The sequence below is a fragment of the Acinetobacter sp. YH12063 genome, assembly GCF_013419715.1.
Taxonomy (GTDB): domain Bacteria; phylum Pseudomonadota; class Gammaproteobacteria; order Pseudomonadales; family Moraxellaceae; genus Acinetobacter; species Acinetobacter amyesii.
The window spans coordinates 1-115343 of record NZ_VOZO01000009.1; the positions used below are offsets into that span (position 1 = coordinate 1).

109 protein-coding genes, 2 tRNA genes, 1 rRNA gene and 1 pseudogene (1 of these 113 running past the window's edge) are annotated in these 115343 nt (G+C 40.6%); 38 read left to right on the forward strand and 75 right to left on the reverse strand.

What is annotated here, in order from left to right; translation table 11 throughout:
* The 4 genes from FTU12_RS16355 to FTU12_RS10945 form a co-directional block, all read right to left on the reverse strand.
* Window positions 1-72, reverse strand: a 16S ribosomal RNA gene (locus FTU12_RS16355); the annotation flags it as partial.
* Window positions 73-526: 454 nt separating this feature from the next.
* A complete protein-coding gene (locus FTU12_RS10935; protein ID WP_180114356.1) occupies window positions 527-1789 on the reverse strand; it encodes a hypothetical protein in 1263 nt (420 codons plus the stop codon).
* A complete protein-coding gene (locus FTU12_RS10940; protein WP_180114357.1) occupies window positions 1786-2427 on the reverse strand; it encodes an ABC transporter ATP-binding protein in 642 nt (213 codons plus the stop codon). Before FTU12_RS10940 ends, FTU12_RS10935 begins: the two co-directional genes overlap by 4 nt.
* A gap of 111 nt (window positions 2428-2538) precedes the next feature.
* On the reverse strand, window positions 2539-3135 hold the full coding sequence (locus FTU12_RS10945) for a TetR/AcrR family transcriptional regulator (RefSeq protein ID WP_180114358.1): 597 nt from the start codon (window positions 3133-3135) through the stop codon (window positions 2539-2541).
* 95 nt (window positions 3136-3230) lie between these two features.
* On the opposite strand from FTU12_RS10945, the gene FTU12_RS10950 reads away from it, so the two are divergent.
* Window positions 3231-4436 carry an oxygenase MpaB family protein gene (locus FTU12_RS10950; protein WP_180114359.1) on the forward strand — a complete coding sequence of 402 codons (1206 nt, stop codon included), beginning with the start codon at window positions 3231-3233 and terminating at the stop codon, window positions 4434-4436.
* Window positions 4437-4483: 47 nt separating this feature from the next.
* Here the strand turns inward: FTU12_RS10950 and FTU12_RS10955 are convergent, their stop codons facing one another.
* The 3 genes from FTU12_RS10955 to def all read right to left on the reverse strand — a co-directional run bounded on the left by FTU12_RS10955 (window position 4484) and on the right by def (window position 7667).
* Window positions 4484-6553 (reverse strand): TonB-dependent copper receptor, encoded by a 2070-nt coding sequence (locus FTU12_RS10955; RefSeq protein WP_180114360.1) that lies wholly within the window; start codon window positions 6551-6553, stop codon window positions 4484-4486.
* Between the two features lie 73 nt (window positions 6554-6626).
* Window positions 6627-7046 carry a DUF2946 family protein gene (locus tag FTU12_RS10960; protein WP_180026133.1) on the reverse strand — a complete coding sequence of 140 codons (420 nt, stop codon included), beginning with the start codon at window positions 7044-7046 and terminating at the stop codon, window positions 6627-6629.
* 90 nt (window positions 7047-7136) lie between these two features.
* Window positions 7137-7667: a peptide deformylase gene (gene def, locus FTU12_RS10965; RefSeq protein ID WP_078191459.1), complete on the reverse strand. Its 531-nt coding sequence runs from the start codon at window positions 7665-7667 to the stop codon at window positions 7137-7139.
* Window positions 7668-7786: 119 nt separating this feature from the next.
* On the opposite strand from def, the gene FTU12_RS10970 reads away from it, so the two are divergent.
* The 3 genes from FTU12_RS10970 (at window position 7787) to FTU12_RS10980 (ending at window position 10835) form a co-directional block, all read left to right on the forward strand.
* Window positions 7787-8941, forward strand: a complete 1155-nt coding sequence (locus FTU12_RS10970) for a LysM peptidoglycan-binding domain-containing protein (RefSeq protein WP_078191460.1) — start codon at window positions 7787-7789, stop codon at window positions 8939-8941.
* 111 nt (window positions 8942-9052) lie between these two features.
* Window positions 9053-10234 carry a DNA-processing protein DprA gene (gene dprA / locus FTU12_RS10975; RefSeq protein ID WP_180114361.1) on the forward strand — a complete coding sequence of 394 codons (1182 nt, stop codon included), beginning with the start codon at window positions 9053-9055 and terminating at the stop codon, window positions 10232-10234.
* A 31-nt stretch (window positions 10235-10265) separates the two neighbouring features.
* On the forward strand, window positions 10266-10835 hold the full coding sequence (locus FTU12_RS10980; protein WP_111885874.1) for an L-threonylcarbamoyladenylate synthase: 570 nt from the start codon (window positions 10266-10268) through the stop codon (window positions 10833-10835).
* Window positions 10836-11272: 437 nt separating this feature from the next.
* Here the strand turns inward: FTU12_RS10980 and FTU12_RS10985 are convergent, their stop codons facing one another.
* Window positions 11273-12154, reverse strand: a complete 882-nt coding sequence (locus FTU12_RS10985; protein ID WP_180114362.1) for a DMT family transporter — start codon at window positions 12152-12154, stop codon at window positions 11273-11275.
* Between the two features lie 122 nt (window positions 12155-12276).
* Between FTU12_RS10985 and FTU12_RS10990 the strand changes: the two genes are divergently transcribed.
* The 4 genes and pseudogenes from FTU12_RS10990 (at window position 12277) to FTU12_RS11005 (ending at window position 14814) form a co-directional block, all read left to right on the forward strand.
* The gene (locus FTU12_RS10990; protein ID WP_180114363.1) at window positions 12277-13035 is read left to right on the forward strand and encodes a helix-turn-helix transcriptional regulator; all 759 of its coding nucleotides are present in this window, start codon (window positions 12277-12279) and stop codon (window positions 13033-13035) included.
* A gap of 144 nt (window positions 13036-13179) precedes the next feature.
* The gene (locus tag FTU12_RS10995; RefSeq protein WP_180026136.1) at window positions 13180-13725 is read left to right on the forward strand and encodes a glutathione peroxidase; all 546 of its coding nucleotides are present in this window, start codon (window positions 13180-13182) and stop codon (window positions 13723-13725) included.
* 175 nt (window positions 13726-13900) lie between these two features.
* Window positions 13901-14056 (forward strand): annotated as a pseudogene (locus FTU12_RS11000) (RcnB family protein); the annotation flags it as partial.
* A 143-nt stretch (window positions 14057-14199) separates the two neighbouring features.
* Window positions 14200-14814 (forward strand): hypothetical protein, encoded by a 615-nt coding sequence (locus tag FTU12_RS11005; protein ID WP_180022166.1) that lies wholly within the window; start codon window positions 14200-14202, stop codon window positions 14812-14814.
* A 99-nt stretch (window positions 14815-14913) separates the two neighbouring features.
* Here the strand turns inward: FTU12_RS11005 and adhP are convergent, their stop codons facing one another.
* Both adhP and FTU12_RS11015 read right to left on the reverse strand, forming a co-directional pair.
* Window positions 14914-15942: an alcohol dehydrogenase AdhP gene (gene adhP, locus FTU12_RS11010; RefSeq protein ID WP_180022167.1), complete on the reverse strand. Its 1029-nt coding sequence runs from the start codon at window positions 15940-15942 to the stop codon at window positions 14914-14916.
* A gap of 317 nt (window positions 15943-16259) precedes the next feature.
* Entirely contained in the window at window positions 16260-16724 is a 465-nt protein-coding gene (locus FTU12_RS11015; protein ID WP_180114364.1) for a hypothetical protein, read from the reverse strand.
* Between the two features lie 105 nt (window positions 16725-16829).
* On the opposite strand from FTU12_RS11015, the gene FTU12_RS11020 reads away from it, so the two are divergent.
* Window positions 16830-17273, forward strand: a complete 444-nt coding sequence (locus tag FTU12_RS11020) for an AAA family ATPase (protein WP_180010757.1) — start codon at window positions 16830-16832, stop codon at window positions 17271-17273.
* A gap of 6 nt (window positions 17274-17279) precedes the next feature.
* On the opposite strand, the gene FTU12_RS11025 is transcribed toward FTU12_RS11020, so the two are convergent.
* From FTU12_RS11025 to FTU12_RS11075, 11 genes are all read right to left on the reverse strand, one after another.
* On the reverse strand, window positions 17280-17585 hold the full coding sequence (locus FTU12_RS11025; protein WP_168378803.1) for a hypothetical protein: 306 nt from the start codon (window positions 17583-17585) through the stop codon (window positions 17280-17282).
* A 145-nt stretch (window positions 17586-17730) separates the two neighbouring features.
* On the reverse strand, window positions 17731-18150 hold the full coding sequence (locus FTU12_RS11030; protein ID WP_078191472.1) for a F0F1 ATP synthase subunit epsilon: 420 nt from the start codon (window positions 18148-18150) through the stop codon (window positions 17731-17733).
* Between the two features lie 26 nt (window positions 18151-18176).
* Entirely contained in the window at window positions 18177-19571 is a 1395-nt protein-coding gene (gene atpD / locus FTU12_RS11035) for a F0F1 ATP synthase subunit beta (protein ID WP_078191473.1), read from the reverse strand.
* A gap of 29 nt (window positions 19572-19600) precedes the next feature.
* The gene (atpG, locus tag FTU12_RS11040) at window positions 19601-20470 is read right to left on the reverse strand and encodes a F0F1 ATP synthase subunit gamma (protein WP_078191474.1); all 870 of its coding nucleotides are present in this window, start codon (window positions 20468-20470) and stop codon (window positions 19601-19603) included.
* Window positions 20471-20558: 88 nt separating this feature from the next.
* Window positions 20559-22103, reverse strand: coding sequence for a F0F1 ATP synthase subunit alpha (gene atpA, locus FTU12_RS11045; RefSeq protein WP_078191475.1), 1545 nt, complete (start codon window positions 22101-22103; stop codon window positions 20559-20561).
* 42 nt (window positions 22104-22145) lie between these two features.
* Window positions 22146-22682, reverse strand: coding sequence for a F0F1 ATP synthase subunit delta (locus FTU12_RS11050; RefSeq protein WP_078191476.1), 537 nt, complete (start codon window positions 22680-22682; stop codon window positions 22146-22148).
* A gap of 12 nt (window positions 22683-22694) precedes the next feature.
* Entirely contained in the window at window positions 22695-23165 is a 471-nt protein-coding gene (locus FTU12_RS11055) for a F0F1 ATP synthase subunit B (RefSeq protein WP_078191477.1), read from the reverse strand.
* Between the two features lie 38 nt (window positions 23166-23203).
* On the reverse strand, window positions 23204-23449 hold the full coding sequence (gene atpE / locus FTU12_RS11060; protein ID WP_000424060.1) for a F0F1 ATP synthase subunit C: 246 nt from the start codon (window positions 23447-23449) through the stop codon (window positions 23204-23206).
* Between the two features lie 84 nt (window positions 23450-23533).
* Window positions 23534-24409 (reverse strand): F0F1 ATP synthase subunit A, encoded by an 876-nt coding sequence (gene atpB, locus FTU12_RS11065; RefSeq protein ID WP_078191478.1) that lies wholly within the window; start codon window positions 24407-24409, stop codon window positions 23534-23536.
* Between the two features lie 102 nt (window positions 24410-24511).
* A complete protein-coding gene (locus tag FTU12_RS11070; protein ID WP_078194025.1) occupies window positions 24512-24910 on the reverse strand; it encodes an ATP synthase subunit I in 399 nt (132 codons plus the stop codon).
* 170 nt (window positions 24911-25080) lie between these two features.
* Window positions 25081-25920 carry a metal ABC transporter solute-binding protein, Zn/Mn family gene (locus tag FTU12_RS11075; protein ID WP_180114365.1) on the reverse strand — a complete coding sequence of 280 codons (840 nt, stop codon included), beginning with the start codon at window positions 25918-25920 and terminating at the stop codon, window positions 25081-25083.
* Between the two features lie 139 nt (window positions 25921-26059).
* On the opposite strand from FTU12_RS11075, the gene FTU12_RS11080 reads away from it, so the two are divergent.
* From FTU12_RS11080 to znuB, 3 genes are read left to right on the forward strand one after another with little or no spacing between them, the layout of a single operon-like run.
* Window positions 26060-26557: a transcriptional repressor gene (locus FTU12_RS11080; protein WP_180114366.1), complete on the forward strand. Its 498-nt coding sequence runs from the start codon at window positions 26060-26062 to the stop codon at window positions 26555-26557.
* A 2-nt stretch (window positions 26558-26559) separates the two neighbouring features.
* Entirely contained in the window at window positions 26560-27321 is a 762-nt protein-coding gene (gene znuC, locus FTU12_RS11085; protein ID WP_373684161.1) for a zinc ABC transporter ATP-binding protein ZnuC, read from the forward strand.
* A gap of 3 nt (window positions 27322-27324) precedes the next feature.
* On the forward strand, window positions 27325-28125 hold the full coding sequence (znuB, locus tag FTU12_RS11090; protein WP_180009577.1) for a zinc ABC transporter permease subunit ZnuB: 801 nt from the start codon (window positions 27325-27327) through the stop codon (window positions 28123-28125).
* A 105-nt stretch (window positions 28126-28230) separates the two neighbouring features.
* Here znuB and FTU12_RS11095 read toward each other — a convergent pair whose 3' ends face one another.
* Entirely contained in the window at window positions 28231-28851 is a 621-nt protein-coding gene (locus FTU12_RS11095; RefSeq protein ID WP_180005346.1) for a LysE family transporter, read from the reverse strand.
* A 159-nt stretch (window positions 28852-29010) separates the two neighbouring features.
* Between FTU12_RS11095 and FTU12_RS11100 the strand changes: the two genes are divergently transcribed.
* The gene (locus tag FTU12_RS11100; RefSeq protein WP_180114367.1) at window positions 29011-29931 is read left to right on the forward strand and encodes a Dyp-type peroxidase; all 921 of its coding nucleotides are present in this window, start codon (window positions 29011-29013) and stop codon (window positions 29929-29931) included.
* A gap of 25 nt (window positions 29932-29956) precedes the next feature.
* On the opposite strand, the gene FTU12_RS11105 is transcribed toward FTU12_RS11100, so the two are convergent.
* The 4 genes from FTU12_RS11105 to FTU12_RS11120 are packed head-to-tail and all read right to left on the reverse strand — an operon-like array spanning window position 29957 to window position 36266.
* Window positions 29957-30304, reverse strand: coding sequence for a hypothetical protein (locus FTU12_RS11105; protein WP_180024706.1), 348 nt, complete (start codon window positions 30302-30304; stop codon window positions 29957-29959).
* Window positions 30305-30314: 10 nt separating this feature from the next.
* A complete protein-coding gene (locus tag FTU12_RS11110; RefSeq protein WP_180114368.1) occupies window positions 30315-31037 on the reverse strand; it encodes a toxin-antitoxin system YwqK family antitoxin in 723 nt (240 codons plus the stop codon).
* Between the two features lie 2 nt (window positions 31038-31039).
* Window positions 31040-32893: a TIGR02594 family protein gene (locus tag FTU12_RS11115; protein WP_180114369.1), complete on the reverse strand. Its 1854-nt coding sequence runs from the start codon at window positions 32891-32893 to the stop codon at window positions 31040-31042.
* Window position 32894: 1 nt separating this feature from the next.
* A complete protein-coding gene (locus tag FTU12_RS11120; protein WP_180114370.1) occupies window positions 32895-36266 on the reverse strand; it encodes a type VI secretion system Vgr family protein in 3372 nt (1123 codons plus the stop codon).
* Window positions 36267-36497: 231 nt separating this feature from the next.
* Here FTU12_RS11120 and FTU12_RS11125 point away from each other — a divergent pair, with 231 nt between their 5' ends.
* The 4 genes from FTU12_RS11125 (at window position 36498) to FTU12_RS11140 (ending at window position 42445) form a co-directional block, all read left to right on the forward strand.
* Window positions 36498-37652, forward strand: a complete 1155-nt coding sequence (locus FTU12_RS11125; RefSeq protein ID WP_180114371.1) for a methionine aminotransferase — start codon at window positions 36498-36500, stop codon at window positions 37650-37652.
* A 146-nt stretch (window positions 37653-37798) separates the two neighbouring features.
* The gene (locus FTU12_RS11130; RefSeq protein WP_180035133.1) at window positions 37799-39166 is read left to right on the forward strand and encodes an MATE family efflux transporter; all 1368 of its coding nucleotides are present in this window, start codon (window positions 37799-37801) and stop codon (window positions 39164-39166) included.
* Window positions 39167-39419: 253 nt separating this feature from the next.
* On the forward strand, window positions 39420-40781 hold the full coding sequence (locus FTU12_RS11135; protein WP_180114372.1) for an LLM class flavin-dependent oxidoreductase: 1362 nt from the start codon (window positions 39420-39422) through the stop codon (window positions 40779-40781).
* Between the two features lie 296 nt (window positions 40782-41077).
* Window positions 41078-42445, forward strand: a complete 1368-nt coding sequence (locus tag FTU12_RS11140; protein ID WP_180114373.1) for an LLM class flavin-dependent oxidoreductase — start codon at window positions 41078-41080, stop codon at window positions 42443-42445.
* A gap of 163 nt (window positions 42446-42608) precedes the next feature.
* On the opposite strand, the gene FTU12_RS11145 is transcribed toward FTU12_RS11140, so the two are convergent.
* Entirely contained in the window at window positions 42609-43433 is an 825-nt protein-coding gene (locus FTU12_RS11145; protein ID WP_078191493.1) for an ABC transporter ATP-binding protein, read from the reverse strand.
* Window positions 43434-43478: 45 nt separating this feature from the next.
* Window positions 43479-43694 carry a molybdopterin-binding protein gene (locus FTU12_RS11150; protein ID WP_067765474.1) on the reverse strand — a complete coding sequence of 72 codons (216 nt, stop codon included), beginning with the start codon at window positions 43692-43694 and terminating at the stop codon, window positions 43479-43481.
* 230 nt (window positions 43695-43924) lie between these two features.
* On the opposite strand from FTU12_RS11150, the gene FTU12_RS11155 reads away from it, so the two are divergent.
* Window positions 43925-45019 carry a sigma-54-dependent Fis family transcriptional regulator gene (locus FTU12_RS11155; protein ID WP_180114374.1) on the forward strand — a complete coding sequence of 365 codons (1095 nt, stop codon included), beginning with the start codon at window positions 43925-43927 and terminating at the stop codon, window positions 45017-45019.
* 170 nt (window positions 45020-45189) lie between these two features.
* On the opposite strand, the gene FTU12_RS11160 is transcribed toward FTU12_RS11155, so the two are convergent.
* The 9 genes from FTU12_RS11160 to FTU12_RS11200 all read right to left on the reverse strand — a co-directional run bounded on the left by FTU12_RS11160 (window position 45190) and on the right by FTU12_RS11200 (window position 54783).
* Window positions 45190-46020 carry an ABC transporter permease gene (locus FTU12_RS11160; RefSeq protein WP_180114375.1) on the reverse strand — a complete coding sequence of 277 codons (831 nt, stop codon included), beginning with the start codon at window positions 46018-46020 and terminating at the stop codon, window positions 45190-45192.
* Between the two features lie 20 nt (window positions 46021-46040).
* A complete protein-coding gene (locus FTU12_RS11165) occupies window positions 46041-46874 on the reverse strand; it encodes an ABC transporter ATP-binding protein (RefSeq protein WP_078191496.1) in 834 nt (277 codons plus the stop codon).
* Window positions 46875-46876: 2 nt separating this feature from the next.
* On the reverse strand, window positions 46877-47932 hold the full coding sequence (locus FTU12_RS11170; protein ID WP_257227313.1) for an ABC transporter substrate-binding protein: 1056 nt from the start codon (window positions 47930-47932) through the stop codon (window positions 46877-46879).
* A gap of 12 nt (window positions 47933-47944) precedes the next feature.
* On the reverse strand, window positions 47945-48739 hold the full coding sequence (locus FTU12_RS11175; RefSeq protein WP_180114376.1) for an ABC transporter permease: 795 nt from the start codon (window positions 48737-48739) through the stop codon (window positions 47945-47947).
* A complete protein-coding gene (locus tag FTU12_RS11180; protein ID WP_180010791.1) occupies window positions 48736-49584 on the reverse strand; it encodes an ABC transporter permease in 849 nt (282 codons plus the stop codon). Before FTU12_RS11180 ends, FTU12_RS11175 begins: the two co-directional genes overlap by 4 nt.
* The gene (locus FTU12_RS11185; RefSeq protein ID WP_180039784.1) at window positions 49581-50834 is read right to left on the reverse strand and encodes an MFS transporter; all 1254 of its coding nucleotides are present in this window, start codon (window positions 50832-50834) and stop codon (window positions 49581-49583) included. Before FTU12_RS11185 ends, FTU12_RS11180 begins: the two co-directional genes overlap by 4 nt.
* 9 nt (window positions 50835-50843) lie before the next feature.
* Window positions 50844-51899 carry an ABC transporter substrate-binding protein gene (locus FTU12_RS11190; protein WP_180114377.1) on the reverse strand — a complete coding sequence of 352 codons (1056 nt, stop codon included), beginning with the start codon at window positions 51897-51899 and terminating at the stop codon, window positions 50844-50846.
* Between the two features lie 33 nt (window positions 51900-51932).
* The gene (locus tag FTU12_RS11195; protein WP_180114378.1) at window positions 51933-53414 is read right to left on the reverse strand and encodes a carbohydrate porin; all 1482 of its coding nucleotides are present in this window, start codon (window positions 53412-53414) and stop codon (window positions 51933-51935) included.
* 538 nt (window positions 53415-53952) lie between these two features.
* Entirely contained in the window at window positions 53953-54783 is an 831-nt protein-coding gene (locus FTU12_RS11200; RefSeq protein WP_180010800.1) for an SDR family oxidoreductase, read from the reverse strand.
* A 224-nt stretch (window positions 54784-55007) separates the two neighbouring features.
* Between FTU12_RS11200 and FTU12_RS11205 the strand changes: the two genes are divergently transcribed.
* From FTU12_RS11205 to phoR, 3 genes are all read left to right on the forward strand, one after another.
* Complete coding sequence (locus tag FTU12_RS11205; RefSeq protein ID WP_180089706.1) at window positions 55008-55691, forward strand: TetR/AcrR family transcriptional regulator; 684 nt, start codon at window positions 55008-55010, stop codon at window positions 55689-55691.
* A gap of 228 nt (window positions 55692-55919) precedes the next feature.
* On the forward strand, window positions 55920-56630 hold the full coding sequence (gene phoB, locus FTU12_RS11210) for a phosphate regulon transcriptional regulator PhoB (protein ID WP_078191504.1): 711 nt from the start codon (window positions 55920-55922) through the stop codon (window positions 56628-56630).
* A gap of 23 nt (window positions 56631-56653) precedes the next feature.
* Window positions 56654-58012 (forward strand): phosphate regulon sensor histidine kinase PhoR, encoded by a 1359-nt coding sequence (phoR, locus tag FTU12_RS11215; protein WP_078191505.1) that lies wholly within the window; start codon window positions 56654-56656, stop codon window positions 58010-58012.
* On the opposite strand, the gene FTU12_RS11220 is transcribed toward phoR, so the two are convergent.
* Together FTU12_RS11220 and FTU12_RS11225 are read right to left on the reverse strand one after the other, a co-directional pair.
* The gene (locus tag FTU12_RS11220) at window positions 58009-58686 is read right to left on the reverse strand and encodes a glutathione S-transferase family protein (RefSeq protein WP_180114423.1); all 678 of its coding nucleotides are present in this window, start codon (window positions 58684-58686) and stop codon (window positions 58009-58011) included. The two genes, phoR and FTU12_RS11220, sit on opposite strands and share 4 nt — an antisense overlap.
* A gap of 119 nt (window positions 58687-58805) precedes the next feature.
* Window positions 58806-59753, reverse strand: a complete 948-nt coding sequence (locus FTU12_RS11225) for a pirin family protein (RefSeq protein ID WP_078194052.1) — start codon at window positions 59751-59753, stop codon at window positions 58806-58808.
* 392 nt (window positions 59754-60145) lie between these two features.
* On the opposite strand from FTU12_RS11225, the gene FTU12_RS11230 reads away from it, so the two are divergent.
* Window positions 60146-61321, forward strand: a complete 1176-nt coding sequence (locus tag FTU12_RS11230) for a GGDEF domain-containing protein (protein ID WP_180114379.1) — start codon at window positions 60146-60148, stop codon at window positions 61319-61321.
* Window positions 61322-61465: 144 nt separating this feature from the next.
* Window positions 61466-62800 (forward strand): GGDEF domain-containing protein, encoded by a 1335-nt coding sequence (locus FTU12_RS11235; RefSeq protein ID WP_180114424.1) that lies wholly within the window; start codon window positions 61466-61468, stop codon window positions 62798-62800.
* 47 nt (window positions 62801-62847) lie between these two features.
* Here the strand turns inward: FTU12_RS11235 and FTU12_RS11240 are convergent, their stop codons facing one another.
* From FTU12_RS11240 to FTU12_RS11250, 3 genes are all read right to left on the reverse strand, one after another.
* On the reverse strand, window positions 62848-63783 hold the full coding sequence (locus tag FTU12_RS11240; protein ID WP_180114380.1) for a restriction endonuclease: 936 nt from the start codon (window positions 63781-63783) through the stop codon (window positions 62848-62850).
* A gap of 225 nt (window positions 63784-64008) precedes the next feature.
* Entirely contained in the window at window positions 64009-65577 is a 1569-nt protein-coding gene (gene guaA / locus FTU12_RS11245; protein ID WP_078194056.1) for a glutamine-hydrolyzing GMP synthase, read from the reverse strand.
* Window positions 65578-65789: 212 nt separating this feature from the next.
* The gene (locus FTU12_RS11250; RefSeq protein ID WP_180022191.1) at window positions 65790-66212 is read right to left on the reverse strand and encodes a DoxX family protein; all 423 of its coding nucleotides are present in this window, start codon (window positions 66210-66212) and stop codon (window positions 65790-65792) included.
* Window positions 66213-66406: 194 nt separating this feature from the next.
* On the opposite strand from FTU12_RS11250, the gene FTU12_RS11255 reads away from it, so the two are divergent.
* Window positions 66407-67033: a DedA family protein gene (locus FTU12_RS11255; protein ID WP_180003550.1), complete on the forward strand. Its 627-nt coding sequence runs from the start codon at window positions 66407-66409 to the stop codon at window positions 67031-67033.
* Between the two features lie 19 nt (window positions 67034-67052).
* Here the strand turns inward: FTU12_RS11255 and FTU12_RS11260 are convergent, their stop codons facing one another.
* The 5 genes from FTU12_RS11260 to FTU12_RS11280 all read right to left on the reverse strand — a co-directional run bounded on the left by FTU12_RS11260 (window position 67053) and on the right by FTU12_RS11280 (window position 69984).
* Window positions 67053-67646: a LysE family translocator gene (locus FTU12_RS11260; protein WP_168378830.1), complete on the reverse strand. Its 594-nt coding sequence runs from the start codon at window positions 67644-67646 to the stop codon at window positions 67053-67055.
* Between the two features lie 307 nt (window positions 67647-67953).
* The gene (locus FTU12_RS11265; RefSeq protein ID WP_078191516.1) at window positions 67954-68358 is read right to left on the reverse strand and encodes a hypothetical protein; all 405 of its coding nucleotides are present in this window, start codon (window positions 68356-68358) and stop codon (window positions 67954-67956) included.
* A gap of 13 nt (window positions 68359-68371) precedes the next feature.
* On the reverse strand, window positions 68372-69208 hold the full coding sequence (locus FTU12_RS11270; RefSeq protein ID WP_180003554.1) for a ParA family protein: 837 nt from the start codon (window positions 69206-69208) through the stop codon (window positions 68372-68374).
* Between the two features lie 63 nt (window positions 69209-69271).
* The gene (locus tag FTU12_RS11275; protein ID WP_180085642.1) at window positions 69272-69664 is read right to left on the reverse strand and encodes a SirB2 family protein; all 393 of its coding nucleotides are present in this window, start codon (window positions 69662-69664) and stop codon (window positions 69272-69274) included.
* A gap of 8 nt (window positions 69665-69672) precedes the next feature.
* Window positions 69673-69984, reverse strand: coding sequence for a BolA family transcriptional regulator (locus tag FTU12_RS11280; protein WP_078191519.1), 312 nt, complete (start codon window positions 69982-69984; stop codon window positions 69673-69675).
* A 242-nt stretch (window positions 69985-70226) separates the two neighbouring features.
* On the opposite strand from FTU12_RS11280, the gene FTU12_RS11285 reads away from it, so the two are divergent.
* Both FTU12_RS11285 and FTU12_RS11290 read left to right on the forward strand, forming a co-directional pair.
* A tRNA-Gly gene (locus FTU12_RS11285) sits at window positions 70227-70299 on the forward strand.
* Between the two features lie 47 nt (window positions 70300-70346).
* Window positions 70347-70422, forward strand: a tRNA-Gly gene (locus tag FTU12_RS11290).
* Window positions 70423-70560: 138 nt separating this feature from the next.
* On the opposite strand, the gene FTU12_RS11295 is transcribed toward FTU12_RS11290, so the two are convergent.
* Window positions 70561-72261 (reverse strand): NAD-dependent malic enzyme, encoded by a 1701-nt coding sequence (locus FTU12_RS11295; RefSeq protein WP_180114381.1) that lies wholly within the window; start codon window positions 72259-72261, stop codon window positions 70561-70563.
* 400 nt (window positions 72262-72661) lie between these two features.
* On the opposite strand from FTU12_RS11295, the gene FTU12_RS11300 reads away from it, so the two are divergent.
* Both FTU12_RS11300 and FTU12_RS11305 read left to right on the forward strand, forming a co-directional pair.
* The gene (locus FTU12_RS11300; RefSeq protein WP_180041636.1) at window positions 72662-73873 is read left to right on the forward strand and encodes an iron-containing alcohol dehydrogenase; all 1212 of its coding nucleotides are present in this window, start codon (window positions 72662-72664) and stop codon (window positions 73871-73873) included.
* 246 nt (window positions 73874-74119) lie between these two features.
* Window positions 74120-75082 (forward strand): alpha/beta hydrolase, encoded by a 963-nt coding sequence (locus FTU12_RS11305; protein WP_180114382.1) that lies wholly within the window; start codon window positions 74120-74122, stop codon window positions 75080-75082.
* Between the two features lie 21 nt (window positions 75083-75103).
* Here FTU12_RS11305 and FTU12_RS11310 read toward each other — a convergent pair whose 3' ends face one another.
* On the reverse strand, window positions 75104-76285 hold the full coding sequence (locus FTU12_RS11310) for a transcriptional regulator (protein ID WP_180114383.1): 1182 nt from the start codon (window positions 76283-76285) through the stop codon (window positions 75104-75106).
* 221 nt (window positions 76286-76506) lie between these two features.
* On the opposite strand from FTU12_RS11310, the gene FTU12_RS11315 reads away from it, so the two are divergent.
* Both FTU12_RS11315 and FTU12_RS11320 read left to right on the forward strand, forming a co-directional pair.
* Window positions 76507-78018 (forward strand): aldehyde dehydrogenase family protein, encoded by a 1512-nt coding sequence (locus FTU12_RS11315; RefSeq protein ID WP_180114384.1) that lies wholly within the window; start codon window positions 76507-76509, stop codon window positions 78016-78018.
* Window positions 78019-78171: 153 nt separating this feature from the next.
* On the forward strand, window positions 78172-78747 hold the full coding sequence (locus FTU12_RS11320) for a hypothetical protein (protein WP_180022197.1): 576 nt from the start codon (window positions 78172-78174) through the stop codon (window positions 78745-78747).
* A 191-nt stretch (window positions 78748-78938) separates the two neighbouring features.
* Here FTU12_RS11320 and FTU12_RS11325 read toward each other — a convergent pair whose 3' ends face one another.
* Window positions 78939-79544: a 2-hydroxychromene-2-carboxylate isomerase gene (locus tag FTU12_RS11325; RefSeq protein ID WP_180114385.1), complete on the reverse strand. Its 606-nt coding sequence runs from the start codon at window positions 79542-79544 to the stop codon at window positions 78939-78941.
* Between the two features lie 314 nt (window positions 79545-79858).
* Entirely contained in the window at window positions 79859-80608 is a 750-nt protein-coding gene (locus FTU12_RS11330) for an SDR family oxidoreductase (RefSeq protein WP_180114386.1), read from the reverse strand.
* A gap of 131 nt (window positions 80609-80739) precedes the next feature.
* Here FTU12_RS11330 and FTU12_RS11335 point away from each other — a divergent pair, with 131 nt between their 5' ends.
* The 8 genes from FTU12_RS11335 (at window position 80740) to glmS (ending at window position 88358) form a co-directional block, all read left to right on the forward strand.
* On the forward strand, window positions 80740-81312 hold the full coding sequence (locus FTU12_RS11335; protein ID WP_180003563.1) for a TetR/AcrR family transcriptional regulator: 573 nt from the start codon (window positions 80740-80742) through the stop codon (window positions 81310-81312).
* Window positions 81313-81626: 314 nt separating this feature from the next.
* Window positions 81627-82748, forward strand: a complete 1122-nt coding sequence (gene ribBA / locus FTU12_RS11340) for a bifunctional 3,4-dihydroxy-2-butanone-4-phosphate synthase/GTP cyclohydrolase II (RefSeq protein WP_078191533.1) — start codon at window positions 81627-81629, stop codon at window positions 82746-82748.
* Window positions 82749-82759: 11 nt separating this feature from the next.
* Window positions 82760-83230: a 6,7-dimethyl-8-ribityllumazine synthase gene (gene ribE, locus FTU12_RS11345; protein WP_180073534.1), complete on the forward strand. Its 471-nt coding sequence runs from the start codon at window positions 82760-82762 to the stop codon at window positions 83228-83230.
* A 4-nt stretch (window positions 83231-83234) separates the two neighbouring features.
* On the forward strand, window positions 83235-83684 hold the full coding sequence (gene nusB, locus FTU12_RS11350) for a transcription antitermination factor NusB (protein WP_078191534.1): 450 nt from the start codon (window positions 83235-83237) through the stop codon (window positions 83682-83684).
* A 20-nt stretch (window positions 83685-83704) separates the two neighbouring features.
* The gene (gene thiL, locus FTU12_RS11355; protein ID WP_180022202.1) at window positions 83705-84622 is read left to right on the forward strand and encodes a thiamine-phosphate kinase; all 918 of its coding nucleotides are present in this window, start codon (window positions 83705-83707) and stop codon (window positions 84620-84622) included.
* A gap of 22 nt (window positions 84623-84644) precedes the next feature.
* Window positions 84645-85121 (forward strand): phosphatidylglycerophosphatase A, encoded by a 477-nt coding sequence (locus FTU12_RS11360; RefSeq protein WP_180003656.1) that lies wholly within the window; start codon window positions 84645-84647, stop codon window positions 85119-85121.
* A gap of 21 nt (window positions 85122-85142) precedes the next feature.
* Complete coding sequence (gene glmU / locus FTU12_RS11365) at window positions 85143-86507, forward strand: bifunctional UDP-N-acetylglucosamine diphosphorylase/glucosamine-1-phosphate N-acetyltransferase GlmU (protein ID WP_180073532.1); 1365 nt, start codon at window positions 85143-85145, stop codon at window positions 86505-86507.
* Window positions 86508-86519: 12 nt separating this feature from the next.
* Window positions 86520-88358, forward strand: coding sequence for a glutamine--fructose-6-phosphate transaminase (isomerizing) (gene glmS, locus FTU12_RS11370; RefSeq protein ID WP_180114387.1), 1839 nt, complete (start codon window positions 86520-86522; stop codon window positions 88356-88358).
* 122 nt (window positions 88359-88480) lie between these two features.
* Here the strand turns inward: glmS and FTU12_RS11375 are convergent, their stop codons facing one another.
* The 24 genes from FTU12_RS11375 to FTU12_RS11490 all read right to left on the reverse strand — a co-directional run.
* Entirely contained in the window at window positions 88481-89938 is a 1458-nt protein-coding gene (locus FTU12_RS11375; protein ID WP_180114388.1) for a capsule assembly Wzi family protein, read from the reverse strand.
* 197 nt (window positions 89939-90135) lie between these two features.
* A complete protein-coding gene (gene galE, locus FTU12_RS11380) occupies window positions 90136-91158 on the reverse strand; it encodes a UDP-glucose 4-epimerase GalE (RefSeq protein ID WP_180114389.1) in 1023 nt (340 codons plus the stop codon).
* Between the two features lie 46 nt (window positions 91159-91204).
* Entirely contained in the window at window positions 91205-91813 is a 609-nt protein-coding gene (locus tag FTU12_RS11385; RefSeq protein WP_180114390.1) for a sugar transferase, read from the reverse strand.
* Between the two features lie 123 nt (window positions 91814-91936).
* Window positions 91937-93055 carry a glycosyltransferase gene (locus FTU12_RS11390; RefSeq protein WP_180114391.1) on the reverse strand — a complete coding sequence of 373 codons (1119 nt, stop codon included), beginning with the start codon at window positions 93053-93055 and terminating at the stop codon, window positions 91937-91939.
* On the reverse strand, window positions 93048-94688 hold the full coding sequence (locus FTU12_RS11395) for a heparinase II/III family protein (RefSeq protein ID WP_180114392.1): 1641 nt from the start codon (window positions 94686-94688) through the stop codon (window positions 93048-93050). The genes FTU12_RS11390 and FTU12_RS11395 overlap by 8 nt, the downstream gene beginning before the upstream one ends.
* A gap of 8 nt (window positions 94689-94696) precedes the next feature.
* Window positions 94697-96838, reverse strand: a complete 2142-nt coding sequence (locus FTU12_RS11400; protein WP_180114393.1) for a bi-domain-containing oxidoreductase — start codon at window positions 96836-96838, stop codon at window positions 94697-94699.
* On the reverse strand, window positions 96835-98133 hold the full coding sequence (locus FTU12_RS11405) for an O-antigen polymerase (protein ID WP_180114394.1): 1299 nt from the start codon (window positions 98131-98133) through the stop codon (window positions 96835-96837). The genes FTU12_RS11400 and FTU12_RS11405 overlap by 4 nt, the downstream gene beginning before the upstream one ends.
* On the reverse strand, window positions 98130-98639 hold the full coding sequence (locus FTU12_RS11410) for an acyltransferase (protein WP_086200076.1): 510 nt from the start codon (window positions 98637-98639) through the stop codon (window positions 98130-98132). The genes FTU12_RS11405 and FTU12_RS11410 overlap by 4 nt, the downstream gene beginning before the upstream one ends.
* A gap of 2 nt (window positions 98640-98641) precedes the next feature.
* Entirely contained in the window at window positions 98642-99742 is a 1101-nt protein-coding gene (locus FTU12_RS11415) for a glycosyltransferase (RefSeq protein WP_180114395.1), read from the reverse strand.
* Window positions 99735-100904, reverse strand: coding sequence for a hypothetical protein (locus FTU12_RS11420; RefSeq protein ID WP_180114396.1), 1170 nt, complete (start codon window positions 100902-100904; stop codon window positions 99735-99737). Before FTU12_RS11420 ends, FTU12_RS11415 begins: the two co-directional genes overlap by 8 nt.
* Complete coding sequence (gene wecC, locus FTU12_RS11425; protein WP_180114397.1) at window positions 100904-102166, reverse strand: UDP-N-acetyl-D-mannosamine dehydrogenase; 1263 nt, start codon at window positions 102164-102166, stop codon at window positions 100904-100906. Before wecC ends, FTU12_RS11420 begins: the two co-directional genes overlap by 1 nt.
* 18 nt (window positions 102167-102184) lie before the next feature.
* Complete coding sequence (wecB, locus tag FTU12_RS11430; RefSeq protein WP_180114398.1) at window positions 102185-103309, reverse strand: non-hydrolyzing UDP-N-acetylglucosamine 2-epimerase; 1125 nt, start codon at window positions 103307-103309, stop codon at window positions 102185-102187.
* A 103-nt stretch (window positions 103310-103412) separates the two neighbouring features.
* Window positions 103413-105269 (reverse strand): nucleoside-diphosphate sugar epimerase/dehydratase, encoded by a 1857-nt coding sequence (locus FTU12_RS11435; protein WP_180114399.1) that lies wholly within the window; start codon window positions 105267-105269, stop codon window positions 103413-103415.
* 60 nt (window positions 105270-105329) lie between these two features.
* Window positions 105330-106499, reverse strand: a complete 1170-nt coding sequence (locus FTU12_RS11440) for a DegT/DnrJ/EryC1/StrS aminotransferase family protein (protein WP_180114400.1) — start codon at window positions 106497-106499, stop codon at window positions 105330-105332.
* Window positions 106500-106534: 35 nt separating this feature from the next.
* The gene (locus tag FTU12_RS11445; RefSeq protein WP_218955942.1) at window positions 106535-107191 is read right to left on the reverse strand and encodes a NeuD/PglB/VioB family sugar acetyltransferase; all 657 of its coding nucleotides are present in this window, start codon (window positions 107189-107191) and stop codon (window positions 106535-106537) included.
* Window positions 107191-107793, reverse strand: a complete 603-nt coding sequence (locus FTU12_RS11450) for a sugar transferase (RefSeq protein WP_180114401.1) — start codon at window positions 107791-107793, stop codon at window positions 107191-107193. The genes FTU12_RS11445 and FTU12_RS11450 overlap by 1 nt, the downstream gene beginning before the upstream one ends.
* Before the next feature lie 154 nt (window positions 107794-107947).
* Window positions 107948-108487 (reverse strand): serine O-acetyltransferase, encoded by a 540-nt coding sequence (locus FTU12_RS11455; protein WP_180114402.1) that lies wholly within the window; start codon window positions 108485-108487, stop codon window positions 107948-107950.
* A gap of 32 nt (window positions 108488-108519) precedes the next feature.
* A complete protein-coding gene (locus tag FTU12_RS11460; protein WP_180114403.1) occupies window positions 108520-109659 on the reverse strand; it encodes a glycosyltransferase family 4 protein in 1140 nt (379 codons plus the stop codon).
* Window positions 109656-110750, reverse strand: coding sequence for a glycosyltransferase (locus FTU12_RS11465; protein ID WP_180114404.1), 1095 nt, complete (start codon window positions 110748-110750; stop codon window positions 109656-109658). Before FTU12_RS11465 ends, FTU12_RS11460 begins: the two co-directional genes overlap by 4 nt.
* Window positions 110747-111865 (reverse strand): glycosyltransferase, encoded by a 1119-nt coding sequence (locus FTU12_RS11470; RefSeq protein WP_180114405.1) that lies wholly within the window; start codon window positions 111863-111865, stop codon window positions 110747-110749. Before FTU12_RS11470 ends, FTU12_RS11465 begins: the two co-directional genes overlap by 4 nt.
* A 31-nt stretch (window positions 111866-111896) precedes the next feature.
* On the reverse strand, window positions 111897-112445 hold the full coding sequence (locus tag FTU12_RS11475; RefSeq protein ID WP_180114406.1) for an acyltransferase: 549 nt from the start codon (window positions 112443-112445) through the stop codon (window positions 111897-111899).
* 117 nt (window positions 112446-112562) lie between these two features.
* Window positions 112563-113156, reverse strand: a complete 594-nt coding sequence (locus FTU12_RS11480) for a DapH/DapD/GlmU-related protein (protein WP_180114407.1) — start codon at window positions 113154-113156, stop codon at window positions 112563-112565.
* Window positions 113156-114328, reverse strand: coding sequence for an oligosaccharide flippase family protein (locus tag FTU12_RS11485; protein WP_180114408.1), 1173 nt, complete (start codon window positions 114326-114328; stop codon window positions 113156-113158). The genes FTU12_RS11480 and FTU12_RS11485 overlap by 1 nt, the downstream gene beginning before the upstream one ends.
* Before the next feature lie 10 nt (window positions 114329-114338).
* Window positions 114339-115343 carry the 3' portion of an NAD-dependent epimerase/dehydratase family protein gene (locus FTU12_RS11490; RefSeq protein ID WP_180114409.1) on the reverse strand. Its footprint extends 18 nt past the window's final position, so 1005 of the gene's 1023 nt are visible here — the last part of the coding sequence; its start codon lies beyond the right edge, outside the window; its stop codon occupies window positions 114339-114341.

Below are 115343 nucleotides of genomic sequence, written 5' to 3' on the forward strand. Positions count from 1 at the left end.
CCCCCGCTCGACTTGCATGTGTTAAGCCTGCCGCCAGCGTTCAATCTGAGCCATGATCAAACTCTTCAGTTTAAAATCAATAGTACATATAGTGTACCAATCTTGGCTCATCAATTACTGACAAAAATTTGCTCAAATAAACTTCGAGTAATTTCTACCATCAATCAATGAAAATAATTTCGATCAATCAACCAGTAAAAATCCACACAAGTTGTTCTTCATAATCTCTTAATGATCTTCTTGCTACTTCGTCAGTAGCAAGCTAGGTCGGCTATATTACTCTCTATCTCTAGAAAGTCAACCAGTAATGAAAATTATTTTTAAACTTCCTTTCTAAAACCTAACTCAAGCATTTCATGCTAAGTTACTGTTTTATCAGAAGTTTTAATCTTCATCACCGCCGATGGATGTGCATTCTACAGCATTTCAGGACCGTTGCAACACCCTTTTCCATTTATTTTTAATTTTTCATTACGTTTGTTTATTTATTCTACTAAATCAGCGTTTTTTACTTAAAAAAGTGTTTTTAGCGTACAGAAAGCATGCAATATGCCAGAGGCACCCATAAGATAAACATTAAAACTGGCATAACACCGTGCACTTCTTCAGGTTTTCTATACAACCACTGAATAAATGGAATGGCGATACCAAATAATGTCGCCATCAATAGCACATCAACGAATCCACCTTTCAGCAGTAGCCAGACCAAAACTGGAACACTCATCAACAAGCCAATTATCAATAAAACACAGTATTCGTATTTCCTGAGCTGCCAAAGTGTGAACCCTTGAATGATCCAGAATCGCTCTGCAGATTCAAAATTTGATTTTAGGTCCATTTTGATCACGCCTAGATTGAATAAACTCAGTGCAATATAGACAGCACACATCAATTGGAATAATTGTGAAGCGGTGAAATCAAGGCTCATGATGTTCCAAGTATCCGCCTGTGTGGCGAACCAATACAAAATCACGACCGCTGTAACCGAAATACCGATACTGACAATACGGTGGGTTAGAAATCTTTTATGAAATGCCTGACGAATAATTAATTTATTCTGATTGAGCCAGAGTGGGCTATATTTCTGTATCACAAATACGTTAGGTACTTGCAGCTTTATTGGTTTTGATTTCCTACCGAGCAGCCAGAATTTTATTGCCGCTATACAGATGAATGTAGATAACAACACCGCAACGAGTTGAGCGTCCAATATCGCAAGGCTCAAAATGGGCGAATATGTCAAAAGACACACTAAAACCCAATATTGATTCTGTTGTAAAAACAGCATTTGTATAATTAATAAATTAAAGATCCAAAGTAGCATCAATACACTGATGCCAAGGGAAGCCAAGAGTTCATACTCAACCCAAACATATAGAAGCGCCAAAACAAATGGCAATAACATCAAAAAGCTTAAACTCCCTAAAAATTTGATTTCCACTGCAAAACGACTTTTAAGCGTGATGGGCAATAGCGCTAGATAGCGATACCCTTCCCCACCGCTCAAAGCTTTACGTTGTATCGCACACCAAAATACATTTAAGGCAAGAAAGCCTGTCCAAAGAAACAAATTCGTGATTAATGATTTGCAATAAACCAAATCAATAATAGGCTGCACTAATGATAAGAGCAGTCCGAATAACATTGGCCCGAGAATTAATGTGACTAAAATAAGTAAATGCTTTTGCCGTGCAACTGCGTCTGCTGTGGTCTTGACATAGTATGTCCATCGGTATTTCAAAAGCGTTTTTATAATTGTTCGCTGCCCAACATGTCTTTGTTTATTCATGCCGTCTGCTCATTGGACTTTAGCCGATCCAGCTCGATGATTTTTGCTGCAAGACTGTCTCTAAATACAGGATCATGGCAAGACAATAGAATCAATTTTGATTGGCTCTGCTGTAAAAGTATACTTGTTAATTCAGCCAAGGCATTTTGATCTAAGCCATTGCTCGGTTCATCCAAAATCAGTAAAGGTGCCGAAGTCATTAAGGCTGCAACCAATAAAAACTTTTTGGTTGTGCCAAAAGACATGTCAGCAAACGGCGTGGCTAAATAGTGTTCTAATTTAAATTTTTCAATGAAGATTTGATACTGCTCATGCGCTATCCCTCGAATATCACACATTAAATTCAGAAACTCCTGCCCTTGTAAAAAATCATAAATAGGGCTTTTATCTGGCACATAGGCCACAAGTTTCTTGTATTCATTGTTGTGAGGGGCATTTTGTTGATCATTAATCAAAATATTGCCTGCATCAAAATCCAACATCCCAGCAATCATCGCAAGTAAGGTGGACTTCCCTGCTCCATTCTCAGCAACAACAGCGACAATTCCGAATTCGCTTAACTCTAAATTTAAATTTGAAAATATACGTTTTCCCGCAAAAGATTTGGACAGTTGCTGCAAACTCAAAGAAACCATCATGATGTTCCTGATTTATTATCTTAAGTTATTGATTTATTATTAATCTATCTTCACATATCTTAGATCTGAATTAAATAGATTCTTTAATCGACAACTTTAATTTTTTCAGTGTTATTCACTATCTAAATACGCCAAAATCATCTTCGGCAATTCCACTTTAAGCTGCTGTTCTGTAATTAAAAAACTATTATTGCTCACATAGCGCATCATGGTAAATAAAGTACTGTTAATAATCACAAAAGAGCGATGTTTCAGCGTTTCAAAGTTCCAATGTGAATAATAACGATTAAATAAATACATCCCAACTTCAAAAAAATGCTTTTCCAAAACCTGAGAGGCATCTGAATGACTGTATTGATGCCAATGTTTTAAGATCTCAATGAAGAAGCCACGATCAGCTTTCAACATATCAAAGCCAAACTGAATACAAAGTGGGATCACCTCATAAATACTGTGCTGTTCTTGCTCCACGACTATATTTTTTAGTGCCAACCCCAATTGTTCTGATTTTCTGAGCAGTAATTCTTCTACGATTTGTTCTTTATTTTCAAAATATTGATAAATCGACCCAACGCTCACGCCAGATTTTTCCGCAATTTTGGGCGTCGTCAACTCCAGTAAGCCTTGTTCTGCAATACACAACTGCGCAGCTTGCAAAATGCTTTCCATAATCATTTTCGCGCGTTGTTGTTGTGGTCTTTTTCTCATTCTATTGCTCTCCAATGCGATAGTGTTATGCGAATTGAATGCGAATAAATATTCATATTAGTGTGGTATGCAACAATAACATTGAAGATCAAAACATGACCACTCACTTCAATACCCGACTGACTTCATTTCAGGCCACGCAGCAATCTAATCTGCTGAGTTTTCTGCTGTCTCATTTGACGGGTCAGGCTGCACAGCCGAATTACGCTCAATATCTTGCCCTCAATAAAGCTTTGCAATGTGGTGACCCACAGATGGAAAAAGTGCTCACGTGGATGATGCAGAACCCTAAGCAGCATCGTGAATATTTTGAAATCGCTTTATTTAAAGGCGTCGAGCAGCTTCCCTTTTCTATTCCCGAACTCGAACATTTTTTTAAGCATGTTGAACAAATACCGCCCTGGCTAGAGCCAGAAAAAATACAGCAAGCCCTTGAGTTCACCCATCGGCTAGGGATTAATAATGGCTTTATTTTGCGCGATCTTTCACTTATGGTCGGTTATCTCTTCCCCGGTTTCAATCAGCCGCTCATGCTGACCGGTGCTTTAAATAAACAAGCAGGTACACGTCTGGCTGAAACCACAAAATGGTGGGTAGATATCACTGAAGAACGCGGACTCGAACGTTTGTATGCGGGATTTACATCGACGATTTATGTGCGTTTTATTCATGCTGTGGTACGGCATCAACTCCAAAAAGGTAAAGACTGGGATTTTGCAACGTGGGGGGTGCCGATTAATCAATTTGACTTGGCGATGACCAATCTTGCCTTTAGCAGTGTGGTGCTTTTGGGCATTCGCGCTTTAGGGATTTTTCCATCAAAACAAGAGACTGAAAGCTTTTTGCACTTTTGGCGTTATGTGGGTTGGTTGATGAGTATTGATGACAAATGGTTAATTGAAAAAGAATCTGATGGTTGGAAACTGTTGTATTGGATGCAATTTGTACATCCTCAATCTGATGCAAGCAGTATGGCTCTCGGCGCCAGTCTCTCTAAAGAACCTTTTGAACGACAGTACAAATACCTCCGAGCACTTCAGCAAAAACTGGCTTATCGACAACATCTGGAGCTGACACAATTTTTTATTGGCAAAAAACGTATGCACAAATTAGGGCTCAAACCACAGTCCGCCGCATGGTTTGCCTATTATTTATTGGCTAGAAATCTTGTCCTGTATTCAGGCGCTAAGCATGCCCCAAGTTTAAATCAAAAATTACAGCAAAAAGGCCGTGCGATTCAAAAACTCGGTTTAGCACTGTATCAAAGTAAGGCCAAACAACTGGCCAGTATGCACCAATAAAAAAAGCAGAGCGATCACTCTGCTTTTTGGATGACAAATGTCCGGACTTAGAATTTCATCGAAATACGTGCCCAATAATTGCGACCGATATTATTAAACTGTTGATCAGTCGCTAAACCTGTCCCTGCATCACCCAGTTTATTTAGATGTTCGGTATAAGTTTTATTCAAGAGATTATCCACACCCACAGATACATCTACACCCTCATCAATATGATAAGTACCATTTAAAGACAGTGTGCCAAATCCTGCACTTTCTTTCAGGTCATAACCCACGATATTGCCTTGGTGCGCACTGATACGATTTTGCCCATCAACCACACGCCAGAATGCTCCCAAAGTATAATTATCTTGGATATAACGTAAGTTGATACGTGCTTCTAACGGTGAGATTTGTGGTAATGGCTTGCCATCTGTGGTGTTTTTACCCCACGCATACATTGCGCTGACATCGGCTTGAATATGATCGCTAAATTGATAGCCAATCCCTGCTTCAGCTCCCGCAATGGTGGCATCCACATTTCGGCTATGTGCTTCCATACCCTTCATCATTCCTGATCCAGACTTATAACTTGTTAAAATATAATCTCTCACTAAACCTGCATAAGCCGATACCCAGGAATTCAAAGCGCTATGTTCATGTTGATAACCCATATCTAACTGAAGCGTTTTTTCTGTATCAATATGATTGAATGTATTGTTATGACCATTTCCTGATTTTGGGCTGAATAATTCCCAATAATCTGGCATGCGCTCTACATAGCCTAGACCGATATAGGTTTTACCATTGTCATGTTCAGGGTGCTTATTTTCAAAACGAATAAAAGCACTTGGTAATGTTTCATTCAGCTCCGTGTTATAGCCACTCGCTTTCGAAGCGGCGCGCTCATCTTTCACTTGCACTTGATCGAGACGAAGTCCCGAAACCAACTTATTGTTGTCACTCAATTGATAACTGACTTCTCCAAAACCACCATATGACTGAAACTTCATATCGGGTTCACGTGCTTTGTCTTTATAGCTATTGCGCATCCCTTTGCGAATGCTATGTTCATTGTTCTGTGTGTCAATGCCTGTGACAAAGTCAATCTTATCCCATTCATGTGTCACAGCCATACGTGCATTTAATGTTCTGCGAGCAACATTCGATGCCATTGGCATATTCATCATGCCACTTGGTTGAAACTCACGTAAGCTGAAGTTATCCATGATATGATCATTAAAACTATAGTTGACCTGTGCTTCGATTTTTTTAATCACCTCTGTGACATTTTTTTTCTCGACACGAAGGCCTAAGCTTTCACGGGCAAATTGCGAACCATCCATTGAACGGCCTGCGTATACCGCCTCACCATCGGCTTTACCTCCAGTAAGTTCTACCCATGTATCTTCGTTTGGCGTCCAACCAAGAGCCAAATCTGTATTCCACCGCTCCCAGTCTGACGGCACAGTATTGCCATCTCCATCTTGGTAACTGTCTGCAACTGAACGGCTGGCATTTAGACGGACATATTTATGTTCATCGCCCACAGCCACCTCGACATTGTGATCTAAACGACCATAAGAACCGATCATCACACTGGCTTGACCACGGTAGTTTTTATCAGCATCGAACTGTTCAGGTTTGCGTTCAAACAAGACTGTTGCAGCAGAACCTGTATTGGCATATTGAACCGTTTGAGGTCCTTTAATCACTGAAATTCGGTCATAACTTTCAGGGGAAATATAAGACGTTGGTGCATCCATACGACTCGGACACGCCCCTAGATTTTCTGTGCCATCGGTCAAAATTTTAATGCGTGAACCAAACATGCCACGGAAGGTTGGATCTGCATTGGTTCCCCCATTTTTAATAGCACTAAAACCTACAATACTTTTTAAATAATCGGCCCCATCACTGGCAGGTATCGGTTGAATCGGCTGTTTGGGATTGGCACGAACAATCAGGCCATTGGCATCATTCCCCTGATGTGATGTCACCACAATCGGTGCCAAAGTCTGTACCGCATTGGTTTCCGTCATCTCTACGGACATCTCGTCAGCCATCACAGAAGTTGAATAGCAGGCAACACAAATTGCAGCCGCAAGAGGCTGTAGAAAAAATTTAGGCTGAGCCATGTTTATCTCACAAAATACATAAATAAAGGCGTACCTGAGTCCTCAACGACCCAAGTTAAAAAAAACGTCGGATTTATGCAGCGAGTGGTGGGGCTCGACCTTGCGGAAGTAAAAAGAGTTGTTGAAGAACAAACCAGACATGCTTGAAAGCTTTTTGAAAAGCAATTAAACGAACTTGAATTCGATCAAGCACTTCTTTTACATCAAGTTCAGGAGGCAAAACCAAATTGCCATAGACCGTACAATACTGACATTGATGACTGGCATCATGTTCATGGGCAGTATGATCGACTTGAACCTGCTCTGCGTGAGCGGAAGAGGAATGGTGTGAATGTGCGGTATGTTCAGCATGAACATTGGGAAGTAAAAGTGCACGCGTAATGGTTTCGCAGACCGGAGCAACTTGATATTGCTTGGGCAACAATGGCTGTAAAAAAACAGCAATCTGCAAAAAAACGGCTGCAAAGGACAGCAGCACTCCACTACGAAACAATACAAGCAAACCCTAACATTTGTCTGACCCAAGTATAACAAAGCCCAATCGAAATTGGGCTTGTCTCAGGTATTTTTTAACCGCGATCAATTAACGTTTAACTGCGACTTTATCTTTTTGACGTTGGCGAACCAATTTTTCCACTTTGTCACGTGCACGTTGACGTTTCAAAGGCGATAGATAGTCGACGAATAACTTACCATTTAAGTGATCCATTTCATGTTGGATACAAACTGCGAGAAGTCCGTCCGCTTCCACTTCAAATGATTGACCTTCAAGGTTAATTGCCTGAATTTTTACACGTGACGGGCGCTCAACTTTATCGTATATTTGAGGCACTGATAAACAGCCTTCTTCATAGGGCTGCGTCTCTTGCGTCAATGGCGTAATTTTGGGGTTAATAAACACCATGGGTTGATCTTTTTCTTCAGATAAATCCATGACTATCAGCTGAATATGGTGATCTACCTGTGTTGCTGCCAGGCCAATTCCCGGTGCTTCATACATAGTTTCAAACATGTCGGCTGCTAACTGACGAATTTCATCAGTAACTTCTTCGACTGGTTTTGCAATGGTACGAAGACGGGGATCGGGGAAACTTAAAATAGGTAATAAGGCCATACGACGTCCTCACTTATGCCATTGATCAAAAAACAAAATGAAGGAATGCTTCATCAAAAAATTGTGTGTAATATCGTTATTATAACGCAGTTACATACATAATTTTAGGAATTATGATAATGAAAAAGGTTTTGAAGGGCATGCCAACTTTTAGTGCCTTGGGGTTTAAAAAACAATTATTGGCGCTTACAGTCTGTGTAAGTGTGGGGATGGGAATGGTCAGTGTTGCAGAAGCTGCCCCTGCTCGTAACGTCAATCCACCATCATTGAAGGCAGGTGCGCCTCAAGTTTATGTGGTGAAAAAAGGCGATACGTTGTGGGATATTTCCAAGCGCTTCTTAAAAAATCCTGTGCGCTGGCCTGAAATCTGGGCGAGCAATAAACACGTGAAAAATCCGCACTGGATTTTCCCAGGTGACCGCCTACTCATGTGTACCTACAATGGCCGCCCAATCATCGGTAAAGATGAGGGTGATGGCTGTGAAGGTATTATTCGTCGCTATACAGGTGGCACTAAACTTCAACCACAAGTTCGTGTTGAATCCCTCAACAGTGCGATTCCGGTTATTCCATTGGAATATATTAAGCAATGGCTTGAGCGCAGCATGATTGTTGCCGCTGATTCTGTTGAAGGCACACCTTACATTTTAGGTACAGCTGATCAACGTGTATTGGCAGCCAAAGGCCAAACAGTTTATGCACGCGGCCAAGGCATGCAAGTCGGTCAACGATATGCTGTTTACCGTGAAGGCGAACCGTACATCTTTACCGATGCAAACGGCAAAAAATACAACGCAGGTTTAGAACTGACTCAAGTCGCTTCAGGTGTTGCCGTTCGTGGTGAAAATGACATTACCACTTTAGAACTGACCGATACTTATAATGCCGAAGTTCGTCGTGGCGATCGTGTTCTTCCTGAATATGACCCAATGCTGCCAACGCTGTTCTATCCAACCAATGCTGAAAATGTCACTGCTGGCGGTAGTATTGTTCGTGTCATGGGCTCGATTGGTACTGCAGCGGTTCACAGTGTTGTGACGATCGACCGTGGTAGCTTGCAAGGCGTTCAATCTGGTCAAGTCTTTAGCGTGAACCAAAAAGGTGAAATCGTGACTGATCCGAAAACCAAAGAACGTGTTCAACTTCCAGGACAACGTATTGGCAACATCATGGTATTCAAAACGTTTGATAACTTAAGCTATGCTTATGTACTTGAGAGCGAATTACCAATCAAAGTGGGTGCAACGATTCAGCCACCACTGATGGATGACTAAGACCAAATCCATAAAAATGAGGCTGTATTTCAGCCTCATTTTTTATTATCCAACAACGATATCACTGATCATTTTAAACCATAAAAAGAAGACATATTCAAAGGTCTCATTATGCTCAACTCATTGACTGACTTGCATTTAGATTACATTCGCCTATGGTTTGTGGTGCAACACTCACTTCGTAGTTTCTATAAAATTCAGCAGCACTATCCTGCCCTACACCACGCCCTTAAGCCTGATCAAATCACCATATGGCAAAAATTAGGACTGCATAAAAATCATTTACAGCGCTTTGAAGAATTTCATAGCCCAAGTGGACAGCTTAGTTTTGAAAAATGTCTCAAGGATATTGAACAATACAGTGACTTTGTACTGATTCCTGAAGACCTAAACTATCCACAACAGCTTTTACCTTATAGCGACAAGCCGCCCATTCTATTTGGACAAGGCAATGCCCAAGCCTTGATGCAACCACAGATTGCGATTGTAGGTAGTCGCAAACCCAGTCCCCAAGGTCGGCAAATTGCCTATGATTTTGCTTATTATCTAAGTGAGCAAGGGTTCTACATCAATAGCGGTTTAGCACAAGGAATTGATGAAGCGGCACATCGCGCTGCCATACAACACCACAGAACCATTGCCGTGATGGGTACAGGTTTAGATCAAACTTATCCGACCGCACATCAGCGTTTAAGACAAGAAATCATCCAACATGGGGGAACCGTAATCAGTGAGTTTCTTCCACACACTCCCCCCCTGCAACACCATTTTCCACATCGAAATCGTATCGTCAGTGGGCTCAGCCTTGGTGTCATCGTGGCGGAGGCGGCATTAAAAAGTGGTTCACTGATCACAGCTCAACGCGCTGCCGAACAAGGCAAATCTATTTTTGCCATCCCAGGCCATATTTATAGTGAGTCACATCAAGGTTGCCATCAACTCATACGCGAAGGTGCAATTTTGATTGATCATCCACAACAGGTCATTGAAGACTTGGCATTGGCTACACAATGGCAATCGCAGGCTGCCGAAACCTTAACAACCACCGAAATAGAGACACCCAAAACAGCAACACCAGACACCCCTCCACCCGAACCTATACCAGAACATTTAATTGCGCTGTATCGGCAGCTTGATTGGGTCGGCCAAAGCCTTGATCAATTGTCCATTCAACTCAAAATTGATACCGCGACATTGACCAGTCAACTGATGGAATTAGAGTTAATCGGCTATGCCACACAACAAGCCGGACACTACTTACGTTGTCGAATGGGTAAATTAGGTTCACAATAGTCCTTTGTCGAATCAGATAAGGTCTATAGAAATGATTACCACCTCTGTTGCAGAAGCAGCTTCCTGTCTTAAAAAAGGTCAGGTTCTCGCATATCCTACAGAGGCTGTTTGGGGATTGGGCTGTGATCCCTACAATGAGCAAGCCTTTCTCGAAATTTTGCGCTTAAAACAACGTCCCATTGAAAAAGGGGTGATTTTATTGGCTGCCAATGTCGCTCAAGTTGAACACCTGCTCCAAGGATTAACAGAAGATATGCGTCAGCAAGTCATTGCGACATGGACCAACCGTAAACCCAATGAGCGTGCAACCACATGGTTATTACCAGCTGGTGACCATATTCCAACATGGATTAAAGGCAATCATCCAAAAGTCGCAGTCCGTGTGACTACCCACTCTTTATGTGTGGCTTTATGCCAAGCTTTTAATGGCTTTATTGTGTCTACCAGTGCCAATCCTGCGGGATTAACCCCTGCACGTTCCTTACAAGAAGCCAATCAGTATTTTGCTAATGAACTAAATTACTTAAATGGTGATCTCGGCCTAAGCCAAGAACCAAGCAAAATTATTGATGCTGAAACAGGTGAAATCATCCGCGCATAAGCTCGGATGCCTGTCTATACCTGCCTTTTAGAAAATACAAACAAAAAAAAGCTCAGCCATATAGGGATGGCTGAGCATAAAAAAGGATGTGTATAAAATCACATCCAGAGGGTCTTGCAATCTCTGGGTAAATATCAAGTAATTATTTAGAACTACTTCATCATCTACGATGAAAGTATTATGTAATATTTTTTTAAATTTAACAAATATATTTTTTATATAAATAAAACTACTGATAAGCACTTTATTTCTGATTTTATAACTACTTAGTCAAAATATGTATCTATTTTTGATTGATTTTTAAGACGAGAATTTATTTTTTTAATTCAGTTTTACACTCAAAAAACCATTTTCAAAAGATTTGCTCTATAAAAAATAAGTTTGTTTGCCTGTTTTTTAATCAAAAATTCTCATAAATTTTCAACTTTTTACTAGATTTACTTACGCTGTGCCAAGATCACCCCAGTAATCGCCATCACTGTGCCAACGGTATGATAAATCATCCACTGCTCAGCCAACCAGAAATAGGCAATAATCGCGGTAAATACCGGCATCAAATTCATAAAAATACTGGTGCGATTCGGGCCGAGATGTTGTACAGCCAACATCCATACCAACGGTGCAATCAATGATGGAAAAATTGCCGCATAAAATACACTTGGCGCATTGGCAGGATTAATCGCGTCTATGCCTAAATACAATACGAATGGCAAGTGATATAAAACGGCAAAGAAAATTTGTACATATAAGCTCAACAGTAGCGGAAGTTTCAATTGCCATTTTTTTAAAAACACCCCATAAAAGGCATAAAAGAACACTGCGAAAATCATGAGGATATCGCCGAAATGTCCGCCCATATTCAGTAATTGACTGAAATCTCCTTGCGCAATGACAAACAATAGCCCCGTAAATGAAATCGCACAGCCTAGGATGGCATAGCGGTTGGGCACATCTTTAATTAAGAAAAATGCAACGGCAATCGTAAACACAGGGATAAAGGCATTGATGATGCCCATATTGGTCGCAGTCGTATAATGCGCAGCGGTATAGCCCAAGCCTTGATATAACACCATGCCAAAAGCACTCAGCACAGCCAATTGCTGCCAATGCTGCCCGATAAGCTGTCTTTGCTGCCAAACGGTTTTGAGCATAAATGGGGTCAGGATCAAAAATGCAATAAACCATCGATAAAAACTGATACTGACTGGTGAAATATAATCAGTCACATAGCGGGTGACGGTAATATTTAACGACCATATAAATACTGCGATTAGAGGCAAACAAATTGCAAATTTCGCCCAACGCGTTTGAAGCAACATGTCTGACTCCTCAAGATATTGTGCAAATATTGGTCTAGGTATTTTGAGTGATGTCTGTTTTAATTGAAATACATGATTTCAGACATTTATATTGTAGTTCAGACATCGACTCTTAGGCTTATATGGCATCAGCACCGATTGAACAACAGATCGAGCTTTTTGAAGCGCACTACACCACATTAGATGCGGTCTATCCGCACAGTTGTCTTTGGGGTGATTTTAATTTTTGTCTCGATGGTATTTTCGAGTATGAGATACAAGGACAACACCATCTCTCACCTGCCAGTTATGGGGTGTGGATTCCCCCACATACAGAACATTGCTCGGTCGCGATTGATGAGCAACCTATTCATTATGTGGCAGTCCGACTGGCAGCAGATCTCTGCATAGATTTCCCCAAGCAGACTGAAGTGTTTAGCATCCAGCCTTTCTTTCGTTTGTTGGTGCAAGAAATTTTGACCTTTTCTACAGAGCAACATACCACACCACCCTATCGACACCTGCTACAGGTCTTATTCGACCAGTTAAAAGCAGCGCCCAAACATCAACATTATTTACCGCAAAGCCATGATGCAGTGTTAAAGCCGATCTTGGTGCAGCTTGCAGATGTAGATCATTTTAGCTTGAGCCTACAGCGATGCTTAGCCAATGTGGGTTTGAGTGAGCGTCAGTTACTGCGGCTGAGTCAGCACGAACTACAAATGAGCCTTTCTGAATGGCGAAACCGTGCCAAAATTATTTATGCCATTCAACAACTCCGCGCTGGTCAGTCTATTAAAGCTCTCAGCTATGAATTGGGTTATCAACACAGCTCAAGCTTTATTGAGTTTTTTAAACGCTATACAGGAAAAACCCCAAACCAACACCGTGCCACTAGTTAAATGCCAAGCACTCAAGCAAGCCTCAGCTCGAATTCTGCAAACTACTACAAAAATTATGCGAAAAGCCTATCGATAAAAGCTTGCTGTTCACCAGATTTCCCTTTAAAACAAGGATGAAAGGCACAACTTCAATTAGGAACGAATATGTCAGCTTCAGTTTACGATATCCCGGTAAAAACCATCCAAGGTGATGACACCACACTCAATCAATACCAAGGCAAGGTTTTATTATTGGTCAATGTGGCCTCTAAATGTGGGCTAACACCGCAATATGAAGGCCTAGAAAAACTCTATACAGAGAAGAAATCACAAGGTTTTGAAGTCTTAGGTTTTCCTGCCAATAACTTTTTAGAACAAGAACCTGGTTCTGAAGCTGAAATTCAAGAATTTTGCTCAATCAACTACAAGGTTGATTTCCCACTTTTTGCAAAAATTTCTGTGGCAGGCGCGGATAAACACCCACTTTATCAAACCTTAACCCAAGCCATCCCTGAACGCATTGGTGAAGGCCCATGGTGGGATGATTTAGTTGAATACGGTTTAACTCCAAATCCTAAGCCTGAAGTTTTATGGAATTTTGAAAAATTCCTCGTGAATAAACAAGGCGACGTTGTGGCACGATTTGCACCTGACATCAAGGCAGATGATGCACGTATTGTCGATGCTATCAACGCTGAATTAGCCAAATAATTCGACAATGTTTCAATCTCTCAGTTAAGATTATTATGATTTTAACTGAGATTTATCATTTTAAAATACGAAAGCTCAACAGCACAGTAAACAAAACACACCGTTAAAAAACCAAATCCTGAACAAGAAAAAAGTCGTAAATCCTTCACATGATTGACGTTCTGGACAAAAAGTACCTTCTAAATACCGTGGTCATAGCTACAAGGTAGACCACAACAAATACAAAAACCTGTCTAAACCAGGTAAAAACCAACAATGGATTAAAGTGAGTGGCGACTACATTTTAATGAATGCCGTCAGCCACGCCATTATCAAAATCATTGCGGGTTAAACCCACCAAAACATCAAAAGAGGGCAAATGCCCTCTTTTTTTTGTTCAAGCGATTATTTTGTTATTGCTTTGCAACAATCTATTTTTAATCCACATTCTGCCCCTATATTCAAAGCATAGACTTAACACATAGTGATGATTGAATGAAAAAGCTCGTGCAGAATGCCCTTCTCCCTTTTGCCATTTTTAGTGGTGTTTTGGTGCTGATCGGTTGTGACCCTGCAACAGCACCTGAGCAAGACATTCAAACTACCACTGAAGAAGTTGAATTATCCAATACGGCTTCCTCTGAGCATCATGAAGCAACTGAAACAGAATCAGCGGCTCAGCAACAAAATCTAAAAAGCGGCAATATGTTTTACATTGTCCGTGATGTCGCCGACATGCAATTGAAAGCGGGCAGCTATGTTGAGCAATTGAAACAAACCCAAAGCGATATTGAAACGGCAGTCAATAGCCAAGACCCGATTCAACTACAAAAAGCAGCCGATCAGCTGCAACAACAATTGAAAGGTTTTAATCAGGCACTCAGTGGACTGAACCTAAAAAGTACTGAAATCAATGATATTCGCAGCAATTTACAAGCTGCCAATCAGCAAGTTTTGGCTTCACCCTTTTTAAATGGTCAAATGGATTTAACTCAAGTCGATATTCAGAAAATTAAAAATCAAATGGGTAATATCCAACTGGAGATGGTTAAACTTGCCAGCATGATCATTTCAGATCATTCAGCTCAAGAAAAAACATCAGAAAGCTAATTTTCTCTTAGCTCTAAACATGCAAGACAGACCTTTCAATCATACTGAATCGGTCTGTCTTGATTTTGCTCTATGTTATGTTGCCTGTGGGATTTTGCATTAAAGCCGCATATCAATCACGATACGGCCATCAATTTTACCTTTTTCCATACGATCAAAAATATCGTTGATATTTTCGAGCGGTTCAACATGAATATGTGCTCTGACTTTACCGCGCGCAGCGATATCTAGTGCTTCTTTTAAATCCAGACGTGTCCCAACAATTGAACCACGTACCGTAATTCCCTCCAGCACCATATTAAAGATCGACAAGTCAAAAGTTCCGGGTGGCAAACCATTTAAGACCATGGTACCTCCACGACGGACAATGGCAACAGCCTGCTCAAAGGCCTTCGGAGAAACCGCCGTCACCAAGACACCATGACAGCCTTCACCCGTTGCCTGCAACACTGCTTCTTTTACATCGGTTTTTAAGGCATTAATGCCGACATCGGCACCGAGATTTTTGGCCAATTCAAGTTTTGAGTCATCAACATCAATCGCTACGACATTAAAGCCCATTGTTTTGGCATATTGCACTGCCACATGACCTAGACCACCAATACCGGAAATGGCGACCCAATCCCCAGTTTTGGCCTCGGTCATTTTCAATCCTTTATAAACAGTGACACCAGCACATAGAATAGGTGAGATTTCTAATAGATCGACACCTTCAGGAATCACACCGACGTAATCACCATCTGCTAAGCAATATTCTGCAAAGCTGCCGTTGACTGAATAGCCTGAGTTCTGTTGTTGTTTACATAAGGTTTCCCAGCCCGCATAGCAATGATCACAATGCCCACACGCTGAATATAACCAAGGAATCCCGACGATATCACCAACTTTTAAATGTTCAATTCCTTCACCAATTTCAACTACTTCACCGACACCTTCATGTCCAGGGATAAAAGGTAAGGTTGGCTGAACAGGCCAATCGCCATGCATGGCATGTAAGTCGGTATGACAGACACCTGTCGCGATAATTTTGACCAAGACTTTGCCCGGCGTGACTTTAGGAATTTCGACTTGTTGTATTTGTAGTGGTTGATTAAATGCAGTCACTACGGCTGCTTTCATTGTTGCCATATTTATTCTCTCCATCTTATAAGTGTTGAGATTATTTTTTAAACAACCTAGCTCTACTATAGAGGAAGAATAAATTGGTCGGCGTGATGAATTTGTAAGCAATTCTCTCGGTTTGCTACTTCTTGTGATTCAGTACCTGATGATCGGTTGATCGACCACACATCACAAAGTGCCATGCTGTAAATTCACAATATTTTTTAATCTAAAACTTCCCACATAGTGTTAAGAACCGATATTCAAACATTTGAAACGCATAGAATTTTTAAGCATAGAAAATCTCCCAACCAGAAAATAAACAACTGCCTCTTTTTCCTATTTTAAGATTGAGCAAATTCAAAGGTATTACAGTTTTTATCTTGTCCAAGTGCGCGCTGAACATCTTGTTTAAAGCGTGCTTGGGCAAAGGTATATTGCTTCGGCAAAAATAAGGTAATACGTGTCGTCTGTGGATCTAAACTTTCGACCAACATTTTATGCAAATACGCCCCATGTTCAGTCCGTGCCATCAATGTCCCCTGCTCCAAATGCTCTTCTAAACGATTGTCGGTATAGACGTAGCGATTGTTCGCAGTAAACGCAACACAGTGATTATAGGCTTGTCGCAGATTTCGAAAGGCGGTCAAATATGGGATCTCAAGCTCCGTACTGATGCCATTATCAACCGATTCAGCGACTAGTGCAGCTTCAGTCGGAAGATTGGGTGTCGTGACGTATTGGCTTTGGCATGCAGCGAGCAAACCACAACAGAGACACAGCGATAAACTGGTAAAAAATTTGAGCATACAGACCTATGTAAATTGTTCTTATTCATTTTGCAGCGATTGTAGCAAAACTGCGTTGCTGATTTAATACTCTATTATTCATTCCATGCTTTCATTGCAGACACCATGCAGCTGATTATTTTTACAGGCGTTCAAGCCTCTGGCAAATCCACCTTTTACATGTTGAATTTATATCATAGCCATTTACGTATTAATTTGGATATGTTGAAAACCCGACATCGGGAAAATATGATCTTTGAAGCTGGTTTGGCATCCAAAACGAAAATGGTGATTGATAATACCAACCCAGATCGGGAAGCTCGTGCTCGCTATATCCAACGTGCAATTGATGCAGGTTTTGAGGTGATTGCTTATTATTTTGAAACCGATTTGGACAGTACCTTAAAACGCAACAGTTTTCGTGAAGGCAAAGCCCATATTCCAGAAGTTGGCGTGCGTGCTACTTATCGCAAACTTCAAGTTCCATCACAGGATGAAGGCTTTGATCTAATTTTTAAAATTAAAATTATCAGTCACGGCGAGTTTTCAATTTTACCCATGCATGAATAACAACCATTAACCTGCTTTTTGGCTATCTTGCCATTTTTTAAAAGCCGATTGCATGGCCTGACGTTCATATGGTTTCACTAAACGACTTTCTAATGAAGCAAAATCACCTTTATAGGCAGCAGCAACCATCGATTTTGCCAGTTCTTGAATACTCACGCGCCCACGGTGTTCATATTGTTGAACTTCTTCATGGGTGAGTTCAACATCCCAACATGACACTACAGAACTGAGATCAACCGCAATGCTCAAGTAATATTGATCAAAGTCTTGATAAAGTTCCCAAAAATGCGGCTCATAGGCGATAAGGTTCATGGTGCAATGCTAGCTGATTGAATTTAATCACTATAAAGATTGTATTGAATAAAATATATTCAACTTTAGATTGATCAGTTTTTCAAAGAATTTAGGGATAAAAAAACCACCCTTTCGGGTGGCTCTTTCAATCTCAAACTGCGTCTTATTGAGCGCGGTTTTTGATTTTGCGGATGGTTTCCAACTGAGCAGCAGTTTCTGCAAGAGCAGCCAAAGCAGCAGCTGAGTCCAAGTCGCTCTTTTGATTTGCTAACAACTGTTCAGCTTGTTTACGAGCTTCAATAATTGCTGCTTCATCAAGGTTGTCAGCACGTACTGCAGTATCTGCAAGTACAGTAACAACGTGCGGTTGAACTTCTAGTACACCACCTGATACATAGATTAATTCTTCTGTACCATTTTCAAGCAGAACGCGGATTGCGCCCGGCTTGAGCAAAGTTACTAGTGGCGCATGGCCAGGCATAATACCCAACTCACCACCAGCACCTTTAGCAATTAGCATAGTTACAGTGCCAGAGTACAAAGACTCTTTAACACTTACAACGTCACATTGCATAGTTGACATGAGAATCTCCTAAATTAGGTAACTAATTAAAGTTTCTCAGCTTTAGCAATAACTTCGTCAATACCACCAACCATGTAGAACGCTTGTTCTGGAATGTGGTCGTATTCACCAGCTAGAAGACCTTTAAAGCCACGAATTGTTTCTTTAAGCGGTACAAGTTTACCAGGAGCACCAGTAAACACTTCAGCTACGTGGAACGGTTGAGAGAAGAAACGTTGGATCTTACGTGCACGGTATACAGTAAGTTTGTCTTCTTCAGCCAATTCGTCCATACCAAGAATCGCGATGATGTCTTTCAATTCTTTGTAACGTTGAAGAACGTTTTGAACTGAACGAGCGATTTCGTAATGCTCAGTACCCACTACAAGTGGATCTAACTGACGTGAAGTAGAGTCAAGTGGATCGATCGCTGGGTAAATACCAGAAGATGCGATGTCACGGCTCAATACAACAGTCGCGTCCAAGTGAGCGAAGGTAGTAGCAGGCGATGGATCTGTTAAGTCATCGGCAGGTACGTATACCGCTTGGATTGACGTAATAGAACCAGACTTAGTAGACGTAATACGTTCTTGAAGAACACCCATCTCTTCTGCAAGAGTCGGTTGGTAACCTACTGCAGATGGCATACGACCTAGAAGTGCTGATACTTCAGTACCCGCTAGTGTATAACGATAGATGTTGTCGACGAACAATAGAACGTCACGGCCTTTACCGTTTTCGTCTTTTTCGTCACGGAAGTACTCAGCCATAGTCAAACCAGTCAACGCTACGCGTAAACGGTTACCTGGTGGCTCATTCATCTGACCGTAGACCATTGCTACTTTGTCTAGAACGTTAGAGTCTTTCATTTCGTGATAGAAGTCGTTACCTTCACGAGTACGTTCACCAACACCAGCAAACACAGATAAACCTGAGTGAGCTTTCGCGATGTTGTTGATCAACTCCATCATGTTTACAGTTTTACCAACACCGGCACCACCGAACAGACCAACTTTACCACCTTTAGCGAACGGGCAAAGTAAGTCAATGACTTTAATACCAGTTTCTAAAAGGTCAGTAGAAGCCGCTTGTTCTGCATAAGAAGGCGCTTGACGGTGAATTGGTAAACGAGCTTCAGTACCAACAGGACCAGCTTCATCGATCGGGCGACCAAGAACGTCCATGATACGACCTAAACATGCAGTACCTACAGGTACAGAGATAGGCGCGCCAGTGTTAGTTACAGTAAGACCACGCTTAAGGCCTTCAGTAGAACCCATTGCAATAGTACGAACTACGCCATCACCAAGTTGCTGCTGAACTTCTAATGTAGTTTCAGTACCATCAACATGGAGAGCGTCATAGATCTTAGGAACGCTGTTACGTTCAAACTCGACGTCGATAACCGCGCCGATGATCTGAATGATACGACCGCTACTCATTGCTGTCTCCTCAATTCAAACTAATAATGTTAAACGGCAGCGGCACCACCAACGATCTCAGAGATTTCCTGAGTAATCGCGGCTTGACGCAGCTTGTTATAAATAAGTTGTAGGCTCTTGATCAATTCACCCGCGTTATCAGTTGCAGCTTTCATTGCAACCATACGAGCAGACTGTTCACATGCGATGTTTTCAATCACACCTTGATAAACCATAGACTCAATGTAACGAACCAATAAACCATTTAAAAGCTCTTCAGCTTCTGGTTCATAGATATAGTCCCAACCGTATTGACGGTTTAGACCTTCGCTTTCCTCAGCAGCTGCTAAAGGAACAAGCTGTTCGATTTTTTGGTTTTGAGTCATGGCGTTGACAAAGCCGTTTGACACTAGATAAATACGATCTAACTCGCCTTTATCAAACGCGTCTAACATCACCTGTACAGAACCAGTTAACTGTTCAAGACTCGGAGCATCACCTACGTTTGTAGTTGCACCAAGAACTTTACCGCCGTAGTTTTTAAAAAACGAAACCGCTTTTTGACCAATTAAAGCAAATTGAACTTCAATTGACTGCTCTTGTTGCTGTTGTACGTGTTTTACCACTTTTTTGAACAAGTTAATGTTCAAACCACCAGCAAGGCCACGATCTGAAGAAACAATGATATAGCCAACGCGCTTTACAGGACGTTCAACCATATAACGGTGTTTGTATTCAGGGTTCGCTTGTACCAAATGAGCAATTACACGGTGCATATTTTCGGCATACGGACGGCCTTGAGCCATGCGCTCTTGCGCACGACGCATCTTAGAAGCTGCTACCATCTGCATCGCGCGAGTAATTTTCTGCGTGCTTTTGATACTAGCTACTTTGGCGCGAATTTCTTTTAAATTTGCCATACGCTTAACCTAGTATTCGAAAGCCCTTTCGAGCTTCCGAAGGTTGATCCGTGAACCAAACCAAAACCAGATTCAACACAGTTGAATCTTAGTAAGTTTGAGTCGCTTTAAAGCTTTCAATACCTGCTTTGATTGCTGCTTCGATTTCTTTATCGTAAGCACCAGTCTCGTCAATTTTTTGCATTAACGCAGCATTTTCTGAACGGAAGTAAGAGATCAACGCAGCATCAAATGCAACGATTTTCTTCACTTCTACGTCAGCCATGTAGCCTTCGTTAGATGCATAAATTGAAACAGCTTGGTCAGCAATTGAGTATGGAGCATATTGTTTTTGCTTCATAAGCTCAGTTACACGTTGACCATGTTCAAGCTGTTTACGAGTTGCTTCGTCAAGGTCAGAAGCGAACTGAGCAAACGCAGCTAATTCACGGTATTGCGCAAGAGCGGTACGGATACCACCTGACAATTTTTTGATGATCTTAGTTTGAGCAGAACCACCAACACGTGATACAGAGATACCCGCGTTCACAGCAGGACGAATACCTGCGTTGAATAATGATGTTTCTAAGAAGATCTGACCGTCAGTAATCGAAATTACGTTTGTAGGTACGAATGCAGATACGTCACCGGCTTGAGTTTCAATAATCGGTAATGCAGTTAATGAACCAGTTTGGCCTTTAACTTCACCGTTAGTGAATTTCTCAACGTAGTCAGCAGATACACGTGAAGCACGTTCAAGTAAACGTGAGTGTAGATAGAATACGTCACCAGGATATGCTTCACGACCTGGTGGACGACGTAGAAGCAATGAAATTTGACGGTAAGCAACAGCTTGTTTAGACAAGTCATCATAAATGATAAGCGCGTCTTCACCGCGGTCACGGAAGTACTCACCCATTGTACAACCAGCATACGGAGCAAGATACTGCATCGCTGCAGGATCAGCTGCAGCAGCTGCTACAACAGTTGTGTACGCCATAGCGCCAGTTTCTTCTAGCTTGCGCACAACGTTAGCGATAGTCGATTGTTTTTGACCAATTGCTACGTATACACATTTAATGCCAGAATTTTTCTGAGCGATGATCGCATCGATCGCCATAGCTGTTTTACCAGTTTGACGGTCACCGATGATCAACTCACGTTGACCACGACCAACAGGGATCATTGTATCTACTGATTTATAACCAGTTTGTACAGGTTGATCCACTGATTGACGCCAAATTACGCCTGGTGCTACTTTTTCAACAGCATCAGTAAGTTTTGCGTCAATAGGGCCTTTACCATCAATTGGGTTACCAAGAGCATCTACTACACGGCCTAAAAGTTCTGGACCAACCGGAACTTCTAATACACGACCTGTGCAACGAGCTTTTTGACCTTCTTGAAGGCTTAAGTAGTTACCTAAGACAACGGCACCCACTGAATCCTGTTCTAGGTTCAGTGCCATACCAAATAAGCCGCCGTCGAATTCGATCATTTCACCGTACATTGCATCAGCAAGGCCGTGAATGCGCACAATACCGTCGGAAACCATAACAATGGTCCCTTCGTTCTTAGCGGTCGCGCTGGTGTCCAGATCGCCGATACGCTGTTTAATGAGCGCACTGATCTCGGATGGATTCAGTTGTTGCATTGCGCTATACCTCAATCTTTTTAAAGTTCAGTCTTCGAGCTGTTAAGCAAGAAGACGAGTCCGCATTTTTTCAAGCTTGTTAAGCGCAGAATCATCTATCACTTGGTCGCCTGCACGAATAACTACACCCGCGATTAACGCTGGGTTAACTTCTACAGAAACATTTACGGCAGCTTCGAATTTTTTCTCTAATGCATGCGCAAGTAATTGTTCTTGTACAGAAGTCAATGGGAATGCAGATTCAATCACTACATCCACAGTATTGTTATTCTGTGATTTGAGCTGTTCGTATTCTTCTGAAATTTCAGGAAGAAGTGCCAGACGGTCATTATCGGCAAGCAATGTCAAAAAGTTTGACACTGCTGCTGTCTGGTCTTCACCTAAAACTTTTGCGAAAACACTTACCTGCTCAGCAGGAGTAAGCTCAGGGCGATTTAGATAAGCTGAAAATGCTTCGTCTTGCACCGCAGCACTGAGCAAATTCAATGCATTTGACCAAGCGTCAGTTGCATTTTGCTCAGAAGCGTAAGCAAATGCTGCTTTAGCGTATGGGCGTGCCAACGTCAAGAGTTCAGCCATAATCCGCCTCTCTTAAAGTTTAGCAGCCAGCTGAGTCAGCATGGCATTGTGAGCTTCTGCGTCAACTTGCTGGTTCAGAATTTTTTCTGCGCCAGTAACTGCAAGAGCAGCAACTTGTTGACGTAATTCTTCGCGAGCAGCATTGATTTCAGTATCAACAGCTTCTTTAGCTTGTTGACGAATACGCTCACCTTCAGCCGCAGCTTGAGTACGCGCTTCTTCTACCAATTGCGCACCACGACGGTTCGCTTGTTCGATCAATTGAGCCGCTTGTGCTTTAGCCGCGTCTAATTCAGCTTTCACTTGTGCTTGCGCATCCGCAAGGTCAGCTTTTGCTTTTTCAGCAGCGTTTAAGCCATCAGCGATTTTACGCTGACGCTCACTAATCGCATTGATTAGTGGTGGCCATACAAACTTCATGCAGAATGCGACAAAAATCGCAAATGCAATCGCTTGGCCAATCAATGTGAGGTTGATATTCATTGCTATTCCTCAATAGTTTAATTTAGGAATTAAGCTGATTAACCTACAAATGGATTAGCGAAGATGAAGAACAAGCCAATACCAACACCGATCATAGGCACAGCATCAAGAAGACCTGCGATTAAGAACATACGAGTTTGAAGTTGTGGAGCCAATTCTGGTTGACGAGCAACAGCTTCTAAGAAACGGCCGCCTAGAAGACCAAAACCAATCGCAGTACCTAAAGCACCAAAAGCGATCAAGATAGCAGATGCAATTGCAACTAGACCTAAAGTGAGTTCCATGATAATTCCTCAGAGGTTAGGTTTATACCAAATTAAGTTAAAAAATTGTGTGCCCAACCACCCTTTGACAGTTGAGCAATACCATTAATGCTTTTCGCTAGCCATACTCATATATACGATAGTCAACATCATGAAAATGAATGCTTGTAACGTAATAACAAGAATATGGAAGATCGCCCAAGGCACAGACAACGCCCACTGGATCCAGAACGGTAGTAATGCGATCAAGATGAAGATCAACTCACCCGCATACATGTTACCGAACAGTCGAAGAGCCAATGAGATTGGACGTGCAATAAAAGTTACTAATTCAAGAATAATGTTTACTGGAATAAGTAATGCTTTTAAAACTGGGTTACTTGGGTTAAATGGGTTAAGTGCAAATTCTGCACCGAATCCGACAAGACCTTTCTCACGGATACTATAGAAAATAGTTAACGCAAATACTGATAATGCCATACCCAAGGTAATGTTAGGATCAGTAGATGGAACGATTTTGAAGTAAACGTGGTGAGGATCCATACCAAACACGTTAGCACCGATCAATTGAGCTGTATAAGGAATCCAGTCAACAGGGATCAAGTCCATCAAGTTCATGAGGAAAATCCACACGAAGATGGTCAATGCTAACGGCGCGATTAAGCGCGATTTGCCATGGAAAGTGTCACGGACACTTGAGTCAACGAACTCGATAATCATTTCGATTGCAGACTGGAACTTGGTCGGAACACCAGAGTTTGCAGCTTTCGCTACAACCCAGAACAACAAACAGAAAACTATACCAAGGCCAATAGACCAACCCATTGAATCCAAGTGAATAGCAGTGAACCCCATCTCTTGAGCTTCTTTAGCAGTCTCAGCTAACTTCCAAGTACCATCTGGCATTTTGCCATAGGTCAAGTTAGTCAAGTGATGCTGAATGTACTCGGTCGAAGTAAGGGCATGTTCTTCAGCAGCCATAAATCACACCTGGTCAATGTCAAAACTAATAGAGAAAACGAATATCGCGTGCTGCCTGATATCTCGTTACTCTCCAAAAAACTTTTCAATTTTTTGTTGTGTTTATACTCGTTTTTTTAAGCGTGTTGCCCAAAAAGGAGCGACCCACGACATACTTTGTACGAGCATAAAACCACAAAACAATGCCACCGCTGACAACGGTTTGACATTGATCAAAATCAAAATGAATCCAACAATCACGATTGCAAACTTGCCCATTAAGCCACGATACATGTTTGACAGCACCTGTTTAGAGGCGCGGGCACCAGCCGCACGAAACGACTGCCATGAAAAGTAGCTACTTGCTAGCCAGCATACCAACGCACCCAAAGCTGCACTATATGCTGTGATTGTGTCTTTAAGGACCCAACCAATCAGGGCTGAAACAGGAATCATTACTGCTTGTAAGATGACTAAAGCTTTCGCTAATCGTCGATCAATCATGCGACTAGTTCGACTCATTTTTGTTCACTCACAGCAATTCTGCTTGACAAGTTTAACTGATGATTATTTTTAATCGCAGGCATTATAGAGTTACACCCCTTAACTTGCAATCTTTTCCCGACCTTAGTCGTGTTTTTTTAAATTGGTAAACTGCTTTCAAACTAATCAATAGTTGTTTGTTTTTTACATTACTTTCGCGCATTTAGTGTGCATTTCAGGGTTTTATCAGCCAACATCTTCCATGCTGTTACAAAATCCCCTGCCCCACTCATGGTTTCGTCCACCGGCTGAAAGACGATGCCACCGAGCTTTTGATACTGATTTTGGCTGGCATGAGCTTCTGCAAGTAAGCATACTTTTGGCTGCGCGCGATGGTCTTTCAGGTATTTGATTTGTGCCAATGTCGGTGCGACATGTGGATCATCGGTCAACGCACCGGTAAATTTCAAATTCAGTGAGCGCTCAAGATATTGATAGGCATCGTGGTAGGACCAGTAAGGCTGAGCACGGCTCGACACATCAGTTTTTTGTGCTGTGACCAAGAGTTTCTGCGCAAATGCACGCGCATTGGCCCAATATTTTTCACGATGTTCTGGAAACTGTTGTGAACGTAAAGCAGCAATAAAAAAGCCGATTCGAACCGCATTGTTTGGTTCAAGCCAGACATGGGTATCGATTGTGCCTTTTAATGCATTGCCACGGACATCCCGTAATGGCAAAGCACTGATAATGCCTGAGTCTAAAATAGCGATACTTTTGCCACTTTCACCTAACATTTTTGCCAATGGCGCTTCGTGCGCTTGGCCTAGCCATAAAACGAGATTGGCATCTTGCACGGTTTTACGGTGCGCAGGCGTCAAACTCACATCATGTCCAGATTGATGGTCAAGCAATAGTTTTGGCTGCTCTACACCCTTGAGTACATCCTTCGCGATTAGATAAATCGGTTGTGTAGAAACAACGAGGCCTTGCGCCCAGCTCATCACACTGAATAAAGCCAAACTACAAAAAAGAAATACACGGGACATGGGGAGAGAGCACCATAAAATGAATAGTGTTATAATATAACAAAATCGTAAAAAAACCTACGTCTGTTCGTAAGTCCTTACGCTTCATGTTAAGATTTAAAGTCTTTTTCTTTATACAGTTTCGTACTCGAGGTTGGCTATGAGCGCATGTTCACACGAACATCATAATGCTTTGCATGGTGTACACGATCATCATAATGTCGAACAGCGCCTTGCTGAAGCTGAGAGTCTCTGTAGTGCGACGGGTGCTCGACTTACGCCCTTGCGTAAAGAAGTATTGGAACTGATCTTGAACGCAACGAGACCAATGGGTGCTTATGACCTTTTGGCTAAAATCAAAAGTGAGTCTGACCGACCTGCAGCGCCACCGACGGTATACCGTACGCTGGATTTTCTGCTTGAAAAAGGTTTGATTCACCGTCTAACGTCGATTAATGCTTACATCCCGTGTTGTCATCCGCGCGAAGGACATCAAGCCGCATTCCTGATTTGCACCGATTGTAAAATAGTCAAAGAAGCATCTGCTCAAGGCTTGATGGCGCAACTCGATGAATTGTCTGCATCCGATGGCTTTTCTGCACATCACAGTATTATTGAAATTTCAGGGATCTGTCAGCAGTGCCGCAGCAAACACTAAATATGAAGCCCATTGTGGCTTTAGAGCATGTTCATGTCCGAATCGATGAACGTGACATTTTAAAAAATGTAGATTTCGCCTTACACGAAAAAGAAATTGTCACCTTGATTGGTCCTAACGGTGCAGGCAAATCCACGCTCATCAAAGTGTTATTGGGTATTGTAAAACCTGTATCTGGTAAAGTGATCAGCATACAAAAATTAAAATTCTCATATGTGCCACAAAAATTTAATCCATCACACAGCTTACCGCTACGTGTGTGTGATTTATTGGCCCTAGAAAAATGTGATGCCAATATCAAGCAAGAAATTATTCGTGATACAGGCATTGCCAAGTTACAACAATCTAAAGTTCAGCAATTGTCGGGCGGCGAACGTCAACGCGTTCTGATTGCACGGGCTTTATTGCGTCAACCGAATGTATTGGTTCTGGATGAACCTATGCAAGGTCTGGATATCCAGTCTGAAGCGGAACTGTATGACTACGTGCGTAGCTTGCCAGAAAAATATGGCTGTGCAGTTTTGATGGTTTCTCATGATTTACAATGGGTCATGCAAGGCACGCACCGTGTGGTTTGCCTGAACAAACATATTTGTTGCAGTGGCTTGCCTGAAAATGTACAGCAACATCCTGAATATCAAGCGATCTTTGGAACAAATCGTGTGTTCTATCAACACCATCATGATCACTGTGCGCATGGCGATAGTGCAACGCCTTGCCAGCACGACTCTCGTCCCCATATTCACCCTGAACCGGAAGCATAATCCATGATGGAATGGCTACAACTCCTTTTGCCAGCATGGATCATGGGCACTTTGCTGGTGTTCCTGACTGCGCCGCTTGGCTGTTTAATGTTATGGCGTCGCATGTCATTTTTTGCGGACACCATGGCACATGGCACTTTACTCGGTGTCGCCATTGCCGGTGCGATGAGTCTACCGCTTTGGACAGGCGTTACATTGATTGCGCTCTTATTGGTTGCAATCTTATGGGTGTTACACGACCCTCGCTTGCCCAATGACGCCTTGCTCGCGCTATGTTCAGCAACACTCCTGTGCTCTGGCTTACTCTTCATACAACATTTGCCCAGCTTAAGACCTGAATTACTCAGCTATTTATTTGGTGATTTACTCACCATTTCTTGGTCAGATTTGCCTGTCTTTGCAATGGTGATCATTGTGGCACTGACCGTGCTGTATAAAAGTTGGCAATCGCAGATTCAGATTGCCATTGACCCCGATATTGCGGTCAGTGAAGGTGTCAGCGCTAAATGGCAACGTCTAATTTTTATGTTATTACTGGCATTATTTACCGTATTGGCTTTACGTGCTGTCGGCTCATTGCTGATGGGTGCATTGTTAGTGATTCCTGCATTAACCGCTCGTTTATTGGCGAATTCACCGAAGCAAATGGTGCTGTGGTCTTTCATCATTGCCCAAGTCGGTGTGACCGTGGGGTTATGGTCAAGTGCTGGTTTAAACACCTCTACAGGACTGACCATTGTATTAACTATGGCGCTGCTCTTTGCCCTAATTTTTATTATGCAAAAATTTAAGAAAGTGGCTTAAGTAGCAACGTTCATTGTTCAATTCGCGACATATCAAAAAAAAGCCATGCAGTTGCATGGCTTTTTTTGCACGTCAAATACGATACTCAGAATCATCTCACTGGATTTATTGATGCACCAAACTCAATAAGCTCGCCGCACAAGCAAATAATACCGCAAAAGCTCGATTCAAATATTTTTGTTGTTTGGGTGATTTTAACAACCGCAGCACTTTTGCAGCGAGACCGGTATACCCCGCCATGACAATCAAATCGATGCTAATCATTGTTGCAGCCATGATGACATATTGAATCCATTGGGGTTTGGATAAATCTAAAAACTGCGGCAAAACCGCCAACAAAAATACAATCGCTTTAGGGTTGCTCATATTGACCAAAAAGCCATGTACAACTAATTTTAAACGTGATTTATTTGGTAAATCTTGTTGGATTTCAATTGACTCTGTTGGCGCTGTCCACTGTAAATAAGCCAAATACAATAAATAGCCCACACCAAACCATTTCACGATCAGAAAAGCCCATGGTGTCGTCGCAAATAAGAACCCTGCCCCAGCTGCAACAATGACTATCTGAACCAAAAGTGCCAATTGCAGGCCGATGGCATTCCAATACCCATGCTTAAACCCATAATTCAAACCACTCGACATAGACGCAATTGCACCTGCACCTGGGGAAACACTAATCACCCAACATGCCAACATATATGCAATCCAGATTTGATAGGACATCATTAGCTCAAGTTTGAAATGGGTCTGTATTATATGACATTTACTCTATTTTCATGACAATAATGCACGCTAAAAGGCCAAATGAAGGCTACACTCTCAGCGCTGCTTAAGGCACAATACACACAGCCACTCAGAAATTATAATTTTTAGGAGCCATGAATGTCTGCTCAATCTGTAATTTTGCCATTACCCTCAGATCATGCTCGTTTTATTGTTTTACGTTTAAAAGATTTAACGATTAGCGAATTAAAAGAACAACTTGAAGACTTACTTAATACTCGTGATCGTCTGATTACCCAACATCCAAATGCACAGATTAAAACGGCTGTGGCTTTTGGACCAGAACTTTGGGCACAACTTTACAGTCAATCCCCGGCAGGCTTTAAACAACTTGATCCAATTCAAGGTTCATTTAACATGCCTGTAGCCCCAGCAGATGTATTTATCCATATTGCAGCACAGCGTACAGATATTTGCTTTGCGCTGAGCCAAGCATTCTTTGATGGTATTCAAGATAAAGTTGACGTACTGGATGAACGTGTGTGCTTCCGCAATTTTGATGGCCGTGATTTAACCGGCTTTATTGACGGAACTGAAAATCCGCAATTTCCAGATGATCGTGCTGAAACAGCTTTACTTTCTGAAGAAGCAGGCATTTTTGCAGATGGTTCTTTTGTGTTTGCGCAGCGATATGCACACAACTTAGATAAATGGAAAAAGTTAAAGGTAGATGCTCAGGAACACGTCATTGGGCGTACCAAACTTGAATCGATTGAGTTGGATGAAGACGAACAACCTGAAAACTCACATGTATCACGTACAGTTGTTGAAGATGACGAAGGTGAAGAACTCGCAATTCTGCGTCATTCGTTGCCTTATGGTGATGGCCGCGGTGACCAAGGTTTGTTTTTTATTGCTTATACCCATGACCTCAGCATTATCGACAGCATGCTAGTACGTATGTTTGGCACCAGTGGTGACGGCATTCACGACCGCTTACTTCACTTTGTTACGCCAATGGACGGAGCGTATTACTTTGCACCGAGTGAAGAGTTGCTGGAAGAAGTTTTGGAAGGTTAAATAAATAAAGCCGACGAGAGTCGGCTTATTTATACTTAATCTTCCCAACAATACATATGACATCAGTAAAATGATACATGGAATCAGCTGAATAAACATTTTTACAATAAACAGTGGCAGGCTTGTCATATTTAATTTTTAATTTATTTCCCATGTAATTTAATTGTATTTTATTTACATTATGAAAACTCTCATCTTCACTATAAATATAAACATTCTCAGGCTTACTTAAGCTGATAATATCATATTTATATCTTTTATTATTTTCATCGACGCTGCTAGTTAATTTAATTTCCCCATGAAATTCATATTTTGATGCCGCATTAGCTTGAAAACTAAACAATAACATAATGAACAAAATTAATTTTATCATAAGATACTTCTCAATTAAATTCCTCAGAATTTATTAAATTTCCCGTTGAATCCCACTCATTCCACAAACCAATTTTTTGACCGTTTTTGTATTGACCATCATAAATAAAAATATCAGGATTAATTGTATATTTTTCATAACATCGACCATTTTCTTCCCCTAAAACATAGAAACATTCCCCTACTAATATTCCATCGCCGTTCCAATTTTTGACGAACCCATCCAACTCACCATTTTTGTATATCATTTGCTCTTTCAAAATACCATTTTCATACCATGATTCCCATAAGCCATTTTCAATATTATTTCTATAATTAGTAACAGCCATTTTGCTACCTGATTCATACCATAAGGTACGCTCACCTTCTCTAGGATAATAACCATTATGCTTACTTTCATTGAACACATAATCTTTTTGACCATTAACAAGCCAATAAGGGCTTGATAGTTTATGCCCTGATATATAAAAATCTTGAACTAAATAGCGTTTATCAGATTCATTTTTTAAAATTTTTCTAAAATATTTTGCATTTTTCTTATCTACGGTAACCTGTCCGCTATCCTCAGCATCTGCCATATAAAGACTAATTTTACTATCTTTATAAGTACTATCTTTTTTGCTTTGTATCAGACGTTTATCATCATTTGTATCATTGGATTCCGCTGAGCAAGCCAGAACAAATATTACAAGACCAATAACTAAAATTCTGATTTTAGAAATTATAAATATCATACTTATCTTGTCCCGCTTCCGGTCTTAACAGTTTTTAAGCCTAGTAACATATATACTTCATCTACAGTTATTTTTTTCTCCAATTTTTGTGTCTTTGCATATTCATGATAGGCTTTTGGCACATAGAATCGAAAAGATGAAATTTTTCTATCAACAATAGTAATCTGATCATCTTGATTACCCCCTATCATAAGAAATCTACCATCTGTTTTATCTAAACTATAAACAAAAGCAACATGCCCAGTACCACTAGTAGCCTCCGATGAAGCACCTTCAAAGGTAGGTATCGTTGCTAATGCACCAAAAATAGGTTTGTCAATTTTTACAAAATTTTGAGTATCCCGTCTGAAGCTTAAGGCACTTACTGTATCTTTTGACTTAGTATATTTAGCTTCTTGGAGACAGTAATTTGCAAATGATGCACACCACGCTTGATCTGTTCCCACAAGTGTCTTAATCCCACCCCAACCAACTAATTTATGATAGTTATCTGTTTTAGTTATAACTCCTTCCTTTTTACCATACCATTGCTTTAATTCTCGCAATACTATTGCCATCCATGGAGCTTCTTTGTTATTTAAGGGAATAATAGCCAGGCCTTCGCCCGTGCCTTCTTTACTTCTTGCATTATCAACCTGACCATTTGTATTAGTGAATAAATTTTCAGCTTGATTCATTATTGATGTAGCCAGTGAATTACTTGAAGACTCCTTAGTGTTATTACCAAACTGAGAAACACTGGATGTGTTCTTATTAGGAACTTTTACATTGTCACCTACTTTTATGAGGCTTCTATCTTTAATTTGAGGGTTTAACTGTAAAAATTCATTTTCAGAAATTTTAAATTGTTTACATATTTTAAAAACTGAATCATTAGGTTTAATTTTATATGTTTCAAATTGTGATTTTGAATCTGCTAACGAGTTCTTACCTGCATATCCACCAATAGTTAATATTTGACCAGTAAAAATCTGATTTGGATTTTCTAAGTAATTCCATTCTTGAATTTGATGTGCAGTAACACGAAATCTTTTTGAAATTTTACTTAAATTATCTCCACTGACGACTTTATATTCGAATTTTTTATTATCTGTCTTTAATATCCCATTTTGAGGCATTAATTCAGCTGAATATTTTATTGTATTGTTAATTAAATGAACAGCTTGTGACTCTAATGAAGTTACAACCTCACCAATAACTTTTTCCACACCATCCATTATAGACGAAAAAGTGATTATCTCTCCAGACTTAGAATGAGGTAGGAGGGGTAAAGTTCCATTACTATTTGTACTTAACTCTTTTTTTCGACCATTTATTGTTGCTGTTATTTTTTGATCACTTAATGGCTTCGAGCCATCTGAAACACTAACAGCAGTTGTATAAACCCAATTTTCTTTCCTAGTATTTAAATTACCATTAAATCCCTCTTTCTCTTGCATGGCATCCATTAGCTTCTCAAGCAAAGTATCGTTTAAGCTTGAAAGCTTCGTACTCCGTTGAATAGATGTTTTTTTTACAAGAAATTCTATATATGCTTCCGTATTATTTTCATTTGGAGGAGCATAAATATATATTGCTTCTTTTAAAGAGTATTCATTATATTTTCTTCTTAACAATGCTTTTTTTTCATTTCTTCCAGCAATATAACTGTCAAAAATTACAAATTTTCCACTTTTAGTATCACCAATTCCAATTTGTCCTGGATATGGCCCACTAGATTTTGGTCTCATATTTCCAGGATTATTAAACCGCCATGCGATTGTTCCACCACTTCTTAGCAATACATTCCCATTATCACTTAGATATTGAACCGTCAATGTATTCTTATCATGAGATGCTTTTATAAATTTTGACATATTAAACCTGCTTATTATTAATTATTAGTTCAATCATTTCAGATTCAATGAAAACATTGCTATCTTGAGAATCATTAATTTTTGGAAATAAATTAATTCCAGCTTCATTATCGCTAATCGAACTATCAATAGAGGTTATTTTCTCGACATCAATTTTCCAGTTTTCTTCACCAATAATTAATTCAACTTCATCAGCACTATCACTATAAATTCTTGGCAATTTTGATCCAGAAATAATTCCTGCAAATAATTCTTTTCCATTATTTTTATTAATTATTTTGTATTTTTGATCAATTAATCCCATTAAATCGAAATTCATATCACTACCATAAGGAGCAAATCTAATACTGTATTTACTTTTATCCAATTTTGGTAATTCCAGATTGTTTAAGTTTACTTTCTCTCCTAGAGTAAACAAATGCTGCCCCGCTTTACTCTCAAACTTGCCGCCTGTTGTTGTAAATATTCCGCTGCTATTAATTTTCAGTTGCGAGCCCCCTGCGGTCAGCACGATTTCTTTAGGACTGGTAATTTCAATTTTATCTTCCGTTGAAATGAGCTTAATCACCTTTCGTGCAATTGCTTCAATAGCATCATCTTGGGCTTGTAATTCAACTTTCCCTTTTGCGGCATAAGCACTCAGGCCCTTTTGAGCCGCAAACAGACTGATTTTGTCTTGTGCATGACCGACAATATTCTTTTGAGCACTGAAATTAATCGAACCTTGCGCACTTTCTGCAATATCCTGCGAGGCTTGTAAAACAATATCTTCCGGTGTAGTGAGTGCAATACCATTAGGTGATGCAAGCAACATCAACGCTTGGCGGAATAATTTGCCTTGTTCTTGTTTTGTTGCTGTATTGGATTTCTCTAAACCTTGCGCATAGCCTTCCATAAAGCCTTGTACTTTTTCTAATGCTTTTATGGGTGTCATCGCTGGTGGCAAACCAAAACCACCATTATTCAACAAATCATCAGGGTTAAATTTGATGTCTTCGATCAATTTACCCACATCTTTTAATGCTTTTAATGGATCTTCTTTTAGGTTACTTTTCAGACTTGCGACTCTCCCCTGAATCACATCTTTACCATTTTCTTCAATATGATCTATGACAGACTTTAAGTTATCAAAGGCATCTTCGGCATCATTAAAGAATGCTTTAAATTCTTTTACTGTACTTTTGACATCATGTGCGATTGAGCCCATTTCTTTGACAAAACTTTTGCAGTTTTTTAACGCTGCCAATGGGTCTCGACTTAGCTCCTCCTTGAACAAATTTAAAGTCGCTTTGACACCTTCAGTAGTACTTTTGATTTCTAAAGAGTTTATTAACTTCGGCAAACGATTAATCACATTTAATGCATCGGTCTGTTGCTTTACGGCTAAACCGCTCAGCATATTCATGCTCTGATGCCCTTGATTTAAAAGAGACTGAGCTTCAGCAGCAGCAAGATGATCGGCAACTGCTTTATCCTGCGCATAGGTACTAATGAGTAAACCTTTACCTGCACGCATTGCTCCCCAAGCATCCGTTCGCAGCTCAAAACCCTCACCACGGCCATGGCTACTGTCTTGTTCTTTAGGATGGCTGAGATTACCTAAATTCAGCTGTGTCGCTGCATGACTACTTTGTAATTGGGTACTGATCTGCCCCGTCGTGTCATCAAAGCGCAGTTGGTTAAAGCCTGCTCCCGCAACTTCTTGCGAGCGGATACCACTGAGTTTTTTGGTTTCAGGAAGCTGACCTTTGAGGTCAAACATGGTCTGAGATCGTTCAGCTTCATGTATTCGTCCTACTACAAAGGGTCGATCCACATCGCCCTCAAAAAAGTCGATGACCACAATCTCGCCAATACGAGGATGAAAACGTGCGCCATAACCTTCTCCCGCCCATGGGGTCAGTACATCGACCCAAGCCGAGTCACTGTCATTATCATTACTCCCTGCTCCACCATCATGACTGTGGTCATCACTGCGGGTGAACGTAAACCGAACTTTGATACGCCCCCAAGCATCGACATAAATACTTTCACCTTCTGGACCGACCACTTTAGCCCGCTGTGGAAACGCAGGTGGCCGGTGTAATAAAGGATCATATTCAGGCACCACGGAAATTTGCCGACGGACCACATATAGGTCATTGGCCTGCCGTTCATCCCCTAAAGATAGCCAACGGCTCGCCGCAAGTAACTTTTCTAATTGAACCAAAATATCTTTGGGTAAATTATTCTGGTTATAAAATGCTTTGCCCAATATGAGAAATTCACGATCTGTCGTTTGATGTTGATCGATTTCAGGATGATTTTCTAATTCAAACCAATACCCAACTTGTGCATCCCTTACGCTACTGCTGGCGGTAAAATATTTGGCTTGTAATTCCTGATATTGATTGAGTTGCCGATTCAACTGATCCAATTGCTGTGTATTTGAAGTGGTCGCCTGATCTGCACCTTTAAGATCAGCTGTCCAAGCCGAACTTACGGTCCAAGCCTGCTCTAAACTTAAGGTTTCATTGTGCTGTTGCTCACTCTGTGCATGGGCGCTTAAGAGCGGATTACTTTGGTCTTGTGCCAAATGTTGAGCTTGCCAACGCTGCGTTTGAATTGTGGTCGATTGTAAAAAGCGTTCTGCCACAAAACTGGTGATTGTGTCCAAACGTTCCGTGGCATGACTACGATGAAAGCGAATCTTTTTCCGTTCCAAAGCACTATAAGCCTGATTCGTATCAATTAAACGCAGCTGCTGTGCTTGCATCGGTGCAGCCGAAAATGCGACAAATAACTCCGCTTCATCAATTAACCAATTGATCCCTTCGCTGCGCCAAAGGCGAGTCAGAAATTCGTAGTCACTCTCATTGGCTTGCATAGTAAATGGACGTACATCATAAGTACGTGCCAGCCCCTCTAAGTTCAGACTTAAACTGGCAGCAAACAGCGCACTTTTTTTCTGCCATTCACTAAAAATAATCTCGGTTATCTCCCGTACCGATTTGTTCATAAAGACACGGCTGTTACGACGCTTATGCCAGAGTGCTGTCGCATCCTCAATCACCAGTTTATAAACGGTCAGTGCACCATCACTTTGACCTTGGCTAGCCCCAGTAATCACACCAGTCAGGCGACTGAGTTGTCCCAAATCTGTCACTTGATCGACAGCCACTCGGCCGCCTATAAACTGCTTTAAAGCCAGATGAGCATTGGTCGAGAGACAAATAATTTCCGCACGAAAGCCTTGATTAATACGGTGTTGACCTTCAATCCGTTGAATAAAAACTTCAGAATTTAGATGTTCATTTGAGAAATGAATGTGTAGCGCACGTTTCTGTACGCTAAAGCCAAAGTTTTCCACCATGGCGTGAATATTTTTAAGCATTGTTATTATGTATTTAATTTTTTTTAATGACGGCATTTTAGGAAATGTTTATTTTTTCGTCTACCCTATTTTGCAAATAATTTGTTGAATTCTTCTTTTTGGCTTTTACATCACTTTAGGATTCAAGTGAATAGGAACGTCAATACTGGATCAATTTTGCTGATCTAACTTTTCGCAGCCGCTGAGATGCTGCTACACTCAAAATGCAACCTATTAAAAATTTTAAGCTCCATGATCACAATTGAATCCAAACTGCCTGCACAAGGTGTGACTATTTTTAGCGTCATGAGTGCAATGGCGCAGCGTCTAAATGCACTGAACTTATCTCAAGGTTTTCCTGATTTTCCTGCACCTCCAGCACTGTTAAATGCGCTAAGTGATGCGACGCAACAGGGTTTTAACCAATATGCACCCGGCGATGGACTGATGCATTTACGTGAGCAATTGGTCCAACTGTTTGCCCATCGAGACCAATTAAATATTGACCCTCACACCGAAGTGACCATTACCCCGGGTGCAACCATTGGTATTTTTAGTGCCATTCAAGCCGTGGTTCATGCGGATGATGAAGTGATTATTTTTGATCCGAGCTATGATAGTTATGCGCCCAGTGTAAAATTGGTTGGGGCTCATCCCATTCACATTGCCTTAGAGACGCCCCATTTTACTGTGGATTGGAATCGTGTTGCCGCTGCAATTAACCATAAAACCCGGATGATTATTGTCAATACACCGCATAATCCAACAGGTGCTATTTGGGGGCGTGAGGACTGGCTCAACTTAATCGAACTAATTCAAGATAAAAATATTATAGTGCTGTCGGATGAGGTCTATGAGCATTTAATTTTTGATGGTCGTCAGCATCTATCTGCTTTGTCATTTCCTGAGCTGCGTGAACGCAGTTTTGTCGTGGGCTCATTTGGTAAAACCTTTCACGTCACAGGTTGGAAAACCGGTTATTGCATTGCAGCGCCAGCCTTGATGAAAGTGTTTCGCCAAATCTATCAATTTGCCAATTTCTGTGGAGTTACGCCCGTACAAATGGCATTGGCTAACTTTATGGCAGAACATCCTGAGCACATTGCTGAATTGGCCGATTTTTACCAAGCTAAACGTGACCGGTTCAATGCGGGCTTAAGCCACTCTAGATTTGAGTTGATTCCATCGGCAGGTACCTATTTCCAAAACCTTGATTACAGTGCCATACGCCCAGATTTAAGCGATGTGGAAATGTGTCAGTTGTTGGCAGAACAACATAAAATCGTGGCGATTCCTGTCTCGGTATTCTATCAAAAACCGCCGGAAAATTTACGCTTATTACGTTTCTGTTTTGCCAAACAAGATGCCACCTTAGATCGAGCTGCAGAGATTCTCTCCGCGGTTTAAAGCCGTATCTGCCCAAACGTTTTTTAAAACAGACATGTAGAAATAATGAAGCCTTGGTTACTCAAAAACTAAGGCTTTTTTGAATGCCAACATGATAGTGTTATCAGTAACTTAAAATCATAAAAAGCCGCGTATAGGACCTGAGCATGTCAAAACAACAGTCCCTCGTTACTCAGCAAAATTTATGGAAAACGTTTTTAGTTTTTCTGGTGCCTTTGATCGCCACCAATATTTTGCAGAATTTATCTGGGACCATTAACACCGTTTTTGTCGGTCAGATGCTTGGGGTGCATGCCATTGCAGCGGTTGCGGTATTTTTCCCGATCTTGTTCTGTTTAATGGCTTTTGTGATCGGGCTCTCGGCAGGTGCAACCGTGTTGGTGGGGCAAGCTTGGGGCGCGCAGAATCTTGAAAAAGTTCGTACTGTGGTGGGTTCCACCCTGTTTATGACCTTGATTGGTGGCAGCATCATTGCCTTTTTAGGGGTGATATTTGCCAAGCCCATTTTATTGGCCTTAGGCACAGCCCCTGACGTGATGCATTTATCTTTGCCTTATGTGCAATGGATGCTTGCGGGTAGTCCACTACTCTTTATTTATATTATTTACACCTCGATTTTGCGTGGGGTCGGTGACAGTACAACACCGCTGATTGCATCGGGTATGACCATTGGTTCAGGGCTGATCATTACACCCGTGCTGATTGCCGGAAAATTTGGATTTCCAAGTTTAGGTATTATTGCCCCTGCCATTGCCAGTCATATCGGCTTTTTAATTGCCTTGGTATTTTTATATTTCTACTTAAAAAAGAAAGATCACCCGCTCAAACTCGACTTCGAGTTGATTCGTCATATTCGCCATCAACATGATCTCAGCAAAATTATCTTAAAACTAGGCATTCCTACGGGTATTCAGATGGTCACGACCTCTGTGGCCGGTCTCGTGATTGTCGGTTTAGTTAACCGCCATGGTGCTGATGCCACTGCTGCATATGGCGCGGTCAATCAGGTTTTGAACTATATCCAATTCCCGGCCTTGTCCATCGCGATTGCAGCTTCTATTTTTGCCGCGCAAGCCATCGGTTCGGGTCAATCTGAACTAATTAATCGCGTGAAACGTACGGCCATCGGGATGAATTTCATTATTACTGGTATTTTGGTGGCATTGGGCTATTTGTTCTCTAAATATTTAATGGCGCTGTTTATTACAGATCCTGAAGTTGTGGTTCTCGGTCAAGAATTGCTGTTCATTGTGCTTTGGTCGATTTTATTTTTTGGTGCCAGTGCGATTTTTGCTTCCATTATGCGGGCCAGCGGAACAGTGACCGTGCCGATGATTATTAATATTATGGCGATTATTTGCATTGAAGTGCCGTGTGCCTACCTATTCAGTGAATGGTGGGGCTTAAAAGGTATTTGGTATGCCTATGCCTTGGCCTTTGTCAGCTTATGTATTTTACAAGGGCTGTATTACCAACTGGTATGGAGACGAAAAGCCATCAAAGTATTGCTATAAAGTTTGCTAATAGCGTTCAATCCAATCCGCAGCTTTGCATCTCAATATGGGGAATTTTGTACAGATTCATGCATAAAGTTTGCTGTTAAACTGCTGTTTATTTTTCAACATTTGGTTTTATATCCTGTTTATTTATCTACACTTAAAACATAATATAAATAAAAATCTCATATTTTCAAACAATTACGGTTTGGCATAGATTTTGTTCTTATCCCTTTTATCTTTTAAGAATAATTGGGATGAGAAATTTTTTATGTCTAAACGTCAAATAAAGCTTGGGGCTTTTATTCCAACCACCTCACAGCATGTCGCAGGTTGGCGTCATCCTGAATCTCGCCCACAAGATCATCTCAATATTGATTATGCAATTGAACTGGCAAAAACCGCAGAACGTGGTTTATTCGATGCTTACTTTCTTGCCGATGGTCTGTCTGTCCGTTGGAGTTCTGCTGTCGAAGGTGAGAAAGGTTTGGGCGATAAAGGCGTCGGCTTTGAACCTGTTACATTGTTTGCTGCACTGTCGGCTGTGACGCAAAATATTGGCTTTATTGCCACAGCATCCACGACTTATGAAGACCCTTATATTTTGGCGCGTAAATTTGCCTCTTTAGATCATATTTCTAAAGGTCGTGCTGCGTGGAATGTGGTAACGACAGCCTCTGCCGATGCCGCAAAAAACTTTAACATTCAGCAGCACCCTGAACCCAAAGAGCGTTATGAACGTGCCGATGAATTTATTGAGGTGACTCAAAAACTTTGGGACTCATGGGAGGATGATACCTTCCATTACAACAAAGAAACCGGGCAATTTTTTGATGCCCGCAAACAACATCAGCCCAATCATCAAGGTCAATATTATCAAGTACTGGGTGCTCTCAACGTCTCTCGCCCACCGCAAGGCTATCCAGTGATTGTTCAAGCAGGACAATCTGAAGACGGTCGTGAACTAGCCGGTAAATATGCCGAAGTGATTTTTACAGCACAGCAGAACTTAGCAGATGCACAAGCCTTTTATCGTGATGTCAAAAACCGCTTAGTGAAATATGGCCGCCATGCAGATGACCTGAAAATTATGCCGGGGGTTTCGATTTTTGTTGCCAAGACAGAGCAAGAAGCCCAAGAAAAATATGACTTTTTAAATAGCTTAATTCACCCAGAAGTGGGTTTAAGTTTATTGTCTGCTTTGGCAGGCGGCATTAATCTGGCCAAATTTGATCTAGATGCCCCTTTCCCGAAAATAGAAGATGCAGACATTAATTTCTCCAGTCGTCAGCAAATGATGATTGATATTGCCCGTAAGCACAATTTTAGTATTCGTCAGCTCTATCAATATATCGCTTCAGCCCGTGGACATTGGACCTTGATCGGCACGCCGGAACAAGTCGTAGACCAACTGCAGGAATGGTTTGAGAATGACGCTGCCGATGGTTTTAATGTCCTACCGCCAACAACACCTGCGGGGTTAAATGACTTTGTCGATCTCATCGTTCCTGAACTGCAACGTCGCGGTCTATTCCGAACAGCCTACGAAGGCACGACTTTACGTGAAAACCTCGGTCTAAAACGCCCTGAAAATCAATATGTGCTGAAGAATCAACAGGTGCAGGCCTCTTAGTAAATTTTTACAGTGTTTTTATTAACCCATCTCTAAAATGCCTCTTCCGAGGCATTTTTTCTATCTGAGTTAGGCCATCTGCACAAAATCCCTTAATTTTATTATGTGTTTATATATAAACAGATAAGTTCTGCAAGATTTTGGATGATGCATCCACAACAAGCGATTAATTTCTCTGTTGATTTTAAAACAGTAAAAACTTAACAATAAAATAATATCTTGTTTTATAACAATATTTTTATTGGCATAAACATTGTAATACTCCTAGTGAACAATAACATTTACAGAGTTTATTTATGTCAAAACGTCAAATTCGCTTAGGGGCATTCGTACCAGGGACTTCGCAACATGTGGCAGGTTGGCGCCATCCGCAGGCTCGCCCACAGGATAGTCACAATTTAAAATACTTTATTGAACTGGCAAAGACCGCAGAGCGTGGCTTATTTGATGCCTATTTCCTTGCGGATGTTCCCGTCACCGTCGATCCTGATACAACACCTGATTTGGGTCTCAATGGCACCTTCTCTGCCGGGCTCGAACCGGTATCCCTATTTTCTGCACTTGCAGCGGTAACCGAACATATAGGCTTTATTGCCACAGCGTCGACCACCTATGAAGCACCTTATAATTTGGCGCGAAAATTTGCCTCTTTAGATCATCTGTCTGAAGGTCGGGCGGCATGGAATGTGGTGACCACTTCTGGCAGTGTGGTTTCAAAAAACTATGGCATCAATGATGCGCTGCTCCCCAAAGAACGCTATGAACGTGCGGATGAGTTTATTGAAGTGGCACAAAAGCTTTGGGACTCTTGGGAAGATGATGCCTTTGAATACAATAAACAGACTGGGCAATTTTTTACGGGCGATAAACTGCATCCACCTCGCTTTAAGGGTAAACATCTTGCGGTACATGGTGCATTAAATATTGCTCGCCCACCGCAAGGCTATCCGGTGATTGTTCAAGCTGGGCAATCTGAAGATGGTCGTGAACTGGCCGGTAAATATGCCGAAGTGATTTTCACCGCACAGCAGAATTTAGCAGATGCTCAAGCCTTTTATCGTGATGTCAAAAACCGCTTAGTGAAATATGGCCGCCATGCGGATGACTTGAAAATTATGCCGGGTGTGTCGATCTTTGTTGCACAAACTGAAGCCGAAGCTCGGGCAAAATACGATGAATTAAATGCATATATTCATCCGACTTTGGGACTGAACTTACTCAAACAATTGGGTGGTTTTACTGAAGACCTGTCGCAATTTGACCTCGACCAAGCGCTGCCAGAACATTTAACACAGGCGCAAAATGGCGCAAGCCGTCAACAACTGATTTTAGAGATTGCGCGTAAAAATAATTTTACCATCCGACAACTTTACCAATGGGTTGCAAGCGCACGTGGGCATTGGACACTGATCGGAACACCCGAACAAATAGTCGATCAACTACAAGCGTGGTTTGAAAATGAAGCGGCGGATGGTTTCAATATTTTGCCACCAACCACACCTGCAAGCTTAGATGATTTTGTGGATTTGGTTGTCCCTGAACTGCAACGTCGTGGTCTATTCCGCACGGCTTATGAAGGCAAGACCTTACGTGAAAACTTAGGTTTAAAACGACCTGAAAACCAATATATTTTAGAAAAAAGACATACCTCTCAAGCCTCATAAACCAACGCTTGATAAAACTGAAAAACAAATGCCCCAACTGGGGCATTTTTATGGACTGAAATTGATCTAGCTTAAACGATGATCATACTGACTATATTTGATAAGCCTAAAAAAGCCCTGAATTCGGGGCTTTTACATTGTCTATGAGATGGTCAATCCAGACTTACCATGCAAATTTATAATCGGCAAATCGGTGAGATAAAGGTTCAAGCAACTGATCTTTTACTGGATCACTAAAGTCAGTCAAAATGTCATTTTTAATATTGGTCAGACGGACATCTTCGCGTTTACGCGGATGGGCTAAATGAATATCTACAATACGTTTAATTCGTCCCGGATGTGGCTGCATGACCACTACCCGATCACCCAAAAATACCGCTTCTTCGACATCATGGGTGACAATAATCATGGTGATTTTTTCACTTTGCCATATTCGCTGTAATTCATCCTGTAAATTTTGCCGCGTCAATGCATCGAGTGCGCCAAAGGGTTCATCAAGCAGTAAAATCTGTGGTCGATTCACCAAACTCCGGGCAATCGCCACACGTTGATTCATCCCACCAGACAACTGCGAAGGATAAGCATCTTTAAATTGGGTTAATTTGACCAACTCTAAATGTTCATCAATCAATACATCTTCTTCTGCACGGCTAAACTGACTTTTATGCAATGCAATCCGTACATTTTCCCGTACCGTCAACCATGGAAACAGGCGATGATCTTGAAACACGATGCCGCGTTCCAAACTCGTGCCCTGTATAGGCTGACCATCAACCAAAATCTGGCCCTGAAACTGACGCTCTAGACCAACCAACAACCGTAATAATGTGGATTTTCCGCAGCCACTACTTCCCACAATACTAATGAACTCACCCGGCTGAATATTCAGGTTAATGTCCTCAAGTACGGTTAAGTCTTCTTGCTTTTGTGTGGGATAATGTTTCGTTAGCTGCTGAATAGAAACCGAACCAGCTTGTTCTACGCTCATATCATTATTCTCTATTTGTGCTGACAAACTTTGCTGGACTAAACCTTAGAGTTTAGCCAGTGACACTTCCGTCGATTTAATTAACACCACCACCTCAGAACCTACTTTTAAATCTAAATCCTTCACCGAACGCGTCGTGATTACGGACGTAAAAAAGCCCGCTTTGGTTTCCACATCAATTTCTGAAACCACAGGACCTTCTACAATCTCATTAATCACGCCTTTGAATTGGTTTCGCACATTTACTGAAGTAATCGCCATTTTAATTCTGCCTTTTGTTATTAAGAGAGCTTTACTATAAAACAGTTCAATCACTTGCTATATCTTGATTTATCCTTTAGTTATCCCGATTTTATTTATCTTAAAATCATATAAATAATCCACGCATGAATTTATCGGTGAAACTGATATTTAAATATCGAATTATTATTTATCTTTTATTTTTAAATCTTTCATCATGATCTGCATTTTCAACAACTATAAGAAACGATATGTCTATTTTGACCCACCCTGCAGTGCCCTCTGCACTAAAACATAAACGGGCAACAGCGACGGTTTTTGCAGACCCGTTATCGCAAGCGTTGTTGTCTCGAATTGAACAAATTGCGCCGAGTGAGGCCAATGCACTCATCATTGGTGATACAGGCACAGGTAAAGAATTGGTTGCACGCCAAATCCACCAATTAAGCCATCGTGCCAAAGGTCCATTTATCGCAGTGAACTGTGGTGCCTTTACCGAGTCATTAGTCGAAAGCGAATTATTTGGACATGAAAAAGGAGCCTTTACAGGGGCAATTAATAGCCGTGTCGGTTGGTTTGAAGCAGCCCATAATGGCACCTTATTTTTAGATGAAATTGGTGACCTGTCCTTGCCTATGCAAGTCAAATTACTCCGTGTTTTACAAGAAAGAGAGATCGTTCGAGTCGGCTCACTCAAATCTATTCCGATTAATGTTCGGATCATTGCCGCAACCAATGTCGATTTAGAGCATGCCGTACAAGACGGGCGTTTCAGGGAAGATTTATTCTACCGCTTACATGTGGCTTTGCTGCGCATTCCCCGTCTCTCAGAGCGTCGTGGTGACATTTTGCCATTGGTTAAACACTTCATTCAGGTCTATCAAACCAACCCACATGACACACCATTACGCCTCAGCCAACTGGCTCTCAAAAAACTCAGTTTACATAGCTGGCCAGGTAATATTCGTGAATTAGAAAATACCATTCAACATGCGATTTTAGTCAGTGAAAAAGGTGTAATTGAACCGGAAGATATTAGTTTTTCGAGTATTCAAAGTGCATCTTCATTTTCGCGTGCTGAACCGTTTAACTTACAAAATGCCACCTCGGCTATAGCCAACATCCAAGATATTCAAGATGCCGGACAGTTACTCGAGCAGACCTTTTTACAAATTTTTCAAGCCGCAAATCAACTTAAGCAAGACAATATTAATGAGCTGATTGAAGAAAAATTTATCCGAAGTGCGTATCAGCACTGTCAATACAATCAAGTGCATACGGCTCGTTTGCTTGGAGTGACAAGGAACGTGATTCGCACTCGCCTAATTAAATATGGCTTATTATAAATAAGTCATATTTTTATTTATTCCACATTAAAATAATAATCCCAATAACTGATACATAAATATTCATCTACATTATTCTTTATTCATTGCATTATTTTAAATATAAAAAATCAGCAATAAAAAACCTCGGTATATCCCGAGGTTTTTATTTAATTTCCATTTCGTCTAGATTATTCCACAGGGTTACGTTTCCATGCTGTAAAGTATTTTTCTAGTCCAATCAAGAAGTAGTTAAAGGATAAACCCACGAGGGTAATGACTAATATGCCCACAAACATTTGTGGAATTTCAAAGCTAAATTGCGAATAAATAATCAGATATCCCAGACCTGCTTTGGCACCAAACATTTCTACTGCCACTAAGGCCAAAATCGAAATCGCCCCTGCCAGACGGATACCGACAAAAATCGTCGGAATCGACGCAGGTAGAATCACTTTTCGGAACAATTGATAGGGTTTTAGGCCCATGGTTCGTGCCGATTTAATCAGTAAGGGATCGACTGTTTGTACGCCTGTAATGGTGTTCAATAAAATCGGCCATGTGCATGCATACACCAACAAACTGATTTTTGAGGTTTCACCAATGCCTAAAAATAAGATGAACAACGGCATTAACGCCAGTGCTGTGGTATTACGAAACAGTTCTAACAATGGATTTAAGGTTTCAGCCACGAGCTTGTACCAACCAATGATGAGAGCCAAAGGAATGGCGATCGCTAGGGCCAAAATGAAACCAATAATGGAACGCTTTATACTGGCAAAGAAATGGATGCCTAATTGACCGCTTTGATATAGCTGCCATGTGGTTTCCAATACTACAGATAACGGCGGTAAAAAAGCCGGATTGACCACACCACTACGCGGCAGAATCTCCCACAGCAAGAAAAAAGCTACAATGGCAATGGTGCGTTTAAAGACCGTGTTTAACCAAGTGAATTGTAGTCTGGGTTTAATGTCGTTATAGGTTTGCGTATAACTGATGGCTTGTTTAGTCGATGACATAAGTAAATCCTCTGAATATTTTAGTTATGTGCAAGCTGTTTATGTTTTTCGAGGGCTTGCGCTTTAATCACTTCTTCACTGAGCAATGACCAAATTTTATGGCGAATTCGGCCATATTCAGGCAATGAACGGACATCTTCACTGGAGCTGCGCAGGCTTTGAGGAATTTCAATCACTTCCTTAATTCGCCCCGGTCTTGAGGTCATAATCGCCACTCGCTGACTCAGATAAATTGCTTCATCAATACTGTGAGTAATAAAAACAATGGTTTTTTTCGAGCTTTTCCAGATATTGATCAGCTCGGCTTGTAAGGTTTCTCGGGTTTGCGCATCTAGGGCAGCAAAGGGCTCATCCATTAATAAAATTTCTGGTTCATAAGCCAAACTTCGGGCAATCGCAACCCGCTGTTTCATCCCGCCGGAAAGCTCATTCGGATAATGCTTTTCAAAGCCACTGAGACCCACAAGCTGCAAATAGTATTCGGCTTTTTCACGGCGTTCTTTTTTTGCTACGCCTTTGGCTTCTAGACCAAATTCGATATTTTCCAGTGCGGTTAACCATGGATAGAGCGCATATTGCTGAAACACAATGCCACGGTCTAAACCCGGTTGAGTAATCTGCTTGCCACTCAGTAAAATCTGCCCTGCCGACGGTTTGGTTAAACCCGCAATTAAGTCTAATAATGTAGATTTTCCGCAGCCACTTGGCCCCACGATTGAAACAAATTCACCCGGCTGAATATCCAAAGTGACATTTTCTACGGCAACAAATTCAGGCTTATAATTTTTACTGCCGACATGGTTTTGTGCAGGAAATACCTTACGCACGTGATCTAAATGTAATGCACTGGTCATTGTTATGTTCCTTTTGATTTTTGGTCTTGCGCATAGGGATTAAATTCATTGCTATAGATGCGACTGACCTCAATTTGATTTGGTTTTAATTTGTGTTCTTTTTCTAAGGCACTCACCCATGGTGCAAAATCCTGATCTTTTTGCACACCACCGACTTCGTGAACACCTGTGCCTGTGTAATATGGAATCAGTGCTGTATTTTCATTGCGTTGACGTTTTTCGATAATACTTTCCATACGGGCAATGATTTGCTCTTTCGGCGTGTGGTGTAGCCATTCTTGAGCTTTGGCCACGCCACTGACAAAAGTGCGAGCCAACTCGGGATGCGCTTGAATAAACTCACCGCGCATCGAAAAACTCCCTGCGGTAAAGGGGCCGTATAAATCAATATCTTTAAAGATGCTGCGTACACCACCATTTTTTAAGGCACGTTTTTCCAAAATGCCAGAGAACACTGCAATATCAATTTGCCCATTCCTTAAGGCTTGTTCTGAGCTCACCGGTGGCAACATAATCAGCTCAACTTGACGGATTTCATCATCGGTTAATCCATGGCGAGCCAAATAATCTTTCACCACAAAGTCATAATGTGCCCCATAGGCATTCACTGCGACTTTCTTGCCAATAAAGTCTCGTGGGCTACGGATAGAACTATTTTCTAGCACATAAAAACCCACGTTTTGTTCAGCATCACTGCCATAAGAAGCCACTACGGGAACGACATCTAGACCCGCAGCGATGACCTTCACCACAGCACCATTAAAGGCGCCAGCAAAATCAACATCACCGGCCACCAAAGTGAGTAAATCTTGTGGCCCACCTTGTACCGTGCCGACATAACTGAGTTTAACGTCGCCTAAATAGCCCAAGTCTTGTGCCAATTCAGGTAAGGACACCAGTCCCGGATAGCTTTGATAGCGTAGTTCTTTTAAAGCCACTTGCTGAGGTTCATCCACTCGCTGCGTGCTGCAACCAACCAAGGCTGTGCCACCGACCAATGCTGCAAGGAACATATTGCGCCAGAGTTGAGGAGTGTTATGGATTGTCATTTTTTTCATTGTTATGTTCTCCTATCCAACCTGCTGCCAAGCTAAAACTTTACGCTCAACCCAAGTCAGTACCGTATTGAGCAACACGCCCACAATTCCTATCAGCAACATGCCAAAAATAATCAGTTCGACATCAAAAGCCTGACGCCCTTGAATCACGATATTGCCCAGACCATTGCCATAGTTCGCCAATAAAAATTCAGAGCCGATGGTGGCAAGCCATGCGAAAATCAGCCCAAGTTGTAAACCGACAAAAATCTGCGCCGAAGCACCGGGTAATATCAATTTACGAAACGCGTATGTCTTGGGAAATTGATAGACTTCGGCCACTTCTCGATATTTATGCGAAATACTGCTCACGCCTTCAAAGGTATGTAGCGCCACGGGGTAAAACACCGACAAGGTAATAAACAGCACTTTGGCGCCGTGTCCCTCGCCTAAAAAAGTCGAAATTAGTGGCAACCATGCGAACAGCGAAATTTGACGCAATACATGAAAGCTCGGTGCAAATAACCAATTCGAAAGGCGTGAACTCGCGATCAAGATGCCAAATAACACACCCGCTATCGCACCTATGCCATAGCCAATAAAATTACGTGCCAAACTTTCGGCAAAGCCTGTCAAAAAGCTCGGTTGTTGGAGCACGGTTACTGCTTTTTGCAGCACGAGCCATGGACTAGGAATCAACTTTGGATCAACCCAATTTTGCTGTGAGGCTACTGCCCACAGTGCGATAAATGCCACAGGTAGAACGAGTGCTTTTGCTGCTTTAACTAAGACTTGGCGCGCTGCCCTGTGTAATGAAAGAATGCTCATGAGTTCCCTCCTACTCGGGTTGCGTGAAAGCGTGCCGTTTTTTCTAACCAAGCCAGCAAGGTATCTAAGACATAGCCCGTAATACCAATCAGAATGATCGCCATGAAGATCAAGTCCATCTGCATTAGCTGACGTCCCCACACCATGAGATAACCAATTCCTTCACTACTTGCTAATAACTCGACAAAAACCAATGCCAACCACGCCTGCATAATGCCTTGACGTAAACCACTGATCACACTGGGTAATGCTGCTGGGAAAATCACCTCTTTGAGTTTCTGCCAATTGCTGTATTGGTAAACCTCTGCCACTTCCATCAAACTATTCGGCACATGAGTAATGCCCTTATAGGTTGCAATCAACAGCGGCGGTAACACAGCCAATGAAATAGCGGCAATCTTCAAAGCCTCATCGATGCCTAAGAAAATCATCAATAATGGAATCCAGCCAACTATGGGAAATTGCGCAACAAGATTCACCGTCGGAAAAATAAAGTCCCGACTACGCTTTGCTAATCCCAACACAGTACCAAGCAAAATCCCGACACTGGCACCAAGCAAGACACTCCATAAAATACGTTTGGCACTGATGGCAAAATGAAAACTCAATTCACCGCTTTGCCATAATTCGACTGTGCTTTGCCACACCAGACTCGGTGCAGGTAAAATCTGCTCAGGCAACCACTGTTTAAGTGTTGCCACATACCATAGACCGAACAACAAAACTGGCATCAGGAGTCCACACGCCACTTGCAAAGTTAGTTTTAAATAGGTCTTAAAAAAATCCAACGCACTTCGGTCACTTTGCAAGGGAACCGAATGTGCAGATACATCCGTAAGGCTCATAATTCTTGTCCTTTTACGCTCTGTTCTGAGACATCAGGTTTTAAAAATTGAATAAATTCCTGATCTTTGCTGATCAAAATAATCAGACCAATAAACACCAGCCCGATCGGTAAAAATAAATTTTGTAGTCCAACCTGTGCGCCAAATACGGCGCCTATCAAGCCCCCCAACAGTCCACCCGAAGGTCCGACAAGGGCTAAAATTGGAGAAATCTTTGCCATCGCGGTTTGCTCACCGACTCGGGCGAAAGACATAAAATTGGCGATATGCAACATACCGAGTCCAAGTCCAAACATGACCGAAGCAGGCCACATCAACAGCGTGATTTTGGTTAAGGCTAAAATCAGTAATGCCGTTGCCATCAGGCTTAGGCCAATCAAATAAAACTTTTGATAACCCATCAGCTCAGCCAAACCGCCCATGCTAAATAGCGATCCCACAAAGACAATGCCTTGTACGGTCAGCAGCATCACTGCCATTGGCTCCGAAAGTGCAAAACTTTGGATAGCAATCACCACAATGAAAAAGCCAAAGTAGTTATTTGCCACGCTGCTCAAAAATTCCAATATGCAGACAATCCGCAGCGAGGCATGGGTTTTGATGAGTGCCAAAGGCGCCACAATATCTCGCCATTGAAAATGCGGGCGATTCGTCGCTTGCGGAGTACTACGTTGAAAGCACCACGGAGCCAACAGCAAGGTGCCTAAAAAAAGCAAAGACACCACATAAAAACTTCCGCCATAGCCGAAATGCTCGACCAACAACACGCTCAATGCAGGCGCAATCAGGAAATATCCCATCATGTGCGAACCGCGAAACCAACCCGCACGGACTGGACCTAAACGTTTTAAGTTGCTCAAAAAAACGGTATTGATCGAAACAAAGCGCATGGGTAAGACAAAACTTACTAAGGCTGTGACTGCAAAGAGATACCATGCACCAGCTTTGAGTGGCGTTAAGCTATAGACCACAGCGCCCAACACACTGCCGATGCAGAATATTTTCAAAGACCCAAAGCGCTGTACCAACACGCCAATCGGCAATGCCATGATCAAAATGCCAAAATTTTGCGCTGCAGAAATTAGCCCCAATTGCAATTCGGTGGCTTCTAAATGCACGGCATACAAGGAAATTAATACCCGTGCGACACCCACACCCAGTCCAGCCAAAATCGTGAGCAGCACAAAACTGCTCATAAATTTGGTGGTTAATGGACTGGCAATTACATTGCTTTCAATCGGACGACTCATGGCTGCGACTTACTTCGGTTGACCTTGAGCATTAAATTGGCGCCAGTAACCCTCTAACTTCAGCTCTTTCAAGGCATTATTTAGATACTTCGGCTCATACCATGTTTTGGTATCTACATCACGACGGATTAAGCGAGCGTCTTTGGCAATTTTTAAAGCACTATCAATTTGTGAACGATGGAACTCGTCTAGTAGCGGTGTAGTACGGTCCTTTAAATTCCAGCCATCCCACGTTTTTTGATAATCCACCAACGGAATGCCACTTTGTGCCCAAAGTTTATATTGCGCACTACGATTAGCTTCTTGAGAACTCCACTGCGCTTGTTTAATCAGCGTCGTCACGACACGTTGCACCACCTCTGGATATTGTTTTTCAAAACTTTCTGTCACCCAAAAGTGCGCAATCGGTGCAACTTTGGGATCTTTAATTTCTAGTAATGTTTTCGCCACACCACGCGCTTGCAAACTAAATGGCGAAGTAATCGTGGCATCAATATCACCTGTCGCTAAGGCCGTACGTGCCGAATATGCATCTTGCGAAATCACTCGTAAATCGCGCTCAGTTAAATTGTATTTTGCTAATACACGGTTAAAGACGATCTGACCATTGGTGCCTTTAAAGACGGAGAATTTTTTGCCTTTTAGATCTGCAAAGGATTTGGCATTAGAACCGGCAGGCACCACCACATAAGTTGGGCCAAAACGCCCTGTCGAGAACAACACTTTGGTTTTTAATCCCGTTGAACGTCCAACCAATGAGGGCAAATCGCCATGCAATGCAAAGTCAACTTTGCCATTGGCTAAAGCTTCGTTAGTTGCAGGTCCAGCCCCGGGGAAGAAAAGCCAATTCACCTTAATGCCATCTTTTTTAAATTCTTGTTCGAGCACACCTCGTAAATGTGCTGTAGCTACAAAACTACCGCCCACTTTGGGTTTACCCCCCTCACCCGCAGCTGATACTGAAATGCGAATTTCTTTGGGATTGGCAGCATGCAATTGAATGCTTAAACCAAGTGCTGAAAGTGCCAAGAATGTGGCTGCGATTTTTTTAGAGATAATTTTCATTTTAAATGTTCCTTAATGGTTTAAATATTTGAATTAAAAGGTGTACTGAACCTGAGCTTGCAGCTCATTAGTGTCTTTTTGATTTGCCGTTTCGGCATCAAACAGGTAGTGATTCAGCTGTAATTGGAATTTTGTGGTTTGCGCAAAAAATAGGTTTAAACCCAAAGAGTGAATGTCATATTCACCAATACGACCGCTCGCGGTATCGAGATAGCTTGCGTTGTTTTTATTCGGGTTATAGCGGTCAAAACGGTAATAACCTTGGACTGACTTCGGCCAGAAATCATCAAATTTGGCGTTGGATTTAATACTGTTGTAGAACTGATCACCCAAGGTGTAGAAAGCGGTAAAAGTATGTCCTTCCGCTTTGGCTTCTTTGATGTCTTGGGCTACAGTGTCGACATAATCGGTCTTCCCTTGCAGATATTCATAAGTCACACCAAATGGGGCGTGGTTATAATAAATATCGAAACCCAAACGATCACGTTTCGCAGCATTATCAGTGATTCCGCCGGCTGAAATTTTCGATTCGCCTTTGATATAAGAGGCACCAAACTTCAACTCACGGAAAATGCTGGCGTAGTCCACTGGCAAGGTAAAAGCCACACGACCGATGTAATCTTTGCCGTTGTTGTCATCTGCCTTATTACTGGCGTTCCCATTGGTCACCCCTAAGGCATACTCAAACAGCGGCGCACGGTAGTTCGATGCAAAGTCGACAAAAGGTTGGGCATCCCCACGGACGATAAATCCATTTTGACGATTAAACAGTCCTAAAAAGGTCGAAGCTGCAGCAGTACTAATGGTCGGACGCAAATCTTCAGGAGACTGCACATCTAGACCAAAGGGCAATAACTGCTGACCGAGTGTAAAGTTGAGTTTGGCTGTTTCGGGTCCAGCATTGGTGGCAAAAGCGTTATAGCGAACAAAGGCATCCAGTAAGTTAAAGTTACTGTTATTGGTGCCATCATTGCGTTTGCCATAACCAAAGGACAATTGATAATCGAGATTTTTGCCTTCGTTATAATCACGGAATAAATTCCCGCGCACACCAATCAGCGCAGTCCCAATATCAAATGTCGATTTGGTTGAACCCAACACACCCGTTTCATCGAGCGCACTGGCACGTAGTTGAACCGTGCCATACAGGGTTGTATCACGAGTCGATTTGGTGGTTTGACGTTCATATTGACGTGACTGATCGTACTTATAGTTTTCAATATCTGCACGTAAGCCGTCGATATCTTCGGATGTTGCTGTGGTCACTTCTGAAACCTGCGTTTCACCTTCAACATCAGCGGCGTTGCTCGTATCTTCTGTCGTCACAGCAGCCGTTTCGACGACTTGGCTTTTCGTCGTACCAGATTCCACTGCATTTAAGCGTTTTTGCAAACTCTCAATTTGTTGTTTTAAGCTGCTCAGTTCTTGCTGAAGTGCTTCATCCGATGCAAAACTCAGCTGACTGGTTGCGGATAAAATCAGTCCGACCGCAACGGTTAATGTGGTTTTTTTCATGATTTGGTTTCACTAACATTTTTCCCAAAGCGCAAAATCCCCCAACCCCATGCAAGGTGCATGAAGTGAATGTACTGCGTGGGTTTTTTTAAAATTAATCTGAGTGGTCGTAGGTTTTATTCAACTTATGCACGACCGAAACTCGAAGACAGCTTTTAGAATTTAAGCGCGCATCATCGCGAGTGTCATAGCACAACAACATGCCTGTTGCAGGACACGAAAAGCAGAAAGATATCGATGCGTAAAAGTACTCATAAATGTTCCATACAGTGGTGAGTTTTGTTCACTCTAATATGGCAACAACTGTGCCAACATTTTAAGTATTTATTTTTTAAAGTTTTATTATTTAAACCTGATAAATTCTGTTGGTTTTAACGCCAAAAAACTGTTGGTTATGCAACAGTTGCTTATTTCAAATCATCAGATATCTCCATTTTTATATCTCATTTTATGAAATAAGAAATACGCTTTGGGCTTTCCTTTGGGCATAAAAAAAACCCACTGACGTGGGCTCTTTTCAATTGATTTTAATTACCGCTTATTGACCAAATTTAGTCGCCATGGCAGTTAATTTTTGATAACCCGTCGGTAGCAAACGTTGAATTAAATCAATCGCTTTTGCATCATTACCAATCAATAAACGACGCTTATCTTTTTGTACTGCTGCAATGATTTGACGAGCCGCTTCTTCAGGTGGACAACGCAAGAATTTATTAAACGACTGTGCCGATTTTTGTGGGTTCATGCCTAAACTTTTCAAGCTGTCATTCATTTTTGCGGCATTGGCAATATTGGTACGAATCCCGCCCGGATGTACACATAGCGCACTCACGCCACAGTTTTCAATATCCAATTCTTGGCGTAAAGATTCGGTAAAGCCACGTACTGCAAATTTAGTGGCATTATATGCCGACTGTGTTGGCTGTGCTGTTAAGCCAAACAAGCTGGAAATATTGATGATATGACCTTCACCACTTTGCTTGATATACGGTAAAAATTCTTTGGTGCCATAAACCACGCCCCAAAAGTTAATATTGACAATCCACTCCAGTTCTTCATAGCTTGCCCCTTCAACGGTCGTACCCAATGCCACACCCGCATTGTTAAAAATCATATTCACCGAACCATGATCTTTAACAGTCTGTGCTGCCCATGCTTTCATTGCTGCAAGGTCTGACACATCGAGTTTTTGCGTCGTTACACGTACATTGCTGGCTTTCACCAATTCAACGGTTGCCGCAAGCCCCTGTTCATTCACATCGCTTAAAGACAGATGGCAGCCTTGTTTAGCCAAAAGCACAGCCAATTGCTGACCAATACCTGAACCTGCACCTGTAATGGCAGCCACTTTATTTTTGAAGTTTTTCATTGTGATTCCTTATTCCTTTATGCTGCCGCTTGGCTTTATCACAGCGTGATCTCATTTGCCAATGTGTGCAGTTCGTCGACTTAATATAGTTTTGACAATACATATTGTCAATGTCATCTTGGGACGTGCTAAGCTGTTGAAATCGCCAATGCTTAAACATAGGTTTAAACTGAAATTATTGCTAAAATAAGACAAAATTCTGCTTTAGTTCAGCGTATATTTTCATGACAGATGCAACAAATCACACAGAACAACAACAGGCAAAAAATGTGAAGGAACGTCAATTTAAAGGGCTTTCTCTCAGTGAACGTAAGCAAGCGCGACGTGAAAAACTGATTGAAGCCGGTATAGAAGCCTATGGAACACATGGCTTTTTTTCAGTGACTGTGAAAGATATTTGTTTGGAAGCCAAGCTGACCGAACGCTATTTTTATGAATCATTTAAGAAAAGTGAGCAATTGTTCCAGACCATCTTTTTAAAATTAATCGATGAACTGCAACAAAATGTGATGCAAGCCATCATGCAAGCATCTACCGATTCTAAAAAAATGATTGAAGCGGGTTTAACCGCCCTATTGTTAACTTTAAAAAATAATCCCCATATGGCGCGCATCATTTACATCGATGCCATGTTGGTACAAGAGCTACATAACCAAGCCACAATTCATGAAACCATGATGCGCTTTGACCGTATGATTCATGCCTTTGTCATGCTCATGATGCCGAATATTGATCGTTCAGAACGCGAAATTTCAATGGTCGCAACAGGTCTCAATGGTTATGTCACCCAAATCGCGATTCGCTGGGTCATGAGTGATTATAAACAACCGATTGACGAAGTTTTATCGTCATGTAGCGTGGTCTTTTTGGCCTTGTTGGATGCTTTTTCTGAAAAACCCAGGAAATAAATTTTGTCCTCAACACTGATCTTTACAATTTTTTGAATGATTTTTTGTGACAACAGCATGATGCAAAGCCCATGTTGTTGAATATTTCAGGATTTAAATTGTCACAATTTCTTTCTAAACCCCAATGAAAGATCATTTTTGCAATGATACTGTCATAATTAATCTTTGTAATAAGCCTGTCATAAATATAAAACGGTCTACCGTTTACATAAAATAGGGTATTGCGCTGTGAAAGATGACTATATTTTAATCGTCGACGACGAACTCCCGATTCGGGAAATGATCCATACTTCACTGGATATGGCTGGTTTTCAATGTCAGCAAGCTGAAGATGCCAAACAAGCGCACCAAATGATTGTGGATCAGCGTCCTGCACTGGTTTTATTGGATTGGATGATGCCTGGTGGCGTGAGTGGTGTAGACCTATGTCGTCGTTTAAAACGCGATGAAAATTTGTCAGAAATTCCAGTCATCATGCTCACTGCGCGCGGTGAAGAAGACCATAAAGTCCAAGGTCTAGACGCAGGCGCAGATGACTACATGACCAAACCCTTTTCCACCCGTGAGTTAGTGTCACGGATTAAAGCGGTGCTGCGTCGCTCAAATGCATTGGGTGGTGAAAAAACCATTGATGCCAATGGTTTAATCCTCGATCCAGTCAGCCAACGTGTCAGCTTTGGTAACACCATTTTAGATATGGGACCGACTGAATATCGTTTACTGGCCTTCTTCATGACTCATCCTGAACGTGCCTATACCCGTGCTCAATTATTAGATCAGGTTTGGGGTGGAAACGTGTATATTGAGGACCGTACCATTGACGTTCATATTCGTCGTTTGCGTAAAGTTCTTGAACCTTTCCAAGCCGATCGTTATGTGCAAACTGTTCGTGGTACAGGTTACCGTTTCTCTACCCGTGCAGACGCTGTGATGGGTTAGTCATTTTAGGTCTTTAATTTTCTATGTACGAACCGTATCCCGTCCCTGAACTTGCCAGTGAACATAAAAAATTCCGTTACAGCAGTTTATGGACTTTTGCCAAGCAGGATTTAAGACTGCTGGCATTTTTCCTGCTCATTGCTGCACTCATCGGCTTTGGTATCGGGTATTTATGGATCTGCATCTTAATTGCCTTTGCAGTGTTTTTTGCATTGCAAATGCGTTCGCTGTACTTGGTCAACGAATGGATTTCAAACCGTCCCTATGATGTCCCGCCGAATTTAGACGGTATTTGGGGGGCTTTGCTCTTTAATGTATACCGTGCGCAGCGTCAAGAACGCATTGTACAAGCTGAAATGGTTGGTCTGATCGACCGCGCTCAATCTTCCTTAGTGGCACTTGCTGAAGCTGTGGTATTGATTGATGAATTACACCAAATCGAATGGTGGAACCCTGCCGCAGAAAAGCTTTTGGGGATTCAACAGCTCGATCAAGGGCGCAATATTTTAAGTATTTTAAGACAGCCTAGTTTTATCGAATACTTTACCAATATCGATTTAGCCCCCGATGGTTTAAAAATGAAATCATCGGTACTTGAAGACCATTATGTACAAGTCAAATTAACCCGTTTTGGTCGCGAAAGTCGTTTATTGGTGGCTTATGACGTCACGCGCATGCATAACCTTGAGCAAATGCGTAAAGACTTTGTCGATAATATTTCACATGAGCTACGCACACCACTTACGGTTTTAAGTGGCTATATCGAAACCTTTACCGATCAGGAAGATTTAAATCCACGCTGGAAACGCGCATTCGATCAAATGCAGTCTCAAACCCGCCGTATGAATGCTTTGGTTAATGACTTGTTATTATTATCTCGTCTGGAAAATGATAAAAAAGTTGCTAAAAATCAAATCATTGAAATGCCAAGCCTAATGAACCAACTATATGACGATGCACATGCTTACAATGTGGATTATGGACATACACTGAATCTCGAGATTGATAGTCACTGTGACCTGATCGGATCAGATATGGAATTGGCGAGTGCCTTTAGTAACCTCATCACCAATGCTATTAAATACACCCCCAAAGGCGGTACTGTGACCATTGGATGGCATGATGATGGTACGCATGGTTATTTTACCGTTGAAGATACGGGTATCGGGATTGACCCAAAACACTTACCCCGTTTAACGGAACGGTTTTACCGTGTGGACAGCGCACGTAGTCGCCAAACGGGAGGAACAGGTTTAGGTCTTGCCATCGTGAAACACGTTTTGATGCAACATCAGGCACACCTTGAAATTGAGTCCAAAGAAAACCGCGGTTCGCTGTTTAAAGTAGTCTTCCCTAAAGAACGCTTGTATCATGTGAGCTAAGCAGAATCATCCTGCCGGTCTTGCTGTGCTTCCAACTGTTGTTCTTGTTGTTTGGCACGGCGATATGCAGGACGCTGTTGCATCCGTTGTAAGAAAGCCTGAATTTGTGGATATCGCCCTTGAGTTCTGGTCATGACGGCTTCTAATGGAAACGTCATCTGAATATCCGCAAAGCTAAACGGTCCCGCAAAATATTCATTTTCCGCTAAATGGTTTTCTAAAAACTCGATATTTTCTTTTAAGCGAGGTCGTACAAAACCTTTTTTGACCCCATCACAAATGCGATTAGCTACGGGTTTGATGACCCAAGGCACATGGCGTGGCACATTGCTCATGACCAACTGCATCACCAATAACGGCATCAGAGAACCTTCGGCATAATGCATCCAAAAGCGATATTGTTGTTTTGAATGTTCCGCCTTGGCTGCAAAAAAATCATGCCGATCATACTTTTCTTGTAAATACTCCAAGATCGCTGCAGATTCTACCAAGACCAGTCCATCATCCTGCAATATGGGCGACTTCCCTAAAGGATGGATGACTTTAAGCTCAGGGGGAGCAGACAAATTTGGCTGGCGCAGATAAAACTGAACCTGATAATCCAGTCCTAATTCCTGCATTGCCCATAAAATACGAAATGAACGAGATTTTTCTAGATGATGTAGCACCCGCATGGGTTCATCTCCTATTAAGGTGTTTACTGTTGCCGTTGCGACGATACCCATAATGACTCCCTCATGGTTATGCCGCACCATTTTCACCACAGGTACGGCTGTTCATTTTTATTTTTAAGTTAACGTGATGGACGCATTTTATCAGGGAAAGCCGGTGCTTCTAGTCGTGGACCATCATAGTCTGGAATAGAGCCAAAGCGTTCGTCCTGATTAATCCACTGCTCACGGGCAATATTCAATTCTTCTTGTGTGCGCCCCACAAAATTCCACCACAGCAGAATCGGTGATTCAAAAGGTTCACCTCCTAATAATAAAACACGGCCACCTGCATGTAGGTCAATTTTGACTTGGGTTAAGCCCGGCTCAAGTACCACCATATTGTCTTCATTTAGCTCGTGACCATTGATACTGGCAGTCCCTTCGAGGGCCATAAAGCCATATTCAAATTTTGGATTCAGCGGCAAGACGGTACTTTGACTTTCCGAACTACGCAGATCGACACCCAATAATTCACTATGTACTTTTACCGGCGATTTAGTCTGTAAAAATTCACCGACCAAGACCGTCAATTCAATCCCGTCTTGTGTCACCACAGGCAACTCTGGGTAATGGTCAAACTGGGGCGCCATATTGATTTTGTCATCTGGCAATGCAATCCAAAGCTGCGCAGCATGCATTTGCGTTTCAGACTCTGGAGCAACCTCAGTATGCGAAATACCATAACCCGCCGTCATGAGATTGACTTGTTTGGGCTGGATTAACTGATGTGTGCCCAAACTGTCGGTATGCATCATGGTGCCATCAATCATCCATGTAAATGTTTGCAAACCAATATGTGGATGCGGCCCAACATCTAAGCCATCACCTTGAGGAAAATGCACTGGACCGGCATGGTCAAGGAAACACCATGCCCCAATCATCCGTTTATGCCGACTCGGTAAAGCACGTTTAATCACTGTGCCTTGACCAATTTCAGCACGGCGCAGTGGAAATTCTTGAATGAACTGATTGACGTATTTTTCACAATCGTCGGAATGAGATATTTCTGTGTAATTGGTATTGGTCATATTCTTACCCTAAATTTGGCTAAGCCGACGCAAGGACTATCGGCTAGAGCTATGCATTTTTTCCATTATATCTGCATTAACTCCATCTTCTTCAGCTGTCATTAATACGCTGAATCACAGAGATAGGACAATCGTTTTTTTGTTGCCTAATATGACATACAGCATAACAGTTATTGATGCTTATTTAGACAACATCCAATGCGAAATTACTTGTTCAGATCACGTGAAATGTAAATTTAAGTAACACAAATTAACACTCATTTTTGACCAAACAATACCAAATAATTCACAAATCCTTGAAATAACGTGTTTAATTTTAAATAAAAATGGTATAGATTATTTGAGTTACATAAAATTACATACAAACCATGCTCACCCGTCGGTAATCTTGCATGATCAATGAGTATAAGAAAGAATCACGTGCACTGATCCAAAAAGCCTTGAAAGGAACCGTTGTTCGCGTTCCTGCTCAATTTCGTCAAGAATTTTTCCACTACCATCGTCGTCAACTTTTTAAATTCTTTTTCCAAGTCAACATCGTTGCACAATTGGCCTATCTCTCTTATGCCATAGCGGATTGGTTTATGTTGCCCGATGTGGGCTTGCTCGCGATAGGCTTAAAAACGGCCTATACCTTACTGATGATGGGCATCACATGGGTCATTTATACATATAGCAAGAGCATTTTACTCTTTGACTTGATGCTTCCCCTATCGATCGTTGGTGCTTCTGCGCTGTGGTTTAGCCTCCTCAATTTATCCAATAGCCCCGATGTGCCGATCTATTTATATGCATCTTTGGTTTTTATTGTGTTAGCTAATTTATGTGTGCAAATCCGCTTTAAAGCTGCTGTGCTCATTTCTCTGTGTATCAGTCTAATCTTGCTGATTGGGGTGTATTTCGCCGTTTCTGGCAATATCCATCAACTGCAATTGTTTATCTTGATCTATTCCCCTGTGTTGTTATTTAGTCTGTATATCAGTTGGAATTCAACGCAAAAATCCAGAATTGTTTTTTTACACAGTAAACTCGATCAGTTGAACCGTGAAGCGCTCAATATTATGGCGCATACCGATGTGCTGACTGGCTTAAACAATCGACGTCAATTTATTCAACTTGCCAATTATCATATTCATCATCAGTCCAAACCGTTACAGCCGCTTTCATTACTGATTTTTGATGTCGACAAATTTAAAAATATTAATGATCAATTTGGGCACTATATTGGTGATCATGTTTTACAACAAATTGCAGAAACGTGCCGACATACCTTACGTAGCCAAGACATCATTGCCCGCTTCGGCGGTGAAGAATTTATAATTCTTTTACCGCAGACACACCTGCGTCAGGCTCAAGATATTGCCGAACGCCTACGACGAGCAATAGCCGATGATTATTTAGAACTTGATACACTACAAAAACTTAAATTTACCGTTTCAATTGGTGTTGCCGAATTTGGTCAAAAGAACCGAGATTTACAAAGTGTCATTCGCATGGCCGACCAGGCACTTTATCAAGCAAAATCTGCAGGACGCAATCAAATTTCAACTTATAAAACAGCAAGTTAATAATATATTTTGTAACATTCATCAGACGATTTTTTATCCTTCATTCTAAAAATCCCTAGTTTCAGGTAGATATTTTTGTGTGTTTTTTGTTCATAATTTGTCCTAAGCCATTTATGGAGAAGGGACATGTCTGTTGATGTACGAATGAGTTCTCGGACTAATTCGTCTGCTCAGGAAGTTCGTAAAAATCATACTCATACTTTGAAACTTTCTGAGTGTGATCTTGCCAATCGTGCCGAGATTGAACAAGCCATTGCAGATCCTTTTGCACGTATTCCTACGCAGTTTAGAAACTATTTTCTACAACATCAGTATGCCCATCAGTTACCTTATTTGCGTCAAGTGAACTACATGGCGCAGATTACGTTTCTTCTTTATTTTTTTGCTGACATTTTTATTATCCCTGACATGTTCTTTTGGTCAGGTCTTTCTCGAGTGGCTATGATTATTGCTGCCCTATTGGTCAGCTTTTATCTGTTTAAATACAAAAAAGATATTCGTGTGCTCGACATGATCTTACCGATTGGGACAGTCTGTAGCACCGCGATTTGGATTGGCTTATTACTTGCTTCAAATAGCCCAATGGTCTCGTCCTATATCTATGGTGCAGCGATCTTTATTTTAATTGCCAATGTCTGCGTACAAACACAATTTAAGCCTGCCTTGTATTGTTCGGGTCTCATTTCGCTATTGGTATATTTTGCGGTGAGTCAGCTTTTATCATGGCAAGAAGCACTGATTTTTGTGGTGGTGTCTATTCCTGTTTGGATGATCAGCCTGCATATGAGTTGGAATAATACACTCAATGCACGTCGTCATTTTTTACGTACCCTACTTGACGACTGGAATATGCATACGCTGAAAAATCTAGCCCACACAGATGAGCTCACCCAGTTATACAACCGTCGTCAGTTTGTTCAGTTGGCTGAACATCGCATCCATGAATGGCCAACGCCTGCAAGCACTTGTTTATTGATGTTTGATGTCGATCATTTTAAACATATTAATGATAATTACGGGCATGATGTTGGTGATCAGGTACTGCAATGTATCGCTGAAACCACCCGTAAAGAAATGCGCCAAAAAGATGTCTTGGCTCGTTTTGGTGGTGAAGAATTTATTGTGCTTCTGTCGGAAACGCAAATACAGGATGCAATGTTAATCGCAGAACGTATTCGTTTAACACTTCAAAATCAATCATTGCTGAATGTCGCAAATCACCCGATCCAATTTACCGTTTCCATTGGTGTTTCACAGCTTAAATCACATAAGCAAAATTTAACTGAACTGATTAAGCAAGCGGATATTGCGCTGTATCAGGCAAAAGAAAATGGCCGTAACCGTGTAGAGCGCTATGATTCAAGTATGAAACCGGAACGTAAATCGACAAAGTCTTGGCAAAGCTTTACCCATAAAGCGAAGTCCAAAGCTGAACCGAATAATGAGAGCGATCGTAGTTGGTCAATTGTTTATAAATAGAATGTTGAGATATAAAAAAAGGACGCTGAAGCGTCCTTTAAGTTTATTTAAAAACTATCTTCATCAAAACGGTCTTGATCTATTTTATAAATATGGAAACTTCTTTCAATTTGAATACCCAAGCCAAATTCAATCATGAGAGATGTAAGCTTGTCACCATCAATTAAAACAATGCCTGATTTCTTTGCTGACTCAATTGCTTCTTTACTAAAACAAGAAGTAGTAATAAATACGCCCTTTTTCGCCACTTGATCAGCCAAAGCTCCCTTAAACTGTTGAATGTCAGGGCGCCCCACCGTATTTTCCCAACGTTTAGCTTGAATATATATTTTATCTAAACCTAAACGATCTTCACTGATAATACCGTCAATGCCACCATCACTGGTTTTACCTATTGCTTGGGCTGCGTCTTGATGTGAACCGCCATAACCCATTATTACCAACAAATCGACAACTAATTGCTCAAAGAATTTGGGTGAATTACTTTTAATTTTATTTAATAGCTCATCTTTAATTGTTTGATTAAGCTCCTTTGATGATTGTTCGATTATTTCTGCAGGCGTCAAATGTTCTGTTTGAATAGATGTAGCATGCTCTTCTATTAGAACTAGATTTTGAATATTTTTATTATGGTTAGAACCAATTTTATAATCAGAAAACCCTTCAAACTGCATCAAATACTGATTAGTTATATTGGATAAGCTGGACAACTCAATAGACCAACCTAACGTACTTAATTCGCAAAGACCACGTGATGGTTGTTGTATCAAACCTGCTTTAACCAAATATGTTTTCGCCCAGCCAACACGATCATAAAATACTGTTTTTGTACCACTAGATAGCCTTAAATTTAAATCAGCTTCAGATAACCCAGATCTTTCAGCTAAAATTTTTGTGGCAGAACTTAATTTTATTGCCTCTTTTTGTTCTGCTAAAAGTTTCATTAATGGAAGCATCAACTGATCGTATGTAGGCAATGACATTTAACTTGCTCTTTTTAAAATAGTATTTTTCATAATTATAAACAAAAAAAAGGACGCTGAAGCGTCCTTTTTTTATTAGAAATATTTAGGTTTCCCTAAATAGCCGCGAGCATAGCTCTTGGCGTAAAACTGGCACGAAGCAGTGCTTCGTGAAACCCCAGTCTGGCGCAGGCATAGCCTTTGCCGTAATTTAGGCAAGAAACGTTGTTTCTTGAAATCCCTAAATTACTCCCACTCAATCGTAGCAGGTGGTTTAGACGATACGTCATAAACAACACGAGAAACTTCAGCAATCTCGTTCATGATACGTGTAGAAATCTTGTCTACTAAGTCGTATGGAAGATGTGCAAAACGTGCAGTCATAAAGTCCACAGTTTCTACAGCACGAAGCGCGATCACCCATGCATAACGACGGCCATCACCTACGACACCCACAGATTTCACAGGTTGGAATACAGCAAATGCTTGTGCAGTTTTGTCATACCAGCCGCTTGCGCGAAGTTCTTGCATGAAGATGTCATCTGCTAGACGAAGGATATCTGCATATTCTTTTTTCACTTCACCAAGAATACGTACACCTAGACCTGGGCCTGGGAATGGATGACGGTAAAGCATTTCAAATGGAAGACCAAGAGTTGTACCTAAACGGCGTACTTCGTCTTTGAACAAATCACGGATTGGCTCAACCAATTCGAATGCTAAATCTTCTGGTAAACCACCCACGTTGTGGTGTGATTTAATCACGTGTGCTTTACCTTGTTTGCTTGCCGCAGATTCAATTACGTCTGGGTAAATGGTACCTTGAGCAAGGAAGTTCACACCGTCAAGCTTACGTGCTTCTTCAGCAAAAACTTCAATAAATTCACGACCGATGATTTTACGTTTTTTCTCTGGATCAACTTCACCCGCAAGCGCTGTTAAGAAGCGATTTTCAGCGTCGGCACGAATCACGCGGATACCCATGTTTTTCGCAAACATGTCCATCACTTGCTCGCCTTCGTTCAAACGAAGTAAACCGTTATCTACGAATACACAAGTCAATTGGTCGCCAATCGCACGGTGTAAAAGTGCAGCTACAACAGATGAATCGACACCGCCTGAAAGACCCAAGAGAACTTTTTGATCACCAATTTGCTCACGAAGTTGTTCTACGCGAAGATCGATGATGTTTTCTGAGTTCCACAAGTTACGGCAACCACATACGCCATGTACGAAGTTAGACAATAACTCAGCACCTTTCGCAGTGTGTGTCACTTCTGGGTGGAATTGGATACCATAGAAACGACGTTTTTCATCAGAAACCATCGCCACTGGGCAGCTTGGTGTGCTGGCAGTGATTTGGAAACCTTCAGGAATTTGAGTCACTTTATCGCCATGACTCATCCACACTTTTAATTGGTCTTTGGTATCTTCAAGATCACCAATTAAAGCATCACGGACTTTAATATCAACTTCTGCATAACCGAATTCATGTACAGTACCTGGCTCAACTTTACCGCCAAGTTGTTCTGACATGGTTTGTAGACCATAGCAAATACCTAAAACAGGTACACCAAGTTCAAATACAACTTGTGGTGCGCGCGGACTACCTTCTTCATGAACACTTTCTGGACCACCTGAAAGAATGATCCCGTTTGGGTTAAATGCACGAATGTCTTCTTCAGACATATCAAATGCGTACATTTCTGAATAAACACCAGCTTCACGTACACGACGTGCAATAAGCTGACTATATTGAGAACCGAAATCCAAAATCAGGATACGGTCTTCAGTAATTTGGGTATTGGTAGTCATGGCAAACAACTATGCAGGCAACGAATATAAGCGCCGTATTCTAACATTTTTCTTGGACTTTCGCACACTATTCGGACAGGGGCAAAAACCACAAGCGAAACGATGTTTTTTACAACACATTTCAGGGCTTTATTGATTTACTTTAAATCAGCGATAGACATGAAAAAAGCGGCAGAACGCCGCTTTGATGGATGCTCGGACTCATGACCGCTTTATTTTGATTTTTCGATCCAATGATCAAAACTGAATTTACCAGCACCATGCAGCATGAGAAATAATAAGCCGCCAGACATCGCCAAGTTTTTCATAAAGTTAATGCCATCTTCTGCACCACCATGGAATAAAAATGCAGTGATTAAACTAAATACGGTTAGACCCAGTGCCGCAAAACGCGCTTGAAAACCAAACAATAAAGCTAAGCCACCACCCAACTCGACTAAAATGGTGATCGGAAGTAGCCCTGCCGGTACACCCATTGACTCCATATAACCTGCGGTTGCAGTGTAAGCGGTAATTTTGCCCCAACCTGCCACAATAAAAATATAAGCCATCAAAATACGTGCAACCAGACTGATCACTGCATTGATTTGCGGCTGTTGACTCAGATTTTTCACTATAAGATTTGGATTAAACATACTGAAACCTATTTTTAATACTGTTCAAAAGATGTGCTTAGATTAGGTCGTTTCTTATTCTCTTTAAATATGCTTTTATAATATTCATCATTCCATATATAGAACGATTTTACTGATAATTAATTACGTTTTAATACTGACTTTGCTGCCCCAGACTGATAGCATCAGACCACTATTTTACGCATATAAGCCCCATGGAACTGATTGATTTTATACTACATGTTGATGACCATTTACTCGAGTTCATTACCAATTATGGCGTATGGATTTATGCAATTCTGTTCCTGATTATTTTTGTTGAAACCGGTTTAGTGGTCATGCCCTTTTTACCGGGTGATAGTCTTCTGTTTGCAGCAGGCGCGCTCGCTGCGTCAACAGGTGCCATGGATCCATGGGTTTTGGTGATTTTGCTGTTTATCGCTGCGGTCTTGGGCGACACGCTGAATTACCATATTGGTAAATATATTGGCCCACGTGTCTTTGAAATTGAATCACGCTTCATTAACCGTCAACATTTGGTCAATACGCAAAAATTCTTTGAAAAACACGGTGGTAAAACCATTATTTTTGCCCGCTTTATTCCTTTTGCACGAACCTTCGCGCCTTTTGTCGCAGGTGCAGGCAGCATGAACTATAAGTACTTCCTGACTTTTAACATGATTGGTGCGATTTGTTGGGTTGGCTCATTTATCACTTTGGGTTATTTATTTGGCAATATGCCCATCGTGAAAGATAACTTCACCCATCTGATCTTCGGCATCATTATTATTAGTATTTTACCGGGCGTGATTGGTTTTATTCGAGCAAAATTAAAGAAATAAACCGATGTGGTGAACACCTTTAAGCAAAAAAGCGTAAAACCACGGGAAACATACATAAAATCAGCATCAGGGCCGATCCTTTATACAGAAGATCGGCCTTAATTTTTTGGGTCTTACCGGCCAAAATCGTCCGTCCAAATGACATCCAAAACAATGCAACTGGTAGCAAAACCACGCTAAATACAGCGAAAACCAAAATAAAATTTAATGGGCTAGCCCAAGTTTCAATTGGGAAAATACCTGCAGCAAAAAGCAACGCTTTAGGATTTTTTAACGAGGAAATGAATAATTCACGTGGTTGAATTGAAGGATGTTTTTGATTGTACTGATGTAAATGCGTCGATTTCCACAAATGAAAAGCCAACCATAAAACATAGGCAATACTGAGAAAATGTAGCAAGTGAATTAAATTCGGCCACACTGGAGCGCTTAAATGAATAATCAACGCCCACAAATTAATGGCATAGAAATAGCCCAATAATTCTGCAGGAATCAGCATGCACGTCTTTGCAATGCCTTGTTGATGTGCAGAGCTTGCCATTAGTGCATTGCTAGGTCCCGGCGTCATCATCACCGCAATCATTGCCAATACAAAAAGCCAACTCTCAATCATAAATACCCAGACAATGTTTCAAAGCGCACACCTTAGCCGAAATGAATTTAAAAAAACAAGTACGCGCTAGGTCAGTTTTATCCTTGTACAAGTCAATGCACTCACGCTGAATGTTCAAGACCAGAAGGAGGTATTGAAATCCACAAATAATATTTAATTTAATTTTTTCATAGATTTAAATATTTTATTGGCTCTAAATAGTACAGTTTATTTAGCTCAAAAAAAATGCCAGTAGACGCCTCGCCTACTGACAAATTTTATTACACTTTTCTCATAGCACAGGCCTAAGCCTCTGCTCATGATCCGCTTATGATTTTGCTGCAGTAGCCGAATTTGCGCGAACGATAATCGGACAACCTTTAAATTTTGCTGCCTGTACAATCGCTTCTTGCTCACCTAGAACGCGTGAAAGTTCGGTACGTTTGGTATTTGAAGATTGTCCCATATTGACCGAAATACTCGGACCAATGCCCCAACCTCCACGGCTGCCCCAGCCACCACCAAGGCCAACACCGACACCAACGCCTGTGCGCTTCGGTGTTTCTACACCATTTTGAATATAGTCGTGGATTCGGTTGTATTCGCTTTGCAATTGTTGGCAACTCAAAGACTGATACTGTGTAGGTGAAACATAGCTTGGTTTAGGCGTACTTGCACATGCACCCAATACAACAGCAGTGAAAGCAACTAGACCACATTTAAGTGCATTCATACTTTTCTCGATACTACTTTTGCTCAATTTCATTGAACAATGATTGATAGGCTTGCGTCAATTTATGATCTGCAGCCAAATGGATTAAAGGTTGATTTTTATGATGAGATTCTTTCATCAGCACTGAAGGCGGTAACATGCTGTCCAATACAGGCAGACCTTCATCTTTGAGTTGTTGTACAACTTCGCGCGGCAACTTCGCCTGTGCCTGAAATTGATTGACCACAATGCCTTCAATTTCTAAATGATCATTATGATCATCCTGCGTTTCCAACACATTTTCGATCAGGGTCTGTAAAGCTCGTTTTGAAAACACGTCACAGTCAAATGGAATCAGCACGCGATCTGCCGCAATCAACGCAGATAAAGTAAAAAAGTTAAAGGCAGGCGGTGTATCAATAAACACTCGATCATATTGACCGCTCATCTGCTGCAAAGCATCACGCAGTTTGTAAATTTTATGCTTAGATTCTAAGGCATGTGCCAACGCGCCTAAATTTGGACTGGCTGGAATCACATCTAAACGTGGATAAGGCGATGCATGCACATAACTTTCCAAACCTTTGGCACGACCCTTCAAAATCGAACCGATGGCATTTCCCAACAAACCTTTACTTTGTTGCGTCCCCAAGACTTCTTCAAAATAATTTTCAATATTGGGTTCAAGAGCAGGCTTATCTGCCGAATACGTCGCATCATCCCCCAACAAATATTGACTTGAATTGGCTTGAGGGTCGAGGTCAATCACCAAAGTTTTTAAACCTTGGTGCGCGCTTATCGCAGCTAAATTGACCGTAATACTCGATTTCCCCACACCACCTTTTTGGTTAAATACCACACGCGTACGCATTCAAAACCCTCTAATCTTTGTTTTTTTACTCAAGCCTTGAAATCGGCCATGTGGATAAGCCATTTATCCAAAAACTGGTTTAATTATAACCAATGTAATGATGAAAATAAGTGCAACAGCTGCAATAAATAAGCCCGCACGGCGCTGAACCAATAAAACACTGTCATCTTTTTTATACGCTTTAGATAAAGAAGACAGCAACGCTAGAAATAGTACAACTTTGGCATAGAACCATGGCTGCACATCAAAGTTCTTCATAAACAATAAGATAATTCCTGTCACAGCAATTAATGTCATTGAGCCATGTTGCAAAGCAACAAAAAACTTACGACCTGATGGATTGGGTAAATTGCCCTGCGTCCCTTTAAACAGCGTAAAAGCACGAATGAAAATGGCAGCACAGCCTAAAGCCACACCACACATATGAATGATTTTAATGATTAATTGCGTTTCCATGGCTCACCTTAAGATGACTTAGGTGCATGCGCACATTCAGGGCTAGTGGTGTCTTGACCTTTCCATTCTTCGGGTAAAAACGCATGAATGGCCAAGGCATGAATTTGCCCCGGACTAAGTAAATCACCGGCTGCGGCATAGACTTTTTGATGACGTTGCACCAAACGCAAACCTGCAAATGCCTCACTCACGATCACTGCTTTAAAATGCGACTCTTTACCTGGGAAATAACCTCCATGACCTGCGGACTCATTCACCACTTCAAGATGTGTAGGCGCTAATGTCTGTAGACGCTCAATTAATTGCTGTTCTAAACTCAAAACGGCTCTCCCAAATTCAAAAAAAGGTTCAACTGGTCTTAGTATAGCCTGTATTTGTTCAAGTTCTTGTGTCGCAAAGTTGCTGAAACCATCTGAATTGCATGATTTCATCAAAATGGAAGCCTTCGACCTGCAAAAATCTTCCAATTTTCAAACAAATTGTTTTTATTTTATGCAAACGATGCACAGTTTTTCATAAAGTTATTGACCTGAAAAATCCTTAATGTATTATACGTGGCTATGCGGGAATAGCTCAGTTGGTAGAGCATAACCTTGCCAAGGTTGGGGTCGGGAGTTCGAGTCTCCTTTCCCGCTCAAAATTTTTTCATTCGGTTTTTTATTTAAAAAATTGGATAGACTCCGCGGGAATAGCTCAGTTGGTAGAGCATAACCTTGCCAAGGTTGGGGTCGGGAGTTCGAGTCTCCTTTCCCGCTCCAAATTCAAAAAGCCCTCATCGAAAGATGGGGGCTTTTTTATCTATCGCTTACACCAATCAAAATCAATCTATATTTATTCAGTATGTGGAACATGGTTTGAGTCAGGTTCCACAAATATGAATAAAAATTAAAATTGCGTTAATAGGTCACACGGACATAATCACGATATTCAGGTTTCCAGAAATTCGCTTCAATCGCATGTTCGAGCACTTCAACGCTGACATTTGGCGCAACACCATCAGCAATCGCAGCCAACGCGACTTTCAATGCAATTTTCTTCGAAATATCCTGTAAATAATCCAAACTTGGCAATAAATCAGCATTTGGATCTGCCAATTTTGGTGAACAGTCCGCCAATGCCGTACTAGATGCCATCAGCATATTTTCCGTCACACGTTTCGCCCCAGATGCAATCACACCCAGTCCAATCCCCGGGAAAATATAGGAGTTATTGCACTGTGAAATCTGATGAATCTTGCCATGATAATTCACTGGTGCAAATGGACTACCTGTCGCAATCAGGGCCTTACCTTTGGTCCACTCGATAATATCTGCAGGCACCGCTTCGACACGTGATGTCGGGTTAGATAGTGGCAACACAATAGGCTGTTCACAATTTGCAGCCATCGTTTCAATAACCTCTTGGCTAAACAGCCCCGGTTGTCCCGAAACCCCAATCAATACAGTCGGTTTGGCATGTGTAACCACATCCAGGAGTGAGATGACCGAATCTGCATTTGCCCAATGTGCGACGTTATCCGGTGCTTGCGCAAGCTTGCGTTGGAAATCTAAAAGATTCGGCTGATTTTCAGTAATTAAACCAAAGCGGTCGACCATAAACACCCGCGCACGTGCTTGAGCATCGGTTAAACCTTCCGCCACCATTTGCTTGATGATCTGTTCTGCAATCCCACAACCTGCTGAACCCGCCCCTAAGAAGGTGACGATTTGATCTTTGAGCTGCTTGCCTGCTGCACGTGATGCCGCAATTAAACTTCCGACAGACACTGCTGCTGTCCCTTGAATATCGTCATTGAAACAGCAAATTTTATCGCGATATTTTTCCAATAAAGGCATCGCATTTTTTTGTGCAAAGTCTTCAAATTGAATCAGCGCTTTTGGCCAACGTTGTTGAATGGCTTTAATCACGTCATCGACAAATTGATAATATTCTTCACCGCTGATACGAGGCTGACTCCAACCCATATAAATCGGGTCATTCAACAGCTGTTGGTTATTGGTTCCGACATCTAAAGTAATCGGCAATGTATAGGCTGGACTGATCCCACCACATGCGGTGTACAGCGACAACTTACCAATCGGAATCCCCATCCCGCCAATGCCTTGGTCACCAAGGCCAAGAATACGTTCACCGTCCGTAATCACGATCACTTTCACATTCTTTTTATTCACGTTATGAATAATTTGATCGATATGATCACGGTCAGGATATGAAATAAAGATCCCACGATGACGGCGGTAAATATCTGAAAAGCGCTGACAAGCTTCACCCACTGTTGGTGTATAGATGATCGGCATCATCTCACTGAGGTGATTTTCAATTAAGTGATAGAACAATGTTTCATTGGTATCTTGAATATTGCGCAGGTAGATATGCTTATTGATATCACTATTAAATGCACAATATTGCTGATAAGAACGCTGACTTTGTTCTTCAATGCTTTCTGTAACGTGTGGGATTAAACCGTGTAAATTAAAGCTCTTACGTTCATCTTCATTAAACGCAGAACCTTTATTTAAAAGTGGGAGTTCTAAAAGTGTATTTCCGGCATAAGGAATATATAAAGGTCGTTTCGTTTTCAAATTTTCACTGGACATTATTTAACTCGTTTAATTAATCTTTTGTTTCGCACTGCAAAAAGCGAAATGCACAAAAGTGACTATCTCGTTATTTGTTATAGCCTATCCTGATTCGAGCGCTTTGGGGCATTTAGTAAATTGATAGTAGTTTTAGTTAGATTTTATAATCTGATAACTCGATCATGCATCCAATCATCGCAACGCCTATTTTGGCTTAAATGTATACGACTTTTAGCGAATCTTAGAAAATAACAAAAATAATTAATGATTAAATTTCAATCAATTAAATAAATTCAATACAAAGCCCTAAATTTGGTAGGTCTTTGGTAGGTGTGAATTTAAAACATCCCTCGCAATACTCAGTTTAGGTGAGTATCACCCATAACAAATGACAATGAATGGTAGAAGGAATCGCACCATGGCTTTTAAAAATATTGCAGATCAAACAAACGGTTTTTACATCCCTTGTGTTTCACTTTTTGGCCCCGGCTGTGCTAAAGAAATTGGTGCAAAGGCGCAAAATCTTGGCGCAAAGAAAGCGCTTATCGTGACCGATGCCGGTCTATACAAATTTGGTGTGGCAGACACCATTGCCGCATATTTAACTGAAGCTGGCGTAGAAAGTCACATCTTCCCGGGCGCAGAACCCAACCCAACTGACACCAACGTACATAGCGGTGTAGATGCCTACAATGACAATGGCTGTGACTTTATTGTCTCTCTCGGCGGCGGCTCTTCTCATGACTGTGCCAAAGGCATTGGCTTAGTCACTGCAGGTGGTGGTCATATTCGTGACTATGAAGGCATCGATAAAAGTACAGTCCCAATGACTCCCCTCATTGCGATTAATACCACTGCTGGTACAGCATCTGAAATGACCCGTTTCTGTATCATTACCAATACTGAAACCCATGTAAAAATGGCCATTGTCGATTGGCGTTGCACACCACTCATCGCAATTGATGATCCAAAACTGATGATTGCTAAACCTGCGGCATTAACTGCTGCAACTGGTATGGATGCCTTAACGCATGCCGTTGAAGCTTATGTATCAACTGCTGCAAACCCAATTACCGATGCGTGCGCAGAAAAAGCCATTGCAATGATCAGTGAATGGCTCAGCCCTGCCGTCGCCAATGGCGAAAACCTAGAAGCACGTGATGCGATGAGCTATGCACAGTACTTAGCAGGGATGGCATTTAACAATGCATCTTTAGGTTATGTCCACGCGATGGCGCACCAACTCGGCGGCTTCTACAATTTGCCGCATGGCGTATGTAATGCCGTGCTGTTACCACACGTTTGCGAATTTAACCTGATCGCCTGCCCTGACCGCTACGCACGTATCGCACAGCTCATGGGTGTACCAACCGACGGTTTAACGGTGACTGAAGCGGCTTATGCAGCGATTGCAGCAATCCGTGAACTGTCTGCTTCGATTGGTATTCCATCGAGCCTTTCTGAACTCGGTGTGAAAGAACAAGACCTCAGCATCATGTCTGAAAATGCACAAAAAGATGCCTGTATGCTCACCAACCCACGTAAAGCGACTCATGCTCAAGTGGTTGATATTTTCAAGGCAGCGCTTAAAGCCAATGCCTCTGTGGTCGACTTCAAAGCGGCCGTTTAAGTTAAGCCCTCAAAGGTCTTCATGTTTAAGTGACCTAAGTGCCTACATTACCCTTTGAGTTTAGTGATGTAGGTCAACTGAATCCATTTCACTTTTTATTTCAGGGAAGCGACTATAGATTGGTCGCTTTCATACTGAGGTCACTCTTTTTTTAGTTCGTAAATCAGCATCGATTATTCATTTGACAAAAGCTCATGGCTCATCAAGGATAAAGCATAATGTCCAATAATATTGATGAGTATAATAATGAGCCATTCACATATTCAGTATCAGCCTGACATTTTGGGCGCAGACTATGAACAAGCTACGCTGACCTTCCCTGATGATTATGAAGGCCCAGTGGTTGCCACATTGGTTCGCAAAAAAGCATCAGCTCCCACCTCCAAAGCAGTGCTCTATATCCATGGTTTTATTGATTATTTTTTCCAAACCGAAATGGCCGAACGCTTTAATCAGCATGGCTTCGACTTTTACGCATTAGATTTAAGAAAGTATGGACGTTCCATCCTACCGCATCAAAAATATTATAATGTGCATGCACTGTCTGAATATGATGCCGAAATAGATCAAGCCCTAACGATCATTGCTGATGAAGGTCATGATGCCTTGCTGCTCTGTGGTCATTCAACGGGTGGATTAACCACCACTTTGTATGCAGCCCATCATCCAAATCATCCTTTAATTCAAGCCCTTTGGGTTAACAGCCCATTTTATGATTTCAACATGAATCCAGTGAAACGCGCACTGGGTATTCCACAGCTGAGTAAATTGGCAAAGACTTTTCCAAATTTAAAATTCCCAAGTGAACTGAATAAATGGTACACCGCCAGCTTACACCGTGAACTCAAGGGTGAATGGGACTTTAATTTAGACTGGAAAAAGACCCGCTATCCAATGGTGTATTTAAGTTTTGTGCGGACAATTTATGAGGCTCAAAAAGAGATTCATCGAGGTGTGACAATTGATGTACCAGTATTAGTGATGCATTCACATCAAACTAAAAATCCCAAAAAATGGGGTAAATCGGCTCAAAGCAGTGATGTGATTCTAGGAGTAAAAGACATCCAAAAATATGCCAAGAAAATTCAGGGCGATGTCACCATTCAAAGCATTCACAATGGCTTGCATGATTTAGTGCTTTCGGAAAAAACCGCGCGAGAACAAGTCTATACCCAGCTCTTTCAATGGCTGGCCAATAAAGGTCTTTAATAGCCTGAATTACATTGCAACTTACTGTTTTAATTTCAACAAGGTCTGATGTACGGGATGCGATCTCGGCATCAGCTCGATCAGACGTTCAACCGCATCAATGGCTTCAGGAAAACGCGCGACATGCTTGAGCAGAACATCCGTTTCCTTGGCATTAAAAATCGCGTGGCTTAATCGTGACTCAAGACAATCACGCCATGCCCCTAAAAAAGGACTTTCGGTTTTGGCCAAGAAAACCCCTGAACACAGTTTTAATGCAGAATCGAGATAACCTGCATCTAAAGCTTGCTCGGCTTGTAAAAAGTCGGCTTCGACTTGCGCCAATAAGCGATAGGGTCTTGAGCCTAACATGCCACCCAAAATATCGCGTAGCTGCGACATTTCCGCTTTTAAAGTCCCAACACTCACCTTACGTTCACCATATAAGGCTTGATGCAAAGTATCTAAGGTCATGCCTTGTGGACATAGCGCCAAGATGGTCAAAATTTCAATTTGCCGTGGGGTCAGCACCATCACTTTGCCATTAAATAACACTTGCGGCACTGCAAAGGCCCGAATATACAAATGCTGTTTTTGAAAATCGAGCAAAGCCGATTGAATAATCGAAGCGCAGCGTTCAGCCGCAAGTAGCCCTAAACTATTGTGGTTTTTCCACACGGTAGATAAATCAACCACGCCCAAAATTTGCTGCGTATGTGGATCGATAATTGGTGCTGCATAGCAGACCCATTCATGTACTGATGGCATGTAATGTTCATTTGAAAACACACAACTCGACTGCTGAGTTTTTAAAGACAACGCTAATGCATTGGTGCCGACCAATTCTTCGCGCCATTGCCCACCTGCAATAAAATGCACACTTTCCGCAGCACTCTGCATTTGCCGACTCGACGCACTCCAAATAATCGTGCTACCTACATCGCCCACGGCAAGTACCATCGACGACTGTTCGGCAATGTGTTTTAAATCTTCGGCACAATGTTGCAACGCATGATGCAATGCCGACTGTTGTTGACTTTGAGGGCTTAAATTTACCAAAGGCGCAGCACTCCGGTTTTCCGGAATTTCCGCCTGCGCCGATCGCTGCCAAGAGCTCGCAATGCTCTCATTCAATTGCGAGGTTTGCTGCTTTGACAGACTCATGCCCTGCCTTAACCGTTCGACATTCTGTCGTTTTTCAGATAAATCCTTCTGTATCATCATTCATTATTCTCACAACAATTCATGACTAAAAATCCGTTTCCCGGCTTTTGTTTTTAAGACTGAAAAAAAATATTGTAAACCTTCTTGTCTCCAACCTTTTTCCAACCTTATACAAGCTATGCTAATCAAATAATGTACAAAAGTACCTTATACCAAAGCTGTAGATTGCCACAGATAGGCAGCCCAACAAGATCATAATAAACAAGCAAAGGAAAATTCATATGCGTTATGTCGATCCTAATCAACCCGGTTCAAAAGTTCAGTTTAAAGCTCAGTATGAAAACCTGATTGGTGGCCAATGGGTCGCGCCAGTGAAAGGTGAATACTTTGAAAATATCTCCCCTGTAGACGGTAAAGTTTTTACCAAAGTGCCACGTTCTTCTGCTGAAGATATCGAATTGGCTTTGGATGCAGCGCATAAAGCCAAAGCCCAATGGAACGCCTCTTCCCCAACGACACGCTCAAATATTTTATTAAAAATTGCCGATCGACTTGAAGAAAACCTAGAGCTCCTTGCAGTTGCAGAAACATGGGACAACGGTAAACCGATTCGTGAAACCTTAGCCGCTGATATTCCACTTTGTATCGATCACTTCCGTTATTTTGCCGGCTGTATCCGTGCCCAAGAAGGCGGCATTTCTGAAATTGATGAAAATACTATTGCTTACCATTTCCATGAACCACTTGGGGTGGTCGGTCAAATTATTCCGTGGAATTTCCCAATCTTGATGGCGGCTTGGAAACTTGCTCCAGCATTGGCTGCGGGTAACTGCATCGTGTTGAAACCTGCGGAGCAAACGCCTGTCAGCATCTTGGTCTTGGCTGAACTCATTCAAGATCTACTCCCACCGGGCGTGCTGAATATTGTGAATGGTTATGGTGTTGAAGTCGGTCGTCCATTGGCGACCAATCCACGCATCTCAAAAATCGCCTTCACAGGTTCAACCGCTGTCGGTCAAATGATCATGCAATATGCGACTGAAAATATCATTCCTGTGACTTTAGAACTTGGTGGAAAATCACCGAACATCTTCTTTGAAGACATCATGGACAAAGATGATGAGTTCCTTGATAAATCGCTCGAAGGTTTTTCCATGTTTGCGCTAAACCAAGGTGAAATCTGTACCTGTCCTTCCCGTGCTTTGGTACAAGAAAGCATTGCTGATCGATTCTTGGAAATGGCTGTCGAACGTGTCAAACGTATTAAGACCGGTCATCCTTTAGATACCGACACCATGATTGGCGCACAAGCATCTCAAGAGCAGCAAGATAAAATCTTGGGCTGTATTGCGACAGGTAAAAATGAAGGTGCACAGCTCATTACTGGTGGTGACCCACGTAATGAAGTCGGTACTGGTTTCTATATTGAACCAACCATTTTCAAAGGCACCAATGACATGAAGATTTTCCAAGAGGAAATCTTTGGTCCTGTGCTTTCAGTAGCAACCTTTAAAGACTTTGATGATGCCATTAAAATTGCCAATGACACCATTTATGGTCTAGGTGCAGGTGTTTGGTCACGTTCAGCACACACTTCTTACCGTGCAGGCCGTGCGATTCAGGCCGGCCGTGTTTGGACTAACTGTTACCACATTTACCCTGCACACGCAGCATTCGGTGGCTACAAAAAATCAGGGATTGGCCGTGAAAACCACAAAATGATGCTTGATCATTATCAACAAACCAAAAACCTCTTGGTGAGCTATGACACCAAGCCAATGGGCTTCTTCTAAGTCTGAATATTGAAAAACAAAAAGCGAACTTCGGTTCGCTTTTTTTGTTAGAAGCCTCTTCAAAGAATTCATTAAAATTTCTTTTAAAAAGCTGCAAATTTTCTTATGCTTGCTAAACAAATAACTTTATTAATTAAAAATATTTAAATAGCTATGAAATATTGTGTCTCCTGTGGAGAAAAAGCATTAGTACAACATCACTTTTGTAGTGCCTGTGGTCATTCATTTGGTGATCAAGTGTCAGACAAACCTAAGCAAGCACGTTATCCCGCATTTGTGCCCAACCAAGATGATATTTCGACCTATGAACATCATCTCAAATACTTAAACAAATTAAGCTCTTTCCAAAGCAAAGTATTCTATCTTTTCTTCTTTGGTGCTTTCGCGGTCATGTTTTTTACTTTCACAAGTGTATTTTCAGGTTGGGCGTCTGTTTCCAAAGCATTTGAATCTATATGGCTATTTCCTTTTTGTATCATCAGTTGTATTGCCATAAAATTTACAAGTTTGGACTATTGGCTTGCTAAACAAATTTATGGTCGAAATTATCGTTATAAAGACAATGGATTAAGACTCGTTTACCAAGAGCTACCAAGCGCTAAAAATCATAAAGATGAATTTATCTGTATCTTTTGCGGCAATAAACGATTCTTTCGTAAAGGTATTTATGCAAGCGATTCATGCACCGTAAATTGCACCAAATGTCAGCATTATTTATATACGGAATAAAGCTTAAGTTTTTTAAGTTAGTACGCCAAAAATAAGACTCAATACAAATGAAAGCTGAGTAAAAGTAGATGTAAGTAAGACAATCAGCCATGATCCATTCTATAATTTTACTTACATCTACAATAACTTCTGCATTCCCGTCCTAAAACTGGTGCTCATATTCAGTAGCATTCACTCAAGTATTCGTCCAATTAGGCTGATCGTGATGAAGCCTGTAAAGCCGCCTCAACAAAATGTAAATGATCAACACCCCAATATAACTCATCATCGACAAACCAACTTGGCGCCCCAAACACACCACGTGCAATGGCTTCTTCGGTAATAACTTTAAGCTCAGACTTTACTTTTTCATCTTCAAGCCATGATTTAACCTGCGCTACCTCCAATCCAAGCTCCTGCATCAATTGAATTAATTCATTGAGATCATTTAAATTGCGTGGCTGACCAAACATTGCGTTAAAAATACCCGTCAGTACATTGAGAAATGCTTCAGGCTGAAACAGCTGAACGGCTGTGAGTAAGCGCATCAATTGCAAGGTATTGATTGGAAAATAAGGATTCATCTGTACGGGTATCTGCCATAGCTTTGCCCAACGTTGAAGATCAATCATGGAATAACGTGCCTTCGCAGGTACCGCCATCGGGCTACTATTGCCTGTAGCTTTAAACACTCCACCAAGAAGCATCGGCTTCCAGATCAGCTCGGCTTGATACTGCTGTGCAATCTGTTGAATGCGATGAAAACCGATATAACTATATGGGCTGCCGACATCAAAATAAAATTCAATGACTTTCATGTTTTTCGTCCTTTTTTTGCTTATTTTCCTAACTGATGTTACGCACGTAAAAGTAACATCGTATTTTTTAAATGATTTTTAAGCCGATTTGACGGAGTCTTACATCCAGGGTTTAAATAAAGGGATTAGCCTTCGGCTGGAGGTACTTTTGTTTCGGCAAAAGTACCCAAAACCATTGTCATCCGCAAAACTCGTTCACTAGCGTCTAATTATTCAAAGTATCGCAAAAACATTTTTGAATAGATGTAGTCCTGTCTCAAACACTTGCGGATGACCTTACCGCGTATCTTTCTTTCATTTGAATCAAATTACGCTTACCAGCGTTCCATCCACGGTCGCAGATCTAATTCATGCGTCCATGCATCTCGTGGTTGCTGTGAGAGATGCCAATAATTTTCTGCAATATGTACGGGATTTAAAATACCATTTTGCGCTTTTTTTGCGTACAAATCGGGAAAAGTCTCTTTAATAAAGTCGGTATCAATCGCCCCATCAACCACCACATGCGCCACATGAATATTTCTAGGCCCAAGTTCACGCGCCATGCTTTGTGCCAAGGCACGAAGCGCATGTTTTGCGCCAGCAAAAGCGGCAAAGCCTGCGGCACCACGAACCCCAGCCGTCGCACCCGTAAAAATAATTGTGCCAGATTCACGGCTCACCATGCGCTTCGCCACTTCCCGACCCGTTAAAAATGCCGAGAAACATGCCATTTCCCAAATCTTGAAATATTTACGTGCGGTTTCTTCCAAAATACTACATGGCACATTGGCACCAATATTAAAGACCATGACCTCAATCGGGCCAATGTTTGATTCAATGTGCTCGATGAGTTCAATCACTTGCTCTTCTTTTCGAGCATCCGAACCAAAGCCAAAAGCAGTCCCTCCCTGTGCTTGAATTTCAGCAATTAAGGGCTGTAATTTGTCGACATTACGCCGCGTCATACATGCGGTATAACCACCACAAGCAAAGCGTTTGGCAATTTCACCACCGGTGGCATCTCCTGCACCAATGATCAATGCCACACCTTTGACAGGCTTAGATATATGATTATTTTCCATGACGATCTCCTCGTGCTGGATAGTTTTTATATTCCATGTGCGATCAATTTTATTAAATAACGATCGTTACTATAACGAATACTATGTTATGATTAATTTATCGTCAATCATAATTTTTTGGGGTCATGCATATGCGCTATAAACCCGAATACAAACAACAAAAACGACAAGAATTGCTCAACATTACGGGGCAAATTGCGAAAAAAAATGGCTTTGCTGCAACAGGTGTTGACGGCTTAATGAAAGCTGCAGGTGTCACTAGTGGCGCATTCTATTCACATTTTTCGTCAAAACAGGATTTACTCAAAGCATTGGTTGAATATGAATTGCAGCAAAGCTTTAACATGTGGCAAAGTAACCCGAATCACAATGCAGCAGACTGGATTAATTTTGAATTAGACCGTTACTTAACCCCTTCCCACCTTGAACATCCTGAACAAGGCTGTGTTTTGCCGACACTCGCGACTGAAGTAGCTCGCGCAGATGACACGATTAAACAAGCTTATGAAAAGGAATTACTGCGCGGTCATGCTTTATTTAGCACACATTTGGCGAGTGAAGAAAAAGCTTGGGCCATGATGTCCCAATTGGTCGGTGCGGTTTTAATTGCACGGGCAATGCATGATCCCGAATTACAAAAAAGCATTTTGCAGGCCAATAAAATGATCATTCAAGATTATTTAGCTGCACACTCAGCTGCATAAGCTCCTATTATTTTGTGTGATCCTTCATGTAGTTAAGCGATTAAACGCTTCCGACAAACTGTCAGTTTCATTTGGCTCAATTATTCAAAATCCATATAAGGTTGCCAATTTTTATGCTTTTCAATCGCTTAAAGATTGGGCATAAATGGCACAATTCAAATAAAGTCCTCTTTTCAAGGTTCTGACGACTGTGTATAACAATGAGCCATTAAAGGAAAATGATAAGCATAGGCAAAGAACGCAAAAAAACGTTAGACTATGCGACAATCAATGCAAGTAAATGTCATTCGAGACAAACAAAAAGGTGAAGATTGATGCCGCTCAATACTGTTGAAGAGCTCGTAGCTGATATTCGTGCAGGAAAAATGGTCATCCTCATGGATGATGAAGATCGTGAAAATGAAGGCGACCTTGTTATCGCTGCGACCCACGTACGTCCTGAAGATATCAACTTCATGATTACGCATGCGCGTGGTCTTGTGTGCTTAACGCTCAGCAAAGAGCGTTGCCAACAGTTGAACCTACCACTCATGGTTGATGCCAATGGTGCCCAGCACGGCACCAACTTTACCTTGTCTATTGAAGCAGCAAATGGCATTTCTACAGGGATCTCTCCTGCTGAACGTGCGCATACGATTCAAACAGCGGTGGCAGCACATGCTAAACCTGCGGATATCGTACAGCCAGGCCATATTTTCCCGCTCATGGCGCAGCCTGGTGGCGTTCTTCACCGTGCAGGCCATACTGAAGCGGGCTGTGACTTATCGCGTTTAGCAGGTCTTGAACCAGCTTCAGTGATTTGTGAAATCATCAATGAAGACGGCACTATGGCACGTCGCCCTGATCTTGAAGTGTTTGCTGAAAAACATGGCTTAAAAATGGGGACGATTGCGGACTTAATTCACTACCGCATGACCAATGAGCAAACCGTTGAGCGCATTGATCAACAAACTTTAGATACTGAATATGGTACTTTTGAATTGTTCCGTTACCGTGAAATTGGTAATCCAGACATTCATTTGGCACTGGTTAAAGGCGAACCGAAACAAGGAGTAACCACGGTCCGTGTACATGGTTTCAGCCCGGTTCGTGACTTATTAAAACTCAATAAACAAGATGGCGCTCCGGCGTGGAATCTCGATAAAGCACTCAAAGAAATCGCATCCAGCGATCGTGGTGTTTTAGTATGGATTGGTCAGCGTCATTTACAGGACTTAGGCCCTGCTTTAGAAAATTTAACTGCACCGAAAAATGTTAAATCCAATGCGGCACTGTCTCAGCAGTATCAAACCATTGGTGTCGGCGCACAAATTTTACGTGATTTAGGCGTGGAAAAAATGAAGCTTCTCAGCTCGCCACTACGCTTTAATGCACTATCAGGTTTTAACTTAGAAGTGGTGGAATACATCACCGCAAATCAAACATCAGAGAAATAATCGAGGTTGCTATGGCAGTTCGCCGTATTGAAGGTATGTTACATCTCGCGAACGAAGACCGTTATGCGATTTTAGTTGGTCGTTTTAATAGCTTTGTTGTTGAACATTTGCTAGAAGGTGCCGTTGATACATTGAAACGTCATGGCGTATCAGAGGATAATATCACTGTTGTTCATGCACCGGGTGCTTGGGAACTTCCTGTGGTTGCGAAGAAACTTGCAGCTTCAGGTCGTTTCGATGCCATCATCGCGCTTGGCGCAGTGATTCGTGGTAGCACGCCTCACTTCGATTTTGTTGCTGGCGAATGTGCTAAAGGTTTAGGCGTTGTTGGTCTAGACACTGGCTTACCAGTAATTAATGGTGTATTGACTACGGATAGTATTGAACAAGCGATTGAACGCTCAGGTACAAAAGCAGGCAATAAAGGTAGTGAAGCTGCCTTGACTGCTATTGAAATGGTTAACTTGTTAAAGGCTATTTAACGCTATGTCGCAAACACTTCAAGCAACTTATGCAGCAAAACGTAAAGCACGTCGCTTTGCTGTACAAGGAATTTATGAATGGCAAATGAGCCGCAATCCTGTCCATGAGATTGAAGCACGTACACGTGTGGATAATGCCATGCACAAGGTCGACCTCGGCTATTACCACGAGTTATTGACCGAAGTTGTTGCCAATCATGAAGCATTGGATGCGCTTTTAATCCCTGTACTCGATCGTGAAGTAGACGCTTTAGATGGTGTTGAACTTGCAACACTTCGTCTTGGCGCATATGAACTCAAAGAACATCTTGAGATTCCATATCGCGTCGTGTTAGATGAAGCGATCGAGTTAGCTAAACATTTTGGCGGTGCAGACAGCCACAAATACATCAATGGTGTATTGGATCGTTTAGCGACTACATTGCGTGCAGCAGAAAAACAACAAGCTAATTAATTTTTTAAGTAGTACGTTGTATGGCTGAGTTCTCGATCATTGATACCTATTTTAATCGACAGAATATCAATTCTGTCGATTTAGGGGTCGGTGATGACTCAGCCTTGCTCACCCCTCCTCCACAGCAACAATTGGTCATCTGTGCCGATACACTGGTTGCTGGGCGTCACTTCCCCCTCGACACAAACCCACATGCCATAGGCTGGAAATCTGTTGCCGTCAATCTCTCTGATATTGCCGCAATGGGTGCCAAACCACACAGTATTTTATTGGCCTTGAGCTTACCCCAAATTGATCATGACTGGCTCAAAGGCTTTAGTCAGGGTTTATATGATTGTTGCGATCAATTTGGTGTGAGTTTAATTGGTGGTGATACCACTCAAAGTCCACATTTAACGATTTCAGTCACAGCCCTCGGCTGGGTAGAATCAGGACAGGCTGTCCCACGTTCAGGCGCCAAAATTGGTGATTATATCTGCGTCAGCGGACAAGTCGGTGATGCTGCATTTGGCTTAAAACATTTGGGCCACCAATTACAAAAACGCTTGGACTATCCAATGCCACGTTGCTTACTGGGCCAACAGCTAAAAGGCTTAGCCAACAGTATGATTGATGTCTCTGATGGGCTCGCACAAGATTTAGGACATATCCTCGCTGCTTCACACGTCGGTGCAGAAATTGAATTAGATCAACTTCCTATCGATCACGATGTAAAACAATTACAACAAGAAAAGCAGTGGCAATACGCCCTCGCGGGTGGAGATGACTATGAGTTATGCTTTACAATAAGTCCGCAGAATTATAAAAAGCTTCTGCAACTAGAATTAGATGTAAACATTAGTAAAATCGGTCAAATCACCCCAAATTTGGGAATCCGTTATAACAATCACGGTGTTGACCAAGTCATAAAATTTAAGGGATACCAGCATTTTGCATAAGCCAGCCATTAACTTTAAATCCATGTCTTGGTTTAACCGAGTCATCGCCTTTTGTGGCGTGGGATTTGGCTCGGGTCTTGCACCCAAAGCACCGGGTACCTTTGGCTCTGCTTTTGCTTTGTTGTTTATTCCAGGTTGGCTTGCAATCGGCTTTTTCAACTCCATTATAGTCATGATCCTCATGTCGATTATTGGGATCTATATTTGTGGTCAAACCGCCAAAGTCATGGGTGTCCATGACGATGGCCGCATCGTATGGGATGAATTTGCCGGTCAGTCCATTACCTTCCTCCCGATTTTATATCTTGGGCAAATGAGCTGGACTTGGGCATTGATTGGTTTTGCTTTATTCCGTTTATTTGATGTCTGGAAACCGTGGCCAATTCGTGTCATTGACCGTCAAGTCGGTGGTGGCTTTGGCATCATGTTCGACGACATCATTGCAGGTCTTTGGGCCGCGCTTTGCATCTGTATTTATTTTTATATTTTGTCTATGTAATAGAAACACCTAGGATTAAACATGTCTACTAGCGTTATTATTCTTGCTGCAGGTAAAGGGACACGTATGCGTTCTCGTTTACCCAAAGTATTACAACCACTCGCAGGACAACCACTACTCGGCCATGTCATCAACACGGCGAAAAAACTAAATGCAGAAGAAATAATCACCATTTATGGGCATGGCGGTGAATTGGTTCAAAACGCGTTTGCACATGAAAATGTCAAATGGGTTGAACAAGCAGAACAATTAGGTACAGGCCATGCAGTCAAAGTGACTCTGCCAGTCCTTGCAAAAACCGGAATTTCTTTGATTCTCTCGGGTGATGTACCTTGCATCACTGAAGCAACATTACAAAAACTATTAGATGCATCTGCTCAAACAGGTATTGGCTTAGTAACCCTAACGGTTAATGATGCGACAGGTTATGGTCGTATTGTACGTGAAAATGGCAAAATTCAAGCCATTGTTGAACACAAAGATGCCTCTGAAGAACAACGTAAAATCAAAGAATTTAATACCGGTATTTATGCCGTAAGTAATGCAAAATTGCACGAATGGTTGCCAAAATTAAGCAACAACAATGCGCAAGGTGAATATTACCTGACCGATATCGTTGCTATGGCAATTGCTGACGGTCTCGAAGTGGCATCTGTTGAGCCAGAACGCGCTTTCGAAGTGGAAGGTGTCAATGACCGTGTACAGTTAGCTGCACTTGAACGTGAATTTCAAGCATTCCAAGCTAAACAACTGATGCAACAAGGCGTTCACCTGATTGATCCTGCACGTTTCGACTTACGTGGCACACTGACTGTTGGTCAAGATGTCCGTATCGATATTAACGTGATTATTGAAGGTGATGTTGAACTCGGTGATAACGTTGAAATTGGTGCAGGTTGTATCATTAAAAACACCAAGATTGCGGCAGGTACTAAAGTTCAACCATATAGCGTTTTTGACAGCGCCATTGTTGGTGAAGACGCTCAAATCGGTCCATTTGCACGTTTACGCCCAGGCGCAAAATTGGCCAATGAAGTGCATATTGGTAACTTTGTTGAAGTTAAAAATACCACTGTCGGGTTAGGCTCAAAAGCCAACCACTTTACCTATTTAGGTGATGCAGAAGTCGGTGCAGGTTCAAACATTGGCGCAGGCACCATTACCTGCAACTATGATGGCGCCAACAAATTTAAAACCATTATCGGTGACTCAGCCTTTATCGGCTCAAATAGCTCATTAGTCGCTCCTGTCACCATTGGTCATGGTGCAACAGTGGGTGCTGGCTCAACAATTACACGTGACGTGGCAGACAATAGCCTTGCGGTAGAACGTTCGAAGCAATTTGCCAAAGAAAACTATCAACGTCCCCAAAAATTGAAGAAATAAGAGGATTAAATTATGTGCGGTATTGTCGGTGGCGTTGCAGAACGTAGTATTACCAATATTTTAATTGAAGGCTTAAAGCGTCTTGAATATCGTGGCTATGACTCTGCAGGTTTAGCGCTGATTAATAAAGGCCACGTTCTACGTGAACGTCGCGTAGGTAAAGTTGCAAATCTTGAACAAGCCGTTGAAGAAGCAGATATCGCAGGTTCGGTCGGTATTGCACATACGCGCTGGGCAACCCATGGTAAACCGACTGAAAATAATGCCCATCCGCATATTTCAGGCAATGTTGCTGTAGTTCATAACGGCATTATTGAAAACTATCAAGAGCTTAAAGATGATCTTGAAGCGCTTGGTTATGTCTTTACCTCACAAACAGATACAGAAGTTGTCGCGCATTTAGTCAATGATGCTTTAAAAAGCACTCCGAGTCTTTTAGAAGCAGTTAAAAGTGTCGTGCCTCAACTCAAAGGTGCTTATGCACTGGGTATCGTACATACAGACCATCCTGATGAATTAATCACAGTACGTGAAGGTTCACCTCTTGTGATTGGTGTCGGTATTGGCGAGAACTTTATTAGCTCGGATCAATTGGCACTTTTACCGATTACCAACCGTTTTATCTACCTTGAAGAAGGTGATATTGCACGTTTGACACGTAATACCATTGAAGTATTCGTCGATGGTAAATTGGTGAATCGTCCAATCAAAGAGCTTGATGCGACTGTAAGCAATGCTTCAAAAGGTGAATATAAACACTATATGCTCAAAGAAATTTATGAGCAGCCTGAAGCGATTAAACAAACGATTTCACAAGCCTTAAATGGTAATGCGCTTCGTGATGATTTCTTAATCAATGCGACTGATGCTTTTACTAAAATTCAACAAGTGCAAATCATCGCATGTGGTACTAGCTACCATGCCGGCATGATTGCTAAATATTGGTTTGAACAACTGATTGATGTGCCTTGCCAAGTCGAAATTGCCAGTGAATTCCGTTATCGCTCGCCTGTGATTGTGAATAACACACTGTATGTTTGTATTTCTCAATCGGGCGAAACAGCCGATACTTTAGCTGCGCTGCGTGATACGCAAAAACGTGCAGCAGCGAAAAGTTTAAATATCACCACCATGACCATTTGCAACGTCGCAACTTCGTCGATGGTACGTGAAACCAACTACAGTTTGTTGACGCTTGCAGGCCCTGAAATTGGTGTTGCTTCGACCAAAGCATTTACCACACAGCTTGCGGCATTGATGCTATTGGTATTGAAAATTGGTCAAATTAAGCAAAGTATTTCAACTGACCGTGTCTCTGAAATTATTGCAGCGCTTTGGCATACACCAAAAGTGATTTTAGATACTTTACAAAATAATGCTGAGATTCTACGTCTATCAGAATTATTTGTTGAAAAAAATCACTGCCTATTCTTGGGTCGTGGAACTGAGTTCCCTATCGCCCTTGAAGGTGCTTTGAAACTTAAAGAGATTTCATATATCCACGCAGAAGGTTATGCGGCTGGTGAATTAAAACATGGTCCATTGGCACTGGTTGACAATGATATGCCTGTGGTGATTCTTGCTCCACAAGATGACATGTTGGATAAACTCAAATCAAATATGGAAGAAGTTCAAGCGCGTGGTGGTGAGTTGTTTGTCTTTGCCGATGAGAATAGCGGCATTAAAACTAAAGATCGCCAACATGTGGTTTATGTGCCGAGTGTGAACGAAATTTTAGCCCCTATTGTTTATAGTATTCCAGTTCAACTTTTGTCATACCATGTTGCGGTGTTGCGTGGTACTGATGTCGATCAGCCACGTAATTTGGCAAAATCCGTGACGGTGGAATAAGTTTCTGACAATAAGTCAGGTGATTTGTATGAGAGTAATAAAGTATTCTCATACATAATTGTATCGTAGTAATAAAAAAGCCGAATAATACATTATTCGGCTTTTTCCACTTTTGCTTTAAATCAAAACAAAGTTCGATCTAAAGGCAACTCTAAGCCTAGCGAAAAACCACTATCCTTACCATTATGATCTGAATCTGCAATCCAACCACTCAATTTTAAAGGTATATCGCGGCGTAGTTGATGCGTCCATGTTAAATCAATCCCTTTCAGCTCATCATTCACCGGGAAAGCATGGTTAATACTTTCATTTGACTGATTCACCTTAGCAACGAAAGCGCGTCCATTTAGACGATTCATTGCATCAAAACGAATATCCCCACCGATGCTATACATTTGACCATCGCCACCCATAGCATGCCCTAACGGAAAACCGTGTTGGTAATAACCATCTGTATAAATATGATGATCATAAGAAATACCGAGCGCATCACCATTGGTTCGCGTATCTGCCCACTCTGCATAAATTTGATAAGGCATGTTATTCAGTTGAGAGGAATAATCTACGCCAGCCAAATACATTTTCTTAGAAGGTAAAAGTCCTGCCTCATCTTCACCCACATATTGAGCATACATACTCATGGGGATACCCGTAAAATGATTCAGATTTAAGCGCGCATCAAAACCTGCTATTTGATTCGATGCATTGTCTTCACCAACACATGCACCATCATTACATCCATTATCTTTTCCAATAAAGGCATTCCAATAGGCTTTGAAGCTATCAGGTTGCCCTTGACCATCAATTTGGAAAGTTCTTGATGCACCTAGCTCTAGATATGGCAAGGGTTGCACGGTCAATCGTAGACCTAGTAGATTCGTATTAGGAACAGATTTATAGTCATCTAATCGTCCAGCAAAAGCTTGATATTGCCAAGGTCCAATCCATGACAGCCACTTTGTTTCAAATGCTTGTTGTTCAGCACGCTGCATGGTCAAACCATAAACTGGGCGGCTTGCATCACCACGGATTAGGCTTCCTTCATGTCCAGGTCCCCAATAGGTTGGGATTTGTCCCGCAATCAACCATTGATTCCACAATTTTCCTGCAATATAAGAACCTTCTAAATTGACATCCTGCCCATGATCAATGATCGGATCTTTTTCAGCATTGACACGAAGTCGTGCATCCCACTGCTTTCCACCTGCATTAATTTCAAACGCCGCTTGATATTGCGATTTTTGCTCATCAGCAAACTTTTGAGGTAGATTTTGAGGATCAGATTCAGCATATAAACTGGCTTTGGCCGTTGTATTTTCAGCCTCTAGACTAGCTTTAACGGAATTTAAAACCTTCTGCTGAACTAAATTTTCAATTTTGGCATTTGACAAGGCGCGCTGAATTTCATCTCCACTCAAAGGCCAAGTTGATGTACTGATTTGAATTACACCTTGCTGATTTAACCAATTTAAATCTGTGCGTAAATCTTCGTTATTTAATACAATCCCTTGAGCAGCAACTGGCAATGCTAAAGCAGATAATATTGTAAATGACAGGGTTTTAAGAATTTGATATTTCATAAAATTTTTCAATTAATGTATCTGTCATACATCATAACGATTTTTTTTTAATAATAGATATGAACGAACGTATTATTTGCACAATCCATACACGATTTGATTTTTACTCCAAACTGGCACAATATTGATTTTTTTTGTATGGCTAAAAGCATTATTGCTTTAGCCATACATTTTTAAATGAATCCAAAAACTAAGTTTCAACCCTTATTAAACCCATTTGGATTCTGCTTTTGCCAATTCCAACTATCACGCAACATTTCTTCCAATCCATATTGAGGAATCCATCCCAATTCAGAAACTGCGCGCTGATTATCTGCATAACATATTGCAATATCACCGTCTCGGCGAGGTGCAAATTCATATTTCACATCAACACCATTTATATCCTTAAATGCTTTTATCACCTGAAGTACTGATGCACCACGCCCAGTACCAATATTCCAAGCACGGCAACCAGATCGATTTATTCGGTTTTGTAAAGCGCATAAATGAGCATTAGCTAAATCCATTACATGAATATAATCACGAACACCCGTCCCATCTATTGTTTCGTAATCCTGGCCAAATATCGATAATTTTTCACGTGCTCCAATTGCAACTTGCGTGACATATGGCATTAAATTATTAGGTATTCCTCTAGGATTTTCACCAATTAGACCACTAGGATGTGCACCAACTGGATTAAAGTAACGTAATAAAGCGATTGACCAACGAGGATCACTTTGCGACAACTTTTCTAATAATTGCTCAACAATAAGCTTTGTATAACCATAATTATTAGTTGTGGTTCCGGTACACATCGTTTCATTTAAGGGAGACTTATGCAGTTCTCCGTATACAGTTGCTGAAGAACTAAAGACTAAATTATAGACACTTGCACGCTGCATAGCATTAAATAAATTTAATGATCCAGAAATATTATTATCAAAATACTCAAGTGGAATTTGCTGACTCTCCCCCACGGCTTTTAAACCTGCAAAATGAATAACGGCATCTATTTGATGCGTTTTAAAAATTCTGTCTAGACAACTACTATCTCGAATGTCACCATGTATAAAAATTAATGAGCGATTTGCAAGAATTTGTACTCGATTTAATGCCTCTATCGAACTATTCGCCAAATTATCGAGCACTATAACCTTAAAACCTTCTTCTAAAAGCTTTAGACAAGTATGAGAACCGACATACCCAGCACCACCTGTGACTAAAATATTAAACAATTATCAGCTCCATATTCCAACATTTGAAAATACTTTATTAAATCTACTATTTAGCTTTTTTATTTATCGTGCCTGAAAATCTTTCAGCCCCAACCTCTTGATTTGGAGCATTAATACCTTCTTTCTTAAGCATAACTTTAATGGTTTTAAACATAATTTTAAAATCTCCCAAAATAGATCGATTTTCTACATAGTGCACATCAAGCTCAAACTTCTCTTCCCACGAAAGGTTATTACGACCACTAACCTGAGCTAAGCCAGTCATACCTGGTTTTACTTCATGGCGACGCATTTGATGCGGTGTATAGTGCTCTAAAAAGTCTTTCATTTGAGGACGAGGACCTACGATGCTCATGTCCCCTTTTAAGACATTAATCAGCTGAGGCATTTCATCCAAGCTTGTTGAACGCAACTTATGTCCAAATGGCGTAATACGCTGATCATCTGGCAATGGATTACCATGCTTATCAACTGCATCCAGCATCGATCTAAATTTCATCATTTTAAAAATTTTTGCATCTTGCCCAGGTCTTTCTTGGTAAAAGAAAATAGGAGAACCTAAATTTTTGCGAACTTTATAGGCAACCAAAAGAAATATCGGGCTTAAAATAATTAACGCTGATAAAGCAATTAATATATCAACTAACCTTTTCATTTATCAAACCTGCTAAGCCTCAACGTGTTGTACATTTTATAATAAAATCTTAACATCTTAACTCATGAATTAAAAAATCTTAAACCTTGATTTTTAATATATAAATTAGACCAATAATTAAATTTAAAACAAAGAAATCAAATGTTTAACAGTCACATCTCTAATATATTGTGATTGAATTTTTTCACGATTCACCACAGATAATGATGGATTAAACTCCGACAAAACTTTTTCAATTTCCTGCTTCAATATTTCTACAGAGCACGGTTGGATCAGTGAAACATTGTCAAATTTGCTTAAAGTTGCCGATGCAACACCTTGTCCACCATAAATGATATATTTTCCAGTAGAAAGATACTCATATAATTTAGACGGCATAGCTGTTGCAAAATCTGGGGTTAACTGTGCGTATAAAATATCGCTGCTGTTATAAATTTCGATCAGCTCATTAAAAGTTTTTCTCCCCAGAAAATTTAGATTTGACGCTGTATGATCTGCTAGAGCATAAATACGTTCAAAATCTGTCCCCCCACCAACAATATTAAACTTCACATTGGGTAATTGCTTGCTCACTTCAACAAGTGTTGAAAGGTCCTGCGCTAGGCCAACATTGCCAATATACGTCACTGTTTTTATATTTGAAGAGTTCACTGTAACTGAACAGAGCTGTTCAAATATCGATAAAGAAACCCCATTCGGTACTTTAATCACATTCTGACTATCTGATTTGAATTTGGATATGTATTCAAATTCATGATCATTTGTAACACTAATAATCTTGAAGCGTTTTAAATTAAAAAGTGCGCTTTTGGTAAAAATGGTTTTAGCCACTCTGTTAATCAGTGATTTAGTATCTAAATATTCCCAACTTAAATCACGAACATCCAAAACATTTACTTTATGAACAGGCAATATTGCACTCATGTGTAGTAAAAACATGGATGGAATGGTAATTAAGTTAATATCACAGTTCATTTCCTTGGCTTTTTTTAATGCCAAAGACGCAATTTTCATTTCTAAAAATGCACGTTTCACAAAAGATCGAATTTTTGTGTCTATAAATGGAATTTTGTAGTGATTAAAATTCGCATCTTCTAATAAATGGTAATTATCATGATCCATTGAAATTAGTTTTACTTCATGGCCTTGCTCAAGTGCTGCATTTACTAAACTTAAGATGCGATTTCTAGAAGCATTTTCACTTTCCAGACTATTTGCACTAATGATACATATCTTAGACATTTTCAGCGTCCACATCCATTATGGTAATGCTTGTTTTACATTCACCTGATTTTAAAAATATTTTCAAACATAGATTATCTATGGATTTACCAAATTCAGGGTGCCATGAAGTATTTAAAAGCTGTGAATCTATCTGTCCATCTAAATGAAGATAGACTGTGGTATTAGCAAGTTTACATTGGTATTCATTTGATGATACTTGCTGAATTTGAACATCTGGATGAAAATAAAGATAAGAAATAGCCTGATGAAATTGACCTGTAATTTGATCAATTAAGCTGATTTTATGTTCACTAAATGCCACTGATCGCCGATGTGTGACACCTTTTAAGGATTTATACGATGCCACCAATTCATGGATCTGATTACCCTTTTGATCTATAGACTCAACTTGAGGACTAACTCTTCTTGCCACTCTAAAGCCAGACCATATTTCACTCGAGTTCTGACCATCTATTTCAACAGTATTATGTGTCGCAGTCCCTCGTTGCAATAAACGCTCTTTACCTAAACCGTACTGAGAAATACCTGAATTGACAATAAATCGAGCGTCATTAATACTTAACTCAAAGCTCAACGTATCTGCATGTGCATGTCCAGGCTGATATGAGGGACCAACTTCCGCAACATCCATTATAAATTTATAAGCTGGGCGCTGAACAACGAGATACCCGCTTGGTTTTAAGTAACAATCGTCTAAATTCGAATCTGAAACTGCTATACCCAATTTCTCTGCGTATTTTGACAATTTTTCATAACACGAGGCTATTCCAAACGTAGCATCATTAAAGAAAGAAATTTCACCATCTGGATGAGACATCAGACTTAACCAATTCAACATTTTCACAATTTTGTTTTGAAGATGTTGAGCGTGGATTAAATCCAATTTTTTATAGATTTGAGCCACCTGATAAATATCTAATAAATCTTCTAGAAAAATAGCGTGATACATCGGTGTTAATTCAAAATTTGCACCATCATCTAAAACCTGTTCGTCAATTTCCTTAGAGTAAATTTTTAGACCAAGCTCTAGCCATTTTTTAGATTCATGCGTATCAAAGTATAATCCTGCAAATATAAGCGCTTTCGCATTCGCAAATAAATGATTTGCTAAAATATGCCATTCAACAGTTTTAGAAAGATGCTCTGCCTGCAAAGCCAAACTATTCAATTGTGCTTGATCTAAAGGTTTACCCTGTAAACTCCATTTAATCCAATTCACAATTCGAAGCGAATTTGGGTAGGGTTCCCAACCATTACCTGATGGATAGGGATTTTCATCAATCCATTTATTCATTAATTGAACATGCCAAGCTTGGCGGAGCAATGCATCTTCTGCATTTAAATCATCAAAATAATGTAAATTATATAGCCACAACTTTTCTTGCTGCGCATTATTCCAATCCTCAGCTTTATTTAATTCACCCTTATGATTTAAAAAATTAAAGCTGTTTGGGCTATGCATACTAACAGGCTTAAATACAATATTATTCCAAAGCTTAGATTTAGACCTAAGGGAGACCAAAGATGGATAAGCTTTGACCTGAGGCTTTAAGAAAAGATAGTGCAGTCGATAATACAACTGCACAAATTTTAAATATTTAACCGTATGGATGAGTTTTAATATTTTCATTAAACAGACTAAACCTGCTTCTCTCGAAGTAATTGTGCAGCTTCAATTGTCACTCGAGCAACTTCAATAATTTCATCTAAAGGAATTGGTGTATTAGCACCTTTTTCAATTGCATCAACAAAAGCTTGTACACAATTCTCTTGACCTTTATCTTGTCGCCACAAGTTCATCTTTTTAAATCCAGACCAACCATAGCCTGTCATTTTGCGGAAGTTATCTAACTGTAAAACTTTACCGCCAGCAAAGACTTCGATTCTTTCCTTAGGAAATGCATTAGAGCCATTTGCTAAATAAAAAATCGTACCAAAAGAGCCATCTTCAAATGCCAATGTAATACAGGCTTTATCTTCGACTAAATCCTGATCAAATTGAGCCCCCATACCCTGTACTTGATAGCTACTAATTTTAGAACCCGCTAAGAAGCGCATTAAATCAATAAAATGACAAGCTTCACCAATAATACGACCACCACCCACATCTGGATCTTGCGTCCAATGATCTGATGGAATTGCACCAGCATTCATCGTCATAATAAAAGTTTTAGGTTGTTTTACTGTTGACAGTAATTGTTTCATTTTTTGAATTTGCGGTGCAAAACGTCGGTTAAAGCCAACCATTAAATGTGGTTTTACCGATGAGGCATTCTGTTTATAGAAATCTTCTATCGACTGTACATCTGCTAAATTTAATGCCAATGGTTTCTCTACAAAGACATTTTTATTTGCAGACAAAGCTTCTAATACAAACTTGGCATGTGTATTGTGGCGTGTTGCAATAATACAGGTATTGATTTCGTTATTTTGCCAAATATCATTCAAATCTGATGATGCAAGTTTAAAGCCAGCTTTATCACCATGAATAACGCTATTTACACCGCTCGCCGTTACAATCGTATTTAAATTTACATTGGTCTTTTTAAAGGCTGGGATCAGCACACGAGATGCGTAATTCCCTGCACCAATACATCCAATATTGACTTTGGCAGACTGACTAAACTGATAACCACTTAATTCCAAGTTCTTAAAATGTCTCGAAGTCACTTGATGTGGATATTGTAAAATAATACCTAAACTGTCACGTACATTGGTCAGCACATTGTATGCAGCAACGGCATCTTCAAAGTTAAAACGATGGCTTACTAACGATGAGACATCTAAAGCACCAGATGCCATCATATCCAATACAGCAACAAAGTTACGCTGTTCTGTCCAACGTACAAAACCTACAGGATAATCATTGCCCTGCGCTTCATAAAATTCATCATAACGACCTGGGCCATATGAGCAAGATACTTGGAAACTTAGTTCTTTTTCATAAAAGTCTGCACGATTGAGTTCTAGACCAACAACACCCACTAAAATAATACGACCACGCTGACGACACATTAATGCCGCTTGATGGACTGGATCATTCGATTTTGTTGAAGCCGTGATAATGACTCCATCTACACCAAGCCCACGAGCAAAGACTTCCGCAACATTTACAGGATCTTGACCTAAGGCAGGATTACAAACTTCAGCACCATATTTTTTTGCCAGTTCTAATTTTTTTTGATCAAAATCGACAGCTAGAACACGGCATCCATTTGCTCTGAGTAACTGAATCGCCATTAAGCCAATGAGTCCAGCCCCAATAACAACAAAGGTTTCACCTAAGGTTGGTTGTGCTAAGCGAATGCCTTGTAATGCAATTGCCCCTAATACAGTAAAACTTGCTGCTTCATCCGAAACATTATCTGGAATTTTTGCACATAAGTTTTTAGGTACTTTAACCACATCAGCATGATGACCATTGGAAACAACTCGATCGCCAACTTTAAAACCCTCAACCTGTTTACCGACATCTTGAATGATACCTACATTACAGTATCCTAGAGGTAATGGTTGGTTCAATTTAGATTGAACAGCTTCATAAGTAGTAAGCAGACCGTCAGTTTTAACCTTATCAAGTACCATACGTACTTTTTCGGGTTGTTGGCGTGCTTTATCAATAACATTTGCTTTACCAAAATCAACAAGCATACGTTCCGTACCAGCAGAAATAAGAGAAATACTGGTAGAGATAATAAGGTGACCTGTACTTATTTGAGGAGATGGGGCTTCAAGAATTGAAGTTCCGCCTTTAGATAAATCTTGAAAAATTTGTTTCAACTTTTTCTCCGAATGCTAAAAATGATTAATCCAAATAATAATGGAAATAAAGTAAAAATAGTTCTAGAGAAAAACCCTAAAAACTCTGCATAAAAAAATTGGCTACAAAATAGAACCATTAAATAAATATAAATAATTTTAAAAAATAAATTGTTTTTATCTTTTAAATAAGTAAAACATATACATAAAAACAGTCCAGTACTAAAAGAAGCCAAAAGACTGATGAAAACACCATAGTTCATTAATAGTTCAGTAACAAAACCTGTTGTTAATGATGAGTTACCTTCCTGCCCCAAAACATAACTGCCTGGATAAATCATATTTTTTAATTCAGGACCAGCCCCATAAGGTTTATCTATCCACAGGGCTCTTGGAATAAAGTTACTAAAACCAGCTAGATATGTCTTTCCAAGTAAAATTTGATATTGATTTGAAAGTAACCACACTACATTTTCGTGATTTCCAAAAGCACCATTTAAAGAGTTAATTAAACCATAATTATCATTATGAGAGATTTCAGATGAAGTTATTTCTTTTCTATATTTTCCGATTAAATACAACATATAAATACAAATAAAAGGAAACATAATTTTAAATATATACTTTAAATTAAGTTTAAAATCACGACAATAAAGATAAATTGAAAATAAGAGAAAAAACAGAATAAATAATGAATTTCGATTACTATTAATTGAATAATAAATAGATGAATAGATAAAAATCAATAAAAATAAAAATAAATAAATTTTACTATTTCGCATTAAATATGAGAAAAAAACAAGCATACAAGATATATATATCCAATGTGGAAATAAGACCTTAACACCTTGTCCATATGCGAATGAAATCCTATCTCTTAAATAAACATCCACTCCCATAGATAAAATTTGAATAATATTTTGATAGGAATAGTAAAAACCTACTGCAAAAATTATCAGAGCATAAAATATTAAATATCTATAGTTAAAATAAGCAATATTAGAATCTTTAATATTAAAAAATATAGGATTATTGATATTTTTATTAAATAAAATAAAGCCTAAATTAAATAAAAAATATACTAAAAATGAAAAAAACATAGAGATTGAGTATGTTAAAGGATCATACTCATTTTGATATCTAAAAAAACCATAATACCACTGTAACACTGGCATAAAAATATGAATTAAAATAAAAAAGGTAGTACTTACACCATGAGGTGTAAGAAAAATATATTTTATTCCATATTTATTTAAACCTGGCTTTAAGGAAGCCAAGGTTACAGAAAATAACAATAATGCAGAAATATAAATCATTTTAATTCATTTATATTTAAGTTTTTCTTTAGGTACTCTCTTGAGTCCCCAATAATTTGACCAGGGCTACCAGCATAAATTGAAAAATCTGGTATTTTTCCTCGAACCACTGTACCTGCAGCAATAATACAACCTTTTCCAATTTGACAACCAGGCATTAAAATAGTCCCTGTTCCAATAAAGCTATAATCGCCTATTTTTACCGATCTAATTTTTCCAATCGGTTTTTCTTGAGGAATATCAAATGCCTTGGCTACAGTATGTAAGGACCAATCATGTGTCAAAACTCTAATATAACTTGACATAGTAACCTGATTACCAATTTCAATTAGCCCATAATTTGTTCCATCAAACCAAATTTTAGAAGAGAGATAATTAGGCTTACCATTGAAAATAACCCCCCATTTTTTTAGAAAATAATAGTTTACTTTGGTCGCATATCTTGGCTTTAATGATCCAAAAGTCTTCATTGCGAGAAAATATAAAATCTTGCTCAATTTATTCATTTTTAAATACCTATTTTTGCAAAAATATTATTTAATTGTTCATCAAATGTAGGAAAAATCTGCTGTAGATTTTTTGTATTTTCTACCAATTGGGCATATTTTTCTTTATTTAACATTAACGTATCTAGTTGGGTTAACAAACCTTGATGATCTTCATAATTTACAGATATACAGCTATTTGAAGATCTTAAAAACTCTGCTGTGACTACTTCTTTATTAACTATTACAGGAACAGAATATTGTAGAGCATCCCCCCACTTATTTGCCTCTGCCATTCGATTGATTGGATATATTGGATTATAGTAAGTTAACACAAAATTACTCACTCGATAATAAGCCAATGCCTCATATTGAGGTAATTCTCCTAAGTATATAACATTTTCAAAAGTTAACATTTGTTGTGCTAACTCCGAATCTAATCTACCAGCCATAAGAAAACAAATATTTTTTCTAGCTTCAGCAATTTTTTTAATAATATCTATACCACGTGTATCAGTTAACCAACCATTTACATAAATATTGAAATCATAAGATTTGATCTTTTGAATAATTTCTAAATCTAAATGTACTAATTTCGATTTTTTCACATCGAAACTAGTTGGAGTATTTTTTAAAATTAAAAAATTCTCTGAGCTAAAATCATATCTTTCGCGGCCAGGAATTATATGAATTAAACAATTACGTGATACATACTTTTCTAAGTATCTGAGTATATTTTTTATAATTTTAGGAAAATTAAACAGTTGCGAAAATCTATCGGCATCATCATAAATAACATCAAATTTTTTAATTTTTGATGCTAACAATGCAGGAAATGCAGATTCAAAACCTAATGCCCACACCTTATCATTACTTTTAAATTTAAATAAACAGCAAAAAAATACTGCTACCATCCAAAATAGGTACATAATTTTAGCTTTTTTAGATGAATATCCACCACCATTTAATATAAAATTTCCATTCTTTTCGACTTTATCCGAAGGTAATCTTTTCCATCCAAAAAAACTATAGTTTACATTGCTTGGTAAACACTCTATTAGCTTTGCTAATCTAGTTCTTTTTGAAATATTTGGTAATGGTGCAATAATTTTTAAATCAGACATATTTCTCTCGTAATGATTTAACAACAAAGTGTTGTGTATTCAAAAATCTTAATAACCAATGTAATAGAATTGAAAGAAATACTAAAATATCAACATTCCAATTAAAATAAATTATAGCTGCTATTGAAAAAATAAAAAAAGCCATATTAAGTAAATTGAATAATGAAATTCTTTTTAAGCTATTTGTTTCACAATATAAAGCCATGGCTGCTGACGGTAAAGAATAAATAACTTTTGTAAATCCAATCATCATAATTAAAAAAATTAAAAATATATTGTAATCTATTTTTAAATAAAATTTAAAAATTAAAAACCCAAAAATACAACTTAAAATACTTAAAATCAATCCAAAAAAAACACTTTTAAAAAGATATTTATAATACAAATTTAAACTCATTTTTTTTATGTATTTTATTTTTGGTCCAAAATAAAAACCTAGAAAACCTGCAGCTAATAACATAATTGAATTAAATGCCATTGTGTAAATAAAAATATTATATGATAAATTTTTATTTTGAAATATATTTACTAGCAATTGTTCTCCATATGTTGCCATGGTTAAACTAATGCTATTCAAAAAAAATAAAAATCCATTTTTATATGAGTTCTTTAAATTAAAATCACTTTTATCTATTGAAATTTTATTATTAATCATAAAATATAAATTAATAAAAAAAACTCCAATAAATGAATATAATATAATACTGTCTAGTTTAGATAAGCCAAGAAGTAATAAAATAAGGGTTAATATTTTCCACCCATTAGTAAAAACTTGTGCTTCTATAAGACGCCCACTACCCCTAAAAACACCCGCCCAATATTGATTTATTGAATAGATAAATATAGCCATTATTATAAAAATTAGACTTATATTACTTTCATAATATTCAAATATAAGAATTCCAAAAATACACGATAGTAAAATTGCTTGAATTAAGTATAATCCTATAATTTTTCTGTATATTTCAGGATTTCTCATTAGAACTTGATCAAAACCAAATACGCAAATCCCACCAAAAACAAAAACAAATGACTTTAAGGCTGCCCATTCTGCAATATAAACTTGATCATAGTTTTTAGATATAAAGAAATCTGAGCACACTAAACATAGTGTGCCCATTAAATATATAACTAATGAGGTATATAATTTTAATTTGGTCATTAATTTTTACAATTTACTAAATCTAAAACATAAAGAGAATTTTTCAAAATAATCGAATTATTAAACTGTTTATGAGCAACTAATACTACTTTAATATCAGCTTTATTCGACTCATCTAAATGAACTAATTGGACTTTACCTAGTAAATTTTTTGGTAATTCACTAACATTAGGTTCAATCGCTAAAATATTTAAACCTTGTTCAGCAAGCTTTTTGGTAATTTCTAAAGCCGGGCTTTCACGCAAGTCATCAATATCAGGTTTAAAAGCCAGACCATAACAAGCAACGGTTACATCTTTAATAGTTTTAGCTGGATTTACTTGCAAAAATTCAGCAATTTTAATTTTAACCTGATCAATTACCCATTCAGGCTTCGCATCGTTTACTTCACGTGCAGTGCGGATTAAACGCGCTTGCTCAGGTGTTTTTGCCACAATAAACCAAGGATCAACAGCAATACAGTGTCCACCTACACCTGGGCCAGGTTGTAAGATGTTGACACGCGGATGACGGTTTGCCAGCGCAACCAACTCCCAAACATTAATATCCAACTTATCGCAAATTACAGATAGCTCGTTTGCAAATGCAATATTCACATCACGGAAAGAGTTTTCTGTTAGCTTACACATTTCGGCTGTACGTGCATTTGTTTCAATACAGCCACCTTGTACAAATATTTTATACAAGTCACTCGCTGCTGTAGAACAAAGTTTTGTCATACCACCAATAATGCGGTCATTACTAATAAGCTCTAACAACACTTTACCTGGAAGAACACGCTCAGGACAGTGAGCAATACGGATATCAGATGCTTCGCCTTCTTGCTGTGGAAAGCTTAAATCTGCACGTGCTTCGCTCAACCATGCAGACATTTGCTCAGTTGCACCAACAGGTGAAGTAGACTCTAAAATTACCAAATTACCTTTAGCCAAATATGGCGCAAGTGCTTTTGATGCTGCTTCAATATATTTTAAATCAGGCTCATGATCATCTTTAAATGGCGTAGGCACAGCAACAATATAGGCATCTGCCTCTACAGGTGTGGTTTGCGCAGACAACATGCCTTTTTCTACAACGTCTTTAACCAATGCATCTAGATCAGGTTCTACAATATGTACTTTACCTTGGTTAATCATGTCTACTGCGTGCTGATTAACATCAACACCTGTAACTTTAATCCCATGCGCCGCAAATGTCGCAGCAGTCGGCAAGCCGATATAACCCAAACCAATGACACAAATATGTTTAAATTGATTATTCATAATATAGTTTACACTTACTCAGTTATTTTTTAAAAATTCAATAATTTGCTGACAAGACGTACCATCACCATACGGGTTATGGGCTTCTGCCATTTGGTTGTATAACGCGGTATCTTCAAGCAATTCAGAAACAGATTGTTCAATGATCACAGCATCTGTACCTACCAGTTTTACAGTTCCTGCATCTACTGCTTCTGGACGTTCAGTCGTATCACGCATTACCAATACAGGCTTACCTAAAGAAGGTGCTTCTTCTTGAATACCGCCAGAATCGGTCAAAATTAAATAGCTGTGATTCATTAAATAAACAAAAGGCAGATAATCCTGCGGTGCAATTAAATGAATGTTTGAAATACCAGATAACAGCTCATTTACAGGTTTTTGCACATTCGGATTTAAATGTACTGGATATACAATTTGTACATCTGAATATTTTTTCGCAATATTTGCCAATGCTTGGCAGATATTTAAAAAGCCTTGACCAAAGTTTTCACGGCGGTGGCCTGTCACTAAAATCATTTTTTTGCTTTGATCTAAAAAGCTGAATTGCGATTTAAAATCAGCAATAATTTTATGATCAGTTTCTACTTTTTCTTTAACATTCAGCAATGCATCAATTACAGTATTACCCGTAATAGTAATATTATTTGGATTAATATTTTCTTTAATTAAATTATTATAAGAAGATTGTGTAGGTGCAAAATGATAATTAGCAAGTGAGCCAGTTAGCTTACGGTTTGCTTCTTCTGGCCATGGTGAGTAAATATCACCTGTACGTAACCCAGCTTCCACATGACCAATCTTCACTTTGTGATAATACGCCGCTAAAGATGCTGCAAATGTTGTTGCTGTATCGCCATGAACGAGCACTACATCTGGCAACCATTCAGCAAAAACGTCTTCAAGCCCTTTAAGTACGCCAGAAGTCACGTCAGATAAAGTTTGACCAGGCTTCATCAAATTTAGATCAAAATCAGGTTTTAAATTAAATAATTCTAACACTTGGTCTAACATTTGACGGTGTTGACCGGTAACACAAACCTTTGTTTCAAAAAAATTATTATTTTCTTTCAACTTTATAGCTAAAGGTGCCATTTTTATGGCTTCAGGACGTGTACCAAAAACCAGTAAAATTCTTTTCACAAACTACCCTTAAATTCAATTATCGATATAAAAATGTTTTAACTTACTTAACTATTCTATCAATTTTCAAATTCCATTAAAATGCTAGAAATGTTGATTTATATTATTTTTTGGCTGATTTAAAACCACTAACATATTGAGATAACAATATGTATAGTTTTTTTGTTTCAATATCATTGTTATAAATACTAATCAACTCATTAAAAGCATTTAAGATAACCGCATAAGATCTATAATTTTCAAATGATTTTAAAATCCGCTCATGCCCAGTTTTCTCTACATTATCCGAATCAATCAACAACTCTTCATACAATTTTTCACCCGGACGTAGACCTGTAAATTGTATCTCAATATCACCTATACCATTTTCATCGATTGCTCGAAAACCACTTAAACGAATCATTTGTTTAGCTAAGTCTATTATTTTAACTGGCTCGCCCATATCAAGCAGAAATACATCACCACCTGTCCCCATCGCACCTGCTTGAATCACGAGCTGAGCTGCTTCAGGAATCGTCATAAAATAACGCGTGACTTCTGGGTGCGTTACTGTAACAGGCCCGCCTTGAGCAATCTGCTTTTTAAACAAAGGAACAACAGATCCCGAAGAACCTAATACATTCCCAAAACGGACAATACTGATTTGGGTGTTTGGATTCGTCGATGCCAAACCCTGACAGTAAAGCTCTGCCATGCGTTTAGAAGCACCCATGACATTGGTTGGACGCACAGCTTTATCAGTTGAAATTAAAACAAAAGTTTCAATATTTTGATTCACTGCGGCATCGACACTACGCTGTGTGCCAATGGACGTATTATAAATACCTTCAAATGGGTTTGCCTCCACTAGAGGCACATGTTTATAAGCCGCCGCGTGATAAACCGTTTGTACCGCATACTGTTGCAATATACGCTCTAACTTCGGCTGATTGGTGACAGAACCTAATACTGAAATAATTTGTATATCAGATGCCTGCAATTCACGGTCTATCGAATACAAGGCAAATTCAGACATTTCAAACAGCACCAGCATTTTCGGCTGATGCTTCACGATCTGACGGCAAAGTTCAGAGCCGATCGACCCTCCTGCCCCTGTCACCATGACCACTTTATTTTTAATATTTTTTTCTAACAATTCAGGTTTCGGCGGTACAGGATCACGGCCAAGTAAATCAATAATATCCACTTCACGAATATCAGAGACTTGGACTTGACCATCGACCAACTGGGTTACCCCTGGCAACTCCATAATTTTGACATCTGCCGTATCAAAAGATTCAATAATTTCTTTTTTACGGGTTCGACCGACAGAAGGCATGGCAAGCAAAACTTCTTCAATACCGAATTTCCCAAGTTTCGCTTGCGCTTTTTTGGGTGAATAAATTTTTAAACCACTCAGTGACTGACCTTGTAAGGAGCGCTTATCGTCAATAAAACACACAGGCAAATAATCATCTGAACGGTTTAAAGCTGCTGCAATTTGTTGTCCTGCCAGCCCTGCGCCATAAATCGCCACACGTTTACGGCTTTGCTTTTTGGCAAAAGTTTTAAGGGTTGCGTAGCGAATGACGGCACGGCTCCACCACATGTATGAAAACAGCATAAAGCCATACATGAGCGGAATACTCATGGGAATAAATGCGACATTCAGTTTCTTAATGCTGTACAGCACTACAATTTGTATAAATGTCCCGATTAATATCCGCAGTAAGTAGTCTTCATTAAAAGAACGGACAATTGCGCGGTAAATCCCAAGTAAAGCAAAAATAGCAATGCCAAAAATACCGACATAGATATACCAAGCGTCTAAGCCTTGCATGACCTGTACATTCGGACGCGCCAAACGAATGGCATAAGCAAGCCACATCATCAACGGTAAAACACAGATATCCATCAGCACCAAAACAATTTGCTTTTGGCGACGCGGTAATGATGCTATAGATCGGATAATGTCTTTCACAACGTGCTCGAATCAGGTCAAAGGAATATTCGCGCCTAATATTATACGCGCTTTTCAAGTTTAGATTTTTGCGATGACTTGCGTAATGACATCCACTGTTTTTTGCATGCTGGCATCCGACAATGTTGGATGTACAAGGAACATCAAACTGCTTTCACCGAGTTGTTTTGCTTGTGGCAATGATTGTTTTGGACGCCACGCTGTGCCATCAAAGGCTTTTTCTAAATACACTTCTGAGCATGAACCGCTAAAGCATGGAACAGCTTGAGATGAAATTTCCGCCATGATGCGGTCACGTGACCAGCCGTCGGGTAAAGCATCAACATTGACTTGCACATAGCATTTATAAGCGGCATGTACATAATCGTTTGACGGTTTCGCTACGGTAAAATAAGGGCTACTTTCAAATACGGCTTGGATACGCGCCATATTAGTATTACGTTTTGCCGTCCATTCAGGCATTTGTTTGAGTTGCAGGCGACCAATCACAGCTTGCATTTCCATCATACGCCAGTTGGTGCCAAATGAGTCATGCAACCAACGGAAGCCCGGTGGATGTTGCTTGTTATACACGCTATCAAAGTTTTTACCGTGATCTTTATACGACCACATTGTTTTCCACAGACTCTCGTCATTGGTAGTGACCATACCGCCTTCACCACCCGTGGTCATAATCTTGTCTTGGCAGAATGACCACGCCCCAATATGACCAATTGAACCTGCCGATTTACCTTTGTACATCGCGCCATGTGCTTGAGCGCAATCTTCAATCACGAAGATGCCTTTTTCCTCAGCCAATTGCATGATCGGATCCATATCACACATCCAACCTGCCAAATGCACACAGATAATGGCTTTGGTATTTGGAGTGATGACTGCTTCAATGCTACGGCGTGAGATATTCTGTGAATCGAGTTCCACATCGGCAAAAATAGGATTGGCACCTGCAGTGACAATTGAACTTGCTGAAGCTAAGAAGGTCCGTGAGGTGACAATCACGTCATCACCTGCACCAATACCCAAAGCTTTGAGGGCTAAATCGAGTGCCACTGTACCATTGGCCACGGCAACTGCATGTTTGGTTCCTGCAAACTGTGCAAATTCCTTTTCGAATTCACGGCATTCCTGACCTGTCCAATAATTTACTTTATTGGATAATAGGACTTTTGACACCGCATCAGCTTCTACTTGGGTAAAGCTTGGCCAAGGCTCAAATGCACTGTTTAACATGGAGTTTTCCCAGTCTAAAAATCTAGTTTAAAAATCTATTTTGAAGTCAGAATTCGGGCGGGATTACCCACCACGGTGACGCCTGCGGGTACACTTTTGGTCACGACAGCACCCATACCCACAATCGCACCTGCACCAATCACTAAAGGCTGATCAGGTGTGCCCTGCTTAATCATCGCACCCGCGCCAATATAGGCATGTGCATGTATATGAATATTGCCGTTACATTTTACGCCTGGTGCGAAAGTAACGAAATCCCCAATCACACAATCATGCTCGACATAACTGTATAAATTGGCATGAAAACACTTGCCGATTTTGACATTTGAGCCAATGCTGACAAAAGGACTCAAAGCAGAACCTTCAGCGAGCTCAATTTGATCCATTAAAACCACATGGTCCGCAGTGATCGACCAAAGCTGAATGCCATCTGCTTCTAAACGCTGAGCGATTTTTTCACGCACACGACTATTAGCAATCGCAATTTGCACGTATTTTTCAGAAGCATTTTCATTTAAAAACGCTTGATAATTCATGGCACGATGACCATTGACCGAAGCAATGTCTGTTAAAGCATCATCGATAAAGATAATTTCAGACGCATCCCCTTGACGTGCCAATTGCTGACGCGCGACAGGCATCAGGCTACGCCCACAACCTGAAGCTCCATAAATCGCATAGAGTGTTGTCATTATTTTTGTTCCGGTGTGCCGGTAAATTTGGTCGTGGTGGCTTCACCTTCGGCACTGATATCATCCTTGGCAATCACTTTTTTCACGGTTTTTAGCATGATTTTAAAATCCAGCCATAAAGACTGATTTTCCACATACCATGTGTCTAGCTCAAACTTTTTTTCCCATGAAATGGCATTGCGACCATTTACTTGAGCATGACCTGTGATGCCGGGGCGCACATGATGACGTTTGGCTTGCTCACTATTATAGAGCGGTAAATATTCCATCAGCAGCGGACGCGGCCCAACAATGCTCATCTCGCCTTTAATCACATTCCACAGTTCAGGCATTTCATCCAAACTGGTGGCACGGAGTATTTTCCCGAATGGCGTTAGACGCTCACTGTCAGGTAATGGATTGCCATCGAGATCGAGTGCATCTTTCATAGTGCGAAACTTCACCATTTCAAAAGGCTTGCCATGCAGGCCCGGACGCACCTGACGGAATAAGACAGGCGAACCTAAATTCTTTTTCACCTTATAGGCAACCAAAGCATAGACAGGAGACAGCAGCACCAGCGCAGATGATGCAATAACAATATCCAATAAGCGCTTTAACATGGTTCACTCTTAAGATTAGATGAAGATGGGGAAATGGTATCCATTTCTAGTAATGATTATACCCTGTTCGACGCCATCAGATTTGTAAAATATTTCAACCGTCAAAGGGACCCAAGTAGCCGCTGTTCTAAAAGCTTCCAAACCATATAGCTGTTTAGAGATCTGTCCAACGACGATTGACTGCATGACCCGGGTTATTCATGCTGATAACCTTCGCGTAGTTTCCTACTGCAGTTGCATTTTCAGGAATATCTTTTGTCACAACGCTGCCCGCACCGATAGTGGCATTATTGCCAATTTTGACATGCTCAATAATGCAGACATTTGGTCCAATATAAACATTGTCACCAATTTCAGCAGCTTTACGCCCACCATTGGCGCCAATGGTGGTAAATTGCGACAAATTCACATTATTGCCAATCACGGTTGTCGGGTTGACGACCAACGGCCCGCCATGCCCAATAAACAAGCCATAGCCAATTTGAGTCGTAGTATGAATATCTATGCCGTACTGCTTTTTTTTATAATAATAAATCGGATAAGCCAGCTTCGCCCAAAATGATTTTGCACTGGCTAAACGCAGCCAAAATGAAAAATTAAAACCGCGATTGAAAAAATAAGTTTTCAAAAATGATTTCAAACCAAGATTGCCCGTATAGCGGTATAAATCACTTTTTATATATTTTAAGGTCATTTAGATCGTCTCTAAAATTCGATGAATCGCCTTTAATGGATATCCATTTCAGCCATCATGTGCTTATTCACTTGATGCACATCATATTTATTCAGCGCGATTTCACGTGAACGCTGTCCCATATATTCAATCAATTTTGGATCTTCAATAAAGTACTGCATGCTTTGCACCAAATCATTGACTGATTTCACCCCGACCAAATAACCATTTTGCCCATGTTGAACAGTTTCACGGCAACCCGGTGCATCAGTGGTAATAATCGCACGTCCCATCGCCATCGCTTCTAACACGGTACGTGGCGTACCTTCACGATACGATGGCAATACATAGACCGAACTTTGGCTAATCGCAGGACGTACATCACTCAGTTTACCCCAATAGTTGAGGCGTCCGTCGGCAATCCATTCATCAAGTTCAGCTTGGGCAATGGCTGAGGGATTATCATCAATCCAACCGACCAAATGAAACTCAGTTGCTGGGTGTTTCGCTTTGATGATCCGTGCGGCTTCGGCATATTCACGTACGCCTTTATCACCGAGCAAACGTGCAATCAGTAAGAACGAAGCTTTGACTGTCCCCGCATCATTTTGCGGTAAGGGCAAGACATCAAAGTCTTGTACATTGACACCCGAACCATTCACCACCACCGTCGGTTTTTCAGCGTCAAGCAAATGCATGTCTTGGAATAACTTCAAATCATCAGGATTTTGGAAAAAGACTTTATCGCTATGTTTCAAGGCTTGTGCATATAAACCATGCACCATTTTTTGAAACAGGCTGCGTTTACCCGATTCGACATTTTGGAAGGCATAACCTAGCCCTGTAATTAAAGCAAAGCGATGTGGTACTTTTGCCAACCATGATGCCAGCATGCCGTAAATGACTGGCTTAATGGTATAAGACAGCACATAGTCAGGCTGAATGTGACGAATGTTTTGATATAAATGCTTCAGTAATTTTAAATCTGCCAGCGGATTGGTACCAGTCCGTTGCATTGGAATTTCATGTAAATGATAGCCAAGAGCTTCCATTTTCTGTTGTTCTTGAGGGAAGCTTGCAAACTCAGGCGCCATGATATGAATTTCATAACCTTTAGTTGCAATGGCTTCTAACAGCTTGCCACGGAAGTTCAGTGCAGAGGGCAAATAACTACATATCATTAAAAACTTCATGCCTGTTGGCTCCACACCTGCATATATTGACCGCTGACAGTTTCAATACTGAAATTCTGTTCAACCCGTTCACGCGTTGCTTGTTTTAAAACGTGTTTTTCTGCTTCTGTTTTTTGCACATACGTCAAGATTGCTTCTGCCAAAGCCTGTGCATTGCGTGGTGGCACAATTGCGCCTAAGTCCTGCACAATGTATTGCGCATCGCCGACATTGGTACTAATACACGGTAACCCTGATGCCATTGCTTCGACCAAGACATTTGGGAAGCCTTCAGTAATTGAAGTCATGAGGAATACATCAATAGATTGATAAAACGCAGGCATATCTGAGATTTGATCCAATAAATGGACTTTTTCAGCATCTAGTTGATACTGATCAAATAAAGCTTTGATCTCAGGATTCTCCAAACTCGCTCCGCTACCTGCAATTTTAAAGATGATGTTTTTATCTTTAAGTAAGCCCATAGTTTCAAAAAAATACGGATAGCCTTTTGCAGGATGGTAACGTCCGGCAAAGCCAATCACGGTTGGTTGATGCAATTCTGGGTTCGGCTGAAATTTATCAAGAAATACCCCATTGGCAATCACCTCACTATTCGGGTTTTGAAAACCAAATGCTTGGTGCTGTTCTAATGAAGAATGCGCACAATAAATAATGTGATTGGGCTGTTTTGATAAAATTTTACTTAGGCCTAGAGCAATCTTGGTACTGATCGATTCATCTTTCGGGGAAGCAAGCGAGTGATGAATGCCCCACACGACTTTTGGTTTTTTAGCTAAGCCAATGACACTCAAACTGGTTAAGGCATTGGCATGGTACATCCAACATTGCACGGTTTGAGGTTGTAACTGCTTTAGCAATTTACGTATTTTTTGAATCGTACTCAGGGTGTTAATACCATTCCAACCCAAAGCATAATATGACTCACAACGTTCCAAAGTGCTTTGATAGACCTCTGAGGTTTTCATCAATGCAATAACCACATGCTGATAGTCATGTTCAGTTTGCTGAATTAAGCGCGCCAGCATCATTTCTGCACCTCCCACCCCTGCAAAGTTGGTGATCACATGCACCATCAACGGTTTGCTCATGTTGCAGACTCCATCATGTTTAAGTACTGCTGCAATACCGTTACTTTGTGGAATTGCTGAATATGCGCTTCAAAATCAGCTTCCGAATACTGTACATAATCAGCAAAAATTGCCTGTTGCATGGCTTGCATCAAACCTGCCTGATCATTGCATTCGACCAATAAACCAAATTTTGCATAGTCTAAAATTTCCATTGGTCCACTTGGACAATCGGTACTCACCACCTTCACTTTGGAAGCGAGCGCCTGAATCAGCACACCCGGTAGACCTTCCCAATTTGAGCTTAAAACAAACAGCGATGCATATTTAAAATAGGCATACGGGTTTGAATCAAAGCCCGGTAAATCTACGACATCGTTTAAACCTAAGTCCGATACCAAAGCTTCAAATTCAGCACGCAGTTCACCCTCACCTAAAATAATCAGACGGGTTTCAGGATGCTGATCATGTAAAGCTTTAAAGGAACGAATCAGAAAGCCAAAGTTTTTTGCTTCAGTCAGCCGCCCTACCGCTAAAATCACTTTATTGTCATTATTAAAAAAGCGATGCGTAACGGGCGCTTTGAGCTTTTCAAAATAGGCATCATCTAACACTGGGTTATAAATGGTGCTCAGGTTATTTTTCTTATAGCTATAGTATTCACGAAAATCTGCTTCAACCCCTTTGGAGACACAGACCACTTGCTGTGCCATGGGATACGTCCAATTCACCAAAGTTTTTAAAACGAATTTAGCAACACCCTGTAATTTCAAATTTTTAGACGGCGTCGATACTTCACGGAAAATTAATGCGGTTTGAACGCCTGCCAGTTTTTTGGCAATGCCTGCCACAATATTGGTGTGGGTTTGCGTTGCCACTAAGCAGTCATATTGCTCAGCTTTCAGCTTCATTTTTAGGAGGGTGATGCTATTCATCACACGACCGCAATTAAAATTGACCAATTGAATTTTCGGGCTGACTTCAGGTAACAGCTTAGCTTTATCACCTGTGACATCACACACACCCAAATGAATATTGAGACCTTGTTCTGCAAAGCTATTGGCAAGTTGAATGACTGTACGTTCTGCACCGCCACCACCCAAGCTTGGCAAAAAGAACATGACTTTATTCAACATATGCAGACCTAAATTTTAAAATGGGAGAATATTAATGCGGTGTTTTTGAGGCTTGAATCGCCATGGCGCGTTCAACTCGCTCACGATAATCCGTGATGCCCGCAAGCTCACTGTCACTGGCACAAGTACTTTGAATTTTGGCTTGATAATCGGCAAAACTGGATACCACTTTGGCAGGTACACCAATCGCCACGCTATGATCAGGAATGTCTTTTGTCACCACTGAGCCTGCACCAATGACAACATTTGAGCCAATGCTCACACCGGGCATAACGATTGTATTGACCCCAATAAATACATGCGAACCGACTTGAATTGGTGCAAAGCGTTGGTAGCGTTTACCTTGCGCATCTTTCACCAAACACGTACTGCCATCATGAGTAATAAATTTCACCCCTGAAGTTACAGTCACATGATCACCAATGCTGACCAAAAATGGTTCTGAGCCCCAGCTTTTAATATAAATTCGGCAATTTTCACCGACTTTTACGCCTTTTTTACGTGCATAAGCCACACTGCCCTTTGCCATAAAATAAGCGAGATCAAACAGCTGTCGAAAAGCAGAAACCATAAATGACATACACAGTACCTGAATGAAGCGAGGCAACTTAAAAGGAGGAAAATAAGTCAGCTATTTTACGCTGAAAATCTACTTTACGATATGGAAACCGCAGTCACGATACAGGATGAAAAAAGATCAGAGCGATTTGATTTTTTTAACAGGACTACCGACATAGACACCTGATTCATCCAAAGGTTTCGAGACGAGGCTACACGCGCCAATCACCGAATCACTTGGAATTTTCACACCATCAAGTACCGTCACCCGTGCACCAAGCCAAATATTTTCACCCAAACTGACCCCTTGTTTGGTAATTGCGTCTTTCACCAACACGTCAGGTTCACCAAATTTATGATTACTGGCAATGATGATGCTTTGCGTACCAATACGAGTGTTATCGCCAATGCTCACACCGCCACAGCCATTGATATAGGACTTAGAATTGATACTGACATCTTTACCAATTGACACCTTGCCACCAAAGCATTTGATATAGCAGTTTTCACCAATAAAACTGTTATCCGCGATTTCTAAGCTCGCACCTTGTTCAACGATTAAACTGACATGATCGCCAATATAAACATTGTTGCCAATCTTCACTTGTCCGCTAATATCGACCGTACAAGCTTTGCCGAAATAACGAAATTTGGTGCCAAAAGCCACATTATAAAATTGCTGACGGCATTGTGCAGTGAACCAATTCATCAGTTTTAACAGTTTAAAAAACATCAGCTTTTGTTACTCCACACCACATATAAAATAGCAAAGTTATAAATGATCAGCGCCACAGGCACCGCCAAGAGCATATAAATTTTATCGGCAAATAAAACATATAAGCCTGCAAATAAAGCGAACTTAATCATGAGCTCTACGATTTGCAGTTTAAATAATACTTGGCTATTCCGCTTGGCAATTAAATAAGCCGAACTTGGCGGATTACAGAAAACCGCCCAATAGCCCAACGCTAAAATTTGGAAATAAGTTGAGATGCCAACCCATTCAGAACCGAAAATCCAAAGATATACCGATTCAGGCAAGATAAAGAAAATTGCAAAAAGAGGCAGCGACACCAAGCTTAAAAGCATACTGGCCTTCAAGGCATTTTTATTTGAATCTGTAGTTTTAAACTTACGGATAAAAAATTGACGTAAGGTTTGTGAAATCAAATTGATCGGAACACGTAAAGTCCGCTCGACAATGGCATAAAAGCCCATCGCCTGCACACCCACAAAATGCGACACCACATAATACGGCAAGTTATGTGAAAAACTATTCAGCAAGGCATGCGGGGTATTGGCATAAATAAAGTCTTGATAATTTTTAAACGCCTGCCAACTGACTTGATAAAGTTGATGTTTTAGTAAATAAATCAGCACCGCCACAATCATGATAATCGAGCTGACGTTATAACTATTCACCAAGCTGATCTGCATCACGAATGGCAACGAGAGTTGTACCAACACGACAATGGCACTTCTAAAAATATTTAAACCTGCACAAAAATATTCTTTATGTGCGGAAAATTGATAATTATATAGGCTTTGAATCAGGGTATTGGCAAGCACACCTGTGGCAACAGCCCCTGCCATTTCAACATTTAAAATCACGCTGATGACAATGCCACTGATCATGGCAATTGCTATAGAGAACACCGCCCCTTCAAAGATCAGGCTTTTTTTATCCTGCTCCTCAGCAACCAATAAAGCTTGATCCAGACGTAAATTCGCTACCGTGGATAAAACACTGACAATGGCTAAAGCAATTCCGTAAGCACCAAAGTCCGCAACAGAATATAGACGCGTTAAAACAGGAAGTGCGATAAATGTCATTATCGCACCGACCAGTAAACTGAGTGTAATCAGTCCAATGGACTGATATTTTGCGAACAGTTTCGCAATCATCTGCTCAAGATCATTTTAAGTTATTGACGTACCAACGCATGGCCAATTGAATGCCTTCGGCAATTTTATACTGCGGTGCATAACCCAGATGTTGCTCAATTTTGGCAATGCTCGCTTGTGAATGACGTACATCACCTGCACGGAACTCACGGTAAACAGGATCACGCTCAAAGTTCACATCATTAGTTGCAAGCGCTGCCTGAATGGCACGATATAACTCATTCAACGTAGTACGGTCACCCACAGCCACGTTATACACTTGGTTTTTGGCGTCATCAGATGCAGTTGCCGCCAAAATATTGGCTTGAACCGTGTTATCGATGAAACAGAAATCACGGCTGGTTTCACCATCACCATTGATGAAGACATCTTCACCCGCGATCATTGATGCCGTCCATTTCGGAATCACCGCAGCATAAGCACCGTTAGGATCTTGGCGCTGACCAAACACGTTGAAATAACGTAAGCCAATTGCTTTAAAACCGTAGCTACGTGCAAAGACATCGGCATATAGCTCATTGACATACTTGGTCACTGCATAAGGCGACAATGGATTACCAATGTTTTCTTCAACTTTTGGCAATGCAGGATGATCACCATAAGTTGAACTGCTGGCTGCGTATGTGAAGCTGGCAACACCTGCATCACGCGCAGCCGTCAGCATATTTAAGAAACCGCTGATATTGGTGTCATTGGTGGTGATCGGATCGGCAATCGAACGCGGTACAGAACCTAAAGCGGCTTCATGCAGTACATAATCCACGCCAACACAGGCTTTTTGGCAGTCGGCAAACTGACGAATATCGCCTTCAATAAAACTGAATTTTGCCCATTGTTCAGCTGTCACTAAGCCCTTTACTTCATCCAAATTATGCTGATGACCCGTAGCAAAGTTATCTAAACCCACTACGATTTGATTCAGCTTGAGTAAGGTTTCTAAAAGGTTTGAGCCGATAAAGCCCGCAACACCTGTGACCAACCATGTTTTAGGCGCTGTTTTAAGGTTTTCACATAC

Bases quoted from the DNA above. Each gene is read 5' to 3' on its own strand.
- FTU12_RS11265 (WP_078191516.1), bottom strand. From the start codon at position 68,358: ATGAATGCACTTAAATGTGGTCTAGTTGCTTTCACTGCTGTTGTATTG.
- FTU12_RS11360 (WP_180003656.1), top strand. From the start codon at position 84,645: ATGTCTTGGTTTAACCGAGTCATCGCCTTTTGTGGCGTGGGATTTGGC.
- znuB (WP_180009577.1), top strand. From the start codon at position 27,325: ATGATGGAATGGCTACAACTCCTTTTGCCAGCATGGATCATGGGCACT.
- wecC (WP_180114397.1), bottom strand. From the start codon at position 102,166: ATGAATAATCAATTTAAACATATTTGTGTCATTGGTTTGGGTTATATC.
- FTU12_RS11105 (WP_180024706.1), bottom strand. From the start codon at position 30,304: ATGATAAAATTAATTTTGTTCATTATGTTATTGTTTAGTTTTCAAGCT.
- FTU12_RS11460 (WP_180114403.1), bottom strand. From the start codon at position 109,659: ATGAAGTTTTTAATGATATGTAGTTATTTGCCCTCTGCACTGAACTTC.
- FTU12_RS11230 (WP_180114379.1), top strand. From the start codon at position 60,146: ATGATCAATGAGTATAAGAAAGAATCACGTGCACTGATCCAAAAAGCC.
- FTU12_RS11130 (WP_180035133.1), top strand. From the start codon at position 37,799: ATGTCAAAACAACAGTCCCTCGTTACTCAGCAAAATTTATGGAAAACG.
- FTU12_RS11250 (WP_180022191.1), bottom strand. From the start codon at position 66,212: ATGTTTAATCCAAATCTTATAGTGAAAAATCTGAGTCAACAGCCGCAA.
- nusB (WP_078191534.1), top strand. From the start codon at position 83,235: ATGTCGCAAACACTTCAAGCAACTTATGCAGCAAAACGTAAAGCACGT.
- FTU12_RS11055 (WP_078191477.1), bottom strand. From the start codon at position 23,165: ATGAATATCAACCTCACATTGATTGGCCAAGCGATTGCATTTGCGATT.
- FTU12_RS11140 (WP_180114373.1), top strand. From the start codon at position 41,078: ATGTCAAAACGTCAAATTCGCTTAGGGGCATTCGTACCAGGGACTTCG.
- FTU12_RS11185 (WP_180039784.1), bottom strand. From the start codon at position 50,834: ATGAGTCGTCCGATTGAAAGCAATGTAATTGCCAGTCCATTAACCACC.
- FTU12_RS11470 (WP_180114405.1), bottom strand. From the start codon at position 111,865: ATGTTGAATAAAGTCATGTTCTTTTTGCCAAGCTTGGGTGGTGGCGGT.
- FTU12_RS11175 (WP_180114376.1), bottom strand. From the start codon at position 48,739: ATGAGCATTCTTTCATTACACAGGGCAGCGCGCCAAGTCTTAGTTAAA.
- thiL (WP_180022202.1), top strand. From the start codon at position 83,705: ATGGCTGAGTTCTCGATCATTGATACCTATTTTAATCGACAGAATATC.
- FTU12_RS11080 (WP_180114366.1), top strand. From the start codon at position 26,060: ATGAGCGCATGTTCACACGAACATCATAATGCTTTGCATGGTGTACAC.
- FTU12_RS11375 (WP_180114388.1), bottom strand. From the start codon at position 89,938: ATGAAATATCAAATTCTTAAAACCCTGTCATTTACAATATTATCTGCT.
- FTU12_RS11160 (WP_180114375.1), bottom strand. From the start codon at position 46,020: ATGTCATCGACTAAACAAGCCATCAGTTATACGCAAACCTATAACGAC.
- FTU12_RS11110 (WP_180114368.1), bottom strand. From the start codon at position 31,037: ATGATATTTATAATTTCTAAAATCAGAATTTTAGTTATTGGTCTTGTA.
- FTU12_RS11135 (WP_180114372.1), top strand. From the start codon at position 39,420: ATGTCTAAACGTCAAATAAAGCTTGGGGCTTTTATTCCAACCACCTCA.
- atpE (WP_000424060.1), bottom strand. From the start codon at position 23,449: ATGGAACTCACTTTAGGTCTAGTTGCAATTGCATCTGCTATCTTGATC.
- FTU12_RS11015 (WP_180114364.1), bottom strand. From the start codon at position 16,724: ATGCTCAAATTTTTTACCAGTTTATCGCTGTGTCTCTGTTGTGGTTTG.
- FTU12_RS11165 (WP_078191496.1), bottom strand. From the start codon at position 46,874: ATGACCAGTGCATTACATTTAGATCACGTGCGTAAGGTATTTCCTGCA.
- FTU12_RS11225 (WP_078194052.1), bottom strand. From the start codon at position 59,753: ATGACCAATACCAATTACACAGAAATATCTCATTCCGACGATTGTGAA.
- FTU12_RS10940 (WP_180114357.1), bottom strand. From the start codon at position 2,427: ATGATGGTTTCTTTGAGTTTGCAGCAACTGTCCAAATCTTTTGCGGGA.
- dprA (WP_180114361.1), top strand. From the start codon at position 9,053: ATGCTCAACTCATTGACTGACTTGCATTTAGATTACATTCGCCTATGG.
- FTU12_RS11195 (WP_180114378.1), bottom strand. From the start codon at position 53,414: ATGAAAAAAACCACATTAACCGTTGCGGTCGGACTGATTTTATCCGCA.
- FTU12_RS11390 (WP_180114391.1), bottom strand. From the start codon at position 93,055: ATGTCTAAGATATGTATCATTAGTGCAAATAGTCTGGAAAGTGAAAAT.
- def (WP_078191459.1), bottom strand. From the start codon at position 7,667: ATGGCCTTATTACCTATTTTAAGTTTCCCCGATCCCCGTCTTCGTACC.
- znuC (WP_373684161.1), top strand. From the start codon at position 26,560: ATGAAGCCCATTGTGGCTTTAGAGCATGTTCATGTCCGAATCGATGAA.
- FTU12_RS11320 (WP_180022197.1), top strand. From the start codon at position 78,172: ATGAAATATTGTGTCTCCTGTGGAGAAAAAGCATTAGTACAACATCAC.
- FTU12_RS10950 (WP_180114359.1), top strand. From the start codon at position 3,231: ATGACCACTCACTTCAATACCCGACTGACTTCATTTCAGGCCACGCAG.
- glmU (WP_180073532.1), top strand. From the start codon at position 85,143: ATGTCTACTAGCGTTATTATTCTTGCTGCAGGTAAAGGGACACGTATG.
- FTU12_RS10970 (WP_078191460.1), top strand. From the start codon at position 7,787: ATGAAAAAGGTTTTGAAGGGCATGCCAACTTTTAGTGCCTTGGGGTTT.
- atpA (WP_078191475.1), bottom strand. From the start codon at position 22,103: ATGCAACAACTGAATCCATCCGAGATCAGTGCGCTCATTAAACAGCGT.
- FTU12_RS10985 (WP_180114362.1), bottom strand. From the start codon at position 12,154: ATGTTGCTTCAAACGCGTTGGGCGAAATTTGCAATTTGTTTGCCTCTA.
- FTU12_RS11270 (WP_180003554.1), bottom strand. From the start codon at position 69,208: ATGCGTACGCGTGTGGTATTTAACCAAAAAGGTGGTGTGGGGAAATCG.
- FTU12_RS11330 (WP_180114386.1), bottom strand. From the start codon at position 80,608: ATGGAAAATAATCATATATCTAAGCCTGTCAAAGGTGTGGCATTGATC.
- FTU12_RS11155 (WP_180114374.1), top strand. From the start codon at position 43,925: ATGTCTATTTTGACCCACCCTGCAGTGCCCTCTGCACTAAAACATAAA.
- FTU12_RS11125 (WP_180114371.1), top strand. From the start codon at position 36,498: ATGATCACAATTGAATCCAAACTGCCTGCACAAGGTGTGACTATTTTT.
- FTU12_RS11385 (WP_180114390.1), bottom strand. From the start codon at position 91,813: ATGAAAAGGTTAGTTGATATATTAATTGCTTTATCAGCGTTAATTATT.
- FTU12_RS11310 (WP_180114383.1), bottom strand. From the start codon at position 76,285: ATGATGATACAGAAGGATTTATCTGAAAAACGACAGAATGTCGAACGG.
- FTU12_RS11240 (WP_180114380.1), bottom strand. From the start codon at position 63,783: ATGTCATTGCCTACATACGATCAGTTGATGCTTCCATTAATGAAACTT.
- atpG (WP_078191474.1), bottom strand. From the start codon at position 20,470: ATGGCAAATTTAAAAGAAATTCGCGCCAAAGTAGCTAGTATCAAAAGC.
- FTU12_RS11170 (WP_257227313.1), bottom strand. From the start codon at position 47,932: ATGAAAAAAATGACAATCCATAACACTCCTCAACTCTGGCGCAATATG.
- FTU12_RS11440 (WP_180114400.1), bottom strand. From the start codon at position 106,499: ATGTTAAACAGTGCATTTGAGCCTTGGCCAAGCTTTACCCAAGTAGAA.
- FTU12_RS10945 (WP_180114358.1), bottom strand. From the start codon at position 3,135: ATGAGAAAAAGACCACAACAACAACGCGCGAAAATGATTATGGAAAGC.
- atpB (WP_078191478.1), bottom strand. From the start codon at position 24,409: ATGGCTGCTGAAGAACATGCCCTTACTTCGACCGAGTACATTCAGCAT.
- FTU12_RS11395 (WP_180114392.1), bottom strand. From the start codon at position 94,688: ATGAAAATATTAAAACTCATCCATACGGTTAAATATTTAAAATTTGTG.
- phoR (WP_078191505.1), top strand. From the start codon at position 56,654: ATGTACGAACCGTATCCCGTCCCTGAACTTGCCAGTGAACATAAAAAA.
- FTU12_RS11180 (WP_180010791.1), bottom strand. From the start codon at position 49,584: ATGAGCCTTACGGATGTATCTGCACATTCGGTTCCCTTGCAAAGTGAC.
- FTU12_RS11030 (WP_078191472.1), bottom strand. From the start codon at position 18,150: ATGTCAACTATGCAATGTGACGTTGTAAGTGTTAAAGAGTCTTTGTAC.
- FTU12_RS10990 (WP_180114363.1), top strand. From the start codon at position 12,277: ATGGCATCAGCACCGATTGAACAACAGATCGAGCTTTTTGAAGCGCAC.
- FTU12_RS11255 (WP_180003550.1), top strand. From the start codon at position 66,407: ATGGAACTGATTGATTTTATACTACATGTTGATGACCATTTACTCGAG.
- FTU12_RS10980 (WP_111885874.1), top strand. From the start codon at position 10,266: ATGATTACCACCTCTGTTGCAGAAGCAGCTTCCTGTCTTAAAAAAGGT.
- FTU12_RS11420 (WP_180114396.1), bottom strand. From the start codon at position 100,904: ATGACCAAATTAAAATTATATACCTCATTAGTTATATATTTAATGGGC.
- FTU12_RS11025 (WP_168378803.1), bottom strand. From the start codon at position 17,585: ATGAACCTTATCGCCTATGAGCCGCATTTTTGGGAACTTTATCAAGAC.
- FTU12_RS10995 (WP_180026136.1), top strand. From the start codon at position 13,180: ATGTCAGCTTCAGTTTACGATATCCCGGTAAAAACCATCCAAGGTGAT.
- guaA (WP_078194056.1), bottom strand. From the start codon at position 65,577: ATGACTACCAATACCCAAATTACTGAAGACCGTATCCTGATTTTGGAT.
- FTU12_RS11120 (WP_180114370.1), bottom strand. From the start codon at position 36,266: ATGCTTAAAAATATTCACGCCATGGTGGAAAACTTTGGCTTTAGCGTA.
- FTU12_RS11485 (WP_180114408.1), bottom strand. From the start codon at position 114,328: ATGATTGCGAAACTGTTCGCAAAATATCAGTCCATTGGACTGATTACA.
- FTU12_RS11465 (WP_180114404.1), bottom strand. From the start codon at position 110,750: ATGAGCAAACCGTTGATGGTGCATGTGATCACCAACTTTGCAGGGGTG.
- FTU12_RS11075 (WP_180114365.1), bottom strand. From the start codon at position 25,920: ATGTCCCGTGTATTTCTTTTTTGTAGTTTGGCTTTATTCAGTGTGATG.
- FTU12_RS11200 (WP_180010800.1), bottom strand. From the start codon at position 54,783: ATGAAAAACTTCAAAAATAAAGTGGCTGCCATTACAGGTGCAGGTTCA.
- FTU12_RS10935 (WP_180114356.1), bottom strand. From the start codon at position 1,789: ATGAATAAACAAAGACATGTTGGGCAGCGAACAATTATAAAAACGCTT.
- FTU12_RS11190 (WP_180114377.1), bottom strand. From the start codon at position 51,899: ATGAAAATTATCTCTAAAAAAATCGCAGCCACATTCTTGGCACTTTCA.
- FTU12_RS11480 (WP_180114407.1), bottom strand. From the start codon at position 113,156: ATGTTTTTTAAACTGTTAAAACTGATGAATTGGTTCACTGCACAATGC.
- FTU12_RS11070 (WP_078194025.1), bottom strand. From the start codon at position 24,910: ATGAGTCGAACTAGTCGCATGATTGATCGACGATTAGCGAAAGCTTTA.
- FTU12_RS11315 (WP_180114384.1), top strand. From the start codon at position 76,507: ATGCGTTATGTCGATCCTAATCAACCCGGTTCAAAAGTTCAGTTTAAA.
- FTU12_RS10955 (WP_180114360.1), bottom strand. From the start codon at position 6,553: ATGGCTCAGCCTAAATTTTTTCTACAGCCTCTTGCGGCTGCAATTTGT.
- adhP (WP_180022167.1), bottom strand. From the start codon at position 15,942: ATGGCAACAATGAAAGCAGCCGTAGTGACTGCATTTAATCAACCACTA.
- FTU12_RS11050 (WP_078191476.1), bottom strand. From the start codon at position 22,682: ATGGCTGAACTCTTGACGTTGGCACGCCCATACGCTAAAGCAGCATTT.
- FTU12_RS11220 (WP_180114423.1), bottom strand. From the start codon at position 58,686: ATGCGGGTGCTACATCATCTAGAAAAATCTCGTTCATTTCGTATTTTA.
- FTU12_RS11305 (WP_180114382.1), top strand. From the start codon at position 74,120: ATGAGCCATTCACATATTCAGTATCAGCCTGACATTTTGGGCGCAGAC.
- FTU12_RS11335 (WP_180003563.1), top strand. From the start codon at position 80,740: ATGCGCTATAAACCCGAATACAAACAACAAAAACGACAAGAATTGCTC.
- glmS (WP_180114387.1), top strand. From the start codon at position 86,520: ATGTGCGGTATTGTCGGTGGCGTTGCAGAACGTAGTATTACCAATATT.
- FTU12_RS11205 (WP_180089706.1), top strand. From the start codon at position 55,008: ATGACAGATGCAACAAATCACACAGAACAACAACAGGCAAAAAATGTG.
- FTU12_RS11145 (WP_078191493.1), bottom strand. From the start codon at position 43,433: ATGAGCGTAGAACAAGCTGGTTCGGTTTCTATTCAGCAGCTAACGAAA.
- FTU12_RS11450 (WP_180114401.1), bottom strand. From the start codon at position 107,793: ATGTTAAAGCGCTTATTGGATATTGTTATTGCATCATCTGCGCTGGTG.
- FTU12_RS11455 (WP_180114402.1), bottom strand. From the start codon at position 108,487: ATGACCTTAAAATATATAAAAAGTGATTTATACCGCTATACGGGCAAT.
- ribE (WP_180073534.1), top strand. From the start codon at position 82,760: ATGGCAGTTCGCCGTATTGAAGGTATGTTACATCTCGCGAACGAAGAC.
- FTU12_RS11235 (WP_180114424.1), top strand. From the start codon at position 61,466: ATGAGTTCTCGGACTAATTCGTCTGCTCAGGAAGTTCGTAAAAATCAT.
- FTU12_RS11410 (WP_086200076.1), bottom strand. From the start codon at position 98,639: ATGAATAAATTGAGCAAGATTTTATATTTTCTCGCAATGAAGACTTTT.
- FTU12_RS11150 (WP_067765474.1), bottom strand. From the start codon at position 43,694: ATGGCGATTACTTCAGTAAATGTGCGAAACCAATTCAAAGGCGTGATT.
- FTU12_RS11115 (WP_180114369.1), bottom strand. From the start codon at position 32,893: ATGTCAAAATTTATAAAAGCATCTCATGATAAGAATACATTGACGGTT.
- FTU12_RS11275 (WP_180085642.1), bottom strand. From the start codon at position 69,664: ATGGAAACGCAATTAATCATTAAAATCATTCATATGTGTGGTGTGGCT.
- FTU12_RS11095 (WP_180005346.1), bottom strand. From the start codon at position 28,851: ATGTCCTATCAAATCTGGATTGCATATATGTTGGCATGTTGGGTGATT.
- ribBA (WP_078191533.1), top strand. From the start codon at position 81,627: ATGCCGCTCAATACTGTTGAAGAGCTCGTAGCTGATATTCGTGCAGGA.
- FTU12_RS11415 (WP_180114395.1), bottom strand. From the start codon at position 99,742: ATGTCTGATTTAAAAATTATTGCACCATTACCAAATATTTCAAAAAGA.
- FTU12_RS11300 (WP_180041636.1), top strand. From the start codon at position 72,662: ATGGCTTTTAAAAATATTGCAGATCAAACAAACGGTTTTTACATCCCT.
- FTU12_RS11405 (WP_180114394.1), bottom strand. From the start codon at position 98,133: ATGATTTATATTTCTGCATTATTGTTATTTTCTGTAACCTTGGCTTCC.
- FTU12_RS11445 (WP_218955942.1), bottom strand. From the start codon at position 107,191: ATGACAACACTCTATGCGATTTATGGAGCTTCAGGTTGTGGGCGTAGC.
- atpD (WP_078191473.1), bottom strand. From the start codon at position 19,571: ATGAGTAGCGGTCGTATCATTCAGATCATCGGCGCGGTTATCGACGTC.
- FTU12_RS11260 (WP_168378830.1), bottom strand. From the start codon at position 67,646: ATGATTGAGAGTTGGCTTTTTGTATTGGCAATGATTGCGGTGATGATG.
- FTU12_RS11005 (WP_180022166.1), top strand. From the start codon at position 14,200: ATGAAAAAGCTCGTGCAGAATGCCCTTCTCCCTTTTGCCATTTTTAGT.
- FTU12_RS11295 (WP_180114381.1), bottom strand. From the start codon at position 72,261: ATGTCCAGTGAAAATTTGAAAACGAAACGACCTTTATATATTCCTTAT.
- FTU12_RS11475 (WP_180114406.1), bottom strand. From the start codon at position 112,445: ATGTCATTTATGGTTTCTGCTTTTCGACAGCTGTTTGATCTCGCTTAT.
- FTU12_RS11325 (WP_180114385.1), bottom strand. From the start codon at position 79,544: ATGAAAGTCATTGAATTTTATTTTGATGTCGGCAGCCCATATAGTTAT.
- FTU12_RS11100 (WP_180114367.1), top strand. From the start codon at position 29,011: ATGTCTGCTCAATCTGTAATTTTGCCATTACCCTCAGATCATGCTCGT.
- FTU12_RS11020 (WP_180010757.1), top strand. From the start codon at position 16,830: ATGCAGCTGATTATTTTTACAGGCGTTCAAGCCTCTGGCAAATCCACC.